The sequence below is a fragment of the Pseudoxanthomonas sp. F37 genome, assembly GCF_022965755.1.
GTDB lineage: Bacteria > Pseudomonadota > Gammaproteobacteria > Xanthomonadales > Xanthomonadaceae > Pseudoxanthomonas_A.
In genome coordinates this window covers 3,808,502-3,920,513 of the sequence record NZ_CP095187.1, presented here as the reverse complement: position 1 = coordinate 3,920,513, position 112,012 = coordinate 3,808,502, and the positions used below count along the sequence as shown (strand labels likewise).

The window sequence follows — 112,012 nt, the reverse complement described above, 5'->3', positions numbered from 1 at the left end:
CCGCGACCTCACCGAGCTGACGCAGACCATGAAGGGCCTGCAGCGCCGCGTGGTGGCGGCCATCCTGGGGGTGGGCCTGCTGATCGTCGCGGCGGTGCTGTATGCGCTGGAAGCCGGCGGCCCGCGCCTGCTCGACGTCCCGGCTTCGGCCTGGATCGCCGGCATCGGCGGCCTGTGGGCCCTGCTGGCAGCGTGGCCGCGGCGGTGAGGCGAGGAGTGAGTGAAGAGAAGTGAGGAATGAGTAGAGGCGTCTGGGCTTTCGCTCACTCCTCACTTCTCTGCACTCGTTCCTCGCTTGACCACCAGCCACCAGCCCAGCCACACCTGCACGGGCAGCGTCAGCAGGCAGGCGAGGGTGAACCAGCGCGGGAAGTCGTCCCACGCCACCACGGTCACGTACAGATCCAGCGCAAGGTAAAGCGCGAACAGTGCCCACGCATGCGCGCTCTTCGCCACCGCCGCCACGCCGACCATCAGCGCACTGCCCGCGACGCCGGCCAGGAACACCCACAGCAGATCGTAGGCCAGCCGCGCATCGCCACCCGGTGGCAGCCGCAGCAGCGCCGCGAGTTCGCCGCCGGCCAGGTTCACAAGTGGCACGGCGACGAGGGCCAGCCCCAGCGCGAGCACGCTGCGCAGCACGATCCTCACGCAATCAGGCATCGGCATGTCCCGAAAGAATGAACATGGCCATTGAAGCACGGGCATGGCCGGCGTTGACGGGATGGCAACGTTTCCTTCGCATGCTGTGCGCACTGCGCGCGTTACGGTGGGCGTCCACTCGCACGGGAGCCCCGCCATGAGCCATCTGACCGGAAAGCGTGTCGCCATCCTCGCCACCGACGGGTTCGAGCAGTCCGAACTCACCGAGCCGCTGCGCGCGCTGCGCGAGCACAAGGCGGACGTGGACATCGTCTCGCTGGACGGTGGACGCATCCAGGGCTTCAGGCACTTCGACAAGGGCGACCAGGTCGACGTGGACCATGTGCTGTCCGAGGTGTCGGCCAAGGACTACGACGCGCTGGTCATTCCCGGCGGCCTGTTCAATCCCGACGCGCTGCGCGTGGACGACCAGGCGCTGGCCTTCACCCGCGGGTTCTTCGAGGCCGGCAAACCGGTCGGCGCGATCTGCCACGGCCCCTGGGTGCTGGCCAATGCCGACGTGCTGCGCGGCCGCACGGTCACCTCGGTGCCCAACATCCGCAAGGACCTGGAGAATGCGGGTGCGAACTGGAAAGACGATGAGGTGATCGTCGACAAGGGCCTGGTGACCAGCCGCACGCCGAAGGACCTGCCCGCCTTCTGCGCCAAGCTGGTGGAAGAGATCGCCGAGGGCACGCACGGCGGCCAGCGGCGTTCGGCGTAAAGCGGAGATCCCCGGCCCCGGACCGCGCCGCCGCTCAGCGCGACGGTGCCGGCTGCTCTTCGGTATGTGCGCCGGGCGCGCACTGCGGCAACGGCAACGGGCCGTACACCTTGAAGGTGCCCGCGAAGCCGCCCTGCTCGACCACGTAGACCGCGCGCGCGCCGGTGTCGACGTGCAGGAACTGCTGGTAGCCGTCGGCGACAACGCCGGTGTCGGAGAGCGGGGTTCCCATGGTGTGGTGCAGCCCGGCAGGCGGCGACGCCATCACCGGCCACGCCTGCTGCACACCGTACGGACCGACGAAGGGCTTGAGGCGACCGGCCGCACAGGCGGTCACCGGATCCACGGGCGCACGTGCGCCCGTGTCGAGCGTGAGGGTCACCGGTGGCGGAGGCTGGCCGGACGCGGCGGCGGCCAGCATGACGATCAGGGCGGTCGCAGGCATGGAGTTTCCTCTTCCCAAGCGCGCATCTTGCATGAGTCCGCCTCGCCGATGAAACCAGGCTCGTTCCGATCGCCTCGCGGTTCGACTGCCGCTTGCGCGACAATGGCGGCCCGCCATCGTGGAATCGATCATGAGCCGTTGGAGTCTGGTGCTGGCAGGCCTGCTGGGCCTCGCGTCGATGCAGGCACACGCCACCGATCCGCTTTCCGTCATGAGCTTCAACATCCGCCTGCCCGCCGAGAGCGATGGCGTGGACTACTGGGAAACGCGCAAGCCGCTGGCGGTGCGCATGCTGCGCGAACAGCAGCCCGACGTGATCGGCATGCAGGAACTGGTGAGGTCGCAGGCCGACTATGTGGCGCGCGAACTGCCGCAGTACGCCTGGTTCGGCCGCGGGCGCGAGGCCGATGGCGGCGGCGAGCACATGGGCGTGTTCTATCGGAAGGACCGGTTGACGGTGGTCCAGTCCGGCGACTTCTGGCTGTCCGACACGCCCGACGTGGCGGGCAGCATCACCTGGGGCCACCCCCATCCCCGCATGGTGACCTGGGCCCTGTTCGAACAGCGCAGCGACGGCAAGCGCTTCTACCTGTTCAACACCCACCTGCCGTACCGCGACCAGGATGAAGCCGCGCGCCTGAAAGGCGCGCAGGCCATCGCGCGCCACCTGGCCACGCTGCCGGAAGACGTGCCGGTGGTGCTGACCGGCGATTTCAACACCACGCCCGATTCGGAGGTGCACGCCGTGCTGGCGCAGACGCTGCGCGATGCCTGGACGACCGCACCGCGGGTGGAAGGCATCGACGCCACCTTCCATGGATTTACCGGCAAGGCCGACCGCCGCATCGACTGGATCTTCGTGAGAGGCCTGCAGGTGGATGCGGCGACGTCGGTGACCACACGCTGGGGCGGACGTTATCCGTCCGACCACTTCCCGGTGGTGGTGACGCTGGGTTTGCCGTAAGCCGTCTTTTCCTTCTCCCCGTTCGCGGGGAGAAGGTGCCCGAAGCACCTGCCCCGGACTTGATGCGGGGGCGGAAGAAGGCGCGCGATGGTGGAATCACCGGACGCACGGCGGCGACTTATCGCGGGCGAGACCCAAACAGGAACGGCCCCGTCAGGGGCCGTTCCTTTGTCCCGCATGGATCGGACTACTTCGCGGGTGCCGCCGCAGGCGCGCCCCCCGCCTTGGCGAAGTCTCCCGCCAGGAACACGCTCAGCGCGTCGGGCTTGAGGTGCGTGCGGATCGCGGCATTCACCTGGTCCACCGTCAGCGCGGCATATTTCGCATCCAGGTCGGCGGTGAACTGCATGGTGCGGCCGAAGAACAGCTGGTCAGCCAGCATGCCGGCGACGGTGCCGTCCTCGGCGCGGGCCTGCTGGCGTTCGGTCAGCGTGCCGGCCACGGCGTCCTTCAACTCCTCGGCGGTGATGCCGTCCTTGACCAGCCTGGCCAGTTCCTCGCGCACCAGCGCTTCAACCTTCGCCATGTTCTCCGGCGCGGCGATGGCCTGGATGCTGAAGCTGCCGGCATCGTCCTTGCCGGTCAGGCTGTCGTCGGCGCGCACTCCGCTGGAGACGCCATAGCTGAGGCCTTCCTGCTGGCGGATGCGGTCGCCCAGGCGCGACTTCAACGCGCCGCCGCCGAAGATGCGGTTGGCCACCACCAGCGCCGGGTAGTCGGCGTCGGTGACCTTCAGCGGCAGGTTGTGGCGGGCCAGCAGGACGGCATTGGGCTTGTCCGGGGTTTCGAAGCGCGCCTGCTTGGCCGTCACATCGGTGTACTGCGTGGGGATGGAGGCGAACGGCTTGCCGCTCTTCCAGCCGGCGAACAGTTGTTCCAGCTGCGCGCGCACGGCGGAGGCATCGAAGTCGCCGACGATGGCGATCTCGCCGTGGGCGGTGCCGTAGAAGTCGCGATGGAACGCGCGCACGTCCTCCAGCTTCAGCGCCTTCAGTTCGGCCAGTGACTCGTCCAGCGTGCGGTTGCGCAGCGGATGGCCGGCCGGCCACGGGTCGAAGTACTGCGCCAGGGCACGGCCGGCGATGGCGCCGGGCTCGAAGCGCGAGGCTTCCATCCCAGTGATGGCCTGCGTGCGCAGCTGCTCGAACTCGCTTTCCGGGAACGCCGGGTTGCGCAGCACGTCGGCGGCCAGCGCCAGCGCGTCAGCCAGGTGCCCGCGCCGCGTCTGCAGGCCGATGGTGGCGCCCTGCAGGCCGCCGCCCACGCTGCCCTGGGTCTTCAGCTGCTCCAGGCGCTGGTCGATCTGTTCGCGCGTCATCGTGGTGCTGCCGCGCATCAGCATGGCGCCGGCGATGCCGGCGGCGCCTTCGCGGCCCTTCAGCGCCGCTTCGTCGGCGAAGCGGAAATTCGCATCGACGATGACGGTGTCGCCGCGGGTCTTCTTCGGCAGCAGCGATACCTTCAGGCCGTCGCCAAGGATGAAGGTCTGGGTGCGCGCGTCGATGTTCGCCGGCGAGGGGTCGAACACTTCGCCCGCGCTGACCGCGGCGCGCCCGGTATAGCCATCGACCAGCGTGGCCACCGCCGGTGCGGCGGGGATCTCCACGCGGTCGGGCGCGGGCGTGGGCACGAAGCGGCCCAGCGTGCGGTTGCTGGCCTTCAGGTAGGCCGCGGCGACGCGGTTGACGTCGGCGGCGGTGACCTTTTCCACGGCATCGCGACTGGTGAACAGCAGGCGCCAGTCGCCGGCGGACTGGAATTCCGCCAGGCCCATGCCCACCGCGTTGACGTCGGTGAGGTACAGCTCGTACGCGTTGCCGATGCGCTGCTTGGCTTCATCCACTTCCTGCTGGGTGATCGGACGCGCCGCGAGTTGTTCGACCTGCTTCAGCAGTTCGGCTTCGGCCTTGGCGGCATCGCCGTCGCCGGGCACCACGGCCACCACGGTCAGCAGGCCCGGATCGCGCATGGACTCGCCGTTGGCGCCGGTGGCCGCGGCCAGCTTGGCTTCCACCAGCGTCTTGTGCAGGCGCCCGCCGGGCGTATGGCCCAGCACGTTGGCCAGCACGCTGAGCGGTGCATTGTCCGGGTGCGCCAGCGCGGGCATGTGGTAGGCGGCCGCGACCAGGCGCAGGTTGCCGACGCGGCGCACGGTGACTTCGCGTTCGCCGTCCTGGGCCGGTTCGGTGGTGTAGAAGCGCGGCAGCGCGCGCGCGGGCTTCTTCAGCGGGCCGAAGTGGCGCGCCACGCGCGCCAGCACGTCGGCGCTGTCGATGCGGCCGGCGACCACCAGGGTGGCGTTGTCCGGCTGGTACCACTGGCGGTAGAACGCCTGCAGCTTGTCGATCGGCACGCCTTCCACGTCGCTGCGCGCGCCGATGGTGGTGTTGCCGTAGTTGTGCCACAGGAAGGCGCTGGAGCGGATGCGCTGGAACAGCACGCCGGCGGGATTGTTCTCGCCGGCTTCCAGTTCGTTGCGCACCACGGTCATCTCGCTCTCCAGGTCCTTCCTGGCGACATTCGAGTTGACCATGCGGTCGGCCTCCATGCTGAGCACCCACTCCAGGGTGTCGGCATTGGCCGGGAAGGAGGCGAAGTAGTTGGTGCGGTCCAGGCCGGTGGTGGCATTGAAGTCGATGCCGCGCTTCTTCATTTCGCCGCTGATGTCCGACTGCGTGGGCGTGCCCTTGAACAGCAGGTGTTCCAGCAGGTGGGCCATGCCGGTTTCGCCGTAGTTTTCGTGCACCGAGCCCACGCCATAGACCAGGTTGACCGTTACGGTGGGCTTGGTGGCATCCGGGAACAGCAGTACGCGCAGGCCATTGGACAGCGTGTACTCGCTGATGCCTTCGATGCTGGGGCCTGCGGCGACGCCCCTGGGCAGCGTGGCGGGGGCATCCGCCCAGGCCGGCTGGCCGAGGGCGAGCGCCGCGGCCAGGGCCAGTGCGACAATGAAACGCGGTGACTTCATCCTCAATCCTCCATCGGGGCCGCGTGCGTCCATCGCTGCGGCGAACCCCGAGTTTCGCAGATTCGAAAGGCGCGTAGATTCATGGATTACCGTGAGACAAAGACGGACGACGGCCCATTGCCGGTGCTGTACGCGGATGCGCAGATCTCGGTGGTCGACAAACCCGCGGGCGTGATGGCGCACGACAGCAGGCTGGCTGGTGGCGAAACCGACTTCGTCGCCGACCGCCTGCGCGTGCAGTTCGGCAAGCCCATTTTCCTGATCCATCGGCTGGACCGCGCCACCAGTGGCTGCCTGCTGGTGGCGTTCGACCGCGACAGCGCGTCGGCGCTGGGCAAGGTGTTCATGTCGCGCGCCGTGGAGAAGGATTACCTGGCCATCTGCCGCGGCTGGCCGGAACCGGACTTCAGCGTCGACCATCCGCTCGATGGCGGCCCGGGCAAGCCGGAAAAGAAGCCGTCCCTGACGCACTTCGTGCGCCTGGCGACGGGCGAGCTGCCGCTGCCGTCGGGCGGCTTCGAGACCTCGCGCTATGCGCTGCTGCGCTGCCAGCCGGAGACCGGGCGCTTCCGCCAGATCCGACGGCACCTGAAGCACGCCTTCCATCACCTGATCGGCGACACCAGCCATGGCGACGGGCGGCACAACCGGCATTTCCGCATGCAGGGCGTGCACCGCATGCTGCTGCACGCGGTGCGGCTGTCGTTCCCGCACCCGGCCACGGGCGAGCGCATCGAGGCGGTGGCGCCGCTGGATGCGGAATTCCGCAAGGCATTCGCCCTGTTCGGGTGGGAAGAGGACCTGCGCTGATCCCGTAACGCCTTGATGCGGCAGACATGCGGCATTTGTCCGATGACGCCGCGGCATGCCGGCGCAAAGGTGGGGCTCCCTTCCCACGGAGCGCGCCGCCATGTCCTCTCCCCGCATCTACGACCTGCCCACGCGGGTCTTCCACTGGACCTTCGCCGGCCTGTTCGTCGCCGCGTACGCCATCGGCAGCACGGTCGACGACGCGTCGCCGCGGTTCGTGCTGCACATGCTGGCCGGCGGACTGCTGGCGACGGCGGTGCTGCTGCGCCTGCTGTGGGGGCTGGCGGGAACGCGGCATGCCCGGCTGTCGGATTTCAGCCTGCGCCCGGCGGCGCTGGCGGGGTACCTGCGTGGCGTGCTGTCCGGACAGGCGCGCACCTGGGCGGGACACAACCCCGCCTCCAGCTGGGCTGCGCTGGCGATGATGGGCCTGGGCCTGGGCATGGCGGCCACCGGACTGGCGATGGTCGCGGGCGTGGCACCGCACGCGGTGGAGGAGGTGCACGAGGTCCTGGCCAACGCCTTCCTGGCCGTGGCGCTGCTGCACGTGGCCGGCGTGCTGGTGCACGTACTGCGCCACCGCGACGCACTCCCATTGAGCATGGTGACCGGGCGCAAGCGCGGCATTCCTGCCACGGAGGCCGACGTGCGCCCTCACGCGGGCGTGGCACTGGCGTTCGTCGCGGCGCTGGCGGCGGTGGGCGCAGGCGTGGCGAATCGCTACGATGCCAGCCGTGGCCGTATCACGCTCTTCGGCCAGACGCTGACGCTCCGCGAGGCGGACGAGGGGTCCGGCGAACAGGGCGGGGCCGACGACGAGCGGGCCGAACATGAAGCGCATGCGCGCGGGGAGCGGGCCGAGGATGTCCCCCACAGTTGAGCGCCGTCCCCTGCAGGGCAGCGAACGCGGCGTCATCGCAGGCGTCCTGCTGCTGATCGCGCTGCTGGTGGTGGCGGATGTCGTAGGCGACCTGCGGCAGGGCGCTTCCGGCTGGCACGTGGCGCTCGAGATCGTGGCGGCCGGGCTGGCCCTGCTGGGCGCCGTGCACCTGCTGCGCAGCACGCTGCGCCTTCGCCGCCGGCTGGTCAGGCAGGCGGAGCATCTCAGCCAGGTGCGTGCGCAGGCGGAGGCCTGGCGGCAGCAGGCGCGCCGTCACGTGGAAGGCCTGTCGCGCTCGATCGACGCGCAGCTGGACGGATGGCGCCTGTCGCCGGCCGAGAAGGAAGTCGCCTTTCTGCTGTTGAAGGGCCTGGGGTTGCGGGAGATCGCGGATCTGCGCGGCACCCACGAAAAGACCGTGCGCGCGCAGTCGGCGTCGATCTATGCCAAGGCCGGACTGGCCGGACGGTCCGAACTGGCCGCCTTCTTCCTGGAAGACCTGCTGGTGCCGCGCGCCGGCCTTGCCCCGGAGGTCACGCCACCCGCAGCGCCGCCAGCACCATGAGCGCCACGGCGCACAGCATGCCCAGCAGCCACGACAGGCTGCGCATGGCGTGCATGTCGATCAGATAGAACCACCCGTGGAAGATGCGGGCGACCACGAACGCCACGGCGAGCGGGGTGACCAGGGTGGCCGGCACGCCGGCCAGCTGCGCCATCAGCACGCCGGCCACGAATGCCGGGAATGCCTCGAAACCGTTGAGGTGGGCCGCGTTGGCGCGCTGCACCTTGTAGTTGCCTTCCTGCTTGGCCATCCAGGCGCGCGGATTGCGGTTGTTGTAGCGATCGCCCGAGCGCTTGGCGATGAAGACCCACAGGTACGGCAGCAGGGCGGTGATGAGGATGCACCAGTAGGCGATGGACATGAGCTGTTTCCCTCCGAGGATGGCGCAGGGTAGTGGGTACGGCGGCAAGGCGTCCATGGGCGGTTGCCCTCTCCCTGCGCAGCGGGGAGAAGAAACAGAAAACGGCGCCTTTCGGCGCCGTTTTCATATCGCATCGGAACGCGGCTTACTGCTTCGCCGGCTCCGTCTTCATCATCGCGTCGCGTGCGGCCTTGAAGGGGTTGCCCTCGTACCAGTTGGGCCACTTGTCTTCCACGGCCAGGTCCTTGCCGACGCCGTACAGCGCCTGCAGGTCCTGCACCACGCCGTCCAGCTTCCAGCCCTCGTGCATCTCGTCGCTGGCCTGGTGGTAGCGCTTGGCGTACTCCTCGCTCGCCGCCTTGCCGGCCTCCACGCCGCCGTCCAGCAGGTCGTTGCCGCCCTTGGCGTACAGCGCCGGCACGCCGGCCTTGGCGAAGTTGAAGTGGTCGCTGCGGAAGTAGTAGCCGCCGGCCGGATTGCCTTCCTCGGTCAGCACGCGGCCCTGCTGGTCGGCGTGGACTTTCAGCATGTCCTCCAGCTCGGAATTGCCCTTGCCGGTGACCACGAAGTCGCGCGACTTGCCGCCCACGCTCATCGCGTCCAGGTTGATCACGCCGGCGATCTTGTCCATCGGGAAGGTCGGGTGGGCGACGTAGTACTTGGAGCCGAGCAGCCCCGATTCCTCCAGCGTCACCGCCACGAACACCACCGAGCGCGCCGGCTTCGGGTCCTGGTGGGCGAAGGCTTCGGCGATCTCCAGGATGCCGGCCACGCCGGTCGCGTTGTCGACGGCACCGTTGAAGATGTTGTCGCCCCCGCTGTCATCGGAATGATCGCCCTCGTGCTTGCCCAGGTGGTCCCAGTGCGCCATGTACAGCACGGCTTCGTCGGGCTTGCTGCTGCCCGGCAGTACGCCGATGACATTGCGCGAGGTCTTCTCGCTGATGCTGCTCTTCAGCGATACCGTCGCCTTGGCCTTCAGCGGCACCGGCTTGAAGCCGCGCTTGCCGGCGCTGGCATAGGCAGCGTCCAGGTCGAGGCCGGCGTCGGCGAACAGCTGCCTGGCCGCTTCCGCGCTCAGCCAGCCCTGCAGCGGGATGCGCTTCTCCGGGTCATCCTTTGCAGGCAGGTCGTACTGCGGACCGGCCCAGGAGTTCTTCACCACGTCCCAGCCATAGCTGGCGCCGGCGGTATCGTGCACGATCAGCGCGGCCGCGGCGCCCTTGCGCGCGGCTTCCTCGAACTTGTATGTCCAGCGGCCGTAGTAGGTCATGCGGTTGCCGCCGAACAGCGTCTCGTCCTTGCCGTGGAAGCCCGGGTCGTTGACGAACATCACCACCGTCTTGCCGGTCCAGTCCTGGCCGGCGTAGTCGTTCCACTTCTGCTCCGGCGCGTCCACGCCGTAGCCGACGAACACCATGTCGCTGGCGTCCAGCTTCACCTCGGTCTGGCCGGTGCGGGTGCCGATGACGTAGTCGGTGCCGAACTTCAGGTCGCGCTTGCCGGCGGACGTCGCCAGCGACAGCGTGGTCGCGGCCTCGTCGGCGGTGGTCTCCACCATCGGAACGTCCTGGAAGTAGCTGCCGTTGTTGCCCGGCTGCAGGCCGATGCGCTTCATCTGCGCCTGCAGGTAAGCGGTGGTCTTCTCCTCGCCCACCGAGCCGGGCGCGCGGCCTTCGAACTCATCGGACGACAACGCCTTCACCATGTCGGCGAAGTCGGCCTCGGTGATGTCGGCGGTGAAGGTGTGCGCCGCGGCCGGCGGCGTGGCGGCTTCGGGCGCGGCGGCGGGCGCCTCGGGTTCGCGCTTGCACGCGGCCAATGCGGCCGTGGCGGCAAGCACCAGCATCAACTTGCGGGACATCGTGATTCCTCAACGAAAGGAATCCCGATTCTAGCCATAACCGGCGGCCCGGACCTGTGCCGGCGCCGCCGGTGCGCGGACTTACTCGGTCGGTGCGGTGTCGGTGCTGAACGGCTTGGCGGTGGCGCCGGTCACCGGCCCGACCTTGGCGCTGGTGTGCACGTACAGCGTGACCGGGCGCTCGAATACCAGCGGACCCTCGACCACGGCGTTCGGGCCGATGATGATGCGCGGGTCGCGGCGGGGCTTGATGCTCCAGCCGCGCGGCTTCTCCACCTTGATGCCGCCCGTGACGTGCGAACCGATGCCGACGGTGATGTCGCCGTTGACCGTTTCGATGCCGCCGGCCAGCTGGGTGCCGACCAGGCCGATGGCGCCGTTGACGGTGTCGACGTTGCCGCCGATGGTGGTGCCGCGGTCGGTGAAGATGCTGCCGTTGACGGTTTCCACATCCTTGCGCACCTGCACGTCCTTGCCGATGCGGATCGCGCCGTTGACGGTTTCCAGGGAGGCGGCCTGGGCCTTGTCGCCCACGGTGATGCTGCCGTTGACGGTGCTGGCGTCCTCGACGGTGGCGCCGGCGGCGATGCTGACGCTGCCGTTGACCGTTTCCAGGTCGCCATAGGCTTGGCCGGCGTCGGCGGAAACGCTGCCGTTCACCTTGGAGACGTCCTGCTGGGCCAGGGCGGGTGTGGCGGCCAGGGCCAGGGTCAGCAGCAGTGCGGTACGGGTACGTGTCATGGGGTTGCCTCTCCGGTGGTCTCGTATCGGTCTGATGCGGCGGCATGCCCGAGGGTTTAAACACGCCGCATCGGCATGCATGGGAGCACGCTTCGCTACAATCGGCACCTGCCTGAAGTCACCGGAATCCGCCGTGTCCGCATCCCCCGCGTCCGTGAACCGTCCCAAGCCCGTGGTCCTGCTGATCCTGGATGGCTGGGGCCACCGTGAGGACCCCGCCGACAATGCGCTGGCGCAGGCCGATCTGCCGAACTGGCGGCGCCTGCTGGCCACCGCGCCGCACACGCTGATCCATACCGAGGGCCGCCACGTTGGGTTGCCGGACGGGCAGATGGGCAATTCGGAAGTGGGCCACATGAACCTGGGTGCCGGCCGCATCGTCTACCAGGACCTGACCCGCATCGACGCCGCCATCGAGGATGGCAGTTTCTACGACAACGCCCAGCTGGTCGCCGCGTGCCGGGCCGCCAGGGCCGACGGCAAGACCCTGCACGTGTTCGGCCTGCTCTCGCCCGGCGGCGTGCACAGCCATGAGCAGCACATCTTCGCGATGCTGGAGCTGGCCAGGCGGCAGGACGTCCCGCGGGTGGCGGTGCACGCGTTCCTGGACGGCCGCGACACGCCGCCCAAGTCGGCCGAACCCAGCCTGCGCGCGCTGCAGGACCTGTGCGCGAAGCTCGGCAATGCGCACATCGCGTCGGTCAGCGGCCGTTACTACGCGATGGACCGCGACAAGCGCTGGGACCGCGTGCGCCTGGCGTGGGATGCGCTGGTCGAAGCGAAGAGCGGGCACCATGCCGCCAGCGGCATCGCCGCGCTGGAAGCCGCCTATGCGCGCGGCGAGAACGACGAGTTCGTGCTGCCCACGGTGATCGACGGCGCGAGGCCGATGGCCGACGGCGATGCCGTGGTGTTCATGAACTTCCGCGCCGACCGCGCGCGCCAGCTGACCGCGGCGTTCGTGTCGCCGGCCTTCGACGGCTTCCAGGCGCGCGTACCGGCGCTGGCGCGCTTCGTCTGCCTGACCGAATACGACGCGAAGCTGCCCGCGCCGGTGGCGTTCGCGCCGGACGACCTGCGGCATACCTTCGGCGAACTGCTGGCCGACGCCGGGCTGACCCAGCTGCGCATCGCCGAGACCGAGAAGTACGCGCACGTGACGTTCTTCTTCAGTGGCGGGCGGGAAGACGCGTTCGCCGGCGAGGAACGCATCCTCGTGCCCAGCCCGAAGGTCGCCACCTACGACCTGCAGCCGGAAATGAGTTGTCCCGAGCTGACCGAGAAGCTGGTGGCGGCCATCCGTTCCGGCCGCTTCGATGCCATCGTCTGCAACATCGCCAATCCCGACATGGTCGGCCACAGCGGCGACCTGCAGGCCGCGATCCTGGCCGCGCAGGCGGTGGACAAGGCCATCGGCGAAGTCGACGCCGCGGTGCGCGCCGCCGGCGGCGCCATGATCATCACCGCCGACCACGGCAACCTGGAGATGATGCGCGATCCGGAGACCGGACAGCCGCACACCGCGCATACCGTGGGTCCGGTGCCGCTGGTCTATGTGGGCGAGCGTGCGGCGACGCTGCGCGGGGGGCGCGCTGCGCGATGTCGCGCCGACCCTGCTCGACCTGCTGGGGCTGCCGCAACCGGCCGACATGACCGGCCGCAGCCTGATCGCCGCCTGATGCCGCATCGCCTGCGCGCCACCTGCGTCGCGGTCCTGCTGGCCGGCGTGTCCTTCGTTGCGGCCGCGCCGGCGCAGACCTCGCGCGAGGCCGAGCAGAAGCTGCAGCGCGTGCGCAGCGAGCTGAAATCGATCGCGCAGGAGCGCCGCAAGCTGGAGGGCGAACGCGGTGCGGCCTCGCGCCAGTTGCGCGAGGCCGATGAGAAAGTCGGCCGTACCTCGCGGTCGCTGGCCGAGACGGAAGCCGCCATGCGCCGCGAAGCCGAGGCACTGGCCGAGCTGCAGCAACGGCGCGACACGCTGCAGGCGCAGCGGCAGCGACAGCGGGCGCAACTGGGCGCGCTGGTGCGGGCGGCCTACCAGCAGGGCGGCGATGCCCCGCTGAAGGTGCTGCTGTCGCAGGACCGCGTGGCCGACGCGAACCGCCTGTTGGCCTACCACCGTTATGTGCAACGCGACCAGGCACGCCGCATCGATGCACTGACCGCCGATCTGGCCTCCCTGGATGAGGTCGAACGCGAGATCGCATCGCGCCGCGCCGGACTGGAGGCCGCGCGTGCGCGCCAGCGCGACGAAGTCATGCAGCTGGAAAAGGACCGGAAGACGCGTGCGAGCCTGGTCGCCGACCTGGACGAGCGCTACCAGGACCGCGCCGCCAAGGAAAAGGCCCTGGGGCAGGACGCGCGTTCGCTGGAGCGCCTGCTGGCCAATCTGCGCGCCGCCGCCGCGCGTGCCGAAGCCGAGCGCCGTGCCGCCGCGCGCCGCGCCGCTGCCGAAGCGGCCGCCGCGAAGAAGCGCGAGAACGCTGCCGGTGCCGGTGCCGGCCGCTCGGCGCGCGACAGCGCACCTGCGCGGCCCGCCGTCGCATCGGCGCCGCCGCTGAAGGTGGGTGGCCTGGGCTGGCCGGTGTCGGGCAGCCTGCTGGCGCGCTATGGCGGCCGCATGCCCGATGGCCGCGCCAGTACCGGCGTGTTGATCGGTGCGCCGGCGGGCACGCCGGTGACGGCGGTGGCGGACGGCACCGTGGTGTTCTCCGAATGGATGACCGGCTACGGCCTGATCCTGATCCTGGACCACGGCAACGGCTACATGAGCCTGTACGCGCATAACGACAGCCTGCTGAAGGACAGCGGCGACCGGGTCAAACGCGGCGATGCGGTGGCCCGCGTCGGCACCTCGGGCGGGCAGGGCCAGGCGGCGCTGTATTTCGAATTGCGGCGCAATGGCCAACCCGTGGACCCGTCCTCGTGGCTGCAGCGGCGATGAACGGCGCCGGGGCGCATAACCGGGCTTGAACATCCGCGCCGCACGGCTTCACGCATAATCCGGGCGAGCTCCGCCACCGTCCGCGGAGTCCGTCCAGCCCCACCCGGAGTTCCGCATGCTGCAGCGTCTTCCCCTGGCCCTCCTGACTGTCGTGCTGCTCGCGGCCATGCCCGCGCGGGCGCAGCAGCAGGCGCAGCCGGACTCGCCGCCGGTGGTGGCGCCCAGCGACGACCCCGATGCCGCCGAAAACGCGCCCTCGAAGGTGCCGCTGGAGGAGATCCGCCGCTACGTCGCCGTGTTCAATGCGGTGAAGGAAGCGTACGTGGAGCCGGTGGAGGACAAGAAGCTGATGCAGTCCGCCATCCGCGGCCTGCTGCTGGACCTGGACCCGCACAGCACCTACTTCGACAAGGCCGATTCCGAGGCCTTCGACGAGCAGGCCAACGGCGCCTACGAAGGCATCGGCGTGGAGTTGCAGCAGCAGCCCGACCGCACCCTGCTGGTCGTGTCGCCGATAGACGACACGCCCGCCGCGAAGGCCGGCATCAAATCGGGCGATGTCATCACCGCCATCGACGGCAAGCCGATCAGCGCCGACGACGGCATGGAGCCCCTGCGCGGCGAACCCGGCAGCAAGATCACCCTGACCATCGTCCGCGAGGGCATGCCCAAGCCGTTCGACGTCACCCTGGTGCGCGACACCATCCGCGTGACCAGCGTGCGCGGCCGCCTGCTGGAGCCGGGATACGGCTACGTGCGCATCAGCGCGTTCCAGACCGACACCGCCGCCGATTTCCAGAAGCAGCTCGAGCGGCTGCAGGAAGGCGGCGCCCTGCGCGGGCTGGTGCTGGACCTTCGCAGCAACCCGGGCGGGCTGCTGCTGGCCGCCGTGCAGGTGGCCGACGACCTGCTGGACAAGGGCACCATCGTCAGCACGCGCGGGCGCCTGCCGATCAGCGATTCCAAGTTCGATGCCACCCCGGGCGACCGCCTGAACGGCGCGCCGGTGGTGGTGCTGGTCGATGCCGGCTCGGCCAGCGCCTCGGAAGTGCTGGCCGGCGCGCTGCGCGACAACGGCCGCGCGCGCGTGGTCGGCAGTCGCACCTTCGGCAAGGGCTCCGTGCAGACGGTGCTGCCGCTGGACAACGGCGACTCGGTCAAGCTCACCACCGCGCGCTACTACACGCCCAGCGGCCGGTCGATCCAGGCCAGCGGGATCGTCCCCGACGTGGTGGTCAAGCCCGAGGGCGCCGCGCCGGATGCGGTCCTCGGCCAGGACGGCCAGCTCTATGTCACCGAGGCCACCCTGCCCGGCCACCTGCGGGGCGACGACGAAGGCCTGGCCGGCTACACGCCCGGCGATGTGCTGGATGGCGATGCGCCGGTGAAGGCCGCGTTGGCGGAGCTGAAGAAACTCGCCGTCACCGCCCGCGCCAGAACGACCGCCGTCCCGCGCTGATTCCCGCGGCTCATGCCGGCGGGCCGCCCGCCGCCGGCAAGGCCGGCGCGGGGCGCTCGCGCATGACCCGGTTGAACAGCGGCGTGGCCATCAGCGTGGTCAGGATCGCCATGATCACCAGGATGGTGAACAGGCCCGGCTCGATGAGGCCCGCCTGCAGGCCGATGTTGATGATGATCAGCTCCATCAGGCCACGGGCGTTCATCAGCGCGCCGATGGCCCTCGCATCGCGCGGGGATTCGCCGGACAGCCGCGCCGCGGCCCAGCAGGCGACCGCCTTGCCACCGAAGGACGCCAGCAGGATGGCGATGGCCGGCGCCAGGATGGACGGGTCCAGCAGGACGGACAGCTGGGTCTTCAGGCCGGAATAGGTGAAGAACAACGGCAGCAGCACGACCACCACCACCGCCTGCAGGCGCTCGCGCAGGCGCTCGGTGAGCGCGCCGCGCGGCAGGCAGATGCCCAGGACGAAGCCACCGAACACCGCGTGGATGCCGATGGCGTCCATCGCCCAGGCGCACAGGAAGAACGCCGCCATCACCCACGCGAACACCGGCGTGGGCAGGGGCCCGTCCGCCGGCACCTGCGCCGCCAGCGGCGCCAGCATGCGTCGTCCTGCCAGCAGCATGAAGGCGAGGTAGGCGATGCCGCCGCCGATCGCCAGCCACGCCTGGCCCCAGCTGCCGCCGAAGCTGGCCAGCACGACCGCCAGGATGCACCAGGCGGCCGCATCGTCCATCGCGCCCGCGGTGAGCGCCAGCGTGCCCAGTGGCGTGCCGGCCAGGCCGCGCTCGTGGATGATGCGCGCCAGCATGGGGAAGGCCGTGATCGCGATGGCTGCGCCGAGGAAGAGAGCGACTTCGAGGAAGCGCGCATGGCCGGCGAACAGCCCGGGTACGTGCTGCAGCCACGGCGCCAGTGCGAAGGCCAGCAGGAACGGCACCGCGATGCCGGCCCAGGAGACCGCCATCGCGCTGCGGTAGCGCGTGCGGATATGCGTCGCCTGGAACTCCGTGCCCACCAGGAACATGTACAGTCCCACGCCCACCTGGCCGCCCACGTAGAGCATGTCCAGCGTCGCCTTCGGGAACAGCAGCGCCTGCGCCCCGGGCAGCACCGCGCCCAGCAGCGAGGGTCCCAGCATCACGCCGGCGATCATCTCGCCCACCACCTGGGGCTGGCCGATGCGCTGGGCCAGCTTTCCCACCAGGCGGCAGGCCACGATGATCAGGCCGGCCTGCAGGAAGAAATAGACCGACAGGTGTGAGGTGGACATCAGGCGCCCCGTGCGTGGAGCGCCATCATAGGACGGGCGGGGGCCGCCCGGTGCCCGGGTGGGGTCAGCGCGGCTTGGCCGGCATGGGGAAGGGCGTCACCACTTTCTCGCCGGTGGCGGCGTCGCGGATCGCGGACTGGCCTTTCCGTTCCACTTCCTCCACCCGGATGATGCTCTGCATGGGCAGGTGCAGCACCTTGGTGTTGCCGAATTCGTCGCGCAGGCGTTCTTCGGTGGGGTCCACCACCAGCCCTTCGTGCATGTCGAACACCAGTTCGGCGACCTCGGTGAACCCCCACAGGCCGCTGGCCGCGACCTTGCGCGCGTACACCTCGTAGACCTTGGTGTGGTTGTGGAACGTGACCTTGTAGAGCGTGTTCTTCATGAGGCGATTATAGGAGTGAGCGGAGAGGAGTGAGGAGTGAGGAGTGAGGAGTGAGCAAAAGCCGGCCTGCTCCCACTCACTCCTCACTTCTCTCCCCTCACTCCTGCCTTCAATATCCCTGCCGCTTGCGCATGCGCCGGGCAATGGCCGCACGCACGAACAGCGCGAACACCACGCCGAACAGGAAACCGGCGATGTGCGCCCACCACGCCACCGCGCCGAATGCCGGGCCGGTATAGGCGAACACCACCTGCAGCAGCGCCCAGATGCCGATCAGCAGCGAGGCGGGCGCCTTCACGAATTCCAGGAACAGTCCCAGCGGCAGCACCACGCCCAGCTTGGCGGTGGGGAACAGGGCCAGATAGGCGCCGATGACGGCGGAAATGGCGCCGCTGGCGCCGATGATGACGCGGTCCGGCGTGCCGATGCTCAGCACCGCCGCGACATTGGCCACCGCGCCGCCCACCAGGAACAGCAGCAGGAAACGCCACGGCCCCATGGCCCGTTCGGCGGGCAGGCCGAAGATCAGCAGGAACACCAGGTTGCCCAGCAGGTGGGCCCAGTCCGCGTGCAGGAACAGTGCCGTGAACAGCCGCAACACTGTGCCTCGCTGCAACGAGGCCAGCCACACTTCGGGCGCCACCATGCCGCCGGTCAGCGCGCCCCACTGGGTCAGCAGGTGGGCTTTCGCGACTTCTTCCTGGGTCAGGGCCCAGCAGAACGCCGCCGACAGCAGCACCAGCAGCGTCGGCGTGGCCCAGCGGACGGGGGGTTTCCGGCGGGAAGGCAGCGAGACGAACATGGCGCCGCACTGTACCCGGTCGCCGCCGCACTGCCCATGGTGCGGTGCAACGAAACTGAATAGGGGCAATGACTTACAGCCGATTGTTAGTGTTTGGTTAGCGGGTATACTGCATACGGCGTCGTATGTCGGGAGGGGCTTCCGGCAGGCCGGAAAGGTGGATTACACACCGCGGCCGTGGACGACGCAGACGACCTTCACCCACGTCTCCCGGAGAGATCACTGATGGAATTCACCAAGAACCTGGCCCGCGTTTCCGCGCTGGCCTTCGGCATCACCGCCGCGCTGGCCTACGGCGACGTGCATGCAGCCGCCTTCCAGCTGAAGGAAAACAGCGTCAAGGCCCAAGGCCGTGCGATGGCCGGTGCGGCCTCCGCCAAGGGCGACGCCTCGGTCGTGGCCAACAACCCGGCCGTCATGTCGACCTTCACCGAGCGCACGCTGCAGGCCGACGTCACCGCCATCGACCTGTCCTACGAATTCTCCGGTACCGGCACCGCCGCCACCGGCACGCCGTTCCAGCAGCCGCTGACCGGGGGCGACGGCGGCGACGCCGGTGACGTGAGCGCCGTGCCGGCCGCGTCCTTCATCCTGCCGCTGAGCGGCGACTTCGAATACCTGACGCTGGGCGCCATGATCAGCGCGCCGTTCGGCCTGAAGACCGAATACGACGCTGGCTGGAAGGGGCGTTACCACGCGCTGGAATCGGACGTCAAGATCATCGACCTGACCCTGGCCGCCTCGCTGGAACTGAGCGACAGCTTCTCGGTCGGCGCCGGCCTGGTCTACGAGCACGCGGACGTGACCCTGTCGCAGGCCGTCGACTTCGGCACCGTCATCTGCGGCCAGAATCCCGCCGCCTGCCTCACGCCCGGCTCGCCCTACGGCCCGCAGCGCAATGACGGTCTGGCCCACGTCAACGGCACCGACAACGGCTGGGGCTGGATCGTCGGCGTGAACTGGCGTCCGAGCGAGAAGTGGTCGCTGGGCTACTCGCACCGTTCCGAGATCGACCATGAGCTGGAAGGCAAGGGCGATTTCACCGTGCCGTCGGAAGTCCGCACCGCGTTCGACAACAATCCCAATCTGCCGCCGGGCGTCGGTCCCCGGCTGTTCACCGACTCGAACGCGCTGGCGAAGCTGACCACGCCGGCCGTGGACACCTTCAGCGCCACCTACTACGCCACCGACCGCTTCACCGTGATGGCCGAAGCCAGCCGCACCGACTGGACCTCGCTGCAGGAAATCCGCATCGAGTTCGACAATCCCGTGCAGCCGGATTCGGCCGAGGAGTACAACTGGGCCGAGAACTGGTTCTACTCGATCGGCGGCGAATACAAGTTCAGCGACGCGTTCACCTTCCGCGCCGGTGTGGCCCGCGACGACTCCCCGGTGAGCCGTCCGTACCGCACGCCGCGCCTGCCCGACCAGGACCGCATGTGGTACTCGCTGGGCCTGACCTGGGCGCTGTCGGAGAACTTCGAGATCAACGCCAGCTACGTGAAGCTCGACATCGTCGACACGCCCGAGATCGACCTGACCACCAGCACGCGTGCGCGCCTGGTCGGCGAGTTCGACGGCGGCGCCGACCTGTACGGCGTGTCGATGCAGTACCGGTTCTGATCGCCCCGCGCACCGGAGCCCCGAAAAACCCCGCCTCGGCGGGGTTTTTCTTTGCCGGCGCTTCTGTGCTGCAGCGGCGTGGCCCCCGACGCTCCTGCGCGTACGGCATCAGGGCTGAAGCTCGCCGCGTTGCCCGGTCAGTACGGCAGGCCGGCGACCGGCAGCTCGATCGACCACAGGCTGGCCGCACCGGTGAGGTACAGCGTGCGCCGGTCGCCGCCACCGAAGGCCGCATTGGTGATGTTGGCATCCACGCCGATGGTGGCCAGCACCTCGCCCGCCGGCGAGAACACGCGCACGCGCCGTTCGCCGTGCTCGGTCACGTAGATGTTGCCCAGGCAGTCCACCGCCAGGCCGTCGCCGCCCGAGATGCGGGCCAGGTCGTGACCGGCGCCCGGGATGCCATCGACCACCGGATAAGCGCGCAGCACGTCGCCGTCGGCCGTGCCTCCGGCCACGTAGAGCGTGCCGCCATCGGGCGAGAGCGCGATGCCATTGGGATTGCGCAGCGTGTCGTCCACCACGGTGGTCGCGCCGTCGCGATGGCGGTACACGCGCGTCAGCGGCTGGCCGCCCGGCGCAGCCTTGCGCTGGTAGTCCGGGTCGGTGAAGAACAGCGTGCCGTCGGCCGCCATCACCAGGTCGTTGGGGGAGTTGAACGGCGCACCCTCGAAGCCGGACGCCAGCGGCGTGCGCGTGCCGTCGCCCAGATCCACGCGCGCCACCTGCTTGCGGTCGTGGGTGGCGGCGATGAGGTGGCCCTCGGTATCCAGCGCCAGGCCATTGCTGCCGCTGTCCTCGACCACGGTCTCCCAGCGGTCGGGCGGGGTGAAGCGGCGGATGCGCGATGGGAAGCGTCCGCTGTGCACGAAATCCGACAGGTACAGCGCACCGTCCTTCCACACGGCGCCTTCATAAAGGCGGCCCTGGTCGTCGTCGACGGCCGCGGCGGAGACGCGTGTCGCGGTCAGCGTGCCCGAGGGCGCGCGGCCCGGATCGGCAGGGCACACCGACCGGTAGGCCGATGCCTGGGCGAGCGGCGCGGTGCCGCACAGGAGCAGGGCGAGGGCAAGACGATGGGGGCGCGGCATGGCGGTCTCGGGGTCAGGCGGGGTGCCAGCGTACCTCGATCCGGTTGCGGCCCTTGTGCTTGGCGGCGTACAGGGCTTCGTCGGCCAGCCGCATCAGGGTGTCGTAGGGCGCGTCGCGGTCGGCGGTGAACGACACGCCCAGACTCACCGTGACGCGGAAACCGGTACCGATCGGCGCGAACTCCAGCGCCATCACCTGCTCGCGGATGCGCTCGGCCAGTGCCTGCGCGGTGTCGGCGCGGGTGTCGCGCAGCACCAGCATGAACTCCTCGCCGCCCAGCCGCGCGAACAGGTCGTCGCTGCGGATGCACGCCCGCACCACGTCCGAGAAGCGCTGCAGCACCAGATCGCCGGCCTCGTGCCCGTGGTCGTCGTTGACGGCCTTGAAGTGATCCAGGTCCAGCGCGATCACCGCCAGGCCGTGCTCGGCCGGCCGCCACGTGCCGCGCGACTGCAGTTCGTTGTCCAGGCCGCGGCGGTTGAGCGCGCCGGTCAGCGGATCGAACAGCGCGCCCCGGCGCAAGGGTTCGGCGGCGCGGAAGCTGGCCAGCATCAGCATGCAGAAGTTGAGCAGGTACCAGATCGACAGGTCCAGGTTCACCCACATCGGGTTCGGACCGTAGCGGCCGGTCAGCGCGGCGAGCAGGTCGCTGCCGTACAGCCACAGCAGCACCAGGCAGCCGCCGATCATCAGGCGCGCGGGGACGTGGTCGGGTGCCCGCCGCAGCACCCGCAGGTGGCCGATCATCACCACCAGCACGATGACTTCGGTGGCGCTCATCGCCGCGCCCTGCGCATCCACCGTGCCGCGCAGCGCCCAGCCGGCCAGCGAAAACGCGATGCACGCCGGCAGCAGGGCGCGTTCCCAACGCGACAGCGTGCGCTGCTGCACGAACTGGATGATCGACCACGCCAGCCCCACCAGGCCCGCACAGGCGAGCAGTCCGCCCAGGCCCGCGGTCCAGTGCGCGAGACCATCGTCGCCGGCGCGCGCCAGTTCCTGCGCGGTGCCGTCCAGCATCGCTGCGCCCAGCGAATACAGGAAGTGCGCGATGCCCCACGTGGCGATGCCGCGCACGCCGCGCGAAACCCGGCCGACGTGGAGGAACAGCGCCAGCAGCAGCGCGGCCAGCGCGGAATCCGTCAACAGCAGGTTATAGAAATCGGTCGTCATGCGATGGGGCCGTGATGGCCGTGGAGGTCCCTGTCCCCGGGCAAACGCAGGATGCGCCACGATCCGGCTGCACGGCGGGGACGCAGGCGCCGGGTGTGGGGTCTGCGTTCAGCGAATCGGCAACGCGAAGCTTGGCCCCGCACGCCACCGCGGATCAGTGCGCTTGGTCATGACGCGCGAAAAAAAGCCCCGCCGGAGCGGGGCTTGCTGCAGCGTGTCCGCTGGCGCCGCGACGCTCAGTCGCCCAGCGTCAACAGCGACGCATTGCCGCCGGCGGCCGTGGTGTTGACGGTGACCGTCTTCTCCGTGGCGAAGCGCGGCAGATAGTGCGGGCCGCCGGCCTTGGGTCCCGTACCCGACAGGCCCTGGCCGCCGAACGGCTGCACGCCGACCACCGCGCCGATCTGGTTGCGGTTGACGTAGACGTTGCCGACCTTCACCCGCGCGGCGATGCGGTCGATGGTCTCGTCGATGCGCGAGTGCACGCCCAGGGTCAGGCCGTAGCCGGTGGCATTGATCTGGTCGATCACCGCATCCAGCTGGTCGGCCTTCCAGCGCACCACGTGCAGGGCCGGTCCGAAGACCTCCTTGTGCAGCTGGTCCAGCGACTTCAGTTCCCAGGCGCGCGGCGCGAAGAACGTGCCGTGCGCGGTGTCCTCGCCCGCGTGGGCCTGCTTGATCAGGCGCGCTTCGCCGGCCATGCGCGCGGCGTGGTCCTCGAGGATCTTCAGCGCATCGGCGTCGATCACCGGGCCGACGTCGGTCGACAGCAGGCCCGGGTCGCCGATCTTCAGTTCGTCCATCGCGCCGGCCAGCATCGTCATCACCTTGTCGGCGATGTCGTCCTGCACGAACAGCACGCGCGCGGCCGAGCAGCGCTGGCCGGCGGAGGTGAACGCCGAGCCCATCGCATCCTTCACCAACTGCTCCGGCAGTGCGGAGGAGTCGGCGATGAAGGCGTTCTGGCCGCCGGTCTCGGCGATCAGCGTGGCGATCGGACCGGCCTCGCGGCCGGCAAGCGCGCGGTTGATCGCGCGCGCGGTCTCGGTGGACCCGGTGAAGGCCACGCCGGCCACGCGCGGATCCTTCGTCAGCGCGGCGCCGACGGTGGCGCCGTCGCCGGGCAGGAACTGCAGCACGGCCTCGGGAATGCCGGCCTCGTGCAGCAGCTTCACCGCGGAGTGGCCGATCAGGTTGGTCTGCTCCGCCGGCTTGGCGATCACGCTGTTGCCGGCGGCCAGCGCGGCGCTGACCTGGCCCAGGAAGATCGCCAGCGGGAAGTTCCACGGGCTGATGCAGACGAACACGCCGCGGCCCTGCAGTTGCAGCTGGTTGGACTCGCCGGTCGGGCCGGGCAGGTGTTCAGGCGCGCCGAACTGCGTGCGTGCCTGGGCGGCGTAATAGCGCAGGAAGTCCACCGCTTCGCGCACCTCGGCCACGCTGTCGGGGATGGTCTTGCCGGCTTCCTTCACGCACAGGGCGATGTAGTCGGCCATCCGCTGTTCCAGCAGGCGCGCGGCGTGCTCGAGGATCGCCGCGCGGCTGGCGGCCGGCGTGCGGTCCCAGGCCGGCTGCGCGGCGACGGCGTTCGCCAATGCCTTCTCGACGGTGCCGCTGTCGGCCGGCTGCCATTCGCCCACGGTCTGGCGGCGGTCGGCGGGGTTGGTCACCGGCAGGGCTGCGCCGGACACGATGGCGCCCGGCACCAGCGGCGCGGCGCGCCATGGCTTGACCGCGGCGTTGATGCGCTCGGCCAGCGCGCGCAGATCGTTGTCGTTGGCGAGGTTGGCGCCCATGGAATTGTCCCTGTCTGAATGCTGGATGGGAGCCGGCTGGCTCCGGAAGAGGTCGACCGGCAGCGGAATGCGCGGGTGCGGGATGGCGTCGAATGCCGACACCGTCTGCACCGGGTCGCGCACCAGATCCTCGATGGCCACGTTCTCGTCGGTGATGCGGTTGACGAAGCTGCTGTTGGCGCCGTTCTCGAGCAGGCGGCGGACCAGGTACGGCAGCAGGTCCTCGTGCGAACCCACCGGCGCGTACACGCGGCACGGGATGCCCAGGCGGTGCTGCGGCACCACTTCGGCATACAGGTCGTCGCCCATGCCGTGCAGCTTCTGGTGCTCGTACGGGCGGCCCTGGGCGATGGAGCGGATCGCCGCGATCGTCTGCGCGTTGTGGGTGGCGAACATCGGGTACAGCGCGTCGCCCTGATCGAGCATGCGGCGCGCGTTGGCCAGGTACGACACGTCGGTGTTCGGCTTGCGCGTGAACACCGGGTAGCCCGGGTGGCCGTCGATCTGCGCGCGCTTGATCTCGGCGTCCCAGTACGCGCCCTTCACCAGGCGCACCGGCATGCGGCGACCGACGCGGCGCGCCAGGTCGGCCAGGAAATCGATCACGTACGGCGTGCGCTTCTGGTAGGCCTGCACGGCCAGGCCGTAGCCCTCCCAGCCGTCCAGCGACGGGTCGGAGAAGGTGGCCTCGATCAGGTCCAGCGACAGTTCCAGGCGGTCGGCTTCCTCGGCATCGATGGTGAAGCCGATGCCATAGGACTTGGCCAGCTGCGCCAGCTCCAGGATGGCCGGGGCCAGTTCCTTCATCACGCGGGCGCGCTTGGCGTGCTCGTAGCGCGGGTGCAGCGCCGACAGCTTGATGGAGATGCTGGGGGCGGCGAACACGTCGGTGAAAGGCTGATGGGGCGCCTGCCCGGTGCGGCCGATGGCGTGGATCGCCTGGCGGTAGGCCTCCAGGTAGCGGGCGGCGTCCTTCGTGGTCAGCGCGCCCTCGCCCAGCATGTCGAACGAATAGCGGTACTCGGCGTTCCCGCCCTTGCGGCTGCGCGACAGCGCTTCGTCGATGGTGCGGCCCATGACGAACTGGTGGCCCATGATGCGCATGGCCTGGCGCACGGCCAGGCGGATGACGGGCTCGCCCACGCGGCCGACCAGGCGCTTGAAGGCGCCGGGCACGTCGGCGCGGGTCAGGTCGTTCAGGTTGACCAGCTTGCCGGTCAGCATCAGGCCCCAGGTGGAGGCATTCACCAGGACCGAATCGCTCTGGCCCAGGTGCTTTTCCCAGTCGGCATCGCCCAGCTTGTCGCGGATCAGCTTGTCGGCGGTGTCCTGATCGGGGATGCGCAGCAGGGCCTCGGCCACGCACATCAGCAGCACGCCCTCCTCGCTGCCCAGATCGTACTGGCGCATGAAAGCCTCGATGGCACCCTGGTCCTGGGCGCGGGCGCGGACCCGCTTCACCAGGTCCACGGCCAGTTTCTGGGCCTGGGCCTGCTCGGCAGCGGGCAGGCGGGCCTGTTCGAGCAGTTCGCGCACGTGCTCGGTCTCGTCGCGCAGCCAGGCGGCCGTGATGGCGGCGCGCAGCGGCGGCGGGGCGGCGGGGAGTTCGGGGGCGATGATGCCGCCCGCGGGCGGGGTGGCAGGCGACGACAGGGGGGAAGGGCTCGACATGACGGCGGGGCGGTCCAAAGGCAGTCCATTAGTTTAGGGCCGCACGGTCGGGCCGGATATGCCCGCCGGCAGCCCCTGGCCGGTGTCCGCGGCGCACCTGCCCACGCGGTGACGGCGGTCGCGGAATGCGTCCGCACCGCCGCGCGGGTGCGGGCACGACGGGCCGGCGCGCCTTGTCCAGGATCAATGCAACTTGCCGCAAAGTGTGGCCGGGGCTACCATTTGGCGGTTTTCCGCAGCCCGGATCGTGTGGCGGACGACATGATCGAAGTGGTGCCGTCAACGTGGGACGGACACGGTGCGCGGCTCCGGCTGCGGCCACCGAGGGCGCTTTCGCGCCGCCAGTTCATCCTGTTGTTCGCCGTGCTGTCGGGCGCGATGTGGATCGTCGCCATGCTGGGCTGGTGGGGAGGCAACGCCTTCGCGCCGGCTTTCGCATTGCTCCATTCGGCCATCCTCGCCCTGGCGCTGCGCGCGCTGTGGCGCGGGGGCGAACGGGGCGAGGAGATCCGCATCGGTCCCGAGGCGGTGGAGGTGACCACCTCCCGGTCCGGGGCGGTGTTCCGGGCGCATCCCTATTGGGTGCGGCTGTGCATCGAGCGGGGAGGCGAACGGGTTTCGCTGGCTTCCAGCGGCAGGCAGGTCCAGGTAGGCGATTTCCTGGGACCGGCCGAACGCCGGGAGTTGGCGGACACGCTGCAGGATCTACTGGCGGCCGCGAGCGGCCGCAACCGATGACGCATTGGGGTCTAGGCAATGACGCAAGTGAATGGGATGTGGAAGCGGTTGGCGACGGCGTGCATGCTGCTGGCGATGCCCGCACTGGCATGGGCGCAGTCGGCGGACCCGAAGCCGTGGCAGCTGAACATGGGCAAGGGCGTCACCGCCTCGTCCCAGCACGCCTACGACGCGCACATGGTGGCGCTGATCGTGTGCATCGTGATCGGCCTGATCGTGTTCGGCGCGATGGGCTATGCGATGTTCAGGTTCCGCAAGTCCAAGGGCGCGGTCCCGGCGCAGTTCAGCCACAACACCACCGCCGAGATCATCTGGACCGTCATCCCGGTGCTGATCCTGGTGGTCATGGCCTGGCCGGCCACCGCCAAGCTGATCGCCATGTACGACACCCGCGACGCCGAGATGACCGTGAAGGTCACCGGCTACCAGTGGATGTGGAAGTACGACTACCTGGGTGAGGACGTGTCCTTCACCAGCCGTCTGGACCGCGAATCGGACCGCATCCGCCAGAGCGGCGAGCAGCCCGACTACGCCAAGAACCCGCACTACCTGCTGGATGTCGACAATCCGCTGGTGCTGCCGGTGGATACCAAGATCCGTTTCGTGATCACCGCCGACGACGTCATCCATGCCTGGTGGGTGCCGGCGCTGGGCTGGAAGCAGGACGCCATCCCGGGCATCGTCAACGAAGCCTGGACCGACATCAAGGAGCCGGGCATCTACCGCGGCCAGTGCGCCGAGCTGTGCGGCAAGGACCACGGTTTCATGCCGATCGTGGTGAAGGCCGTGCCGAAGGCCGAGTTCGAACAGTGGTTGGCCTCGAAGAAGCCCGCCCCGGCCGCCGAACCCGCACCGGCCGCGCCGGAAGCCGCGCCGGCCACCGACGCGCCGGCCACCGACGCCGCCCCCATCGCCGAGACCCCCGCGCCGTCGGCGCAGGGCTGATCGACCGCACGCATCAGCTGCAAGAGAGCAAGCACATGGCCAACTCCGCCGTCGACCATCACGACGATCACCACGGTCACCAGCAGGGCTTCATCGAGCGGTGGTTCTTCTCCACGAACCACAAGGACATCGGTACCCTCTACCTGATCTTCAGCTTCATCATGTTCATCATCGGCGCCGGCATGTCGGTGGTGATCCGTGCCGAACTGATGGTGCCGGGCCTGCAGTGGGTCACGCCCGAGTTCTTCAACCAGATGACCACCGTGCACGCGCTGGTGATGATCTTCGGCGGCGTGATGCCGGCCTTCGTGGGCCTGGCCAACTGGATGATCCCGCTGCAGGTCGGCGCGCCGGACATGGCGCTGCCGCGCATGAACAACTGGTCCTTCTGGATCATGCCGTTCGCGTTCAGCCTGCTGCTGATGTCGCTGTTCCTGCCCGGCGGCGCGCCCGCCGGCGGCTGGACGCTGTACCCGCCGCTGTCGTTGCAGGGCGGCTACAACGTGGCCTTCACCATCTTCGCCATCCACATGATGGGCATCAGCTCCATCATGGGCGCCATCAACATCATCGCCACGGTGCTGAACATGCGCGCGCCGGGCATCGACCTGCTGAAGATGCCGATCTTCTGCTGGACCTGGCTGATCACCGCGTTCCTGCTGATCGCGGTGATGCCGGTGCTGGCGGGCGCGGTGACCATGCTGCTGACCGACAAGTTCTTCGGCACCAGCTTCTTCAACGCGGCCGGCGGCGGCGACCCGGTGATGTACCAGCACATCTTCTGGTTCTTCGGCCACCCCGAGGTCTACATCATGATCCTGCCGGCGTTCGGCGTGGTGTCGGAAATCATCCCGACCTTCAGCCGCAAGCCGCTGTTCGGCTACCAGGCCATGGTGTACGCGACCGCCTCGATCGCCTTCCTGTCGTTCATCGTGTGGGCGCACCACATGTTCACGGTGGGCATGCCGCTGGGCGGCGAGATCTACTTCATGTTCGCCACCATGCTGATCGCCATCCCGACCGGCGTGAAGGTGTTCAACTGGGTCAGCACCATGTGGCGGGGCTCGCTGAGCTTCGAAACCCCGATGCTGTGGGCGGTGGGCTTCGTCATCCTGTTCACCATCGGCGGTTTCTCCGGCCTGATGCTGGCCATCGTGCCGGCGGACTTCCAGTACCACGACACCTACTTCGTGGTGGCGCACTTCCACTACGTGCTGGTGACCGGCGCGCTGTTCTCCATCATCGCCGCCACCTACTACTGGTGGCCGAAGTGGACCGGCCGCATGTACAACGAGTTCTGGGGCAAGTTCCATTTCTGGTGGACGATCGTGTTCGTCAACCTGCTGTTCTTCCCGCAGCACTTCCTGGGCCTGGCCGGCATGCCGCGCCGCATCCCGGACTACAACCCGGTGTTCGCGGACTGGAACCTGATCAGCTCGATCGGCGCGTTCGGCATGTTCGTCACGCCGTTCATGATGGCCGCGATCCTGTGGTCCTCGCTGCGCAGCGGCAAGAAGGCCGACGCCCGTGCGTGGGAGAACGCCAAGGGCCTGGAGTGGACCGTGCCTTCGCCGGCGCCGCACCACACCTTCACCACGCCGCCGGTCATCAAGGACGGCGACCTGGCGCACGGCGACGTGACGCACTGATACGGTCGACCCCCGCGCCATGAACGCTCCCGTCCTGCCCCCCGAGGAAGTCGCGCGCCGCCGCAAGGCGGTGCTGCGGACCGCGTGGGTGATCGGCGGCATCGCCTTCGCCATCTTCGTGGCCTTCATCGGCCGCGCGGTGCTGGGCGTATGAGCGCGTCCCCGTCCAACTCGGCCGGGCTGTTCAAGCTGGTGGCCGTGGCCGTGGCCGTGTTCGTGCTGACGTTTTCGCTGGTGCCGCTGTACCGCATCGCCTGCGAGAAGGTGTTCGGCATCCGCCTGGAGCAGGGTCCGGGGCAGGCGGCGGTGGCGGCCGCCAAGGCCAGGCGCACGGTCACCGTGCAGTTCGACGGCGGCGTGAACTCCAAGCTGCCCTGGGCCTTCCATCCCGAGCAGCTGACCATGCAGGTGGTGCCCGGCGAGCTGTACGAGGCCAGGTATTTCGCCCGCAACGACAGCGAGCGCCCGATCGTGGGCAGCGCGGTGCCGTCGGTGGCGCCGGCGCGCGCGTCGGGCTACTTCACCAAGACCGAGTGCTTCTGCTTCACCGCCCAGACCCTGCAGGCCGGCGAAAGCCGCGACATGCCGGTCCGCTTCATCGTGGACCCGGACCTGCCGGCGGAGGTGAAGACGATCACCCTGTCGTATACCTTCTTCAAGAACGATGCACTGACCGCGCAGATCGGCAGGGGCCATGCATCGCCCTCGCCGCTCGCGGCGCCCTGATCACGCTCAGCAACCGGAAGCCACGCCATGGGACAAACCCATTCGCCAGACGCCAACATCTACTTCGTGCCGCACAGCTCCAAGTGGCCGTTCGTGGGTTCCATCGCCATGTTCGTCACCATGGTCGGCGTGGCCAGCTGGCTGAACGACATCGCCTGGGGCATGTGGACCTTCTACGCCGGCGTCTTCATGCTGTGCGCCACGCTGTTCATGTGGTTCGGCGACGTCATCCGCGAGTCGGTGGGCGGCAACTACAACCGCCAGGTGGACGTGTCCTTCCGCATGGGCATGGTGTGGTTCATCTTCTCGGAGGTGATGTTCTTCGCGGCCTTCTTCGGCGCCCTGTTCTACGCGCGCACGCTGGCGCTGCCGTGGCTGGGCGGCGAGGGCGACGGCGTGATGACCAACAGCCTGCTGTGGGAAGGTTTCAGCGCCGCGTGGCCGAGCGCCGGCCCGGCCCAGGTGGGCGGGCAGTTCCAGACCATCCCCGCATGGGGCCTGCCGCTGCTCAACACGCTGATCCTGCTGACCTCGGGCGTGACCATCACCATCGCGCACCATGCGCTGAAGGCCGGCAACCGCAGCCAGCTGCTGATCTGGCTGGGCGCCACCGTGCTGCTGGGCTGCACGTTCCTGTTCTTCCAGGCCGAGGAATACATCCACGCCTACAAGGAACTGAACCTGACCCTGGGTTCGGGCATCTACGGCTCCACCTTCTTCATGCTGACCGGCTTCCACGGCCTGCACGTGACCCTGGGCACGATCATGCTGGCGATCATCTGGTTCCGCTGCGCCAAGGGCCACTTCAGCAAGGACAACCACTTCGGCTTCGAAGCCGTGGCGTGGTACTGGCACTTCGTGGACGTGGTGTGGCTGGGCCTGTTCCTGTTCGTCTACGTGCTGTAACAGCCGGGACTGGTGATACGGGATTTGTGATACGCAAGTGCGGATCCCGGATATGCAAAGAGCGACGGTCGCCCGTCGCTCTTTGCTTTTACGAATCACGAATCACCCATCACGGCGCTCAGCCGGGATTGACCCCGTGAGGCTGGATCCAGCCCATCTTGATGGCCAGCACCACCAGCAGGATCAGGCCGACGGACAGGGCGATGCGGCGGGTCAGGGCGTTGACGGTGCGCTTGCTCTCGCTCTTGTCCACCAGCATGTAATACAGGCCGGCGCCCAGGTTCCACACGATGAGGATGAGGAAGGCGATGATCAGCAGGGTTTTCAGCGAGTCGTTCATGGCGTCCTCGGCGGGGCGCGGGCGATGAGGCGGGCATTATCGCTTCCCCGGCGTAAGCCCGGGGTGGGTGCGACATTCGGACGCAGCCCGTGAGCCGGCGCCTGCCGCTGCCGATCGGCTGGACCCTGGCCGTGCTGGCGATGTCGCTGTTCGGCAGCCTGGGCGCCTGGCAGTGGGGACGGGCGGAACAGAAGGAAGCCATGCTGGCCGAAACCGCGCGCGTGCTGGCCGGGCGCAAGCCGCAGGCGCTGGCGCTGGCCGGGGATGGGTCGCGGCTGCAGGCCTACGATTGGGCTGCGGGCGGGGGCGAGTTCCTGCCCGGCCCGGCCATCCTGCTGGACAACCAGACGCGCGACCGCCAGCCGGGCGTGCGCGCCTACCGCGTGTTCCAGCCCGCGGGCGGCGGCGAGCCGCTGCTGGTGGAACTGGGCTGGCTGCCCGTGCCGGGCGATCGCACGATGCCGGATGTGGCACTGCCGCAGGGCCCGCAGCGCGTCGCCGGCCTGCTGGTGCCGCCCCCGTCGGAAGGCATCGCCCACGCCTCGCCCACCGCGTTGGCGGACGGCAACCTGCTGGTGATCGCGCTGCAGCCGGAGGCGCTGGCGCGGGCGCTGTCCCTGCCGGCGCTGGCGCCGCGCGTGCTGAAGCTGGACCCGGACCTTCCGCTGGGCTACGCCCGCGATCTCGACATCCTGCCGAACACGCTGCCGCCGGAACGCCACCTGGGCTATGCGGTGCAGTGGTTCGGCCTGGCAGGCGCGGTGCTCATCACGGCACTGGTCCTGACCTGGCGCAGCCGGCGGAGCGCGGGCAAGGAACGCTGAGCGCGGGAGGCCTTGGAGGCGGACGCCGAGCCACGGCACCGTTGGTGGTTCGACACGCTCACCGCGAACAGAATCGAGCAGCGGTGGGCCGCGAACCCCGTCGTCCTGCCCCCGGATAGGGGCAATGAGGGCCCGGGCGTGAGAAAATGCCGTCCATGGACCCCAAACCATTCGATCCCGCCCAGCGGCGTCGCGGGCGGTGGATGCTCGTCGGCCTGTTCGCCCTGTTCTTCGGCACCGTGTTCGGGGCCGGCATCCTGCGCTTCTCCGGCTGGCAGCCTGCCGGCCACAAGAACCATGGCCAGATGCTGCAGCCGCCCGTGGATGCGCGCGACCTGGCGCCCGTCCTCGTCGAAGGCGGTACCTACGCCTGGAAGCCCGCCGAACGTCGCTGGCGCATCGTGGCCGCCCCCGCGCCCGGTTGCGCGGAGCCGTGCCTGACCCTGGCACGTGACCTGGACAAGGTCTGGCAGCTGTTCGGCCACAACGCCGACGAAGTCGACATCCTGTGGATCGGCGACTACCCCGCGCAGGCGCCACGGTCTTCGGCGCTGCGCCAGGTGCGTGCCGACGATCCGCTGCGCGCGCGCCTGCCGCAGGTGGACGATGCCGCCGGCACGCCGGTGTACGTGATCGATCCCCACGGCTTCGTGATCCTGCGCTACGCCCCCGGCTTCGACCCCGGCCACCTGCGTACCGACGTCGCCAAGCTGATCAAGCTCATCTGAGCTCCCGAACGAACCGCAGACGATGATGAATGCTGTTGCGCGCCCCGTGATCTACCGACATTTTCACCGCATCGCCTGGCTGGCGGTCGCACTGACGCTGTGCGTCGTCGTGTTCGGCGCGTTCGTGCGCCTGTCCGATGCAGGCCTGAGCTGCCCGGACTGGCCCACCTGCTACGGCCGCGCCGCATGGCCGAAGGCCGTCGACGAAGCGGCTTCGCACGTGGCCAGCGGGATCCGCCCGTTCGAGACCCACAAGGCGTGGCGCGAACAGGTGCACCGCCACATCGCCGCGTCGCTGGGCGTGCTGGTGCTGTTGCTGGCGCTGCTGGCCGCGCGCCGCCGCCGCTGGGGCATCGCGCAGATCCTGGCCGCCGCCGGACTGGTCGGTGCCGCCATTCCGATGTACATGCATGGCGAGCATGTCGCGGCATCGGCGCTGGCGATCCTCGGTGAAGCCCTCCTGCTGTTGGCGGCCCTGCGCTGGTCGAACATCGACCTGGCGCGCGCCGCCGCCCTGACGCTGGCGGTGATCATCTTCCAGGCGCTGCTGGGCATGTGGACGGTGACGTGGCTGTTGAAGCCCATCGTGGTGATGGGTCACCTGCTGGGCGGACTGACCACGTTCTCGTTGCTGGTGTGGATGGCGTGGCGCGCGACCGACCGTCCCATCACGCTGGCCGACGCCCGCGTGCTGCGGCGCTGGCTGACCGCCGGCCTGGTGCTGCTCGGCATCCAGATCGCGCTGGGCGGCTGGGTCAGCGCCAACTACGCGGCGCTGGCCTGCGGCCTGGATTTCCCCAAGTGCGTGGGCCAGTGGCTACCGCCGGCGGACTTCCGCGAAGGCTTCGTGCTGTGGCGCGGCATCGGCGTGGACTATGAGGGCGGTGTGCTGGACGGCGCATCGCGCATCGCCATCCAGCTGACCCATCGCGCCATGGCGGTGGTCGTGGCGTTGTATGTGCTGGCGCTGGCCCTGCGCCTGTTCCGCACCCCGGGCATGCGCGGCTGGTCGTTGACGCTGATCGTGCTGATCGCAGCGCAGGTCACCCTGGGCATCCTCAACGTCAGGCTCAACCTGCCGCTGCCGGTCGCCGTGGCGCACAACGCCGGTGCCGTGCTGCTGCTGTTCACGATGGTCTCGCTGCTCGCACGCCTGCGCAGGCCCGACTGACATGGCGTCCACGTTCCGCCAGTACTGGGACCTCACCAAGCCGCGCGTGGTGGCGTTGATCGTGTTCACCGCGCTGGTGGGCATGTTCCTGGCCATCGATGGCCTGCCCGATGGCGAGCAGCTGCTGCGCGGCGCGCTGGGCTTCCTCGGCATCTGGCTGGCCGCCTCCAGCGCCGCTGCCATCAACCAGCTGCTGGATGCGCGCATCGACGCGAAAATGGCACGCACCTCGTGGCGTCCGCTGGTGCAGGGCCAGGTGAAGCCGTGGCAGGCGCTGGCGTTCGCGCTGGTGCTGGCGGCGCTGTCGATGGCGATCCTGGTGCTGTGGGTCAACGCCATCACCGCCGTCCTGACCTTCGCTTCGCTGATCGGCTACGCGGTGATCTATACCGTGTTCCTGAAGCGCGCCACGCCGCAGAACATCGTCATCGGCGGCATCGCCGGCGCGGCGCCGCCGCTGCTGGGCTGGGCCACGATGACCGGCATGCGGGGCGAGTGGGACTGGCCGCACGCGCTGCTGCTGGTGTTGATCATCTTCGTGTGGACGCCGCCGCATTTCTGGGCGCTGGCGATCTTCCGCCGCGAGGACTATGCGCGTGCGCTGGTGCCGATGCTGCCGGTGACGCACGGTGTGACCTACACGCGCTGGCAGATCCTGTTCTACACGGTGCTGCTGGTGGAGGTGACCGTGCTGCCGGTGGTGTTCGGCATGAGCGGCTTCTTCTACCTGGGTGGCGCGCTGGTGCTGGGCTCGGTGTTCCTGTGGTACGCGTGGCGCCTGCTGAACCCGCCGGACGAGTTCTTCGCCATGCGCGTGTTCAACTATTCCATCGTCTACCTGATGGCGCTGTTCGCCTTCCTGCTGGTCGACCACTGGGCGATGCCGCTGCTCCGGCCGGCCGCGGCGGTGGGCGGCATCGAATTCGTGCCGGCGGGGTGATGCTGCTGTAGGAGCGACGTGAGTCGCGACCGCTCCTGGTCAGCGCTTCTTCTACTTGGCTCGTGCGATGCCGTTGCCGCACTTCCGCACGAACGAACTTGAAACGTGGCTTCGTTCGTGCGGTCGCGACTCACGTCGCTCCTACAGACCCCTCAGCGTTCCGGCTTCGCCAAGCGTTCCATCACCACCGGCTCCAGCGACTTCAGCCCCGCCGCGCGGCCCAGGGTGAGCGCCTCTTCCGGCGATGCGCCATCGACCTGGACGGCGGCCAGCGCCAGCAGCGCACCGACGCGATTGCCCGAGGCGCAATGCAGCAGCACTTCGCCTTCATGTTCTTCCAGCAGGGCATGCAGGGTCGCGGCGTTCGCGGGCGTGATGTCGTCCTTGCCGGCGATCGGCAGGGCGATGTAGTCCATGCCGAGGCGGCGCACCTCGGCGGCCTGGTCGTAGCCGCGATCCTCCGTGGCGCCGCGAAGGTCGATGACCGTGCGTACCCCCTCGGCCTTCAACCGCTCCAGGTCTTCGGCTGTGGGCTGCCCCCCGGTACGCAGCCCGGGACGGGGCTGGGCGAAATCGTGGGCAATGGCGGCGAAGGACGCTGCGCACAGCAGCGCGGAAAGCAGCAGGGATGCGGTGCGTTTCATCACGAGTCCTCAATGGCGTCCGATGCGGGCCTGCAACAGGGTACGCAGTTCGTACTTGTCGGCTTCGTCCAGCCCGATATTGCGCTGCTTGGCCTGCAGTTCGTCGAGCCGCTGCTGCAGCATCTGCTTCTCCAGCTGAACCGCGGCATCCAGGACCTCCTGGCGCCAGCTGTCCTCGTCGCCGGGCAGGTCCTGCATCGCCAGCTTCTGCAGCGCGGCCGCCTCGTCGCGCTCGGCGAAATGCTCCAGCAGCACGCCGGTGGTGATGTCGGGGCGCGCGTGGACCAGGTCCAGCAGTTCCAGCAGCAGGTCCATGCCCGGCAATCGAAGGCCGGAGAACCCGTGCGTGGATTCGATCGCCAAGGCCAGCGCGGGCTTGTGCAGCAGGCGCACGATGATGTGGCGGACCAGACTGGGCTTCTGGCCCGGCTTGGATGCAGACGCACGGCGTGCCGGCGCGGGCGCGGATGACGGTGCGGCGGTGCCTGCGCCCACGCCGGTCACCACCGTCAGCTGCTGGCGCATCAGGTCGCCGAAGGCGCCGTCGGGGATCTGCGCCAGCAGCGGGCGCGCCCGCTCGGCCAGGCGCGCCCTGCCGTCCAGCGTGGACAGCTTGATGTCCTTGCCCAGTTCCTGGAAGAAGAACTCCGACAGCGGCATCGCCTGCTGCAGGCGCGCATCGAAGCCTGCCGCGCCTTCCTGCCGCACGATGGTGTCGGGATCCTCGCCATCGGGCAGGAACAGGAAGAACGCCTGCCGTCCGTCCTTCATGCGCGGGAGCACCGACTCCAGCGCACGCCAGGCGGCGCGCTGGCCGGCGGCGTCTCCGTCGAAGCAGAAATACACATCGGGCGCGTTGCGGAACAGCAGCTCGGCATGCTCCGGCGTGGTCGCCGTGCCCAGCGTGGCGACGGCTTCCTTCACGCCGAACTGGAACAGCGAGACCACGTCCATGTAACCCTCGACCACCACCAGCCGCGCGATCTTCTGGTTCGCCTGCTTCACCTGCCACAGGCCGTACAACTCGCGGCCCTTGTGGAACAGCGCCGTCTCCGGCGAGTTGAGGTACTTGGGGCCATCGTCCTTCTGCAGCACGCGCCCGCCGAAGGCGATCACGCGGCCGCGCCGGTCGTGGATGGGGAACATCACCCGGTCGCGGAACTTGTCGTAGACATGGCCGCGGTCGTTCTTCGAGAACAGGCCGGCGCGGTCGAGCAGCTTCATCCGGCGCTCGTCGGTGCCCAGCGCGTCCTTCAGGGCGGAGTAGCCGTCGGGGGCGTAGCCGAGCATGAACTGGGTTCGGATGGCCGCATCCACGCCACGGCCATCGAGATAGGCCTTGGCCTTGTCGCTGCCCTCCAGGTGGCGCTGGAAAAAGCGCGCGGCCGCTTCCAGGGCGCCGAACAGGTCGCGGGTATCGTTGTTCTGGTTGCGCTGCTGGGTCTCGCGCGGCACTTCCATGCCGTTGCGGCGGGCCAGCTCCTCCACCGCGTCGAGGAACTCGAGGCGGTCGTAGTTCATCAGGAACGACAGCGCGGTGCCATGCGCGCCGCAGCCGAAGCAGTGGTAGAACTGCTTGGTCGGCGACACCGTGAACGACGGCGAGCGCTCGTCGTGGAAGGGGCAGCAGGCCGAATATTCCTTGCCCTGGCGCTTCAGCGGGACGCGCGCGCCCACCACCTCGACGATATCCGTCCGGGCGAGCAGTTCGTCGATGAAGGCGTCGGGGATGCGGGCCATGGGCCACATAGGATGCCATGCCCGGCCTTGGCCGCCGTGGCCGCGCGTTACCATGCCGCCATGCCCGCATCCAAGCCGCCCGACGACGCCCTGCTGGCCCGCCTGCGCCGGGCCGTGGGTGGCGGCCACGTGCTGACCGGCGTGCGGGCCACCCGCCGCTACCGCAAGGGCTACCGTTTCGGCGGCGGGCCCGTGCTGGCGGTGGTGCGCCCGGGCACGCTGCTGGAGTTGTGGCGCGTGCTGGAGGCCACGGTGCAGGCCGGCGGCATCGTGCTGATGCAGGCGGCGAACACCGGCCTCACCGGGGGCTCCACGCCGGATGGCGAGGACTACGACCGCGACATCGTGCTGGTCAGTACGCAGCGGCTGACCGGGGTGCAGGTGCTGGATGACGGCCGCCAGGTGGTCTGCCTGCCGGGCGCGACCCTGGACGTGCTGGAGAAGACGCTCGCACCGCTGGGGCGCGAACCGCATTCGGTGATCGGCTCCTCGTGCATCGGGGCGTCCGTCCTCGGTGGCGTGTGCAACAACTCGGGGGGCGCGCTGGTGCGGCGCGGTCCCGCGTACACGGAGCTGGCGCTGTACGCCCAGGTGGGTGCCGGCGGCGTGCTGCGCCTGGTCAATCATCTCGGCATCGCCCTGGGCGACACGCCGGAGGAGATCCTGACGCGCCTGCAGGCGGGCGACTACACGGCGGCGGACATCGCCCGCGATGCCGCCCGCGCGGCCTCCGACCGCGGCTATGCGGCCCACGTGCGACAGGTGGATGCGCCGACGCCGGCGCGCTACAACGCCGATCCGTCCCGCCTGCACGAGGCGTCGGGATGCGCGGGGCGGCTGGCCGTGTTCGCGGTACGGCTGGATACCTTCGAGAAGGACGAAGCCGCCGTGTTCTATATCGGCAGCAACGATCCGGACGACCTCACGGCGGTGCGGCGCCAGCTGCTGACCGCCTTCGAACGGCTGCCGATCTCCGGCGAGTACCTGCATCGCGACGCTTTCGATATCGGCGACCGCTACGGCAAGGACACGTTCCTGTTGATCGACCGCTTCGGCACCGACCGGGTGCCGGCGGCGTTCGCCTTGAAGAGCCGCATCGACGGCTGGTGCGAGCGATGGGGCCTGCGCGGCCTGACCGACCGCGTGCTGCAGGCGGTGTCCGGATGGTTGCCCGATCACCTGCCGCCGCGCCTGCGCGATTTCCGCGCGCGCTACGAACACCACCTGCTGCTGAAGGTGTCGGCGCGTGACGCCGGCGCCACGCAGGCCTTCCTCGACGCTTTCTTCGCGGATCGCCAGGGCGCGTTCTTCGCCTGCGATGGCGATGAAGGACGCAAGGCGTTCCTGCACCGGTTCGCCGTTGCCGGCGCCGCCGTGCGGTATCGCGAAGTGCATCGCGACACCGTGGAGGACATCGTCGCGCTGGATGTGGCCCTGCGCCGCGACGACCGCGACTGGGTGGAGACCCTGCCCGCCGCGCTGGCGGAGACCATGGTCGCGCGGCTCTACTACGGACACTTCTTCTGCCATGTCTTCCACCAGGACTACATCGTGCGGCGGGGAACCGATCCCCTGGCCGTCGAACACGACCTGTGGGACCTGCTCGATGCGCGCGGCGCCGAGTACCCGGCCGAACACAATGTCGGCCACCTTTACCGTGCCAAGCCGCAGCTGGCCGCGTTCTACCGCGGGCTGGATCCCACCAACACGTTCAATCCCGGCATCGGCCAGACCAGCAAGCGGGCTGATTGGAAGGAGTGAGTGGAGAGGAGTGAGGAGTGAGGAAAAGCGGCTTTCGCTCACTCCTCACTCCTCTCCACTCACTTCTCGAACTCTGCGCTCGTCGATCACTGCGGTGATCAGCGCGCCCGCGAAGAACACCACGCTGGCGTAGTACACCCACAGCAACAGCAGGACCAGGGCGCCCATCGATCCATACGCGCTGCCGGGTGCGGCTTCGGCCAGGTAGAGGCCGATCAGGTAGCGGCCGCCCGCGAACAGCAGCGCGGTGATCGCCCCGCCCAGGAACGCGCGCGACCAGGCCACGCGGCGATCCGGCAGATAGTGGTAGAAGAAGGCGAAGGCCAGCGCATACAGCAGCAGGGTACTGGTGTAGCCCAGCGCGGGCAGCAGCGACGGCAGCCGTGCGAAGGCCACCTGCAGCGCGGTGGTGGCGACCATCGAAACGACCAGCAGGAAGCCGATCGCCAGCACCACGCCCAGCGAGAACACGCGCTTCCTCACCCAGGCTGCCAGCCCGCTGAGACGCTGCGCATCGGTGCGGAAGATCAGGTTGAGCGCACCCTGCAACTGGGCGAAGACCACGGTTGCGCCCACCAGCAGCAGCGCAGTGCTCCACAGCCCCGCCAGCGAGCCCAGGTCGGGGCGGGCGTCGGCGTTGCGGATCACGGTCCTGGCCACGGCGGCGGCGTCGGATCCGGCGAGCTGGGCGATCTGGTCCAGCAGCGACTGCTGCGCCGGCGGATACAGCGAGGCCGTCAGCCACAGCAGCAGGATCAGCAGCGGCGCCAGCGACAGCAGCGCGTAGAACGACAGCGATGCGGCCTGCGTCATCAGGTCGGTCTCGACGAAGCGGCGCAGCAGCGCGACGGGCAGGCTGCGCCCGGCGCGCGCACCGAGGCGCTGCAGGCGTTTCCGGAGCTTGGGAAAGCGGGCAGGCGTGTGCATGGGCCGAGGGTGGCCCGTGGCGCGTCAGCGGTTCGTTAGCGCGTTGTCGTCAGGACGTTCACGTGGACGCGTCGGCCAATGCGCGCAGGGCCTCGCCACTGACGCGCTGCACGGTCCATCCGTCCATGCCGATGGCGCCCAGGCGGCGGTAGAAGTCGATGGCGGGCGTGTTCCAGTCCAGTACCGACCACTCGAAGCGCCCACATCCGCGCTCCAGCGCAAGCCGCGCCAGGTGCACCATCAGCCGCTTGCCCAGCCCCAGGCCGCGATAGCGCGGATAGACGAAGAGGTCTTCCAGGTACAGGCCCGGCTGCCCGAGGAAGGTCGAGAAGCTGTGGAAGAACAGGGCGAAGCCGGCCGGCGTGCCGTCGGCCTCGGCGATGACGACTTCGGCGGCGGGGCGCGCGCCGAACAGGTGCTCTTCCAGCAGGGCCGGCGTGGCGACGGCCTCGTGGGCGAGCTTTTCGTACTCGGCCAGGCCGCGGATGAAATCGAGGATCTGCGGGATGTCGCCGCGGGTGGCCGGGCGCAGGGTGATCAAGGGCGTCTGCATGGCGTCAGGATGCCACGCAGACGCCCAAAGCGGCGCGGGCTCAGCCCGCCAGCTTCTTCTTGATCAGCGCGGACACCAGGCCCATGTCGGCCTGGCCGGCCAGGCGCGGCTTCAGCACGCCCATCAGCTTGCCCATGTCGGCCGGGCCGGAGGCGCCGGTCTGGGCGATGGCGGCCTCGATCGCGGCCAGGATCTCGGCCTCGCCCAGCTTGGCCGGCAGGTAGGCGTCGATCACGGCGATCTCGGCGCGCTCGACGGCGGCCAGGTCCTCGCGGTTGGCGGCTTCGTACTGGCTGACCGAATCCTTGCGCTGCTTGACCATCTTCTCCAGCACGGCCAGCACGGCGGCATCGTCCAGTTCCACGCGCTCGTCGACTTCCTTCTGCTTGATGGCGGCGTTGATCAGGCGGATGACGCCCAGGCGATCCTTCTCGCCGGCCTTCATCGCGGCCTTCATGTCATCGGTGAGCTGCTGTTTCAGGGACATGGGTGACTCCTGCGGAGGGTGGGGCGGCGCCCGCGGGCGCCAAAAACACAAAAAGCCGGCGACGCTTGCGCGTGCCGGCTTCTCGCGAAGCGACGCGGCTCAGTACAGGCGCTGGCGCTTGGTGACGTCGCGCGAGCTGCGGCGCAGCTGGCGCTTCACCGCGGCGGCGGCCTTGCGCTTGCGCTCCTGGGTCGGCTTCTCGTAGAACTCGCGCTTGCGGGTTTCGGCCAGGACGCCGGCCTTTTCGCAGGTGCGCTTGAAGCGACGCAGCGCAAACTCAAACGGCTCGTTTTCGCGGACTTTGACGCTGGGCATACGTAATCTCGGTGAAGTAAACGGCCCGGGCATACCGGGTGAGCCGCGTATTATAGCGGCTGACTGCGGCGCTGCAACCCACCCCGGCTTGTCCCCGCCCCCCAGGAGCCCCAGATCCCCGTCATGAAAGTCCTCGGCATCGAAACCAGCTGCGACGAAACCGGCGTGGCCGTCTACGACACCGGCCGGTCCGGCCCGGCCGGCCTGCGGGCCCACGCGGTCTACAGCCAGATCGCCCTGCACGCCGAATACGGCGGCGTGGTGCCGGAACTGGCCAGCCGCGACCATGTGCGCAAGCTGCTGCCGCTGATCCGGCAGACCCTGGCCGAGGCCGGGCTGGAGACCCGGGACCTGGACGGCGTGGCCTACACGGCCGGCCCGGGCCTGGTCGGCGCCCTGCTGGTCGGGGCCGGCGTGGCCCGGTCGCTGGCCTGGGCGCTGGACGTGCCCGCCGTGGCCGTCCACCACATGGAAGGCCACCTGCTGGCCCCGCTGATGGAAGACGACCCCCCGGAAGCACCGTTCGTGGCGCTGCTGGTCTCCGGTGGACACACCCAGCTGGTGGCCGTCGATGCCATCGGCCGTTACCGCCTGCTGGGCGAGACGCTGGACGATGCCGCCGGCGAAGCGTTCGACAAGACCGCCAAGATGATGGGGCTGCCTTATCCCGGCGGCCCGCAGCTGGCCGCGCTGGCGGAACAGGGTACGCCGGGCCGGTTCAAGTTCGCCCGGCCCATGACCGACCGCCCCGGGCTGGACTTCAGCTTCTCCGGCCTGAAGACGCAGGTGCTGCTGGCCTGGCGCGACAGCGACCAGTCGGACCAGACCAAGGCCGACATCGCGCGCGGCTTCGAGGATGCCGTGGTCGACACGCTGGCGATCAAGTGCGAACGCGCGCTGGACGAAGCCGGCAGCGACGTCATCGTCATCGCCGGTGGCGTGGGCGCCAACAAGCGACTGCGCGCGAAATTGCAGGAGATGGCGGCCCGGCGCGGCGGCCGCGCCTGCTTCCCGCGTCCGTCGCTGTGCACCGACAACGGCGCGATGATCGCCTTCGCCGGCGCCCTGCGGCTGGAGGCCGGCCAGCACGAGACGGCGGAAGTGAAGGTCACGCCGCGCTGGGACATGGCCACGCTGGCGAGCGTGGCCACGGCGGGCTGAGGGGAACGGGCGCGGCAAATTCCGTTCAGGTTCAAGGCGGTGCGGCTAGCCTTTCCGCTCCGCCAACCGGCGCGCCTGACTGCGCAATGCAGATGCCAGGGCGCGCATGAACCACCTCAAGGGGTAACGGAATGACCGAACAGCTGGACGCCCTGCGCGGGTTCCTCGCGCCCTATCCCTGGGCCTATACCGTTGTCGTCGCCTGCGCACTGGTGCTGCTGGCGTGGCTGGCCAACTGGGTCACCAGGCGCGTGCTGCTGCGCGGCCTGCGCCGGCTGCTGGCCACGCTGCCACTCGGCCAGGGCGACCACCAGGTCCGCCTGCGGGTGATCCCGCGCCTGGCCAACGTGGTGCCCGCGGTGGTGCTGGCCGCCGGCGTCGCCTTCGTGCCGGATCTTCCGGCGCTGCTGGTGACCGTGGTCCGCAACGTCTGCTTCGCCTTCATCATCCTCACGGTGGCGCTGGCCATCGCGGCGGCGCTCGACCTGGCCAACGAGGTCTACCAGCGCCGTCCCGATGCGGCCGACAGGCCGATCAAGGGCTACCTGCAGTTGCTGAAGATCGTCGTGTTCGTGGTCGCGGCGGTGCTGATGGTGGCGGCGCTGATCGACCGTTCGCCGGTGATCCTGCTGTCGGGCCTGGGCGCGATGATGGCGGTGCTGATCCTGGTGTTCCAGGACACGCTGCTGTCGCTGGTGGCCAGCGTGACGCTCAGTTCCAACGACATGGTGCGGGTGGGCGACTGGATCGAAATGCCCAGCCAGAACGCCGACGGCGACGTCATCGACATCGCGCTGCACACGGTGAAGGTGCAGAACTGGGACAAGACCATCACCACCATCCCCACCAAGAAGCTGATCAGCGACTCGTTCAAGAACTGGCGCGGCATGAGCGAGTCCGGCGGCCGGCGCATCAAGCGCGCGCTGTACCTGGACCAGAACAGCGTCCGCTTCCTCGACGAAGACGCGCAGGCGCGGCTGCGCCGGTTCCGCCTGCTCGCCGACTACCTGCAGCGGAAAAACGGCGAACTGGACGCATGGAATGCGCGCCTGGCCGAGCAGGGGCGCGAGCCGGTCAACCAGCGCCGCATCACCAACCTGGGCACCTTCCGCGCCTACGTCGAGGCCTACCTGCGCGCGCACGGCGACATCCACGACGGCATGACCCTGCTGGTGCGCCAGTTGCCGCCGGGCCCGACCGGCCTGCCGCTGGAGGTCTACTGCTTCACCCGGACCGTGGCATGGGCGGCGCACGAAGGCATCCAGTCGGACATCTTCGACCACCTGCTGGCGATCCTGCCGGAGTTCGGTCTGCAGGTCTTCCAGCAGCCGGGCGGCGCGGACGTGCGCCGGCTGCAGGGTGCGCCAGCGGCGGCCGTGGCGGCCATGGGCTGAGCGGGCGCGTCGATTGCGCGTACCATTCCCGCATCCGGATCCAGAGCTCCCCATGGACATCGTTTTCATCGAAGACCTGCGCATCGAGACCGTCATCGGCATCTACGACTGGGAGCGCGGCATCCGCCAGACCGTGGCACTGGACGTGGAGATGGCGTTCGACAACCGCGTGCCGGCGGCGAGCGACGACATCGCCCACACGCTGGACTACAAGGCGGTGTCCAAGCGGCTGATCTCCTTCGTGGAGGAAGCGGACTTCGGGCTGGTGGAGACGCTGGCGGAGCGGTGTGCGGCGATCGTCCGCGACGAGTTCGGCGTGGCCTGGGTGCGGTTGAAGCTCAGCAAGCCCGGCGCGGTCACCGGCGCCCGCAACGTGGGCGTGCTGATCGAACGCGGCCAGCGCCCGGCCTGACGCCATGGGAACGGCCTATCTCAGCCTGGGCAGCAATGTGCAGCCCGAGCGCCACCTGCGCGCCGCCGTCGCCGCCCTGCGCGCGCGTTTCGGCGAGCTGGTGCTGTCGCCGGTCTACCGCACGCGCTCGGTCGGTTTCGACGGCACCGATTTCCTCAACGCCGCCGTCGTGATCGACAGCGACCTGGACCCCTTCGCGCTGAACGACTGGCTGCATGCGCTGGAGGATGCGCATGGCCGCGACCGCAGCGGGCCGCGCTTCTCCGACCGCACGCTGGACATCGACATCGTCTTCTACGACGACCTGGTGCTGCAGGGCCCGGGCAATCTGCGCCTGCCGCGCGATGAACTGAAGCACGCGTTCGTGCTGCTGCCGCTGGCGGACATCGCGCCCGACAAGATCGATCCGCGCAGCGGCGCGACCTTGCGGGCGCTGTGGGACGCGCACCCCGATCGCGGCTCGCCGCCGGAGCCGGTGGAGATCGGGGCCGCCTGACCCTCAGCCCAGCGCGCGGCCGCCGTCCACGTGCAGGGTCTGCCCGGTCACGTAGGCGGCCGCGTCGCTGAGCAGCCAGGCGACGGTCGCGGCGATATCGGCGGGCTCGCCGACCCGGCCCAGCGGCGTCTGCGCGAGCAATCTCTCCTGCAGCGCCGGGTCGATGCCGCCATCGGGCCACAGGATCGCACCCGGCGATACCGCATTGACCCGCACCTCCGGACCCAGCGACACCGCCAGACCGCGCGAGACCGCCAGCAGCGCGGCCTTGGAGGCGGCGTACACCGGCAGGTCCGCGCGCGGCTTTTCGGCATAGATGTCGGCGATGTTGACGATGGCGCCGCGCGCGGCACGCAGATGCGGCGCCGCCGCCTGCGCCAGGAAGAACGGCGCGCGCGCGTTGACCGCGAACAGCTCCTCCCATTGCGCCGGGGTGGCGCCGCCCACGGGCGTGGGATAGAACGCCGATGCGTTGTTGACCAGGGCGTCCAGGCGGCCGAAATGGCCCACGGTTTTCGCCACCAGCTCGGGCAAGCGGTCGAAGACCGCCAGGTCGGCCTGCAGCACCAGCGTGCTGCCCTGGCGCCCGGCTTCCAGTTCCTCGACCAGCCCCTGCATGTCGGCGGCCGAGCCCCGGTAATGCAGGGCCACGTCGTAGCCGTCGGCCTGCAGCCGGCGGGCGATCGCGGCACCGATGCGACGGGCAGCGCCGGTGATGAGGACGACACGACGCGGCGTGGACATGGCGGGCTCCGGAACAGGAGCCCGCATTTTCCCTGGTTTGCACCGGAATGGCGCAAGACGGCGCCGAAAAATGTGAGTCGATGATCGCGCGGCGCGGACGCTTGACGGCGCGTGCATCCAGCGGGCATGTTGCGACGCATCACCCCCGTGCCGGATGTGCCGGCCGGGACAGCAGGAAGGCGAATGGACTGGGCGAAGTACCGCACCACGACCTTTGACGAACTGATCCAGGCCGATGGACGGCCGCGACCGGCCGCACGCCGGTTGGTGGAATACCTGGCCGGCCTGTCCGGCCGCGAACTCGCCGAACGCCAGCTTGCCGCCGACGTGGTCGCGCGCTTGCAGGGCATCACCTTCACCGTGTATTCCGACGGCCGCAACGTCGACCGCACGCTGCCGTTCGACCTGATCCCGCGCATCATTCCGCTCAGCGAGTGGCAGCGCACCGAGGCCGGCCTGAAGCAGCGCATGCGCGCGCTGAACCTGTTCATCGGCGACATCTACGGCAAGCAGCAGATCGTCAGGGACAAGGTGTTCCCGGCGATGCTGCTGAAGGATTCGGTGAACTTCCGCGAGCAGTGCGTCGGCATCACGCCGCCCTTGGGCGTGTGGGCGCATATCTGCGGCTCGGATCTCGTGCGCGACGGCGACGGCACGCTGTACGCGCTGGAAGACAACCTGCGCATCCCGTCCGGCGTCAGCTACATGCTGGAAAACCGCATGGTGGCCAAGCGCGTGTTCCCGGAACTGTTCGAGACCAGCTCGATCCTGCCGGTGGACGAATACCCCAGCCAGCTCTACGACACCCTGGCCGCGCTGTCGCCGCGCCCCGGCAACACGCCGGTGATCGCGCTGCTGACGCCGGGCGTGTTCAACAGCGCCTACTTCGAGCATGCCTACCTGGCGCAGGCGATGGGGATCGAACTGGTCGAGGGCAGCGACCTGTTCGTCGCCGACGACGACTGCACCTACATGCGTACGGTGTACGGGCCCAAGCGCGTGGATGTGGTCTACCGCCGGGTCGACGATCTCTTCATCGATCCCGAGGTGTTCCATCCGGATTCCGTGCTCGGCGTGCCCGGGCTGATCCGCAGCTGGCGCGCGGGCAAGGTCGCGCTCGCGAATGCGCCGGGCGCGGGCGTGGCCGACGACAAGGTGGTCTTCGCCTACGTGCCGAAGATGATCAAGTACTACCTGGGCGAGGATCCCATCCTGCCCAACGTGCCGAGCTACCTCTGCCACAATGCGAAGGAGCGCAGGTACGTGCTGGAGAACATCGAGAAGCTGGTGGTGAAGCCGGCCAACGAGTCTGGCGGCTACGGCATGCTGATCGGCCCGCGCTCCACCAGGCGGCAGCGCGAGAAGTTCAAGGCGTTGATCCAGGCCAATCCGCGCAACTACATGGCGCAGCCCACGCTGGCGCTGTCCACCGCGCCCATCGTCACCAAGCAGGGTCCGTCGCCCCGCCATATCGACCTGCGCCCGTTCGTGCTGTCGCGCCAGGACACCTACGTCACCACCGGCGGGCTGACGCGCGTGGCGATGGTGAAGGGATCGCTGGTGGTCAACTCGTCGCAGGGCGGTGGCGCCAAGGACACGTGGGTGGTGGACCTGGCCGACGACGAGGGGGAGAACGCCTGATGCTCTCGCGGGTGGCCGACAACCTGTACTGGTTCAGCCGCTACGTGCGGCGTGCCGAAAACACCGCGCGCCTGGTGGGCGTGGGCAGCCAGCTGCAGCTGGACATGCCGCGCTCGGTGCGGTTCGCGTGGCGGCCGATGATCGACACCGTCGGCGCCGGCGAGTGCTTCGAGCAGTGCCATCCCGAGAGCGGCGACGCGGCGGGCGACGCCGATGTGATCCGCTTCCTGTTGCTGGACGAACGCAATCCGTCCTCGCTGCGCGCCTCGGTGGATGCCGCGCGCGAGATCCTGCGCAGCATCCGCGACAGCCTGCCGCAGGACGTGTGGGAAGCGGTCAACGATCTGCACCTCTACATCGGCGCATACGGCGAGCGCAGCCTGGGCCGCCGCTACCGGATCGAGTTCCTCAGCCGCATCATCGACGGCTGCCTGAAGGTCTCGGGCCTGCTGAGCGCCAACGTCAGCCGCGACATCGGCTTCCAGTTCCTGCGCCTGGGCACGGCGCTGGAACAGGCGGACATGACCACACGCATCATCGATGCCGGCGCCTCCGGGCTGGTCACGCCGCGCAACGAGGACGACCGCGAGACCTTCCAGAACATGCAGTGGATGAGCGTGCTGCGTTCGCTGGCCGCCTACCAGATGTTCCGTCGCCACGTGCGCCAGCGCGTGACCGCCGAACTGGCGCTGCGTTTCCTGCTGCAGAACAACGAGTTCCCGCGCAGCGTGCACTTCTGCCTGATGCGCGCGCAGAGCGTGCTGCCCACCATGCCGCCCCGCCCGGGCGTGGACCGCCATCTCAACCGGGTGATCGGGATGACCCGCAACGCCGATCCCGCCGTGCTGGCGGAGCGGAACCCCGCCGCGTTCATGGACGAGATCCAGACGCACCTGGGGGCGCTGCACGATGCCATCGCCGCGGGGTACTTCCACGGGTGAGGCCCGCTGTTCCGCGGGAGCACCCCGGGTACGATGCCTCCGCTCCGCGGGCCGGGAATCAAAAGCATCGCGCCCGGGGGCGCTCCTACTGCTGGCCTTGTGCGTCGCCTGGATCCTGCCGCGAAGCGATCCGGCGTGGCGGCATGGCCGGCAGCGGGTCCGTCGAGGCTTCGCGTTCCTGCGGCGGTTCCCACGGGAAGCGCGGCAGGCTGTGCACGGCGGCTTCCAGCTTGCGGGACCAGGTGTCGTGGATCTCGGCGTACAGCGGGGTGTCCGCTTCCAGCCGCATCTTCTGGGTGATCTTCAGGTCGCCGCTGCGCAGCAGCGCCATGTCCACCGGCATGCCGACGGACAGGTTGGAGCGGATGGTGGAATCCAGCGACACCAGCGCGCAGCGCGCGGCGTCCTCCAGCGGCGTCTCGGGACGGATGATGCGGTCCAGGATCGGCTTGCCGTACTTGGATTCGCCGATCTGCAGGTACGGCGTTTCCGGCGAGGTGGCGATGCAGTTGCCGAGCGGATAGACCATGTACAGGCCGGGACGCTCCCCGGCGATCTGGCCGCCCAGGATGAGCGTGGACTGCACATTGACGCCGCTCTGCTGCGCCTCGTCCTTCATCTTCACCTGGCTGGCGACCAGGGTGTCGCCCACGTACTCCGCCACTTCGTACAGGTGCGAGAACGTGCGCAGGCTGCGTGTCGCGTTGGGATCGTCGGCATCGCGCTGCAGCCGCGAGATGGTCAGCTGCGTGGTGGCCAGGTTGCCGGCCGACATGATGACGAACACGCGGTCGCCGGGCCATTCGAACACGTGCATCTTGCGGTACACGCGCACGTCGTCGAAGGAGGCGCTGGTGCGGGTGTCCGCGGCGAAGACCAGGCCTTCGTTGACTTCGATGCCGACGCAATAGGTCATGGCGTGTCCGTTGCTGCTGTGCACCACGATTCTATGCGCCACCCCCGGGGTTGGCTAGGGCCGCAACCCCCGCCTTGGACGGCCCGTACAATGGCCGGGTTTCCCGCTCCCGGTGCACCATGCAGGCCGATCTGCCCCTCCCCGACGACGACGCGCGCGCGCACAGCGAACGCCTCGCGGCCTTCATACGCAACGAGATCGCCGCCGAGGGCGGCAGCATCCCGTTCTCGCGGTTCATGGAGCGCAGTCTGTACGCGCCCGGGCTGGGCTACTACAGCGCGGGCAGCACCAAGTTCGGTGAAGCGGGCGATTTCACCACCGCGCCGGAGCTGGGGCCGCTGTTCGCCAGCTGCGTGGCGCAGGCGGTGGCGCCGGTGCTGCAGCAGATCGGGCCACAGGCCGGGTTTGTCGAGATCGGCGGCGGCAGCGGTGCGTTCGCCGAGGTCATGCTCAAGCGCCTGCTCGACCTGGATGCGCTGCCTGCGCGCTACGCCATCCTCGAGCCGAGCGCGGACCTGCGCGAGCGCCAGCGCGAGCGGCTGGGGCGGCGGCTCATCCCGCCGGTGTTCGAGCTGGTGGAGTGGCTGGACGCGCCGCCTTCCGGGAGCTGGGACGGCGTGCTGTTCGCCAACGAGGTGATCGACGCGCTGCCGACGCCGCGCTTCACGTTGCGTGACGGGGAGGTGTTCGAGGAAGGCGTCGCGCTGGATGGCGAAGGCCGTTTCGTCCGTACCGACCGGCCGGCCGATGCCTTGCTGTCGGCCGCCGTGCGCCATGTCGAACGCTACCTGGGCGAGCCTTTCCCCGACGGTTACCGTTCCGAACTGCTGCCGCAGCTGCCGTACTGGGTGCAGGCGGTGATGGGCGGCCTAGACCGGGGCGCGATGCTGTTCGCCGACTACGGCTACCCGCGCCGCGAGTTCTACCAGGCCGACCGCGAGGACGGCACGCTGCGCGCGTACTACCGGCATCGCGTCCACAACGATGCCTACCTGTGGCCGGGCCTGCAGGACATCACCGCCTCGGTGGATTTCACCGCGCTGGCCGAAGCGGGGACGAATGCGGGCTTCGACCTGGCCGGCTACACCACCCAGGCGAACTTCCTGCTGGGCAACGGCCTGCAGGAGCGGCTGGACGAAGCGCAGGCGCGTGCGGACGAGGCCACGCTGCTGCGCCTGCGCAACGAAGCCAGGCGGCTGACGCTGCCCAGCGAAATGGGCGAGCGTTTCCAGCTGATGGGCTTCTCGCGCGATGTCGAGTTCGGCGCGGCCTTCCTGTTCAACGACCTGAGCTGGCGCCTGTGAGCCGCATCTTCGCGCTGAAGCCGTTCCGGCGCCCGCGCCTGTGGTCGGGTCTGTGGCTGCTCGCCGTGAGCGGCGTCGTGGTCCTGTCGCTGGTCAACCTGAGCGGGCTGCCGCCGGTGCCCGAAGGGGGCGACAAGGTCGAGCACTTCCTCGCCTACGCGCTGTTGTCGGCCTCGGCGATGCAGCTGTTCGCCACGCGGCGCGGCTGCGTGCTGGTGGCGGCGCTGCTGGTCGCGCTGGGCGTCGGTCTGGAGTTCGCCCAGGGCGCGCTGACCACCACGCGCATGGCCGATCCACGCGATGCCCTGGCCAACACGCTCGGCGTGCTGACCGGCCTGGCCACCTTGTTCACGCCCCTGCGCGGCATGCTGCTGGCCGTCGATACACGGCTTCGACCGCGACGCGCAGCATAGGAAACGAAGTGCCGGGACACCGCCCGGCACTTTTCGGCCGCGGCATGCTCAGCGCGGCTGCAGGGTGATGCGGTCCAGCACCCACATCTGCGGCCGCGTGTCGCCGGTGAAGCGTACGCACAGGTCCTGCTTGCCGGCGGTGCCGGCGGGCAGGGGTGCGTCCAGGTCCAGGAACCCGTCCGCGCCCGGCGCCGCCGGCAGCGGCACGCTGGCCAGCGTGTGGCCCTTGCAGCCGCCACCCAGGATTTCCAGTTCGCCCAGCGGCGATTTCGCCGGCTCGAACGTGCGGTGCGGTTCGTCGTGCGCCAGCTGGAAGTAGTACGGGATGCGCCCGGCGCGCACCTTGATCGATGCGATGCCGTCCAGGTCGGCCTGGTTCCATTGCCAGCACGGATAGAAGATGGTGGCGTTGAAGATCGCGCGCTCGCCATCGGCCGGGCCATCGTCTTCCAGGCGCAGCAGCAGGCGGCCGGCGTCCGGACATACGGCCATCGCTTCGTCGGTGCGTGTCAGCATGGCGGCAGGCGTCAGCTCGAACGTGGCGGCGGGGGCCAATGCACGGCCATCGGCGAAGGCCGCCGCGCGCACGGTGACCGGCAGCTTCAGGTCGAGCGGTGCTGCGAACGTGCTGGACGAGGAGGTCGGTTCGCTGCCGTCGGTCGTGTAGTGCACGGCGTAACCGAGCGGATTGGACAGCGTGACTTTCACGGTGCCCGCCTTGCGGTCGTCCTCGGTCGCGATCATCGCTTCGAACGGCGTCTTCGCGTAGCCAAGGCCGATGGAGTCGTAGCGCTTCAGCTGCGTGGGCAGGCGGCGGCTGAAGTCGGCGAAGTCCTTCTTCGCCGCCGGCGTCCAGCCGGTTTCGGCCACCGCGGCCAGGCGCGGGAAAGCGTTGTGCTGCAGGCGCGCGAACGTGCGCGTGTGCTCGGTCCACAGGTTGGCCTGCAGGCCGAGGATGTGGTGGCGCTGGCTTTCCTCCAGGGCAGGCGGCACCGGCTCGAACCCGTAGACGTCCTGCAGTGTGATCAGCGCGGGGCGTCCCGGCGGCTCGTTCGGCGAGGCGGTCTGCAGGTAATCCAGGTAAGTCTTGTCGGAGGGCGACATCACCACGTCATGGCCCTGGCGCGCGGCCTTCAGGCCGCCTTCGATGCCGCGCCACGACATCACCGTGGCGGCCGGCGGCAGCCTGGCTTCGAGAATCTCGTCCCAGCCGATCAGGCGCTTGCCGTGTGCGGCGAGGTACTTCTCCAGCCGCTCCACCAGATAGCCCTGCAGGTCCATCTCGGTCTTCGCGCCGACCTGGCGCATGCGCGCCTGCTCGCGTGCCGACGCTTCCCACTGGTCCTTCACCGCTTCGTCGCCACCGATGTGCACGTAGGTGCCGGGGAACAGCTGGACCACTTCGCCCAGCACGTTCTCCAGGAACGCGATCGTCGGCTCTTCCACGTTGACCAGGTTGGGGAACACGCCCCACTCGCTGGACGGCACCAGCGGCGTGTCGATGGAGCCCAGTTCCGGATAGGCGGCGATCGCCGCCGTCGCATGGCCTGGCACGTTGATCTCCGGCACCACGGTGATGTGGCGCTCGGCGGCGTACTTCACCACGTCGCGGATCTGGTCCTGCGTATAGAAGCCGCAGTACGGGCGCGGTTCGCCGGTCTTCGGGTCCTTGCCGCCGTCGCCGGCCGGGATGCGGCAACCGCCGATCGCGGTGAGCTTGGGGTACTGCTTGATCTCGATGCGCCAGCCCTGGTCGTCGGTCAGGTGCCAGTGCAGGGTGTTGAGCTTGTGCAGGGCCATCGCGTCGATGATCTTCTTCACCTCGTCGACGGTCTGGAAATGGCGCGCCGGGTCCAGCATGAATCCGCGCCAGCCGAAGCGTGGCGCATCCTCGATATGCAGCGCCGGCAGGGTGACGCCGCCCTTGCCGCCCTGGGTGGCGAGCTGCCACAGCGTCACCGCGCCGTAGAACAGGCCGCGCTCGTCGCGTGCCTTCACCGTGACGCCTTCGGGCGTGACGTCCAGCGTATAGGCCTCGGGAGAGGCGTCGTTCGCGCCTCCCGCTTCCAGTACGAAGCGGATCACGCCTTCGCCGTCGGCCTGGGTGGCCGACAATGCAGGGCCGCCGGCCGAGGTCAGGTAGGCGGCGAACTGATGCGCAACGCGCGTCGCCGGTTCGCCCGTGGCGAATACCCGGGTCTGGCCATCGATGACGAAGCGGCCGTCGCCCGTCTGCAACGTGGCGGGTGCGGGAATGAGGGCGGGCGCGATGGGCGCCGATGCGGACGCGGTGCCGGCATCGCTGCCCGTCCTGGCGCAGCCGGCCAGGACCAGCAGGGTGAGGGCCACGCCGGCCAGGGCGCGACGGACGATGGGTCGTTTCATCGGAATCCTCGTGGACGAACGAGCGGAGAGTGCCAAAAAAAGCGGGCCCGGACAAATCCAGGCCCGCAGAGGGAGAGCGTTCCCTTACATCGACGATGCGGTCAGAACTTGAAGCGGAAGTTCAGGTAGTACTGGCGGCCGTTGCTGTAGAAGGCGTGCGGCAGGTAGCCCGGGACCGCATCGTTCTCGGTGTAGTACTTCAGCTTCGGGTTGTTGAGGTTCAGGCCATCCAGGCTGACCGTCAGCCAATCGGTGGCCTTGAAGCCCAGCGAGGCGGACACGGTGTCGAAATCGTCCTGGTAGAAGTTGTCGGCGCGGCTGACGCCTGCATAGAACGAGCTGCGGTAGCTGTAGTTGATACGGGCGTTGAAGCGGTCGTTCTCGTACCAGGCCGACAGGTTGTAGGTGTTCTCGGAGGTGCCGTTGAGCGGCTTGCCGCCATCGGCTTCGCCATCCACGTAGGTGTAGTTGGCGTTGATGCCGAAGTTCTCGCCGATCGGCTGCTCGTAGGTCAGCTCCACGCCGCGCGCCTTGCCGTTCGAGTTGACCGGGATCGACACCAGGTAGTCGCTGTAGACGTCGGTGCCGGCCGCCTGGCTGGCCTGCTGGTCCTTGTACTGGACGATCACGTTGCCGAAATCGACGTAGCCATCCATGTCCATCGAGAACACGCTGGCGGCCAGCAGGGCGCGTGGCGCGAAGTACCATTCGATCGACGCGTCGAAGTTGGTCGAGACCAGCGGGTCGAGGTTCGGGTTGCCGCCGCTGCCTTCGTGAGTCAGGTCGTTGAGCGTCAGCGAGCCGGCCAGCGCCGAGAAGTCCGGGCGGGTCATGGTCTTGCTGCCGGAGATGCGCGCCACCAGGCTGTCGGTCAGCTCGAACTTGAAGTTCACGCTGGGAAGCAACTCGTTGTAGTCGTTGTTCACCACCACCGGCAGGTAGTCGCCGAACGCCGAGCCGGTGATCGCACCGGGAATGCCGGAGTTCACCGCCAGCGCCTGGTTGTAGTGCACGTCCGTTTCCGTCTGCACGTATCGAAGGCCGGCGTTGCCGCTCCAGCGATCGCCGCGGAAGTTGAGCTGCGCGTACACGGCGTTGATGTCTTCCTCCACCCCGTAGACGTCGGAGAAGTAGAAGCGTTCGGGATTGTTGCGGTTGGCGAAGCGGGCGTTCAGCTCCGCCAGCTGTGCAGGCGTGTAGTACCAGATGCCCGAGGGCACGTTGCCGCCCACGCCGAAATCGCCCGGGTATGCACCGCCCGCCGCCGGATAGGCGTTGATGTCGGTCCAGTTGCTGGCCCAGTTCGGCCCCTGCGCCAGCGAGAAGTCGTTGCTGCGCTCGTGCGTGGCGAAGCGGTAGCCGAAGTCCAGCGAGGACAGCACGTCGGACTGGAAGAAGAACTGGCCATCGGCCGAAGCCCAGTCTTCCTTGTCCAGCACATCGATGCCCTGTGCGCCGAAGATCCAGCCGTTCTGCGGCAGATGGTTCGCGGCCGTGTTGGTGCCGCCCAGCGACCAGTCGATGGGTCTGCCCACGCCGTTCATGCTCCAGCTGGCGCCGGCGTTGCCGGCGATGCCGGTCTCCAGCACGTCCTGGGTGGGGCTGCTGCCATTGCCCTTGGTGGAACCCAGCTGGAAAACGAACTTCAGCGCGTCGCTGGCGTTCCATTCGGCATCCAGCGCGATGTACTTGGAGGTGGACTCCGCGCCCGGACGGGAGATCATGTCGTACACGCCATAGGGCGTGACGGTGGTGCCGCCGGTGACCGGCGCATAGGTGGCGCTGGTCAGCACGCCGTTCTCGACGGTGTAGCTGGTGGGCGTCTGCGAGTTGACGAACTGGCTGGCCCACATCATGTAGTTGCGGTTGTAGTTGTCCGCCTTCAGCCGCGAGTAGAACGCGTTGACGTTCAGGGTCAGGTCGTCGGTGACCTTGGCTTCGATGTTGGCCACGCCACCCTGGCGCTTGCGCACCTGTTCGAACAGGGCCGCGCCGATCAGGTTGGGGTACAGAACGCCATCCAGTTCCAGGTTGGTCGAGGTGATGGTGCCGTAGCCGCCCACCACTTCCTGGCCGTCGCGGCGCAGGCTGCGTTCTTCGTTGAACACCTGCACCAGGAAGCCGGCGGTGCCTTCGTCGTTGCGCCAGTTCAGCAAGGCGTCGAGTTGTGGCTTGGTGTCGCCCGGCAGGTCGGAGTGGACCGCACCGATGGAGCCCTGGATCGTCAGCGGATCGGCGAACTGCAGCGGCCGGCGGGTGATGATGTTGACCGAACCGGCGGTGCCGCCTTCGACGAGCTTGGCTTCGGAGGTCTTGTGGACGACGACGCGGTCGACGATCTCGGACGGATACAGCGAGTAGCTCACGCTGCGGCCGACATTGCCGACCTGGCTGAGCACGAACCAGTCGCCGGTGCCGATGGTGTGGCCGTTGACCAGGGTCTGGGTGAGGCTGGGATTGGTGCCGCGCAGGCTGACGCGGTCGGCTTCGTCGAAGCCGCCCTCGCTGGCGCTGGAGGACGCGATGTTGACGCCGGGAAGCTGGCGCAGGGTATCGGCCACGTTCTTGGCCGGCAGCTTGCCGATGTCCTCGGCGGTGACGACTTCGACGTGCGTGGCGGCATCGCGCTTTGCGTCGAGCGCTTTCTCGATGCTGCCGCGGATGCCGGTGACGACCACCGTGTCGAGGTCGGTCGCCTGGGTGCCGGTCGGCTGGGCGTCCTGCGCGTGCGCCTGCACCGCCACGCCCAGACAGGTCACGATGGCGGCGGAAAGGATGGATCTGCGGTACGTCATGATGTCTCTCCCATCATTCATTGTTTGAGTTTCGGCAGGTCTTGCTCGCGCTTGCTCCGCCGTGCTGAAGCCGTTACTGCAATCGACGCCACGCCTGTCCCGGCGCTTGCTCTTCAATCTTCCTGCTGTTGCTCCAGGTACCACTTGGCGGCACCCACCACCCCGAGCTGCCCGTGCTCCACCAGCTTCACGGGAATACGTTCCAGCGCCTCGCGCATCGTTCCCTTGTTGAGGAAGCGCGCCACGAAGCTGCTGCGGATCAGGAAATCGCGGATCCTCGGCAGGATCCCGCCGGCGAGGTACACGCCACCCTGCACGCCGTAGAGCAGGGCCATGTCGCCCACCACGCTGCCCAGCAGCCCGCAGAACACCTCCAGGCTTTCGCGCGCCAGCGGGTCTTCGCCCGACTGCGCGGCCGCGGTGATCTGGCCCGGGTGGGTATAGACCGGCGGCGCGGTACCGCGCACGGCGCACAGGGCCGCATGCAGGTTCAACAGGCCGGGGCCGGACAAGGCGTGTTCGACCGGTACGTGCGTGCGGGTCTCCAGCATCTGCGCCAGCACCGCCATCTCCAGCGGGTTGCCGGCGGTGAGCGCCGCCTGGCCGGCTTCGGTGGCCAGCACCACGGCACGTGCGCCGGCCGGGATCCACACAGCCGCGCCCAGGCCGGTGCCCGGACCCAGGATCAGGGTCGGCCCACGCGCCGGTGCGATGGCCGGCCCGGTCAGTTGCAGCACCTGGCTGGCATCCACCTGCGCGGCGGCATGGGCCACGGCTTCGAAATCGTTGACCAGGCGGACGTCGTCGAAGCCGAGCCGCATGCGCAGGTCGGCCAGCGACAGGCGCCACGGCAGGTTGTTGGTGATGACGGTGCCGTCTTCCAGCGCATAACCGGCGCTGGCGATCACCCCGCGCGTCACCCGACCGTGGTCCAGGCCCAGCTGGGCCAGGAAGTCCTGGACGATGTCGCCCAGGCCGGCATGCTCGGCGCAGGCGTACTTGCGGTATTCCAGCACGTGGACCGGCATGCCGGCCTCGCCGCTGCCGCGCACCAGGCCGATGCGGACATGGGTGCCACCGACATCGGCCGCGATGAAGGCGTCATGCGCCCCGCGGCTGGCATCTGTCGGCAATGGATTGGCAATGGCGACCACACGTCTCCCCACATGTCCGCGGCCGGGACCCCTCATCCCGATGTGGCCGGAGTGTGGAAAGTGTTTGACAACGTTGTCAAGACTCTGTCATCAAATAGGCACCCGGGCGGCCGTGTGGCCTGGGCAACGGGCAACAATCGTCGTATTCAGCTTTTGATTACGCACAGGAATGGGATCAATGCAGGCTCCCGGAAGGCAAGATGGGTCGAGTCCGATGGACTTTGTGCTGCAGTGCACGATGTCACCGCTCCCGCATCGGGGGACGGGAAGTGGTCCGTGTCTCTCCCTTTTGCCGATCAGTTCGCGCGGCCATGACAACGTTATTCCCGGCATCGATCGTGGCCAGGGCGGGCGCGGCGGAACCCCGGAGTGCGACGGGCCCCTGATCGCCTTTCTCCGGCGTGGCGGGGCGGACGCCTTCCTCATGCCCAGGGTGTCCCGCTTGGCCCGCTTCTTCCTGACGCGGCCGGCGCCGCCGCCCGGGCGCGGCGGCATGAAGAACGGGTTGATCATCGGCCTGGCCGTGATGGGGGTGGGGGCGGCGATGTCCGGCGAGTTCTCCCTCCAGTGCTGGTATCCCCGTGCGCTGGCCGCGCTGTGCGCGATCGGCGGTGGTCTGGCGTTGCTGGAGGGCGCGGTGCGCCCGTGCGCGGGCATTGCGGGCCCGATCGACGGCAGCGCACGACGCATCGCGCCAACGGGCTTCCGCAACACGGTGGCCGCCATCCTTCGCAGCGTGCCGGCAGGGCGCCGGGCGGGTCCAGCGACGGCCGTGCCGGAACGCGGCATCATGGCGGACTCGCCTCCATGACGGAAACGCCCATGCGCCGACCCACCATCAAGGACGTCGCCGAACGCGCGAAGGTCTCGCTGAAGACCGTGTCCCGGGTGATCAACAACGAGCCGTCGGTGCTGCAGGGCACGCGCGCGCGCGTGCTGCACGCCATCGCCGAACTGGACTACGAACCGGACCAGTCCGCGCGCAACCTGCGCAGCGGCACGCCGTTCGTGATCGGCTTGGTGTACGACAACCCCAACCCGTACCACATCATCGGCGTGCAGAACGGCGTGCTGGCCGCATGCAAGGAAACCGGCTTCGGCCTGCAGATCCACCCGGTGGATTCCACCTCGCCGCTGCTGGCCGAGGAACTGGTGGAATTCGTCCAGCGCTCGCGCCTGGCCGGCCTGGTGCTGACCGCGCCGATGTCCGAGCGCGCCGAGCTGGTGAACGCGCTGGCCGCGCGCGGAGTGAAGCTGGTGCGCATCATCGCGGCCACCGAAGATCCGGAAGACGGCCTGCCCTGCGTCTACGTGGACGACCGCGATGCGGCCTACGAGATCACCGAACACCTGATCCAGCTGGGCCACCAGCGCATCGGCTTCCTCTGGGGCGGGCTGGCGCACCGTTCGAGCACCGAGCGCTATGCCGGCTACGAGAAGGCGCTGAAGGACTACGGCATCCCGCTCGACAAGCATCTGGTCGTGCCGGGCGACTACACCTTCGACGACGGCTTCCGCGGCGCGCGCCGGCTGCTGGCGCTGCGCGAACCGCCCACCGCGATCTTCGGCTCCAACGACGAAATCGCCGCCGGCGTGCTGGCGGCGGCCAAGTCCGCCGGCATGAACGTGCCCTACGACCTGTCCATCGCAGGCTTCGAGGACAGTCCCTTTTCCAAGCAGTCGTGGCCGCCGCTGACCACGGCCAAGCAGGCCACGCAGGACATCGCCAAGCAGGCCGCCCGCCTGCTGATCGCCGGCCTGCGCCAGGACGCCTACGACGACCATCCCACCGCCGTGCACAACCAGGGCTTCGTGCCGCAGCTGGTGGTGCGCGGTTCCACCGCGCCGGTCCGTCCACGCGCGGACCGCCCCGAACCCCTCTCGCCATGACCGACACCCCGCTGCCCGCACCTTCCGACACGCTGATGCACCAGGAGGCGGCCCAGGCCGCCGACATCGTCGCCGACCAGTTCGCGCGCAACGCCGCCACCGTGAAGGCGCTGGCCGACGACCTGCGGCGCAATCCGCCGCCGTTCGTCGTGACCTGCGCGCGCGGCAGTTCGGACCACGCCGCCACCTACGCGAAGTACCTGTTCGAGACGCAGCTCGGCGTGGTCACCGCATCGGCCTCGCCGTCGGTGGGCTCGGTGTACGAAGCGAAGCAGCGGTTGGCCGATGCGCTGTACGTGGTGATCTCGCAGTCGGGCAAGAGCCCGGACCTGCTGCGCAATGCGACGCAGGCCAAGCAGGCCGGCGCGCGCGTGGTGGCGCTGGTCAACGTGGAGGATTCGCCGCTGGCGCTGCTGGCCGATACCGTGCTGCCCCTGCGCGCCGGTCCCGAGCGCAGCGTGGCGGCGACCAAGAGCTATCTCGGTTCGCTCGCGGCGATCCTGCACCTGGCCGCGCACTGGAAGGACGAGGCGCCGTTGCATGCCGCGGCCGACGCGCTGCCCGACGCGCTGCGGCGCGCCTGGCAGGCGGACTGGTCGGCGCTGACCCAAGGGCTGGTCGGCGCGCACAACCTGTTCGTGCTGGGGCGCGGCCTGGGCCTGGCCGCCGCGCAGGAGGCGGCGCTGAAGTTCAAGGAAACCTGCGGCCTGCACGCCGAGGCCTACAGCTCGGCGGAAGTGAAGCATGGACCGATGGCGCTGGTCGGTCCGGGCTTCCCCGTGCTGTGCTTCGCCCAGCCGGACGAGACCGAAGCCGGCACGCTGGCGCTGGCGCAGGAGTTCCGCGGCCGCGGTGCGCAGGTGTGGGTGGCCTCGCGCCAGGGCGATCTGCCGCTGGCCGAAGCGCCGCATCCGGCCTGCGCGCCGCTGCTGACCATCCAGAGCTTCTATCGCGCGATCAATGCGCTGGCATTGCGGCGCGGCCACAATCCCGACGTGCCGCCGCATCTCAACAAGGTCACCGAAACGGTATGAACGCGATGCGCACCGCCACCGCCCTGTGCAATGCCCGTGTACTGACGCCGGACGGGTTCGTCGAAGGCCTGGCGGTGTTGATGCAGGATGGCCGCATCGCCGACCTGGTCGCGGACGATGCCATTCCCGCGGATGCGGTCCGCCACGACCTTCGCGGCGCGACGTTGCTGCCCGGCTTCATCGACGTGCAGGTCAACGGGGGCGGCGGTGCGCTGTTCAACAACGACACCAGCGTGGACGCCATCCGTACCATCGCCCGGGCGCACCGGCGCTACGGCACCACCGGCCTGCTGCCCACGCTGATCAGCGACGATGCCGAGGTGATGGCGCGTGCGATCGCGGCCACGCGCGAGGCCATCGCGCAGGGCGTGCCGGGCGTGCTGGGCATCCATCTGGAAGGCCCGTACATCGCGCCCGCGCGCAAGGGCACGCATGATGCGTCCAAGTTCCGCGTGCCGGGGGCGGACGAAATCGCGATGGCGACCTCGCTGGACAACGGGGTGACTCTGCTGACGCTGGCGCCGGAGCAGGTGCCGGGCGACACCATCCGCGCGATGGCCGCGCGCGGCGCCATCGTGTTCGCGGGACATACCGCGGGCAGTTACGAGCAGATCCGCGCCGGCATCGAGGCGGGCGTGTCGGGTTTCACCCATCTCTACAACGCGATGTCGCCGTTGCAGGGCCGCCAGCCCGGCGCGGTGGGCGCGGCGCTGGAAGACGACGGGTGCTGGTGCGGGGTGATCGTCGATGGCGTGCACGTGCACCCGGCCAGCCTGCGGGTGGCGCTGTCGGCCAAGCCGCGTGGCAAGGTGTTCCTGGTGACCGATGCGATGCCGATGGTCGGCTCGGACGATCCGTCGTTCGATCTCTATGGCCAGACCATCACGGCCGTCGATGGCGTGGTGCGCAACGCGGCCGGATCGCTGGCCGGCTCCGCGCTGGACATGGCCACCGCCGTGCGCAACTGCGTAACGCTGCTGGACGTGCCGCTGGAGGAAGCGGCACGCATGGCGTCCACCTATCCCGCCGATCTGCTCGGCCTGGGGGCCACGCACGGTGGCATCGCGCCCGGCTACCAGGCCGACCTGGTGGCGCTGGACGAGGACCTGCAGGTGGTCGGCACCTGGATCGGCGGCGCCTGAGCGCGCGCGCATGAGCGCCGCGCCGGTCCGGTTCGCCTCCGTCGACGCGCTGCGCGGCCTGACGGTGGCGGCGATGCTGCTGGTCAACACGCCCGGCGACTGGTCGCACGTGTACGCGCCCCTGCTGCATGCGGAGTGGCACGGCGTCACGCCGACCGACCTGGTGTTCCCGTTCTTCCTCTTCATCGTCGGCGTCTCGATCTCGCTGGGGGTCGTCCCCCGCGCGGAGGCGGGCGGGCCGCGCGCGGCGCTGGTGCGGGCGCTGCTGTGGCGCGCGGTGAAGATCGTCGCGCTGGGCCTGGCACTGCACCTGCTGGCCTACCTGCTGCTGGACCGGCCGCATGTCCGGCCCTGGGGCGTGCTGCAGCGGATCGGTGTGTGCTTCGCCGTCGCGGGGCTGCTGGCGCTGTACGCGAAGCCGCGCATGCAGTGGGCGCTGATCGGCGCGATCCTGCTGGGCTACTGGGCGCTGCTGGCGCCGTTCGGCTACGCCCCCTACACGAACCTGCCCGCGCGGGTGGATACGGCCCTGTTCGCGCCGTGGCTTTACCAGTGGGATGCCACGCTCGCGCGCGGCCAGGATCCCGAGGGCCTGCTGAGCACATGGCCCGCCATCGCCACCACGCTGCTCGGCGCGCGCGTGGGCGCGTGGTTGCGCGCAGGCGCGCTCAGGGCCATGGTGCTGTCCGGCGCCGCGGCCGTGGCCGCCGGCCTGGCATGGAGCGCGGTGTTTCCGTTGAACAAGGCGCTGTGGACGTCGTCCTATGCGGTGTTCGCCGCCGGCTGCGCGTCGCTGGCGCTCGCACTGGCGCATGTGCTGGTCGACCGGCTCGGATGGCCTGCCCTGGGCCGACGTTTCGGCACGAACGCCATTGCCGCCTACGTGGGCGCGGCGGCCACGACCTACCTGTTGCTCGGGCTCGGCTGGATGCAGCCGCTGTACCGGCATGCATTCGCCGGCTGGATCACGCCGCGCTTCGGCCCCCACGTGTCGTCCCTGGCGTTCGCGCTGTCGTTCGTCGGCGCGTGGTGGCTGGTCGTGTGGGCGATGGACCGGCGGGGCTGGCATCTGAAGGTTTGAAGGTCCGGTGGCCGTCACGCTTTTCTTCGCCGGCCCGGCGTACAACGACGGCACCCCCGTCGGAGCTGCCCGCATGAAGATGGCGCTGCTGCTTGTCTGTGTTGTCTGCGTGGCGGCATGCCAGCGCGCGACCGTCGATGAGAAGGGGGCGCGGGTGGTACTGGCGTCCGGCGCCGGGCGCGCCGCGCATGCGGATGCGATGCCGGCAGTGCGCAACGACGCGCCGACGGCGCCCGCTCCGCTCTCGCCGGCAGCGGGCGCGCCGCGCATCGCAGGCGGCATGTCGCCACCCCGCGTCGTGCCGGACCCGCCGTTCACCAGCACGCCCGTCGCCGCGTTCGATGAGCCGTGGGCGATGACCTTCCTGCCCGATGGCCGTCTGCTGGTGACCGAGAAGGGCGGCACCCTGCGGCTGGCGAACGTGGCCACCGGCCAGGTGGGCCAGGTCACCGGCGTGCCGGCCGTGGCCTATGGTGGCCAGGGTGGGCTCGGCGACGTGCTGCTGCATCCGCGCTTTGCCGACAACCGGCGGGTCTACCTGAGCTATGCCGAAGCCGGCAGCGGCAGCACGCGCGGCGCGGCGGTGGCGCGCGCCGTGCTGACGCTGGACGCCAGCGGAAACGGCGGCAGCCTGTCCGACCTGCAGGTCATCTGGCGGCAGCTGCCCAAGGTCAATGGCGAAGGCCATTACGGCCACCGCCTCGCCTTCGGTGCGGACGGCAAGCTGTGGATCACCTCCAGCGACCGCCAGGCGATGACGCCGGCGCAGGACCTGCAGTCCGCACTCGGCAAGCTTATCCGCCTGAACGACGACGGCAGCGTGCCGCCCGACAATCCGTTCGCCGCACAGGGCGGTATCGCGGCGCAGGTGTGGACGCTGGGCCACCGCAACCTGCTGGGCATCGCGTTCGACAATGCCGGACGGCTGTGGACGCACGAGATGGGCCCCGCCGGCGGCGACGAACTGAACCTGATCGAGCGCGGCAGCAACTACGGCTGGCCGGTCGTCTCCAACGGCGACCATTACGACGGCACGCCGATTCCCGACCATGCCACGCGCCCGGAATTCAATGCGCCGGAAGCCTGGTGGACGCCGGTGATCGCACCGGCGGGTTTGGTCATCTACTCGGGCCACCTGTTCCCGTGGTATCGCGGCCGGGGCTTCATCGGCGGCCTGGCATCGCAGGCGCTGATCGAGATCGAATTCGACGGCACGCAGGCGCGCGAGGCGCGGCGCTATCCGATGGGGCGGCGCATCCGCGAGGTCGAGCAGGGACCCGACGGCGCACTGTGGCTGCTCGAGGACGGTGGCGGCGGGCGTCTTCTGAAGCTGACGCCCAATCGCAGTTGATCAGCGCCCGGTTCCCGCTTCGCGCTGCCGGCGCGAATGGCGGATGTCCAGGTACAGGCTGTAGGCGGCGGTGAACGCCGGCAGCAGGTTCTGCAGCACGCCCACCGCGTCCTGCTTGGACGAGAACAGGAAGTAGCTCAGCGCCATCAGGCTGCCCGCCAGGCTCATGTACCAGAACACGCGCGGGATCACCGGACGGCGCGCGCGCCGCGAGGCGACGAACTGCACCAGCCAGCGGCCGCCGAACATCGCCGCGCCGGTCAGGCCGATCAGTTTCCATGGCGTCATGTGCAGGCCGGTCCAGCCCAGCCAGACGATTTCCTGGTTCATCACGCTCATGGCTTGCGCCCCGTGCCGATCTCGCTGACGGGGGTGACGTGGCTGCGCTGGATCAGCCAGGACACGCCCATCAGGTCCCGGATGCCCACCAGCGCGCGTCCCAGGTTGGTGTATTTGGACTGGCCCGAACCGCGTGGCCGGTGCGAGACCGGCACGCTGACCGTCTTCCAGCCCGCGCGCTGCATCAGTGCCGGCAGGTAGCGGTGCATGTGGTCGAAGTAGGGCAGGTCCAGGAAGGCCGCACGCTCGAACAGCTTGATGCCGCAGCCGGTGTCCGGCGTGTCGTCGCGCAGCAGGCGCTGGCGGATGCGGTTGGCCCAGCGCGAGGCCCAGCGCTTGCTGGCGGTGTCCTTGCGGTCCACGCGCCAGCCGGCGAACAGCTTGGTCTGCGCATCGGCCTGCTCGCGCGCGGCCAGCAGCTTGGGAATGTCGGCGGGATCGTTCTGGCCGTCGCCGTCCAGCGTGGCGATCCAGGGCGACAGGGCATGCTTCACGCCGGTGCGGATGGCGGTGCTCTGCCCGCTGCGGCGCTGGTGCACCAGCACGCGCAGCTCCGGCACTTCCGCCTTCAGCGCGGTCAGCACGTCGCGGGTGTCGTCCTGGGACTGGTCGTCGACGCAGACGATGTCGAACGGAATGCGCCCCCGCAGGTGCTGCACCACCTCATGCACCAGCGGGCCGATGTTGCCGCGCTCGTTGAACACCGGGATCACGATGGAAAGGGCCGTCATGGCAGACCTCGCGGGGACAGCCGATTATTGTCCCGCCCGGCAGGTCAGGAAAATGTCGTGGTCCGGCTGGTACAGCGAGGTCCGCACGTCGGCCAGTCCCAGCAGCGTATGGAACAGGTCGTCGTGGCTGTGGGGGGCGGCGGCCACCCGTCGCAGGCAGCGCGCGTCCAGCCGGGTGGACGCGCGCCAGCCGTCCGAGAACCAGGCCACCATCGGCACCTCCAGCTGTTCACGGGGCGCGATCGAATACGGCATGCCGTGCAGGTACAGGCCCTTCTCGCCCAGCGATTCCCCGTGGTCCGAGACGTACAACAGGGCCGTGTCGTAGCCGGGCAGGGTGGCCAGCGTGTCGATGGCCGTGGCCAGGACGTGGTCCGTGTAGCCCAGGGCGTTGTCGTAGGCGTTGACGATCTGTTCCCGGCTGCAGCGCCCCAGGTCCGAGGATTCGCAGACCGGGGCGAACCGGCGGAATGCGGGCGGATAGCGTTCGAAGTAGGTCGGGCCATGGTTGCCCAGCATGTGCAGGACGATCACCTGGTCGCCCGCGTGGCGGCGGGCGGCATCGGCCAATCCGTCCAGCAGGATTCCGTCATGGCAGCGCACGCCATCGCACAGGGCCGCGTCCTGGCGCGCGCGCATGTCCTCCACCGGCAGCCCCGAGCACACGCCCTTGCAGCCGGACTGGTTGTCGCGCCACAGCGTGGCCACGCCCGCGCGCTGCAGGACGTGCAGCACCGACTGGTGTCCGCGGATGGCCTGCTCGTCGTAGTGCGCGCGCCCGTACGGCGAGAACATGCACGGCAGCGAGACCTCCGTGCTGCTGCCGCAGGCGGTGACGTGGGGAAAGTTCAGCACCCCGCGCCGCGCGAGCTCGGGGGTGGTCTGCCTCGCATAGCCGTTGAGGCCCCAGTTCGCGGCGCGGGCCGTTTCGCCCACCACCAGCACCAGCAGGCGCGGCCGGCGCATGGTGGCCGCCGGCGACTGCACGGCATCCTCGCCGATCGGCCGTTGCGCCCGCGCCCGTCCAGGCGGTTCTTCGCTGACCACCTTCGCCAGCGAGACCAGCACATTGGCCGGCGTAACCAGGTAGCGCACTTCGCGCTGGTTGCGCAGGAAGGCGGTCAGCGGCTGGGTCACCGGCAGTACGCCCAGCACGGCGGTGCCGACCATGCCGGCCAGCAGGGCGAGGCGCAGGGACAGCGTGCGCTTCCATGTGCGTTGCCGAAGCCGGACGCGCCAGATCACCACCAGTGCGGGCAGCGTGGCCAGCAGCGGCAACAGCGCGTCGACGCCGGCCAGCTCGCTGGCCTCGCGCCAGTCGGTGTGCAGCACGTTGCGCACCATGTCGGCATCGATGTAGATCCCGTAGGCCGCCATGTAGTGGCCGGCCAGCGCGGACGTCACCACCAGCAGCGACAGCGCCACGCGGGCGGTGCGGCGCCACACCAGCAGCGTCAGCCACACGCCGTTGGCCGCGGTGACCAGCAGGAACAGCGACAGCGTCCATTGCCATTGCGCCAGCGGTTGTGGTGCGGCCGCCCGCCAGAACACGCCATTGGCGAACAGGCTGAAGTACAGGCATGCGCCGACGATCAGCGTCTCGGTGCCCATCCGCGGGCGCGCCAGGAGCAGGCCGCGCACGCGCTGCCAGGTACGGACGAACGGCGAATCGTGCAGGGCGGTGGTGCTCATGCGCGCGGCTCCGTCGGCATCGGGGCCGCGTGACCGAAACAGGCCTCGACCGCGCACGCCACGCCCCAGCAGACCGCCAGGCTGGCGATGTCGTGCGAGAGGAAGTGCGCGCCGCGAAGCTGCTGCGCCAGCCCGAACACCAGGCCGGCAAGCAGGCCGATGCCCAGGCCCGCATGGCGCCAGCGGGGCGCCACCTGCCGGAAGAAGAAGTACAGCGCCACCCACGCGAAGCCGCCCGCGGCATGCGCCGCGGGGAAGCATGCGGCCGGTCCCAGGGTGGCGGGACGCGCTTCGAACAGGTCGATGAAGGGCCGCTGCCCGCCCAGTCCGGCCAGATCCCAGGGGCAGTCCATGTGGGTCAGCGACTTCAGCACGGCCACGCAGGCGATGGACGCGAAGACGGCCAGCAGCAGGCGCGCCGCGGGCCGCGTCCACGGGGCGGAGGGCGAGCGCCAGCGCCACAGGGTGGCCACCAGCACGCCGGTCCAGGCGACCTGGCTCAGCAGGCGACCACCCCGATGCAGCACGCCTTCCAGCAGCACGCTCCGCTTCAGCGCCCACGCTCCGCCTTCCCATTGGAACAGCCAACCCGCCCAGTGCAGGTCGATCTGCCGCGCGCCCCACCAGGCGAGCAGCAACAACGGCAGTGAGGCGAGCAGCAGGCGCGAGCTTCCGCGGCGCGGAAGCGGCAGGGCATACGAGGGGGAAACCGACATGCAGTACAGGCGCGGAAAGGAGGTCCGCGCATGCTGGTGGCCGGGATGTCGTAACGCGGTCGGACTGCCGTCGGAACCCCGTTAAAGCGCGCGCGAATGATTCTCGCGCGCGTGTGCCGTTGTTCCGGATTCAGTCTTCGCCGATGTCGGCCGACCAGTCCGCCGGCACGTCGCAGCCCTCGATCCATGCATCGCCGGGCGCGAGGATCCATGCGCGGCGGTTGGATGCGCCGATGTCCACCACCTTCGACGGATCGAGGCAGGGGCCGATGGCTTCCTTGCGCAGGAACAGCCAGCGACGCGCCGGCGCTTCCAGCAACCACGCGTGCGCGTGCTGCCACTGTTCCGCCCATGGCCGCTTGAAGCCGAAGTCGGTCACCGGCCGATCCGCCTGCAGCAGGTGCTGTTCGCGCCAGCCCAGCATCGCCAGCTCGGCCTCGGGGCCGATCCGCTGCGCCACGCGCTGCATCAGCGCCTGCGCGGAGCTGTCCGGACTCAATGCCGGCATGAAGCCCATGCCGTACGCCGTCCACAGGGCGGCGGTGACGGTCACCAACGCCACGCCCACGCGCTGCCGCGAGGAGCGGGCCACGGCGGCGATCGCCACGCCCGCGACCAGCGCAAAGCCCAGCAGCCAACGGCCGAGCTGGGCGACGGTGGCCATGTCCATGCCGCGTCCTTCCATCAGCGGCTGCAGGCGCGTCGGCGCGGCCGTCAGCAGCCACGTGCCCAAAGCGCCCGCCGCCACCGCCAGCACGGCCATGTACGCCCACAGCGTCGCGCGCACCGCGCGTCGGCGCAGCAGCGCCGGCAACAGCGGCGCGGCCGCCACCGCCAGCGCCGGCAGCATCGGGAAGATGTAGACCTCGCGCTTGCCCGGGCTGGCGCTGAAGAACACCAGCACCAGCAGCGCCCAGCCCAGCAGCAGCGCATGGCGGGCGTCCACGCGCTTGAGCCGCCGCCGCCACGCCGGCAGCAGCCACGGTGCAAGCAGCACACCCGGCAGCCAGAGCGTCAGTATCGTCTGCAGGTAGTACCAAGCCGGCTTCACGTGGTGCCAGGCGTTGGCGTAGCGGGTGCCGGTCTGTTTGAACAGCATCTCGCGGGCGTAGGCGTGCAGGGCGGGATCGGCCGAGGTGAGCGCAGTCGCCAGCATCGGGACCAGCCACACGCCCGCCCCCGCCACGAAGCCGGCCACGCCGGCCCACGCGTGCAGGCCGCGATGCGCCGGCAGCGCCTGCCGCGACTTCACCCGCACCCACAGCCAGGGCAGGAAGACCAGCAGCGGCAGGAAACCCACGCCCTTGGTCACCGTGCCCAGGCCCGCGGCGAAGGTGCCCAGGGCGAGCAGCCAGGGGCTGGGCTTCTCCAGCAGGTAGCGCAGCAACGCCCACAGCGACAGCGTGGTCATGCCCACCAGCACCATGTCGATCTGGGCGCGCTTGGCCTGCAGCACGAACTGCAGGCAGACGAACAGGCCGAACACCGCGTACGGCACGGCATGGCGTCCCCACAGCCGGCGCGCCAGGTCGCCGCTCAGCCACAGGGTCAGCAGGGCCGCCAGCAGCGACGGCAGCAGGAAGGCGACCTGCCAGTCGCGGACCAGCAGGTAGCTGGCCGCCTGCAGCCACATGAAGACGGGCGGCTTCTCGGCGTACAGCTCGATGCCCCGGTGCGGGAACAGCCACTGCCCGGTCTCCACCATGGTGCGCGCCGCCAGCACGAAGCGCGGCTCGTCGGCCGGCATCGGTTCGCGCAGGCCCAGGCCGGCCAGCAGCGCCCAGACCATCAGCAGGAGCAGCAGCGGCGTCTGCCAGGAGGGGGCGTTGCGGACGGGCGTCGGGGTCATCGGTGGTCGCGGTGGCCTGCAGCGGAGGGCATGATGGTGGATCATGGCGCGTAGGAGAACCGTCGGAACTCCGACGGCGCTTCGACATCCGGCCTGCGAGACTGCGGGCCCCCCTTGCGCAGCTGGGTATCCGCCGATGCGGTTGCTGGTCATCGAAGACAACCGGAGCCTGGTGGCGAACCTGTTCGACTATTTCGAGGCGCGCGGGCACACGCTGGATGCGGCCCCGGACGGCCTTACCGGCCTGCACCTGGCCAGCACCCAGGCCTACGACGCCATCGTGCTGGACTGGATGCTGCCGCGGCTGGAAGGCCCGGAGGTGTTGCGTCGCCTGCGCGATGACCACGGCTCGGACGTGCCGGTGATCATGCTGACCGCGCGCGACGAGCTGCCCGACAAGATCGCCGGCTTCCGCGCCGGCGCCGACGACTACCTCACCAAGCCCTTCGCCTTGCCGGAACTGGAAGTGCGACTGGAAGCGCTGATGGCGCGCGTGCACGGACGCCAGCGGCGCAAGGTGCTGGAGGTGCACGACCTGAAGCTCGACCTCGCCACGCTGGAAGCCACCCGCGCCGGCCAGCCCCTGCACCTGTATCCGGCGTGCCGCAAACTGCTGGAAACGCTGATGCAGGCCAGCCCGGCCGCCGTCACCCGGCAGCAGCTCGAACACGCGCTGTGGGGCGACCATCCGCCCGACGGCGACATGCTGCGCTCGCATATCTACGAACTGCGCCGCAGCGTGGACGGACCGTTCCCGGTGAAGCTGATCCAGACGCTGCCGCGGACCGGTTACCGGCTGGCCGTGCCGCACGCGGCGGAGGACAGGTGAGGGCCCGGCGCAGTCTGCGCGCGCACATCCTGATGTGGCTGGGCGGTTATGCCCTGCTGCTGACGGCCGCGGTGATGCTGCATGGCTTCCTGGTCAACGAGATCGCCGAGCGGCTGGTCTGGGATTCGCTGCTGAAGACCGAGCTGGAACACCATCTGCAGCGCCGCGCCGACGATCCGCGCTACCGCTGGAGCGACACCGACGACCTGCAGCTGTACGCCTCCACCGATGCACGCCAGCCGCCGGCCGAAGTCGCCGGCCTGGCGGAAGGCATCCATGACGAGCTGATGCTCGGCGACCGCGAGGTGCTGGTGCTGGTGCGTACCGTGCAGGGCGTGAGGTACGCGCTGGTGCTCGACATCACCGAACTGGAGTCCCGGGAGGACACGCTGACGCTGATCGTGCTCGGCCTGGCGGTGACGCTGGTGGTGGTGATGGGCGCGTTGGTGGCCTGGGGCCTGCGCCGTTCGCTGCGCCCGTTGACCGGGCTGGCGACGGACATCGGCGCCCTGTCGCCGGACAGGGCCGGCCAGCGCATCACCGTGCCCGAAAAGGCGACCACCGAACTGGTGGTGATCGCCAGCGCACTGAACGACTACCTGCGCCGGCACGAAACCTTCGTCGAGCGCGAACGCATCTTCATCGACACCACCAGCCATGAGCTGCGCACGCCGGTGGCCATCATCGCCGGCGCCAGCGAACTGGCGCTGGAGCAACCGGACCTGCCGGCGCCCGCGCGGCAGCAGGTGCAGCGCATCCATCGCACCGCGCGCGATGTCGAGCGCCTGATCGCGCTGCTGCTGACGCTGGCGAAGGATCCCGCGCGCCTGTCGCGCAGCAGCGACGTGGTGATGCTGCACGAACTGCTTCCCGACATCATCGACGACCACCGCCACCTGTTGGCGGGCAAGGACCTGCAGGTGATCGTCGACGACCTGCAGCCGTGCACCGTTTCCGCCCCGCTCCACATCGTCCAGGCCGCGGTCGGCAACCTGCTGCGCAATGCGATCGAGAACAGCGATCGCGGCCAGATCCACGTGCGGCTGGATGCCGACGCCACCGTCACCCTGCAGGACCCCGGCCACGGCATGACGCCGGAGGACATCAGCCGCCTGTACGCGCAGATGGCCCGCGGCGGCGGGCGCGAGGGCGGCGGCATCGGCCTGGACCTGCTGGCGCGCCTGTGCGAACACCTCGGCTGGACGCTCTCGATCCAGTCCGCGCCGGGGCGCGGCACGATCAGCCGGTTGCGCCTGTCGCGTTGACGCGGGCCGGGGCCCACGCCCCGCGCGCGATGCCGTCCCGCGGCCCGAGGGCAGGCCGGACCGTCAGCCGACCGACTGCCGCTGTCGCATGACGGCCCGGACCCGTGCCGCCTGCAACGCCTCACCGATCTGCACCCCCGTCATGCCTTCCCGCACCACATCGCGCGCGCTGACCTGCAGCGCGGCACGGTGCAGGTCGACCAGGGCGCGAGCCTGTGGATAGTCGGCATCCTGCTGGCCACCGCGACCGCGCTTGTCGGCCTCGCAGACCGTCGCCAGCCAAGGAATGCGTTCCGGCCGCCGGAAGGCATCGCAGCGCGCGAGCAGTTCGACCACGGTGGCATCGCGCAGCTCGAACAGGCGGTGCACGTTGAGGTGCTCGCGGCAGGCCATCACCGCCAGTTCGCGATGGTCCACCGGCACCTTCAGCCGCTCGCACAGGGCGATCACCGGTTTGACGCCCGCATGCTCGTGGCCGATGTGCCTGGGCAGCACATCGCCCGGCGTCAAGGCCTTGCCCAGGTCATGCACCAGTGCGGCGAAACCGATCCGGGCATCGCCCGGCGCCAGCCGCGCCGCCATGTCGCTGACCATTTCCTGATGGAGGCCCGTGTCGATCTCCGGGTGGTATTCCGCGCGCTGGGGTACGCCGTACAGGGCATCCACTTCGGGCAGCACCACGGCCAGCGCGCCGCAGCCGCGCAGCGTGGAGAGGAAGGCCGATGGCCGTGCGGAGGCCAGTGCGCGCCGCAGTTCCTGCCAGACGCGCTCGGGCACCAGCGCATCCAGTTCGCCGCTGTCCACCATGGTGCGCATCAGCGCCATCGTTTCCGGTGCGACGGTGAAGCCCAGCGGCGCGAAACGCGCCATGAAGCGTGCCGCACGCAGCACGCGCAACGGGTCTTCGACGAAGGCCGGGCCCACATGCCGCAGCACGCGGGCCTGGATGTCGCGCGCGCCGCCGTACGGATCGACGAGTGCGCCGTCTTCCGCCTGCGCGATCGCGTTGACGGTGAAGTCGCGCCGCTGCAGGTCCTCCTCCAGCGTCACCGACGGATCGGCATCGACCACGAAGCCCCGGTAACCACGCCCGCTCTTGCGCTCGGTCCGCGCCAGCGCGTGCTCCTCGCCGGTATCCGGATGCAGGAACACCGGGAAGTCGCGGCCCACGGCCTTGAAGCCCTGCGCTTCCATCCCGGCCTGCGTGGCGCCGACCACCACCCAGTCGCGGTCGCCGGGCGGCAGGCCCAGCAACCGGTCGCGTACCGCGCCGCCGACGAGATAGGTCTTCATGCCGCCATGATGCCGGAACGGCAACGCCACTGTCTGCGGCGCCGTCGTGGGAGCGACGTCGGTCGCGAAGCGCCGCGCAAACCCGATTCGCGACTCACCTCGCTCCCACAGAAAGCGCCATCGGCTCTCAGCTCTTCGGCATCTGCGCGGTGGGGCAGGTGAAGGCCTTCCGCTTGCCCTGCACGCGCCCCATCATGCGGTCGGCGACCGGCAGGGCGGTGCCGTTGAGGCGCCAGTCGTAGATCACGCTGAAGGCCAGCACGCGCGCCACGTACTCGCGCGTTTCCTTGTAGCTGATGGTCTCGATCCAGAGGTCGGGGTCGAAGCCCGGCCGCTGCGACTGCCAGCGCGCCGTCGGTGCGGGCCCGGCGTTGTAGGCGGTGATGGCGACATAGGGCACGCCGTACTTGTCCTCCATCTCGCGCAGGTACGCCGTGCCGATGGCGATGTTGGTGTCGGCGTCGTACAGGCTGGACGCACCGGCATAGGGAATGCCCAGCCGCTTGGCCACGCCCGCGCCTGTGCCGGGCAGCACCTGCATCAGCCCCATCGCGTTGGCGCCCGAACGCGCCTTCGGGTTGAAGATGCTCTCGGCGCGGATCTCGGCGGCGACCCAGGCCGGGTCGATCCCATGCCGTTGGGCTTCACGCCGGATCGTGTCGCCGTGATGCAGCGGAAAGCGCAGTTCGTACAGCCGCTGCTCGTCGGGTTGCCTGCCCAGCGAGAACACGGCGCGGTCGAACCAGCCGTTGTCGCGTGCCACCTCCACGGCGATCCGCCGCTGGGTGTCGTCGAAACGCGACAGGGCTTCGTTCCATTCCGCCGTGGCCCAGCCCGGGCGTTCCAGCTGCCACAGTTCCATCGCACGCACGATGGCCGGGTCGCGCGCCACGGCCTGCCGGGCTTCGGGCGGATCGCGGGGGATCCAGGCGCACAGCGCGTAATCCTGCCCAAGCCGGTCGGCGGCGAGGAAGCCGTGGAAGGTGGGGCTGGTGGCGGCCTCGCGGAACAGGCGCTGCGCACCGGCGCGATCGCCGGTCTTCTCGCTCATGCGCGCCTCGAAGTAGCGCCAGCGCGAATCCGTGCGTTGCGAAGGCGGCATCTTCCGCAGCGCCGCGAGCGCGGCCGGCCAGTCGCCGCGCGCCATCGCTTCGCGCACGCGCCATTCGTGCAGGCGTTCGTCGTATGCCGCTTCCGGTACGTTGCCGAGCCGGCGTGCGGAATCCGGTCCGTACGAGGCGACGGTCCACAGGGCGATCTGGTACAGCACCTGGCCGCGCTCGGCCTCGCCCATGCCCAGTGCGTTCGCGTACTGCGGCAACAGGCGTTCGGCGGCGTCCGGATCGGACTGCGCCAGCTTCGCCAGTCCATGGGCGGCCATGCGGCGGCTGCGCTCGGTCCTGGGCCAGTTCAACGCGCGCGGATGGACGGCATCGATGAAGGCTGCGTAATCGTCGGCCAGCGCCGCTTCATCGGCGGGCAGGCCGCGTGCCGCCGCGCGCATGACGCCGGTCTGGCGCTCGCCGGCCGCGGCTTCGATGCGTTCCCAGCGCAGTGCCGGCGGCAGCCCGCCCTGGCTGGCGAGCAGGTTGAACACCGGGTCGCAGCCGTCGGGCAGCGACTTGGCACCCTTGCGCCAGATCGCCTGCGCCTGTTCCGTCCACGCGGCATCGGTGCGTCCGGTGGCCTGGCGCGCCTGCAGGTACGCGCACTGCAGGGCCACGCTCTCGGTGGGCTGCCAGGCGGAGAGGAAGGTCGGCCATTCCTGGCGCCGCGCAAGGGCCGCCAGCCACAGCGCGCGGAACTGGCCGGCCACCGCCTGACCATCGTGGCGGCGCAGGAAGTCCCTCGCCTGCGTGTTCGACACGATGTCCGGGTCGTGGCGCAGCGCGGCGAATTCCAGCCAGCCGTACAGGGGATGGCGCGCCAGCGCGGCCGAGGAGGCCGGTTCGAGGCGGCCCGCTTCCGCAGCGGCAAGCGCGGTGCGGAATGTGGGGCGCTGCGCCTCGAGCGATTGCGCATGGGCGCGCACGGACAGGCACAGAGCGGTGGTGGCAGCGAGTACGATGAGGGGGATACGGACCATGCCGGGACTATACCCATGCCGGCTGAACGTCCCTGTAGATGGACACGGCATCGAGGTGGAGTTTGGAAGGTGTGTGGATGTTCCCCCTGCTCGGCGTGGTGGCCGGCATCCTGGCGGGCCTGCTCGGCATCGGGGGAGGCCTGGTACTGGTGGCGGCACTGGCGTGGATATTGCCGCTGCATGGCATTCCGAAGGAGGCCGCGATGCACGCGGCGCTGGCCAGTTCGCTGGCCAGCATCGTGCTGACGGCATCGTCGTCGGCGTACGCGCACCATCGCCGCGGCAGCGTGCTGTGGCCGACCGTGGCGTGGATGGTGCCGGGGTTGCTGGTGGGTGGCTGGCTGGGGAGTGGCCTGGCGGTCCATCTGGACGACCGGGTGCTGCGCTGGATCGTCGCTGGCTACTGTTTCATCGCGGGGGCGCAGATGGTGTTGGGCGGACGCGCGCATCCGGAAGGGCGTGGCGTGCCTGCACCACGCGGCGTGGGCATCAGCGCGGCCGGCTCGGTCATTGGCGCGGTGTCGGCGGTGGTCGGCATCGGCGGGGGCAGCATGACCGTGCCGCTGCTGGTGTGGCGGGGCGTGCAGCCGGTGCGCGCCGTGGGCACGTCCAGCGCATGCGGCGTGGCCATCGGCATCGCGAGTGCGACGGGTTATGCACTGCATGCGCCACCGGGCGCACTGCCGGCCCACGCCGTGGGCTACATCTACCTGCCCGCCGCCATCGGAGTGGCGATCGCGTCGGTGATCGCGGCGCCCTGGGGCACGCGGCTGGCCCATCGCATCGGCGGGAAGGCGCTGAAACAGGTATTCGCCGCCTTCATGGTCGTCATGGGCATCGCGATCCTCGCCAGCGGTTGAGCCTGGGCCACGGAAGGTATTTCCATTTACTTGTTAACCATCGTGATAAAGGCGTGTAGAAACTTCAGGTAAATCCATTTATTCGAGCAAAATCGAGATTACTTTCTTCAGAAAGGTGACTTTCTTCTGTTGTGAGCTTCTTAACGATTCTTTACAAGGGAAGGCAAGCCGCTTTAGGCGTTGGCCGTGCGGCTGAACCCCTTTCCGGAGAGAGAATCCATGAAAGCGCGTCGCCAAAAACTGGCTTCGGCCATCCAGCTCGCAGTGCTGTGTGCTTTTCCCGCGATCGCCGTGGCCCAGGAAGCCACCACCCTCGACACGGTCACCGTGACCGGCAGCCGCATCAAGCAGTCCAACGCCGTGACCGCGCAGCCGGTGTTCGTGCTGGACCGCGAGAAGATCGCCCAGACCGGCGTGCAGAGCGTCGGTGAAATCCTCCAGCAGCTCACCGCCGGCGGCAAGGCGCTGAACGCGAAGTTCAATTCCTCGGGCAACTTCGGTTATCCCTCCGATGGCGGCGGCATCGGCGCCGGCTCCGCGCAGGTCGACCTGCGCCACCTCGGCTCGCAGCGCGTGCTGGTACTGGTGGACGGCATCCGCTGGGTCAACGAATCGTCCGCGTCCGGCGTCAGCGGCAGCGCCGACCTCAACACCATCCCGCTGGCCATCGTGGACCGCATCGAAGTGCTGGAGGACGGCGCCTCGGCCATCTACGGTTCCGACGCCATCGCCGGTGTGGTGAACATCATCACCCGCAAGAAGTTCGATGGCGTCGAGGTCCACACCTACTACGGCGAATACAGCCGCGGCGGCGAGACCACCGAGGCCTCGCTGACGCTGGGCGGTGGCGGCGAGCGGTTCAACGGCGTGTTCTCGGCCAGCTACTACGAGCAGAAGCGCATCAGTGCGGGCGACTGGGAGCAGTCCGCGTGGCCGGAGCCCGGCGCGGGCCTGGCCGCAGGCAGCTCGGCCATCCCGCAGGGCCGCTTCACGTTCTGCGACCCGGCGCGGCCGGTGGGCAGCTATGGGTCGTGCACGCCCAGCGAGGAGTTCTTCTACGACCTGGCCCTGGACGACGGCACCACCACGCCGGTCTGGAATCCGGCCGATCCCTCGTCCGGCACGTACCACGACTTCACCGGGGCCGACCGCTTCAACTTCGCGCCGTACAACCTGCTGCTGACACCGAGCAAGCGCAAGTCGATGTTCGGTTCGGTCAACTTCGACCTGACCGACAACGTGCGCCTGCACGCGAAGATGCTCTACAACAATCGCCAGTCGGCCAACCAGGCCGCGCCCGAGCCGATCTTCGTGGGTCCGTACGCCGGCACCGGCGGCATCGCCGACACCATCATGATTTCGGCGGCCAATCCGTACAACCCGTTCGGGATCGACCTGATTCCCGGGCAGAACTTCGGCTGGATCACCAAGCGCCCGGTGGAAGTCGGCCCGCGCATCTTCAACCAGGACGTGGACACCACCTACTTCAACATCGGCCTGGATGGTCTGTTCAACGTCGGGGACCGCAGCTTCAGCTGGGATGCGAACTACGTGCATGCCGAAAACAAGGCCGAGCAGGTGTTCCTCAATGGCTACAACATGGCCAACATCGCGCTGGCGCTCGGCGATCCGGCCGTCTGCGCCGCGGTGCCCGGCTGCGTGCCGCTGGACCTGTTCGGCGGGCAGGGCCGGCCGATGACGCAGGAGATGATCGACTGGATCCGCACGCGCCAGATCGACAGCAGCAAGCAGGTGCTGGACATCGCGTCGGCCAACCTGACCGGCGACCTGTTCGGCATCGGCGAGCGCACCGCGCAATTCGCGGCCGGCGTGGAGCATCGCCGCTACAAGGGCGAGTTCAATCCGGATCCGCTGCGGCAGACCGGCGAGTCGCAGGATTCCTTCGCCGCGCCGGTGTCGGCCGATTACGACGTCAGCGAGGTCTACACCGAGTTCAACTTCCCGGTGCTGGCTTCGCTGGACCTGAGTGCCGCGGTGCGATTCTCCGACTACTCCACCTTCGGCAACGAGACCACGGGCAAGCTGGGCTTCCGCTTCCAGCCGATCGAGGACCTGGTGTTCCGCGGCACCTACTCGCAGGGCTTTCGCGCGCCCAACCTGGGTGAGCTGTACGGCCTGACCCAGTTCGGCGCGACGCTGGTCGATCCGTGCGGCCCGACCGGCTCGCCGGTGGTGAACACCGCCGACGGCATCTCGCCGGGCCTGGAGGCGGCGTGCGTGGCGCAGGGCGTGCCGAACAATTTCGAGCAGGCCAATACGCAGATCACCACCTTCACCGGCGGCAACCCGGATCTCTCGCCCGAGAAGTCCGACAGCTACACGGTGGGCGTGGTGTACAGCCCGGGCTGGGCGGAGGGGCTGTCCTGGTCCGACAAGCTGGACTTCGAACTGAGCTACTACCACCACAAGATCGATGATGCGATCGCCCCGCGCGACATCCAGGCCCTGCTCAATGCCTGCCTGGCGGCCGGTGGCCAGGATCCGGCGCTGTGCTCGCCGTTCACCCGCGGCAGCAGCGGCAATCTCAACCCGCCGGAGAACTTCCTGGACAACCTGGCCACCATCGAGACCGATGGCCTGGACGTGAAGGTCAACTGGGCCGGCCCGGACTGGGGCTGGGGCGTGCTGACCGCGGCGCTGCAGGCCACCACGGTGTTCAACTACGAAGCGGTGGACATCGACGGCAACCGCTCGCAGCGGCAGGTGGGCTGGGAAGTGTCCGACAGCGCCATTCCGCGCTGGCAGGGCAACCTGCAGTTGGGTTGGAAGCGCGGCAATTTCGACGCCACCTGGAACGTGCGTTACATCAGCGCGGTGAAGGAAGACTGCGGCAACGCCGTCATCTCCGCCGTGCCCGGCTGCCTCAACGACGAAGGCATCAATACGCTGGGTTCCACCACCTACAACGATGTGCAGTTCGGCTGGAAGGACGCCTTCGCACTGACCGGCCTGAAGCTGTCGCTGGGCGCCAACAACGTGTTCGGCAAGGAGCCGCCGGTGTGCGTGACCTGTTCGCTCAACGGCTACGACGCCGGCACGTACGACCTGCCGGGCGCGTTCTGGTACGTGAGCGCGGACTACCGGTTCTGAGGATCACCCGGGGTTGCTGCACAGGAGAGCCGCCTATGGGCGGCTCTCCTGCTTTCGGGCGAAGGCAGGCGCGACGATCGGTCGCGGGGGCAGGGCCTGCCCGACCGGTTGAAAAATGAGACTCATTCGCATCTAATGTGAGGCCTCGGGCCCGATGCCGCTCATCCACGCCATGCGGCGGAGCGTCCGGCCCCCTCTCCCACGTCTCCCCAGGTCCTCTCGATGCAGCGTTCGTCCTCCCTCTGCCCGTCCTCCCTCCCCCATCGTGCCCCGCCTGCGCTGTCGCGGGGCCGACTGCAGGCCGCGATCGGTCTGGCCGTCATCTGCCTGGCCGGCGCCGCGCAGGCCTCGCCGCAGCAGGCGGATGCCCCTGAGGGCGGGGCCAGCGCCACCGACCTGGACACGGTGCTGGTGGTGGGCCAGCGTGCCAACCGGGTCAGCAACGGCGCCACCAACCTGGACCTGGCCATCAAGGAAACCCCGCAGTCGATCAGCGTGGTCAGCAGCGAGCAGATGCGGCAGTTCGGCACCGACAGCCTCAATGAAGCCCTGCGCCTGGCCACCGGCATCCAGGTGGAGGAATGGGAAACCAACCGTACCAACTTCACCGCGCGTGGCTTCGATATCGCCAACACGCAGATCGACGGCGTGGGCCTGCCCAACAGCTGGGGCATCGTCACCGGCACGCAGGACACCTTCGGCTACGAGAAGCTGGAAGTGATCCGGGGCGCCAACGGCCTGCTGACCGGCGTGGGCAATGCCGCCGGCACCATCAATTACGTACGCAAGCGCCCGACCAACGACGCGCAGGGCTCGCTCGGCGTCAGCTACGGCTCCTGGGGCACGGCGCGCGCGGAAGTGGACTACTCCACGCCGTTCACCGAGAACGGAACCTGGGCCGGCCGCGTGGTGGCCGCGCACGAAGAAGGCGATTCCTACCTGCGCGGCAAGGACGATACGCGCGACTTCCTCTACGGCGTGATCGATGGCCAGATCGGCGAGAACGGCACGCTGACGCTGGGCTACTCCTGGCAGCAGGGCAAGACCGACGGCAACATGTGGGGCGCGCTGGGCTTCATGTACAGCGACGGCACCCAGGCCGAATGGGACCGCGGTGCGTCGACCACCCAGGACTGGACGTACTGGGACACCACCACCAGGACCGGCTTCGTCGAGTACGCCCATCAGCTGGGCGAAGACTGGCAGCTGAAGCTGTCCTACAACCGCCGGGACATCCGCAACGACGAAAAGCTGTTCTACGCCACCGATCTCGCGGGCGCCGGCATGGACCCCGCGACCGGCCTGGGCCTGCAGGGCTATCCGTGGGGCGGCGCCGACACGTTCACGGCCGATCTGCTGTCGGCCACCTTCAATGGCCGCTTCCAGATGCTGGGTCGTGAGCACGAGGCCATGTTCGGCATCAGCTGGTCGAAGAGTGAAACCGTCAGCAGCCAGTACGCCGGTGCGCTGTGCGACGGTGCGCCGTGCGGCTACATCCCCATGCCGGCGTTTCCCTGGCCGGGCGACTACATCCCCGAGCCGGTCTGGGGCGATCTGTCCGTCTACAGCACATTGAACGAGCGCCTGAAGCGCGCCTACGGGGCGACCCGTCTGGCGCTGACCGATCGCCTGAAGGCGGTCGTCGGCTTCAACTGGGCCGAGTACCACCGCGATGGCGCGAACTACGGCGTGGCCTTCGACCAGACCGAACGCAAGACCAGCCCCTACGCCGGTCTGACGTTCGAATTCACCCCCAACCTGCTGGGCTATGTCAGCTACTCGGACATCTACCAGCCGCAGAGCCAGTCCGATGCCGACGGCGTCTACCTCGATCCGACCAAGGGCTCCAACTACGAAGTGGGCGTGAAGGCAGACTGGCTGGACAAGCGTCTGCTGACCACGCTGGCGGTGTTCCGCGCCGAACAGGACGGCCTGGCCACCGGCGCCGGCTACAACGACCTGGGCCAGTACTACTACGAAGGCGTGGATGTCGAATCCAAGGGCGTGGAGTTCGAAGCCACCGGCAAGGTCAGCGACCACGTGGACGTGGTGTTCGGCTACACCGCGCTGAAGCTGACCGGACAGGATGGCGACGACACCTACCGCTGGGTGCCGCGCCGCACCGCCAACTTCATGGTGAGCGGCCGCCTGCCCGCGTACACGGCGCTGTCGTACGGCATCGGCGGACGCTGGCAGAGCGAGATCTCCAACGTCGAGAGCAGCGGCTTCAGCGTGCGCCAGGACAGCTACGCCGTGGTCAACGGCTTCGTGGCGTGGGACTTCGTGCCCAACGCGACGCTGCGCCTGAACGTCAACAACGTCGGCGATGAGAAATACATCAACACGCTGCGCTACAGCGGCTACTACGGCGCGCCGCGCAACTACACGCTGAGCCTGAACTGGCGGTTCTGAACCGCAGGTCGTCTTCCCATCGAGACACGAGCCATCGCCATGTCCCGCACGATCCCCGATTTCCCCGCGCCGCGCCTGCAACTGGCGGCCCGCATCGCGGCCGCCGTCTTCGGTGGTTACGTGTTCACCTGGGGCGTCATCGCCGCCGGCGCCAGCCTGATGTTCGCCGCCGGCATGGGCTTCCATGACGCCGAGTTCCTCGCCAGCCTGCTGGGCGTGCTGGCGTTCGTCGCGGTGTTCCTGTGGGCGTTCGCGGCGCGCCGGCTGTGGGTGGTATGGGCCGTGCTGGCGGGCGGTGGCGCGGTGCTGTCGGCCCTGGGCTCGTTCGTGCAGTCGTTGCTGGTATGAAGCGGAGGACGTCGCCGTGATGCAGAGCTTCCGCCAGGCGATGGCCTGGCTGCATACCTGGTTCGGGCTGGTCCTGGGCTTCGTGCTGATGGCCGCGTTCTTCTTCGGCGCGCTGTCGGTGTTCGACCGCGAGATCGACCGCTGGGCGATCCCGTCCACGCGCTTCCAGCCGCAGCCCATGCCGTCGTACGAAAAGATCCTGCGCCCGGCGTTCGAGCGCATGCAGCCGCTGCCGGCCACCGTCGATGCGATGCGCCCACGCGTGAACGGCCCCATGCCCGGGCGTTTCGACACCGTGGTCAGCTGGAGCGCGTACACCACGCACCGCGATCCGGTGCTGCAGCTGTTCGCCGGCTACGAAGTGCCCAATGCCAAGGATCCGGAAGAGGCCATCTGGGCCGAGGCCACCATCGATCCGCGCGACGGCACGCCCTTGCCGAACGATCGCCTGAAGGTCGGCAGCGGCTTCTTCTACCCGATGCACTACGGACTGACCCTGGACTGGAAGAACCTGGGCATCTGGATCGTCGGCTTTTCGGCGCTGATGATGCTGGTGGCCCTGGTCACCGGGGTGGTGATGCATCGCAGGATATTCCGCGAGTTCTTCACCTTCCGGCCCGGTAAGGGCGGCCTGCGCAGCGTGCTGGACCTGCACAACCTGACCGGGGTGGTGGCGCTGCCGTTCCATTTCTTCTTCGCCTTCACCGGGCTGCTGATCTTCGCGGCGACGTACTACTTCCCGCTGGGCCATACCCAGCTGCACGACCTGCACGACCTGCATGCGGAAGTGGAGGCGCGCGAAACCGGCCTGCCGCACCAGCGCGCCGGCATACCGGCGGGCCTGGCCAACGTCGACGCGATGGTGGCCGAAGCCCAGCGCCGCTGGCGGGCGAACGACAAGGCCGGCGAGGTCGGCTTCCTGGTGCTGCAGCATGTCGGCGACGCCAACGGCTATGTCAGCGTGTATCGCGCCGGCACCGACCGCATCGCCCTGGTCGGCGACGGCATCCATTTCAAGGCCTCCACCGGCCAACTGATCCGCGAGGACCCTGCGCCCACGGCGACCGGGCGCGTGGCCGAGTTCCTGACCGGCCTGCACCTGCAGCACTTCCGTCACTGGCTGCTGCGCGGGATGTACGTGCTGGGCGGGTTGCTGGGCGCGGCGTGCATCGCCACCGGCTTCCTGTTCTTCGTGGAGAAGCGCAAGCGCCAGCATGCGCGCCAGGGGCAGCAGGGTGCGCGCGTGGTCGATGCGCTGGCGGTGACCACCGTGACCGGCATGGTGCTGGCGGCGCTGGGCATCCTGGTGGCCAACCGGCTGCTGCCGGAAGACCTGCCGGCACGTGGCGATTGGGAACGGTATGCGTTCTGGGTGACCTGGCTGCTGGCCCTGCTGCATGCGGCCTGGCGCAGCGCGCCGGTCGCGCGGGGCCTGGCCAACCCGGCGTGGCGCGAGCAGTGCGTGGCGATCGCCGTGCTGGCGCCGATGGCAGCGGTGCTGAACTGGATCACCACCGGCGACCATCTGTTGCGCACGGTCGGTGAAGGGTACTGGCCGGTGGCCGGCGTGGATCTTGCGCTGCTGGTCAGCGGCGCCGTGGCCGCGCTGACGGTGCGCGCGCTGAAACGTCGTGCGCTCGCCGGTCCCGTCCCGTCGATCGCGGGTGCGGAGACGGGGCATGCCTGAGTCCGCCACCGCCGCCCTCCTGCTGCTGGCGGCACTGTCGGCCAGCGTCGCCGGCATGGGCTGGCTTGCCCTGTCCATGCCCGTGCACGCACAGCAGGCGGGGATGGCGCCGCTCTCCCCGGCGGCGCGGCGCGCGCTCAGGATTGCCGGCGCCGTGGCCCTGCTGGTCGCACTGGCCTTCTGCCTGGCCGTCGATCACGCGACCATGGCCAGCCTGGTCTGGGTGATGGGCCTGACCGCCGCCGCCGTCGGCGTGGCGATGACGCTGGCCTGGCGGCCGCGCTGGTTGCGGGTGCTGGTGCCGTGGGCGAGATGGCGCACGGCGCGCGGCTGAAGTCGGAATTCGAAGGTGCAGCCAACCGGCTGCCAGTGACGAAGCGCCGGCTCAGCGCAGCGCGCTGCCGGGGACGTCGATGTCCATCGCCAGTGCCAGGTGGTCGGAGTTGGCCGCGGGCATGGCGCGCGCGTTGTCGGCGGCCAGGCCCTCGCTGACCAGGATGTGGTCGATGGCGCGCTGCGGGCGCCAGCTGGGGAACGTGGGCACGCAGAACGCCGGCGGGCGCAGGCGGGTGCGCTTGTACAGCAGGTCCATCTCCGGCGTGTCGGGCACGCAGTTGAAGTCGCCCATCAGCACGGCGTGGGGATGGTCCGACAGCAGTTCGCCGATGAAGGCCAACTGCGAACGGCGCGAATTCGCGCCCAGCGAGAGATGCGCCACGGCCACCGTCAGACCTTCCGCGCCCTCGCCGAAGCGGGCCATCAGCACGCCGCGGCCGCTGATGCGGCCGGGCAGGCTGTGGTCGGTGACCTCGACCGGCTCCAGCCGGCTGAGCAGGCCGTTGGCGCTGCCGGCCACCCGCGCGACATTGCGGTTGGGCTGGTGCGTCCAGTAGTCGAAGCCGGCGCGCTCGGCCAGATAGTGGGTCTGGTTGGTGAAGCCCGAGCGCAGGCTGCCGGGGTCCGCTTCCTGCAGGCCGACGATGTCGTGCTGGCCGGCCAGTTGCGCGATGGCGTCCAGGCTGCCGCGCTTGTTGCCCGTCGGCAACGCATGCGACCAGCTGCGGGTCACGTAGTCGCTGTAGCGGCGGGTGCTGGAGCCGGCCTGGATGTTGGCGCTGAGCACGCGCAGGCGGCGCGCGGCGGCAGGAGCGGATTCGGTCATGGAAGTGGGGGCTTCCGCGCGCCTCAGCGCTTGGCGCGCTCCATCGCGATCAGGTGGTCGGTGATGCGCAGCACATCGTCCCAGCTGCTGCCGCCGGTCACCCGGTACTTGCCGTTCACCACAAGGGTCGGTGTGCTGGAAACGCCCGAGCGCTGCGCGAACTGCATGCCGCGGCCCATCTTGGCGTTGGTCGCGAAGCTGTTCATCAGGGCGACGAATTCCTGCGGATTGGCGCCGTAGCCGGCGTAGAACTTGGCCAGCTGCGCGGGATCCGCCGGCGGCTTGCCTTCGCCGGGCAGGGTGCGCTGCAGGTGGATGGCGCTGAACACGGCATCGTGGGTCTTGTCGACCAGGCCCTTGGCCTCGGCGGCATAGAAGGCCTTGGCGTAGGGTTCCCAGGCCTTGCCGAAGGCCACCGGCACGTAGCTCACGCGCACGTCGGCCGGCAGCCGGGCCTTCCATGCGGCCATGCGCGGGGCGAACGCGCCGCAGGCCGGGCAGACGTAGCCGAACACTTCGACCACTTCCACCTGGCCGTTGAGCGGGGCATAGGGCTGGCCACCAGCGATTTCCTCGTAGTCGCGCCCGGCGACTGGCGCCGGACCTTCCGGCGGAACGACGGGATTGGTATTGGCGGCCGCTGCCGCGCCCGCATCCGGCGCGGTGCCGGCGGCCGGCGTGGCGGCATCGACGGGCGCAGCGGAGGTGTCGGCCGGCGGCGGCGCGGCGGTGTCGGCCGGGGCCGTGGCGGCCGGCGCATCGCCCGTCGGCGTGGTGTCGGTGGATGGCTTGGGTCCGCAGGCGGCCAGCACCGGCAGCAGCAGGGACAGCATCAAGGCGTGGCGGAATTTCATCGCGCGTGCTCCAACGGGTCGAAAGAAGAGGGGCGCCGGCCGGGCCGGGGATGGGACATTCTGCATGGCGCCCGCAGGGGCCGCCATGACGGGATCGTCACTTGCGGGCGCGCTCGCGGGCCACCAGCCGCTCGGCGATCTTCAGCATGTCGCCGTAGGTGCGGCCGCCGATGACCCGGTACCTGCCGTTGACGATGATCGTCGGCGTGCCCTCGACCCCCGCCGCGGCGACCCAGTCGCGGGCCTTGGCCAGCTGTGCATCCACGTCCGGCCCGAGCAGGGCCGCCATGAACCTGGCACGGTCGACACCCTGGCTGGCATAGAACGTGGCGATCTCCTCGGCGGAGGCGTTCTGGATGGGCAGGGCGCCGGTCTTGTGCAGGGCGTCGAACACGGCCTGGTGGGTGCGCGGCTGCACGCCCAGCTGCTGCGCGGCGAAGAAGGCGCGGGCATAGGGAATCCAATAGCCACCGAAGGCGGCGGGCACCGGCGTCAGCTGCACGTCGCGGGGCAGGGTCTTCTTCCACGCGGCCAGGGTGGGTTCGAAGTGCGCGCAGTGGATGCAGGTGTAGCCGAACACCTCGGCCACTTCGATCTTCCCCTTGGCCGGTGCGAACGGCATGCCTTCCGGAATCACCTGGTAATCCTGCCCTTCGACCAGCGGCGCGGGCGCCGGCGCCGCGGCCAGCGCAGTGGCCGGCAGCAGGGCCAGCAGGGTGATCAGCACGGGCAGCAGGCGGGACGCCATGGGCATTCTCCATCGCAGGAAAAAGAAACGCCGGCCATGGTGGGGCCGGCGCAATGAACAGGAGCTTGCACTTCCGACCGCACGGGGCGGCGGAAGTTCGCGGGGTTACTTGCCGCCGGCCTTCGCCGCGGCCAGGTCGTCGGCGCGCGCGTGCAGGCCCTGCAGGTAGCTGGCGAGCGCCTGGATTTCCTGCTCGGTCAGCGGACCCGCCACCTGGGCCATGATGTTGAAGTGGGCCGGGTCCTTCAGCGTGGTGGTGCCGGCCTTGTATTCGGTCAGGCGACGGACCGTGTAGTCCTGCATCTGGCCGCCGATGTGCGGGTAGGCCGGGCCCGGGTTGCCGGCACCGGTCGGGCCGTGGCAGGCCATGCAGGCCGGCACGCCGCGCTTGGCGTCGCCGTTGCGGTACAGCTGCTGGCCGACTTCATAGAACTTCATGCCCTGGTACGGACCGTCCGCCACCAGGCTGTCGTCGGCCAGGCCGGCACCGGACTTCTGGGTGGCGAAGTACGCGCCCACGTCGCGCATGTCCTGCGCGTTGAGGGTCTGGGCGAACGGCGCCATCACCGCGGCCATGCCGGTGTTGCGCTCGCCGGAGGCGAACAGCGCCAACTGCTGGGCGATGTAGCGCTCGCTCTGGCCGGCCAGGCGCGGGTACTGCGGGTCGCTGGGGTTGCCGTCGGCGCCGTGGCAGGCCGCGCAGGCGGCCGCTTTGGTCTGTCCGGCCTTGGCGTCGCCCCAGGTGGTCTTGGCCAGGTTGATGTCGAGCGGCGCGGTCTCGACCGGCGCATTGTCCGGCACCGGGACCACGGTGGTCTGTGCAAAAGCGACTGCGCCCACGGCCAACACGGCCAGTCCGGCAAGTCCCATAACGCGAGCGTGGCGCATGCTAAAGCTCCGAAACCCTTGACTGATGCGGCGCCCGAGGCCACCGCGAAACCCGCGAATTATCGTCGCGGCCGGCCGTTGCGGTCAATTCAGCCGCGCATCCGGCCCGCCCGTGCGATCCTAGCGGCATGTCGAACCCGCTCAATCCCGCCCAGTACCTGCTCTCGGCGCACACCACCCGGCAGTTGCCGGCCGATGGCGGCATGGAGGTGGCTTTCGCCGGCCGGTCCAATGCCGGCAAGTCCAGCGCCCTCAATGCGCTGACCCACCGCAATGGCCTGGCCCGGGTGTCCAAGACGCCCGGCCGCACCCAGCAGCTGGTGTTCTTCCAGGTGCAGCCCGACCGCTACCTGGTGGACCTGCCCGGCTACGGCTACGCCAAGGTGCCGCAGGAGCTGCAGGCCCACTGGCAGGCCTTCATCGACCAGTATTTCCGCACCCGCGAGGCACTCCGGGGCCTGGTGGTGGTGATGGACATCCGCCATCCGCTGAAGGACTACGACCGCCAGATGCTGGGCTATGCCGTGCAGCGCGGCCTGCCGGCGCACGCCTTGCTGACCAAGGCCGACAAGCTGGGGCGCGGCCAGCAGGGGCAGGCATTGCAGGCGGTGAAGAAGGAACTGTTCTCCTCTTTCGGCGACACCGTCGGCGTGCAGACGTTCTCGGCCGAGTCCAAGCAGGGCGTGGAAGAGGCCCGGGCCGTGGTGGCCGGCTGGCTGGGACTGTAGCCGCTAGATCGAGACGTGGAACAGGCGGCCCACCAGCGCGGCCGCGCCCATGGCCATCGCCCCCCAGAACCCGACCCGCCACGCGCCGCGCAGCACCGGCGCGCCGCCTACGCGCGCCGCCAGGCCGCCGGACAGCAGCAGGCCGACGAGGGTGGCGGCGGTGGTGACCATGGCCACCTTGCCCGCCGGTGCCAGCACGGTGGTGGCGATCGGCAGCAGCGCGCCGACGGTAAAGGCGGCGGCGGACGCCAGCGCCGCCTGCACCGGACGCGCGCGCAGTTCCTCGGTGATGCCCAGCTCGTCCCGCATGTGCGCGGTCAGGGCGTCGTGCGCGGTGAGTTGCTCGGCCACCTGGCGCGCCAGCGCCGGCTCCAGTCCACGGCCGACGTAGATCTGGGTGAGCTCGGCCAGTTCGCCATCGGGCATGTCGCGCAGCTCGCTCTTCTCCAGAGCGAGGGCGGCGGCTTCGGCGTCGGCCTGCGACTGCACCGAGACATATTCGCCGGCCGCCATCGACATGGCGCCGGCGACCAGGCCGGCGACGCCGGTCAGCAGGATGGTGGAAGGCGTCGCCCCGCTGGCGGCCACGCCCACCACCAGGCCGGCCACCGAGACGATGCCGTCGTTGGCGCCCAGCACGGAAGCGCGCAGCCAGCCGACGCGGTCGGTGCGGTGCAGTTCGCGATGACGCGTGGCCGGAGTACGTGGATGGCGTGGCATGCCGACAGCGTACGCCGGTCCGCCCTCGTGCGTCGACCGGGCGCCATCCTCTCCATGGATGGGATGCTGCGGCGTTTCCGCGGCAATGATCGCGTGCGGGCGGTCACGTTATAGTGCCGGCCTTGCGATGGGGCCCGCGCGCCCAGTGTCGCGTCCGCCTTTGCGAGCCTTGCCCTTGTCCAGTCCCAGCCACGTCGCCGACACGCCCATCACCGACCGCGCCCAGCTGGTGGACTACATCGCGGCCGGTGAGAAGCCGCGCGCCGACTGGCGCATCGGCACCGAGCACGAGAAGTTCGGTTTCCGCCTGGACGATCTGCGCCCGCCGACCTTCGACGGCGACCGCGGCATCGAGGCGCTGCTGAAGGGCTTGACCCGCTTCGGCTGGGACGCCATCGAAGAGAAGGGCCGCGTGATCGCCCTGTCCAAGGACGGCGCCTCGGTCACCCTGGAGCCGGCCGGCCAGCTGGAACTGTCGGGCGCCGCGCTGGAGACGCTGCACGAAACCTGCGTGGAAGTGGGCACGCACCTGCGCGAGGTGAAGCAGGTGGCCGACGAGCTGCAGCTCGGCTTCCTCGGCATGGGCTTCCAGCCCAAGTGGCGCCGCGACGAGATGCCGTGGATGCCCAAGGGCCGCTACCAGATCATGAAGGCGTACATGCCCAAGGTCGGCCAACTGGGCCTGGACATGATGACGCGCACCTGCACCGTGCAGGTCAACCTGGACTACGCCAGCGAAGCGGACATGGTGAAGAAGTTCCGCGTGTCGCTGGCCCTGCAGCCGGTGGCGACGGCGCTGTTCGCCGACTCGCCGTTCACCGAGGGCAGGCCGAACGGCTACCAGAGCTACCGCTCGCACATCTGGACCGATACCGACGGCGACCGTACCGGCATGCTGGACTTCGTGTTCGAGGACGGCTTCGGTTACGAGCGCTACGTCGACTATCTGCTCGACGTGCCGATGTACTTCTCCTATCGCGACGGCATCTACCACGATGCCAGCGGCAAGTCGTTCCGCAAGTTCCTGCGTGGCGAGCTGGACGTGCTGCCGGGGGCGCTGCCCACGCTGCGCGACTGGTCCGACCACATGACCACCGCCTTCCCCGAAGTGCGGATGAAGAAGTTCCTGGAAATGCGCGGCGCCGACAGCGGCCCCTGGAACCGCATCTGCGCCCTGCCCGCGTTCTGGGTGGGCCTGCTGTACGACGATGCAGCGCTCGACGCGGCCTGGGACCTGGTCAAGGATTTCTCGCTGATCGAGCGCCACGCACTGCGCGACGGCGTGCCGAAGCACGCGCTGAAGCTGCCGTTCCGCGGCGGCACCGTGCGCGACCTCGCCCGCGAGGCGGTGAAGATCGCCATCGGCGGGCTGCAGCGCCGCGCACGCCTCAACAGCAAGGGCGTGGACGAAGCCGGCTTCCTCGACGCGCTGGTGGAGATCGTCGAGGCGAACCAGACGCCGGCCGAGCGCAAGCTGGCCCTGTTCAATGGCCCGTGGCAGGGCGATATCGACCGCGTCTTCCGCGAATTCGCGTACTGACCGCACTCCGGTTAGGCTGGGCCTTTCCACCGGGGGAAGGTCGATGCGGACGGCGAACTGGTTGAGTGCGTGCGGGATGGCGGTCTGGCTGGCGTTCGCGCCGCTCGCGCAGGCGCAGCGCGCGGCGATGGTGGGCGGCACCCTGGTCGATGGCACCCTGAGCGATCCGATCCGCGACAGCGTCGTCCTGATCGAAGGCCAGCGCATCGTCGCGGTAGGCACGGTGAAGACGCTGCCCGTGCCGGCGGACGCGACCGTCATCTCGACCGAAGGCATGACCGTGATGCCGGGCCTGTGGGACATGCACGTGCACCTGATGATCAACGGGCATGCCGACTACGAGCACTGGGACAGGACCTATCCCGCGCAGTTCCGCGACGTGATCATGCCGGCCTCGGCCAGGCAGCTGCTGCTGGCCGGCGTGACCGGCGCGCGCGACCTGGGCGGCCCGCTGGAGGACAGCATCGCCGTGCGCGATGCGATCAACAGCGGGCGCATTCCCGGGCCCACGCTGTTCGTGTCGGGTCCCTTCATCCAGAAGAAGCCGTACCCCGGCACCGAGCAGTTCCGCTGGGGCGTCGACTCGCCCGCCGATGCGCGCGCCAAGATCCGGCGCATCGCCCAGGCCGGCGTGGACGTGGTGAAGCTGATCGACCAGGACGGCATGAGCGATGCCGAGCTGGCCGCCATCGTCGACGAGGCCCACCGGCACGGGCTGCCGGTGGTCGCGCACGCGCACCGGCCGGAAGAGATCCGCCGCGGCCTGAAGGCCGGCGTGGACTGCTTCGAGCACACCGGCCTGGCGGCATCGCCCGAATACCCGCCGGACGTGATCGCGGCCCTGCGCGAGCGCACCGGCAACATGGCCTCGGGCCCGCTGTTCTGGACGCCGACCATCGAGGGGCTCTACAACTTCCCGTACACGGTGAAGAACCACGAGTTCATTGACGGCAGCGACTGGCACGTGGGCCTGACGCCGGCGATCATCGACGACATCAAGCAGTCGCTGGAGCATCCCGAGCGCATCGGCTACTTCCAGCAGACCCCGCAGCGCTGGCCCACCCTGCAGCGCAAGTTCCAGCAACTGCGCGAGAGCGGCGCCCTGCTGCTGATCGGCACCGATTCCGGCATCCCGATGAAGTTCCACAGCGGCAGCACTTGGAACGAGCTGGACGTGTGGGTGAACAAGCTCGGTGTGCCGGCGATCGATGCCATCCGCGCGGCCACCTACTGGCCCGCCGTGGCGATGAAGGCCGACAAGGACTATGGCACCGTCACCGAAGGCAAGTACGCCGACATCATCGCGGTGAAAGGCGACGTGCTGAAGCAGGTGGCGCTGCTGCAGCGGGTCGACATCGTGATCAAGCACGGCCAGCGGGTGAAGTGATCGCGCGGCGCCGGAGCGCCACGCGGCAGCCATCACGGCTCAGTAGCGCGCCGCGGTCAGCGGCGCATCCGCCCATTGCCAGGCGACGGCCTGGCGGCGCGTCGTCTCGCGTGCGGCATCGGCCTGCCCGAACTTCTGCTGCGCCTGCGCCAGGCCGAACAGCGACCATCCGTTGTGCGGATAGGTCTTCAGGTCCTGGGCGAATACCTCCGCCGCCGCGCCCGCGTCACCTGCCTCCAGCAGCGCGGCCCCCAGGTAGGGCCGGACCGGCAACGGCCAGTCGGCGGGTTCGTTGTAGGCCAGCGCATCCTCGGCGGTGGCCGCTTCGCGCAGCGCGGCGATGGCGGCGTCCTGCCTGCCCTGCGCGCGCAACAACTCGCCGCGCAGCAGGGCGTCGGCCACGCGCAGTACGGCTGCGGCGTTGTTGATGTCGAAGAAGCTCACTTGCGCCATGGCCGGATCCAGCGCGATCGCGTGCAGGGCTTGCGCCTCGCGCGAGGCCTGGTCCAGCGCGCCCTTGCGTGCGTGGGCCAGGCCGCGCGCGAAGTGGCGGATCGCGGTCGGATAGGGCAGCGCCGGTGGCGGCGAGGCGTCCGCCAGGATCGCGTCCCAGTCGCCGAAACGCACCTGCGTGAACCAGGGCGCCACCACGAACTGCTGCATGAACTGCATCGGCGCTTCGCCCATCGCGGCGCGGTCCGCGCGCTGCGCCGTCTGTCCCGCCGCCTGCAGCGCCAGCGTGCGCGAGCCGGTCAGGCCGGTGGTCATGGTGGCAAAATGCCAGTTGTGCGGCACGTAGCCCAACGGATACACCCCGTTGCTGCCGCGGCACACCGCCAGGAAATCCTTGTCGGCAGTGGTCGCGGCGAAGTTGGTCAGGGTCGCGTCGTGGTAGCGGCCAACGCGGATGTAGGTGTGCGCGGGCATGTGTACCAGGTGGCCGGATCCCGGGGCCAGCGCGGCCAGTGCGTCGGCATAGGGCAGGGCGCGCTCGGGCGTGGGCGAGGCCTCGGTGGCATGGATGTAGTAGTGCATCGCACCGATGTGGCGCGGATTGCGCGCCAGCACGCGTTCCAGTTCGCCCACCAGGCGTGGCGTGTGCTCGGCCGGCGTACCGTCCGCCGCCCAGTACGCCCAGGGCGACAGGTCCATCAAGGCCTCTGCGTAGAGGGTGGCCGCGTCGTCGTCTTCGGGAAACTGTTCCACCACCCGCGCCAGCGCGTCGGCATAGGCGCGGTCGAGCGCCGAGCGGTCATCAGGCGCCGGATCGACGTAGCGCGCCTGCAGCGCCTGGATCAGGGCGCGGTCGGCGTGACGCGCCGATGCCGCCAGTGCGGCGGCGCGCGAGGCCAGCGCCGTGGCGTCCTTGGCCAGGGAGGGGTCCATCGGCAGGTTGATGTTGGGCCCCAGCACCAGCGCCTGGCCCCAGACGCACATCGCGCACTGCGGATCCAGGCGTGCGGCTTCGGCAAACGCGCGTCCGGCCGCTTCGTGGTTGAAGCCGTAGGCCATGCGCAGGCCCTGGTCGAAATAGCGCTGCGCCTCCGGCACGCGGGTGCCCACATCGCGATGCAGGTCGCCGAAGCCGTCGAACAGCGGCGGGACTGCGGCGTCCGGCGAGGGGGCGGCCAGCGTCGCGTTGTCCGCGCGGCGCTCGCAGCCCGACAGCGCGCAGGCGAGCAGGGCCAGGCACAGGAATCGATGGATCATGGCGACCTTCCGATGGACTACACCCGAGAGCCAACGTGGGCCGCAGGACGTGCTCGGACACCGGAGGCGGCTGGCAGGGCGCGTTTCGGACGAACGGCGCCGGGCGGCCCTACGCCGTCGCGCCGTCCAGGGGCTTGTGCATGCAGGTCGCCGACGCCGGACACAGTGCGCGGAACTCGGCACATTCCTGCAGGGCGGGCGGTGCTTCGCCGCGTGGGATCACGGCATAACCGGCCTTGGCGAAGAACGCTTCGGCAGTCTGCGTCAGCAGCACCAGCTCACGCAGCCCATGACTGCGTGCCGCGGCTTCCACCACCTCGACCAGCCGCTGCGCACGTCCGCTGCCGCGGTGCGCGGGAGCGACCACCAGTGAGCGCAGCAGGCCAGCGTCGCCATGCCGTTCCAGACCGATCGCCGCAATGATGCCGTCTGCCGCTTCGTCCACCCAGAAGTCGATCCGCGAGGCTCCAATATCCGTCGTGGGCAGGGCCGCGCCGGCAAGCAGCGCGGTGATGGCGGGCAGGTCTTCCGCGCGGGCGCGGTGGATGGCGTTCATGCAGGCGTGGATCCGTGTCTGGCGGAGAGGGCGAAGAGGCGGCAACCCGGTGCCATCGCATGCCCTGCCTTACCCGACTGAGGTATCGGATGCAGTGCGGGGCAATGCCAGGGAGACCAGGGCTGCAAGGATGATCAGCACGGCGGAAATCAGCAAGCAGGCCTGCAGTCCCCAGCGCTGGAAGACCCACCCCGACAGCACGGTGCCCAGCAACCGGCCCAGGGCGTTGGCCATGTAGTAGAAGCCGACATCCAGCGACACGCCGTCCTCGTCGGCGTAGCTGACGATCAGGTAGCTGTGCAGGGCGGAATTGAGCGCGAACAGCACGCCGAAAACGCCCAGCCCCACCACCAGCACGCCGGCGGGCTGGACGCCCTGCACGAGCAGCGCCGCCATGGCCGCCGGGACGGTGGCCAGAACCACCGCCCAGCCGGTGGCGGATCGGCCGTCCGGAATCCTGCGCGCCCGGTGCCCGGTGATGGACGGCGCGAACGACTGCACCAGGCCGTAGCCGATGATCCACGCCGCGAGGAATCCGCCCACCTGCCAGAAATCCCAGCCCAGCGTGGAAGCCAGGAATACCGGCAATGCGACGACGAACCACACGTCGCGCGCGCCGAACAGGAACATGCGCGCGGCCGACAGCAGGTTGATGGCGCGACTCTTGGAGAAGATGTCCCGGAACTTCGGCTTGGCCTTCGCTTTGCCCAGGTCGCGCGTGAGCAGGACCATGCTCGACAGCCATACCAGCAACAGGACAGCCGCCATCGCCGCCACGGCGGCCGGAAAACCGACCGTGGTCAGCAGCGCCCCGCCCAGGAAGAACCCCACGCCCTTCAGCGCGTTCTTCGAGCCCGTGAGCGCCGCCACCCAGCGGTACAGGGTGCCCTGCTGGCTGTCGGGCACCAGCAGCTTGATGCTGCTCTTGGCGCTCATCTTGTTGAGGTCCTTGGCGATGCCGGACAGCGCCTGCGCTCCCATGACCCAAGGGACCGTCAACCAGGCCGCGGGCACCAGCAGCATCGACAATGCCACCACCTGCATCGCCAGCCCGATGTTCATGGTCCGGTTGAGTCCGATCCTGGCGCCCAGCCACCCTCCCACCAGGTTGGTGACCACACCGAAGACTTCGTAGAACAGGAACAGCATGGCGATCTGCAGCGGGCTGTAACCCAGCTGGTGGAAGTGCAGCACCACCAGCATGCGCAGCGCGCCATCGGTCAGGGTGAAGGCCCAGTAGTTGCCGGTGATCAGCGCGTACTGGCGAACATCGGCCGACAGGCGCGCACGCATGCCGTCAGCCCGCCTTGCCGACCAGGCGCACGAGCTCGGCGGTACGGTTCACGTAGCCCCACTCGTTGTCGTACCAGGCGTACACCTTCACCTGCGTGCCATTGATCACCAGGGTGGACAGCGCATCGACGATGCTGGAACGCGGATCGGTCCGGTAGTCGATGGACACCAGCGGGCGCGTTTCATAGCCCAGGATCCCCGCCAGTCCGCCCTCGGCCGCGCGCTTCAACAGTGCGTTCACTTCCTCGACCGTGGTCGCGCGCTCCACCTCGAACACGCAGTCGGTGAGCGAGGCATTGGTCAGCGGCACGCGCACGGCATGTCCATTCAGGCGGCCCTTCAGCTCGGGAAAGATCTCGGCGATGGCGGTCGCCGAGCCCGTCGAGGTCGGGATCAGGCTGCTGCCGCACGCACGTGCGCGGCGCAGATCCTTGTGCGGCGCATCCACGATCACCTGGGTATTGGTCAGGCTGTGCAGGGTGGTCAGGCTGCCGTGGCGGATGCCGAGGCCTTCGTGGATCACCTTCACCACCGGGGCGAAGCAGTTGGTCGTGCACGAGGCGGCGGAGACGATGCGGTGCTGCGCGGGATCGAAGCGGTGGTGGTTCACGCCGACCACCACGTCCAGCACGCCGGGCGACTTGACCGGGGCGGTCACCACCACGCGCTTCACGCCCTGGTCCAGATAGGGTTGCAGCACATCGGGTTTGCGGAATTTGCCGGAGGATTCGATGACCACGTCGCAGCCCGACCAGTCGGTCGCCGCGATGTCCCTGTTACGCGCCACCGGAATGCGTGTGCCGTCGATCACCAGCGCTTCGCCGTCGGCTGTGATCCCGCGGTGCCAGCGGCCATGGATCGAATCGAACTCCAGCAGGTGCGCCAGGGTGGCGGCGTCGCCGGCGGGGTCGTTGATCTGGACGAACTGGAGGTCGGGAGAGTCCCAGGCCGCACGCAGGGTGAGGCGGCCCATGCGGCCGAAGCCGTTGATGCCAACGCGGATGCTCATGGAAGGTTCTTGGGTGGAGAAGGAATCGAAGCGGGATGTGGGGTTCAGGACGATCTGCCGATCTCGCGCACCCGCGTCTCCAGCGCCAGGCGGTCCAGCGCTTCGGGCTTGAGCGCAAGCAGCAGGGTGATGCGGTGCTGCAGCAGGTGCAGGGCATGGGCGAAGGCGTGGCGGACCTGCTCCGGTGAACCGGTGACGGCGGCGGGATCTTCGACGCCCCAGTGCGCGGTGACCGGGTGGCCGGGCCACACGGGGCACGCTTCGCCGGCCGCCTTGTCGCAGACGGTGATGATCAGGTCCATCGGCGGCGCATCCACGCCCGCGAATTCGTCCCACGGCTTGCTGCGCAATGCGGCCGTCGGCAGGCCGGCGTCCTGCAGGATCTGCAGCGCGACCGGATGCACGCGGCCGCGTGGATGGCTGCCTGCGCTGTAGGCGTGGAAGCGGCCCTTGCCCAGGTGGTTGGCCATGGCTTCGGCCATGATGCTGCGGGCGGAATTGCCGGTGCACAGGAACAGCAGGTTGTAGGGGCGGTCCATGGGCGTGTCCTGAAGGAAGAGGGATGGATGCGAGGCAGGAAATCAGGCGCGGCGTTCGTACCAGGGCTTCGACACATTGACGAGGCGGACCACGGACAACATCACCGGCACCTCCACCAGCACGCCGACCACCGTGGCCAGCGCCGCGCCGGAATGCACGCCGAACACGCCCACCGCCGTGGCCACGGCCAGTTCGAAGAAATTGCTGGCCCCGATCAGCGCCGACGGTCCCGCCACGCAATGGGCCACGCCCAGCCGGCGGTTGAGCCAGTACGACACGCCGGCGTTGAAGTACACCTGGATCACGATCGGCACGGCCAGCATCGCGATGACCAGCGGCTGGTCGACGATCTGGCGGCCCTGGAAACCGAACAGCAGCACCAGCGTGAGCAGCAGCGCGCCCAGCGATACCGGCCCCAGCCGCTTGAGCAGTGCCTGCAGCGCGGCCTCGCCGCCGCGGCGCAGGACCCATCCGCGCAGCATCGCCGCGACGGCGACGGGCACCACGATGTACAGCGCCACCGACAGCATCAGCGTCGCCCATGGCACGGTGATGGACGAGATGCCCAGCAGCAGGCCGACGATGGGCGCGAAGGCCACCACCATGATGGCGTCGTTCAGCGCGACCTGGCTGAGGGTGAAGCGCGGTTCGCCCTCGCACAGGTGGCTCCACACGAACACCATCGCCGTGCACGGCGCGGCCGCCAGCAGGATCAGTCCGGCCACGTACGAATCGATCTGCGCCGCAGGCAGGTGATCGGCGAACACATGGCGCACGAACTGCCACGCCAGCAAGGCCATCGAGAACGGCTTGATCGCCCAGTTCACGAACACGGTGACGCCGATGCCCTTCCAGTGCCGCTTCACCTCGCCCATCGCACGGAAGTCGATCTTCAGCAGCATCGGGACGATCATCAGCCAGATCAGCACCGCCACCGGCAGGTTCACCCTGGCGATTTCCGCCGCCCCCAGCGTGGCGAACGCGCCCGGCAGCCGATAGCCCAGCACCGTGCCCACTCCGATGCAGCCCAGCACCCACCAGGTCAGGTGGCGCTCGAAGCCGCCCATGCGGCGCGACAGCGGAGGCGCGGCAGCCGCTGTCATGCGCAGCCTTCGGGACCGCATGGCGCAGCGGGCGCGCACTGCGCCGTGTCGCCGCCGCAGCAGTTGCGGGTCAGGAATTCGATCAGCTCGTTCATCGCGCCGAAGTCCGCGCGATAACAGACATTGCGGCCGCGCGCCTCGCTCTGCACCAGCCCGGCGGCCACCAGTTCCTTCAGGTGGAACGACAGCGTGGCCCCCGGAAGCCCCAGCGATTCGGCGATCTCGCCGGCCATGCGACCCGACGGGCCAGCTTCGACCAGCAGGCGGAAGACCGCCAGGCGGGTGGTCTGGCCCAGGGCGGCCAGGGCAACGGTTGCGTTTGTTATTTCCATAATTCTAGAATAATCGAACAGTCACAGCCTAACAAGCCGACATGACAGTTCCATTGCCGCCACAGCTCGCCCCCGAAGCGCTCGACATTCCCGATGCCGACAAGCTGGCCATCGCCGGTTCCGGGCACCCGCCGCGCATCCTGATCCTGTACGGCTCGCTGCGCCCGCAGTCCTTCAGTCGCAAGCTGGCGCTGGAAGCGGAGCGGCTGTTGCGCCACTTCGGCGCGGAGACCCGCGTGTTCCACCCGCACGAGCTGCCCATCCTGGACAGCGTGGGCGCGGACCATCCGGAGGTGCAGCGGCTGCGTGCGTGGTCGCAGTGGTCCGAGGGCCAGGTCTGGGTCAGTCCGGAACGCCACGGCACCCTGTCGGCGGTGTTCAAGAACCAGATCGACTGGCTGCCGCTGTCCGAGGGCAGCGTGCGTCCCACCCAGGGCCGCACCCTGGCGGTGATGCAGGTGTGCGGCGGTTCGCAGTCGTTCAACGTGGTCAATGCGTTGCGCGTGCTGGGCCGCTGGATGCGCATGGTCACCATCCCCAACCAGTCGTCGGTGCCGAAGGCCTGGCAGGAATTCGATGAAGCAGGCCGCATGAAACCCTCGCCCTACTACGACCGCGTGGTGGACGTGATGGAGGAACTGGTGAAGTTCACCCTGCTGGTGCGCGACCGCAGCGACTACCTGACCAGCCGCTACAGCGAACGCAAGGGCGACTTGGCCGCGCGCGCGGCAACGGAAGCGTCCGGGGTGGTCGAGGCCTCACGGCCCGTCGCAAGCCCGGTGCTCGCCCCGCGGGACGGGACGGCCGCCGTGTCCGCAAAACCCTGCTGCGGACCGGCCTGCTGCGCGTCTACCTAGCGGCATCCCGGTGATCGGAAGTCCAGAGTTGGGCCCCCTCGGGCAGGCATAGTTGGGCCATAGCAGCCCTCAGGGGGACCGGCCACGCCTACGCGCGGGACCCTAGTTGGCTCCGATAGATTCCCGACTGCTGGAGAAGGAGGCCCACCCGTCTGCTGGGCTAAAGTGTGCGAGGGCGCGATAGGGGTCAGCCATGAACTCTTCGATCGACGGACCTTTGTACGCGTTCGCCCGAGAAGTGATTTCAGGGCGTATACGAGTTCTGTCGGGCCAGCTTTCGCGTGAGCGCAATAGGCCAGATCGAAATAACGCTTTATGCGCTGAGTGCGTGTTGATCACTATAGATCGGCACGACTTTGGCATGGCCGTTTCCGACCCGAAGCGGACATCAGGCCAGATCCGTCAAGGATAATCAGTCGACCTGCTCAACGCCTGCCACGTGGCACGCTCTTCAAGACGGTCGCGATCAGCCCGCTCGATGGCGTCGAATGCGTCCGTTCCCAGTGCCACTCTCAGTGGCGGTGACATTGCGCTTGCGACACGTATGATCGCCTGGGCCGCACGCGCCGGGTCGCCTGGCTGGTGGCCATCGTAGGCACGCTGGCGCCTCGCGGCGGCACCAACGACGGCATCGTAGTCGGCACGCCCCTCTTTCAACGAAGTCGAGGTGCCCGCGAAATCAGTCCTGAATCCGCCAGGCTCCACGATGGTTACTTTCACGCCCACAAGCGCCATCTCCAGCGCGAGTGACTCGGAGAATCCCTCAACGCCCCACTTCGCGGCGGAGTATGCGGCGCGGCCCGGCGCCCCCAGACGGCCGCCCACTGAGGAAAGCTGGATGATATGGCCACTGCGCTGTTCTCGCATTCGTGGAACCACGGCCTTCGAGACAATGATCGTGCCAAACAGATTGGTCTCGATCTGCCGCCTGAAGTCGTCCAGAGTTGTGTCCTCGACTGACCCAACGTCCCCGTAACCTGCATTGTTCACGAGCACGTCGATTCCACCGAAAGCATCGACCGCGACGTCCACGGCTCTTGCAGCGGCTAATGGGTCGGTCACGTCAAGCGCAACCAAACGAGCATGATCGCCATGACGTTCGACAAGATGGCGCAAGCTGGAGGTATCTCGAGCCGTTACGAGTGCGTAATCGCCCGCCTCCAGCACCGCTTCAGCGAGGGCCAAGCCCAAACCGCGTGAACTACCGGTAATCAACCATCGCTTGTTCATTTCATTCTCGAGATAAGAGTAAGGAGCGCCTTACGCCGACACATCAGCGCGATGTCGCGGGACGCTGCGAAACGGATCCAGAGCTCAGCAGCGTACGGATCATTGCTTCGGTTTCCTCATACTGCCCTTCACCGAAGTGCTGGTACACGATTCGCCCCTGTTGATCGATCAGGTACATGGCAGGCCAATAGCGATTGCCGTAGGCATTCCACGTCTCATAGCCATTGTCCTGGGCGACCGGATAGGTGATCCCAAGGCGCTGCACCGCTGCCCGAAGGTTGCTCAGCTTCTTCTCATACCCGTACTCGGGCGTGTGCACGCCGATGACGACGAGTCCCTGATCCTTGTACTTGGCATGCCACTGTTTGACGTGAGGCATGACACGAACGCAGTTGATGCAGGAGTAGGTCCAGAACTCGACCAGAACGACCTTCCCACGGAGGTCCTGAAGATTCTTGGGCGAGGAGTTGATCCAGTTGTCGATGCCCTTGAAATCAGGCGCCATCGGTGCGGGCCTGGTCTGCGTGGGCTGAACAGGATCCGCCTGGACGTTAGGGGAACAAGCGGCGGCGAACACGCATGCGGCCAGCATTGTCGCAAGGGAAGAGAGCTTTTTCATGAGATCAGAGACCTTGGGAGAGGGGGGAAGCCACTGCGTGGCCCAGGCGGACACGAATACGTCGTACTGGAGCAGCTGAAGAATGGCGACACCGATCGCGATCAGGCCAAAGACTTTCCTCAGCAGGTCGGCATGCTTCTGGAAGAACGAGAGACGTGAATTGATCCAGCGACTGCCGTAGGCAATCAGCAACATCGGAATGCCGGCGCCGATTGCGTAGAGTCCAAGCATCCCGCTGGCTTTCGCGGGTGACTGCGAACTCGCAGCCAAAGCAAGCACCGAAGCAAGGACGGGGCCCGCACATGGCGTCCACGCCAGCCCAAGCGAAGCGCCAACAAGCAGCGCGCCGGACCTTCCGCTGGCTTGAAGCAAGCCAGGGCCGGCCGGCCTCACCTGATGCCATTGCGTTTGCACCCATGCCACTGACCGCTCAAAGGGGGTTGGCCAGAAGCAAGCCAGGCCGGCCAGCATCAGCACTACGATCGAGCTGGTGCGAATACTTGCTTGAAGCTCCCCGGAAGACGCCGCCAGAACGCCCAAAAGGATGCCGCTGGCGGCAAAGCTGCCGACGAAGCCGGCAATGATCCACAAGGGCGTTACCCGATCTTTTCCGGCACCTGTCGCCAGGACGATGGGAAGGATGGGCAGGATGCAGGGAGAGAGGATGGTGGCCATGCCCGCTAGGGCAGCCAGTGCATATTCGATCATGGGAGAACCATCGGCGCGGCGGAGGTGTCTATTGCATCGCGGCTGTGTCAGCGCTTTATGTCGGGCGACCCGGACATTTGTATCCGGATCGCCTTTGAATGCCTTGGGACACGTGCCGTTACTTCAGACCAAGCGAATCTGTACGTCGATGTTGCCTCGCGAAAGCTTGGAGTACGGGCAGGTGCGATGCGCTTCGTCGACGATGGCCTGTGCCTGTTCGGATGCAATTCCAGGCAGTGAGATGGCCAGGCGAGCCTGGAGCTGATACTCCTCACCCACCTTTCCGAGGTCGACTTCCGCATCGATGGCGGTGTCAGCGGGCAAGGCAACGCGAAGCTTGCGGGCCGCGATGCCCATCGCACCTTCGAAGCAGGCTGACCAGCCCGCCGCAAACAACTGCTCCGGGTTGGTACCCGGACGTCGGCTGCCGGGAGGTGAGAGAGCTACATCGAGCTGGCCATCGTCGCTGCGGGTGTGGCCTTCACGGCCACCGACCGTGTGCGTCTTGCCGGTGTAAAGCACGGTGTCGATTGCGTTCATGAGTTATCTCCAGTCGGAAGAAGTTGAAGAGCGGATTGGTTAGCGGGCGTACTGTGTAAAAACGTAGTCGCGGTCTTTCACGCGGGCTGCGTGGCATGCATGGCAGGTCTTGTGCTGGGCTTCATCGACGGGCTTCCCATCGATGAAACGTCCGTAGCCCCACCCGCCCGTACTCGCGTATCTGCGTGAGTCCTTGACCATGACCTGGACGGTGGTGGCCGCACCGGGAATGGAGGCGGGTGCAAAGTCCGGTGACTGCTCATGCTTCCAGGCCAGCTTCACCAGCACTGTTCCGTCGGGAAACGGGCGCTGGTTCTCGCGATAGGCGCGCATGGCCTTGGAATTTCCGACCACGACGCGTAACTCGTCCAGCGGTGCGGCCTCCTGCGCTGGTGCTATGAAGGGCCACTCGCGATAGCCATCGGGCAGCTGGACGCCGTAGATGGGTGAGACTGGGCGGGTGCTGTCGTATGCCTGCACCACGCCCACCAAGCCCAGCGCGGAGCCTGCGGCCAGCGTTACCAGCAGCAACGTCCTGATCGATTTCATTCGGGTGCTCCTCCGTTCACAGGTGGGTGGCGTCGACGACCGCCTGGATGAACTCGGCGGGCGACTCCTGCGGCGGGTTGTGTCCAACGCCGCCCGTGAATGTGCGGTGCTCGTATTTGCCTACGAACTTGGTGGCATACGTCTCCGGCTTGGGGTGCGGGGCTCCGTTGGCATCGCCCTCGATGGTGATGGTCGGCACCTTGATGACCGGTGCCTGCGCCAGACGTTGCTCCAGAGCCGCGTACTTCGGTTCGCCCTCGGCCAGGCTCAGGCGCCAGCGATAGTTGTGGATGACGATGGCGACGTGGTCGGGGTTGTCCAGCGCGGAAGCGCTACGGTTGAACGTGGCGTCATCGAACTTCCACTGCGGGGACGCCAGTTCCCAGATCTTCTTCGCAAAGTCGTGGGTGTACTGCGTGTACCCGGCCTGGCCTCGGTCGGTGGCGAAGTAGAACTGGTACCACCACTGCAGTTCGCTCGACGGCGGAAGAGGTTTGCGGCTGGCCTCCTGGCTGCCGATCAGGTATCCACTGACCGACACGAGCGCCTTGACCCGCTCGGGCCATATGGCTGCCACGATGTCCGCGGAGCGCGCGCCCCAGTCATAGCCGGCCAGCGTCGCGCGACGAATGTTGAGGGCATCCATCAATGCGATCACATCGGACGCGAGTGCAGCCGGCTGCCCGTTGCGTGGCGTGTCGGCGGACAAGAAGGTGGTCGTTCCATAGCCTCGCAGATGTGGAACGATCACGCGGTAACCGCGTGCCGCCAACTGCGGCGCGACTTCCGCGTAGCTGTTGATGTCGTACGGCCAGCCATGCAGCAGGATGATGACTTCACCCTTGGCAGGACCGAGGTCGGCGTAACCGATACGCAGGTCTCCCGCATCGACGTGCTTATTGGCCACCAACTCGGGCGGCAGCGTTGGAGAAGCCGCTTGAGTCGCCGATTGCGCGAATGCGGTTCCGCTGAACATCAGGAAGGTACCCGCCAGCCATGACAGGGCGCGCGGACGGCGGGGATTCGAAGCAGAGATCGCGAACATGGTGGATCCTCCAGCAGGGTGGATGAAGGGATGGATCGGGAGGCGCGGCACGCGTGTGCGTGCCGCGGTCTATTCAGATGGAGTAACCGCCGTCCATCGTCAGGCTGGCGCCTGTCATGTAGCTGGCCTCGGCACTGACCAGATAGGCCGCCAGCGATGCGACTTCTTCTGGGCGTCCCACGCGTTGCAATGGGCTGCGCTCAGCGAGATGGTCGAGGAAGCCGGCAGTAATGTCGGTCTCGATCGGGCCCGGCTGGATGTTGTTGATCGTGATCTTGCGCGGTGCCAGATCCAGTGCCACTTCACGCACCAGCGCGGCGACGGCGGCCTTTGTCATGACGTAGACGCTTCCACCGACCGATCCGCTGCGCTGGGCGGTGTTGCTACCGATCGTGATGATTCGGCCGCCATCGGCCATCTTGGCGGCCGCAGCCTGGATCGCAAGGAAGACACCTCGAACGTTGACCGACAGCATCAGATCCAGCGTGTCGACCGGAAACTGCTCCAGAGGACCGCCCTGATATACGCCGGCATTGACGACGGCGACGTGCAGGGTGCCCAGCCTGGCGGTGGCGACGGCGACGGCGGCCGTGATGGCATGCTGATCCGCTGCGTCGGCCTGCAGGGCAATGGCCTGGCCGCCATCGGCCTGGATGGCGGCGACCACGTCGGCGGCCTTGTCGGCGCGCGAAGCGTAGGTCAGGGCAACGGCGTAGCCCTCACGGGCCAGGCGGCGCGCAATGGCCGCACCGATGCCGCGGGAACCGCCGAAAACCAGAGCAGCCTTGGGGGTGGGGGATTCAGAGGTGTTCATCGTCGTTTCCTTCGAGTGTGGCCGACGGGGGCTCCGCGGCGATGGCCCATTTCGCGCCCGTCCGGTATCCGGGACGTGTCTGGATGCAGGGAGATTTGTCGCCCTTTTCCCGGAACCGGCCCGTGGATACGTTCTGATACAAACAAGCGACATCCGCCCGCTTGGCGGGAGGCCCACTGGCGCTACCATCCCCTGCGACAGATCCGTGGCCAGGCGTGGCCGCACCTCCGGAGCTCCGACATATGTCGTCCCACACCGATCACATCCTCGTCGTCGACGATGACCGAGACATCCGTCAGATGGTGGGCGACTACCTGAAGCGGAATGGTCTACGCGTCAGTTTGGCAGCCGACGGACGCGAGATGCGTGGCGTTCTGGATACCAGCGACGTGGATCTGGTCGTGCTCGATGTGATGATGCCCGGTGAAGACGGCCTGTCCCTCTGCAGGAACCTCCGTGCCGGAAAGCACCGGGCGGTACCGGTGGTGCTGCTCACCGCCCGCGATGACGAGACCGACCGCATCATTGGATTGGAGATGGGCGCTGACGACTACGTCAGCAAGCCCTTCTCATCGCGGGAGCTTCTGGCACGCATCAACGCTGTGATACGCCGTGCGCGCATGCTTCCTCCGAACCTTCAGGTCTCCGAGGCCAGCCGGTGGATCGGGTTCGGCGACTGGCGCCTGGACACCACCGCCCGCCATCTGATGGACAAGGCCGGGACGGCGTACCCCTTGAGCGGGGCCGAGTTTCGTCTGCTTCGGGTATTCATCGACCATCCGCAACGCGTGCTGAGCCGCGACCAGCTGCTCAACCTGACGCAGGGACGTGATGCGGAAGTTTTCGACCGCTCGATCGATCTTCTTGTCAGCAGGCTTCGACAGCGTCTTGGCGACGGTGCGCGGGAGCAGACGTACATCAAGACCGTTCGAAGCGAGGGCTACGTGTTCAGCCAGGCCGTCGTTCTTGAAGGCGAAGAGCCGTGAACCTGCCGCGCCGTGCCTTCACCCGGTGGCTACCCAGAACACTCAGGACGCGCCTGTTACTGATATTGGGAGCGGGCTTGCTACTCGCGCACGGACTGTCCTTCGCGCTGCTGTTCGAGGAGCGGGCGGATGCCACCCGATCGATGATGCTCAGGAACCTCTATGAGGACATTCCTGTCAGCGTTGCGCTATTGGAGAACCTGCCCGCGGATCAACGGAGCGAGTGGATTCCCCGCCTTGAGCGCCGGACGTATCGCTACCTCCTGCGGCCAGCACAGGCGGGTACGCCGTTGTCCACCTCACGCTCGCGCCAAGTGACAGGATTGATCGACGACGCGCTCGGGCGTGAGTACACGCTACGGCCGCGAGCTGTGTCCATTGAGCCGGAACGCTACGAGGTGGAGCTGACGCTCCACGACGGCCAGCTTCTGACCATCGAGGTGACGCCCTCACTGATGCCCTTGGCGCGCTGGTTGCCATGGGTACTGGTCGCGCAGGGGGCGTTGCTGTTGATCTGCGTGGGCGTTGCCGTTCGACTGGCTACGGGCCCTCTGGCTCAGCTCGCGAAGGCGGCCGAGCACATGGATCCCGCCGGCAATGGTGCGCCATTGCCCCAGGATGGGCCGTGGGAGGTGGCTCAGGCAGCGAGCGCACTCAATCTACTCCAGACGCGCGTCGCGACACACGTGGCCGAGCGGACCCAGATCCTTGCCGCCATTTCGCATGATCTGCAGACACCCATTACCCGCCTGAGGCTGCGGGCAGAGGCACTGGAGGCCACCGCCGAGCAGGAGAAGATGCTGAGCGATATCGACCAACTCAGCCTGTTGGTGCGCGAAGGCCTAAGCTACGCTCGAAGCGCGTCAGTCACGTTGGGCCCGGCGGTTCGACTGGACATGGCGGCATTCCTGGAAAGTGTCGTGGCTGACTATCAGGACGCCGGGCGCGCCGTGGTGCTCTCTACCCGAGGCTCTGCGTCTCACGACACCCATCCCCAAGTACTGCGTCGAATCCTGCAGAACCTGATCGACAACGCGCTCAACTACGCCGGCGATGTCGAGACCAGACTGCGCATCGATGAAGCGGAGCGGATCCATATCGATGTGCTTGATCGTGGACCTGGTATTCCGCCCGAGCAGTTGGAGAATGTAGTGAAACCTTTTCAGCGGCTCGAACCATCACGGTGTCGCGGCACGGGCGGCACAGGCCTTGGGTTGGCCATCGCACAGCAACTCACCCAGGCACTCGGCGGCGCACTACGACTTTCGAATCGGGACGGTGGCGGTCTCCAGGCAACGATCGAGCTGAACTCCCCGTCTTCGTCGAACGTTCAGCACAACGGCGCCTCGTGCTGACACAATATCCGTGACCGAAGTGAACTTGGAGCCCGCTGGACGTGTGATAGCCCCGTTCCCCTGAGACGCATGAGCACCCCCCGACTGTGGGGAGCTTCAGCTGTGATCGCCTCATGTCAGGCGACTAAAGGAGGAACCCATGTCCGGCGCCTGCATCCGCGCATCCCGCCTGTCGTTTTCGTGGCCAGACGGCACGTCCGTCTTCGCCGATTTGTCATTCGTCTTTGGTCCATCGCGGATCGGCCTTGTCGCGCCCAATGGGGCAGGCAAGACAACGTTGCTACGCCTGTTAGCGGGCGAGCTTCCATTGCAGGCCGGCATCATCGACATCGCCGGTCGAGTGGGCTACCTGCGGCAGTACTGGAACGGCGCCGCCTATGCGACGGTTGCTGAGCTGCTGGGTGTCACCGATGCGCTGAATGCGGTGGATGCCGTGCTCGCCGGCGCAGCCGATGCCACACAGTTGGAGCGCGCCGACGGTCACTGGAATCTGCGCGAGCGCGTCGCTTTGCAGCTGTCGGCATTTGGCCTGCATGACGTCTGCCTGCAGCGGGAGATCTCCACTTTCAGCGGCGGAGAGACAATGGCATTGGCGCTGGCGGCCCAGCTGCTGAGGACGCCTGATGTCCTGCTGTTGGACGAACCCACCAATCACCTGGACCGGAAAGCACGCCAAAGGCTGCGCACCGTGTTGGAGTCGTTCCGTGGATGCCTCCTGGTGGCAAGCCACGATCGAGGTTTGCTGGAGGACATGCAGGAAATCGCGGAACTGCAGCCCGCGCGCCTTCGCATGGTCGGAGGTGGCTACAGCGCCTACCGGTCTGTCGCCGAGCGCGAGCAGCTCGGTGCCGAACAGCAGGTGCAGCACCTACGCAAGGAACTACGACGCGAGAAGCACGAGATGCATCAGGCTCGCGAGCGTGCGGACCGGCGTGCATCCAATGCCGCGCGCAAGGCCCCCGTTGCAGGACTGCCAAGAATCGTCGCAGGAACGCTGGCAAGCCGAGCCGAAGTTTCCGCCGGTAAAGCGGCTGGTGTGCATGCCGAACGCGTCGACAAGATGCGAAGCGCGCTGCGGAGTGCCGAGCAGGACGCCGCCTCCTCTACCGTGCCGCGCTTTTCACTGCCTGCCACGCGTGTAGGTGCCACGCAGCACGTACTGACCGCGGAGAGCGTGCGGGCTCTTGGCCAAGAGAGCCCCCTTTGGGGTGCTGCCGGGATCACACTGACGATCCGCGGGCCAGAGCGCATTGCGCTGATGGGGGACAACGGCGTGGGGAAAACCACGCTCCTGCGAATCCTGGCTAGCGAGATGAACCCTTCGGCTGGGGAACTTCGCATAGGCACCACCCGTGCAGCCTATCTCAGTCAGCGCCTGGATCAGTTGGCGCCTGCGAAGTCGCTAGCCGAGAATTTTGAAGACAAAGCGCCCCGCCTTTTACCGCAGGAACGCGCCGATGTACTGGCAAGGCTGGGATTCCGTGGCGATCGCATGAAGCTGCCGGTCACCGCGCTGTCCGGCGGAGAGCGCTTGCGGGCAACCCTTGCCTGCGTTCTGCACGCAGATGAGTCTCCACAGTTCCTGTTGCTGGACGAGCCTACCAATAACCTCGATCTGGAAGCTGTTCTGCAGCTAGAACAACTGCTTCAGAACTACGAAGGTGCAATGGTGCTCGTAAGCCATGACACGGACTTCGTGGAGTCCATCAGGCCCACCCGACGCCTGAGCCTGACGGCAAGGGGGCTGGTTGAGTTGCCCAGTTGATGGACGTCCGCTTCTGGCCGGAAGCGGACAAGTGCAATGTCGTGCCCCGATATGTGGATAAAGGCCCGGAGGGCAGCGCCGGATATTCTGAAGGTAGGCTGCCAAAAGGGGGGCAGGAACCCCTGAGCAGGCGTCTCGCCATGGTCCGTATCGGGGTGCGCCCGTCGAGTAGGGGCGGATAACCCCGCATCCCTGACGCTTGGCTGGCCACCGGATTGACCATAGTTTGGCCCGTTGGTCGCAACCCTGGTCCCCCGTTCACCGATGCGCGGGGCTTCATGTGCGGGGTCGGCTCAGTTATACTCCCCCCACTATCCGAGACCCGCCCGTATGCCGCATTCCCCCGCCGACAAGAAGAAGGCGCTCACCCGCGTGCGCCGCATCCGCGGGCAGCTGGATGCGCTGGAGCGCGCGCTTGAAGAAGGCGCCGACTGCGCACCGGTGTTGCAGCAGCTCGCCGCCGTGCGTGGCGCGGTGAACGGGCTGATGTCGGAAATCCTGGAAAGCCACCTGCGCGAGGAGTTCGCGCAACCGGCCGCTACCCCCAGACAGCGCGAGGCCGGCATCGACGCTGCCGTCGCGCTGGTCCGTTCCTATCTGAGGTAAGCGTGGGCCATGTCCGCGATGCGCCTCGGCCAAGGACGGGAAACGCATCGCGGGCGTGGCGCGCGCCTACAGACAAACCCCCTTCCCGCAGGAGACTGACCATGAAATCCCGTGCCGCCGTCGCTTTCGCCGCAGGCGAACCGCTGAAGATCGTCGAGATCGATGTCGCCCCGCCGCGGAAGGGCGAAGTGCTGGTGAAGATCACCCACACCGGCGTCTGCCACACCGATGCCTTCACGCTGTCGGGCGACGATCCGGAAGGCCTGTTCCCGGTGGTGCTGGGCCATGAAGGCGCCGGCATCGTGGTCGAGGTGGGCGAGGGCGTCACCAGCGTGAAGCCGGGCGACCATGTCATCCCGCTCTACACCGCCGAGTGCGGCGAGTGCCTGTTCTGCAAAAGCGGCAAGACCAACCTGTGTACCTCGGTGCGCGCCACCCAGGGCAAGGGCGTGATGCCGGACGGCACCTCGCGCTTCTCCTACGAAGGCCAGCCGCTGTACCACTACATGGGCTGCTCGACCTTCAGCGAATACACCGTGGTGGCCGAAGTCTCGCTGGCGAAGATCAACCCCGATGCGAATCCCGAACACGTCTGCCTGCTGGGTTGCGGCGTTACCACCGGCATCGGCGCCGTGCACAACACCGCCAAGGTGCAGGCCGGCGATTCGGTCGCCGTGTTCGGCCTGGGCGGCATCGGCCTGGCCGTGATCCAGGGCGCGCGCCAGGCGAAGGCCGGCCGCATCATCGCCATCGACACCAATCCGTCGAAGTTCGAGATGGCGCGCCAGTTCGGCGCCACCGACTGCGTCAATCCCAAGGACTTCGACCAGCCCATCCAGCAGGTGATCGTGGAGATGACGGGTTGGGGGGTGGACCATTCCTTCGAATGCATCGGCAACGTCAACGTCATGCGCGCCGCACTGGAATGCGCGCATCGTGGCTGGGGCCAAAGCGTCATCATCGGCGTCGCCGGCGCGGGGCAGGAGATTTCCACGCGGCCGTTCCAGCTGGTGACCGGGCGCAAGTGGATGGGCACGGCCTTCGGCGGCGTGAAGGGGCGCACGCAGCTGCCGGGCATGGTGGAGGACGCGATGAAGGGCGAGATCGAACTGGCGCCGTTCGTCACCCACACCATGCCGCTGGACGACATCAACCAAGCGTTCGACCTGATGCATGAAGGCAAGTCGATCCGCTCGGTGGTGCATTACTGATGGAACGCGTCGAACACCGCGCCTGCTTCGGCGGCTGGCAGGACGTCTACGAACATGCATCGCCCACGCTGGGCTGCACCATGCGGTTTGCCGTCTACCTGCCGCCGCAGGCGGAAGCGCAGAAGCTGCCGGTCCTCTACTGGCTGTCGGGCCTGACCTGCACCGAGCAGAACTTCATCACCAAGGCAGGCGCGCAACGTTACGCGGCCGAACACGGGATCATCCTCGTCGCGCCGGACACCAGTCCGCGCGGCGACGGCGTGGCCGATGCCGAAGGCTACGACCTGGGCAAGGGCGCGGGCTTCTACGTCAACGCCACGCAGGCGCCATGGGCGGCGCACTACCGCATGTACGACTACGTCCTCCACGAGCTGCCGGCGCTGATCGAAGCGGAATTCCCGGCGACCGGCGCACGCGCGATCAGCGGGCACTCGATGGGCGGGCACGGTGCGCTGACCATCGCGCTGAAGAACCCCGGCCGCTACCGCAGCGTCTCGGCGTTCTCGCCGATCGTCGCGCCCACGCAGGTGCCGTGGGGCGAAAAGGCATTCGCCGCCTATCTGGGCGAGGATCGCGCCGCCTGGAGGGCGCACGACACCGTCGAACTGATCGCGCAGGCCACGGAACGGCTGCCGCTGCTGGTCGACCAGGGCGATGCGGACGAATTCCTTCGCACGCAGCTGAAGCCGGAACTGCTGCAGGCCGCCGCGGCGGCCGCCGGCCACCCGCTGACCCTGCGCATGCAGCCGGGCTACGACCACAGCTACTACTTCATCGCCAGTTTCATCGGCGACCACCTGGCGCACCACGCGGAGGCCCTGCATCGATGAACCGTGAAGAGATGGCGGTCCCGCGCGGGCCGCTGGTGTTCTACGTCCGTCTGCGCGTGAAGCCGGAGTGCGTCGATGCATGGCTGCAGGCGGTCCACGACATCGTCGACGCGATGTCGAAGGAAGATACCTTCCTGTCGTGCGCGCTCCATCGCGACGCGAACGACCCGACGCTGTTCGCCCTCTACGAGCGCTGGGCCGAGCCCGACGTGGCCACCTTCCTCGCGCGGCAGGACAAGCCCTACCGGCGCGATTACGAGGCGCGCCTGCCCGATCTGCTGCAGGGCCCGCGCGAGCCGCAGGTGCTGGTGCCGTTGGCCGAGTGGCCGCAGGCGGATCAATCCGGCACGGCGTAGTCGGTGAAGGCGAAACGCCCGTCGCGCAGCTCGGTACCGCCCGGTGCGAGCGCCAGCGGCGCAGCGAACATCGGGCCGGCCCACACGCAGGTGTGGAACTCGCCGTTCTCGCCACAGGGATCGACGTTCCCCGGCAGCTCGCCAAGCAGGGTTTCATCGAAGGTGCGGCCGGCGAAGCGGGCGTCCAGCTGCTGCGTGTCCACGCAGCACAACCGGGCCCCCAGGCCGCCGGCCAGCATCTCGCGCGCCAGCCTGGCGGTATCCGCGCCGAACAGCGGCGTCATCACCTCCCAGCCGGCCCTTGCCAGGTTCTGCACGCGATAGGCGCGGATGTCCTCGAGGAAGAGATCGCCGAACGCCAGGGTGCGCAGGCCTGGCCAGCGCGCCGCGGCCTCCGCCAGTGCGGAGGCCATGGCGGTTTCGTAGTCGGCGTTGGCGCACTGCGCCGGGATCATCGCCTCGATCAGCGGCAGGCCGGCGGCACGCGCCTGCGCATGCAGCACGCTGCGACGGATGCCCTGCATCGACACGCGCTGGTGCTCGCGCGTGACCGTCGTCAGCAGGCCCACGACATCGACATCGGGGCGCTGCCGGAGCACGTGCAGCGTCCACGCCGCGTCCTTGCCGCCGCTCCAGGCCAACAGGACGGGCGTGCGGCCGCTCAGGCCGCGGCCACGTCGCGCAGTTCCCACGCGCCCCCGGCCAGCAAGCGCAGGCGGTGCTTCAACACATGGCCGGGGATGGAGGAGCGGGCGACCAGCAGGATGCTGAGATCGTCCTGCTGCCCGGCGACCGCGGCCTCGGGGTCCACGGCGCCCAGGCCGGGGTCGACTTCATCCGGATCGTCCTGGCGTGCGCGCCAGCGCTCGAACAGGCTGCTGGTGCGCAGCGCATGCTGCAGCTGTGCGGCGAATTCCTCCGCGCCGTGCGCGTCGAAACTGAAAGCCGGATCGCCGCCGCGCGCGCGGGCGGGATCGGGAAGACTGATGTAGTAGCGGACCGCCATGGCGCCCCCGGTTCGAGCCTGGGGCATAGCGTAGCCTTGCCGCGTTAGGCCGTCGTTATGCCGTCTTGAACGGTGCGGGCGGCGCGGCGAAGGCGGCCACCACCGCGCCCTTGCCCACGTTGACCATGCCGGTGAGGCTCATGACGCTTTCGAACACCTCCACCTTGTTGTTCTCGCAGATGTCGCGCAGGCGCTGGTAGCCGGGCAGGGCACGCATCTCGGACAGTTCGCCGCCATAGCTCAGGCAGACGGTGGGCGTCATCAGTCCGGCCATCACCCGGTTGCCGGTGAACTTGAACATCTGCTCGACCGCATTCTCGAAACCCTTGATCTTGGCCACCGGCTCGGTGTTGCCGGCGTGGCCGTAGAGCACCGGCTTGATGTCCAGCGCGCTGCCCAGCGCCGCGCTCAGCAGGCCGACGCTGCGGTCGCCCTTGGTGCGGGCGCGGTTGCGCAGGTAGTACAGGTCGCGCGGAATCATGTAGCCGTGGGTGTTCTGCGCCAGTTCTTCCAGGCGCACGCGGATCTGCTGCACGCCGGCGCCGGCGTCGCGCATGCGCACGGCTTCCACCGCGGTGATGCCCTGCGCGGCGAACAGGTTCTGGGTGTCGATCACGCGCAGTGCGAACGGCGAGTTGTGGCCCGCGGCCTGCCGCACCGGCTTGTAATCGTTGAGGATGGCGAAACTGGCCTGCATCGCGTTGTCGTAGATCGGCGAACGCGTCTTGGTGATCGTCATGCAGAACACATGGTCGTAGTCGATCACCAGCCGGCCCAGGAACAGGTCGCGGATCTGGTTGACGGTGAACGGCGTGGTCTCGGCCTCGTGACCGCGCTCGGCCACGTGCGCGTGCAGGAAGCTCAGCGTGGCCTGCTCGTCGCGGTGATCGGCCAGCACGGCTTCGCCGATG

General features: G+C 68.6%; 104 protein-coding genes and 2 pseudogenes (2 of these 106 cut by a window edge). 54 read left to right on the top strand and 52 right to left on the bottom strand.

The window, feature by feature from the left end; translation table 11 throughout:
- Positions 1–208, top strand: partial view of a ubiquinone biosynthesis regulatory protein kinase UbiB gene (gene ubiB, locus MUU77_RS18240; RefSeq protein ID WP_245089947.1) — the final stretch only. Its footprint begins 1,445 nt before the window's first position; 208 of the gene's 1,653 nt are visible here — the last part of the coding sequence; the start codon falls outside the window, past its left edge; it ends in the stop codon at positions 206–208.
- A gap of 62 nt (positions 209–270) precedes the next feature.
- Here ubiB and MUU77_RS18235 read toward each other — a convergent pair whose 3' ends face one another.
- A complete protein-coding gene (locus tag MUU77_RS18235) occupies positions 271–663 on the bottom strand; it encodes a hypothetical protein (protein ID WP_245089945.1) in 393 nt (130 codons plus the stop codon).
- A gap of 136 nt (positions 664–799) precedes the next feature.
- Between MUU77_RS18235 and MUU77_RS18230 the strand changes: the two genes are divergently transcribed.
- The gene (locus MUU77_RS18230; RefSeq protein ID WP_245089943.1) at positions 800–1,366 is read left to right on the top strand and encodes a type 1 glutamine amidotransferase domain-containing protein; all 567 of its coding nucleotides are present in this window, start codon (positions 800–802) and stop codon (positions 1,364–1,366) included.
- A gap of 34 nt (positions 1,367–1,400) precedes the next feature.
- Here the strand turns inward: MUU77_RS18230 and MUU77_RS18225 are convergent, their stop codons facing one another.
- Positions 1,401–1,811 (bottom strand): hypothetical protein, encoded by a 411-nt coding sequence (locus tag MUU77_RS18225; RefSeq protein WP_245089941.1) that lies wholly within the window; start codon positions 1,809–1,811, stop codon positions 1,401–1,403.
- A gap of 130 nt (positions 1,812–1,941) precedes the next feature.
- Here MUU77_RS18225 and MUU77_RS18220 point away from each other — a divergent pair, with 130 nt between their 5' ends.
- Positions 1,942–2,775, top strand: coding sequence for an endonuclease/exonuclease/phosphatase family protein (locus MUU77_RS18220; protein WP_245089939.1), 834 nt, complete (start codon positions 1,942–1,944; stop codon positions 2,773–2,775).
- Between the two features lie 187 nt (positions 2,776–2,962).
- Here MUU77_RS18220 and MUU77_RS18215 read toward each other — a convergent pair whose 3' ends face one another.
- Positions 2,963–5,746, bottom strand: a complete 2,784-nt coding sequence (locus MUU77_RS18215; RefSeq protein WP_245089937.1) for a pitrilysin family protein — start codon at positions 5,744–5,746, stop codon at positions 2,963–2,965.
- An 81-nt stretch (positions 5,747–5,827) separates the two neighbouring features.
- Here MUU77_RS18215 and MUU77_RS18210 point away from each other — a divergent pair, with 81 nt between their 5' ends.
- The 3 genes from MUU77_RS18210 to MUU77_RS18200 all read left to right on the top strand — a co-directional run bounded on the left by MUU77_RS18210 (position 5,828) and on the right by MUU77_RS18200 (position 8,001).
- Positions 5,828–6,556 carry a pseudouridine synthase gene (locus MUU77_RS18210; protein ID WP_245089935.1) on the top strand — a complete coding sequence of 243 codons (729 nt, stop codon included), beginning with the start codon at positions 5,828–5,830 and terminating at the stop codon, positions 6,554–6,556.
- Positions 6,557–6,656: 100 nt separating this feature from the next.
- The gene (locus tag MUU77_RS18205; RefSeq protein WP_245089933.1) at positions 6,657–7,436 is read left to right on the top strand and encodes a cytochrome b/b6 domain-containing protein; all 780 of its coding nucleotides are present in this window, start codon (positions 6,657–6,659) and stop codon (positions 7,434–7,436) included.
- A complete protein-coding gene (locus tag MUU77_RS18200; protein WP_245089931.1) occupies positions 7,420–8,001 on the top strand; it encodes a helix-turn-helix transcriptional regulator in 582 nt (193 codons plus the stop codon). Before MUU77_RS18205 ends, MUU77_RS18200 begins: the two co-directional genes overlap by 17 nt.
- Here MUU77_RS18200 and MUU77_RS18195 read toward each other — a convergent pair.
- The 3 genes from MUU77_RS18195 to MUU77_RS18185 form a co-directional block, all read right to left on the bottom strand.
- Positions 7,970–8,362: an MAPEG family protein gene (locus MUU77_RS18195; RefSeq protein ID WP_245089929.1), complete on the bottom strand. Its 393-nt coding sequence runs from the start codon at positions 8,360–8,362 to the stop codon at positions 7,970–7,972. The genes MUU77_RS18200 and MUU77_RS18195 overlap by 32 nt on opposite strands.
- Positions 8,363–8,507: 145 nt before the next feature.
- A complete protein-coding gene (locus MUU77_RS18190; RefSeq protein ID WP_245089927.1) occupies positions 8,508–10,226 on the bottom strand; it encodes a M28 family metallopeptidase in 1,719 nt (572 codons plus the stop codon).
- A gap of 81 nt (positions 10,227–10,307) precedes the next feature.
- Positions 10,308–10,967 carry a hypothetical protein gene (locus tag MUU77_RS18185; RefSeq protein WP_245089925.1) on the bottom strand — a complete coding sequence of 220 codons (660 nt, stop codon included), beginning with the start codon at positions 10,965–10,967 and terminating at the stop codon, positions 10,308–10,310.
- Positions 10,968–11,121: 154 nt separating this feature from the next.
- Here MUU77_RS18185 and gpmI point away from each other — a divergent pair.
- The 3 genes and pseudogenes from gpmI to MUU77_RS18170 all read left to right on the top strand — a co-directional run.
- Positions 11,122–12,646, top strand: a pseudogene (gene gpmI / locus MUU77_RS18180) (2,3-bisphosphoglycerate-independent phosphoglycerate mutase).
- Positions 12,646–13,911, top strand: a complete 1,266-nt coding sequence (locus MUU77_RS18175) for a peptidoglycan DD-metalloendopeptidase family protein (RefSeq protein WP_245089923.1) — start codon at positions 12,646–12,648, stop codon at positions 13,909–13,911. Before gpmI ends, MUU77_RS18175 begins: the two are co-directional and overlap by 1 nt.
- Positions 13,912–14,026: 115 nt before the next feature.
- Positions 14,027–15,349, top strand: a pseudogene (locus tag MUU77_RS18170) (S41 family peptidase); the annotation flags it as partial.
- 31 nt (positions 15,350–15,380) lie between these two features.
- Here the strand turns inward: MUU77_RS18170 and MUU77_RS18165 are convergent.
- From MUU77_RS18165 to MUU77_RS18155, 3 genes are all read right to left on the bottom strand, one after another.
- The gene (locus tag MUU77_RS18165) at positions 15,381–16,646 is read right to left on the bottom strand and encodes a cation:proton antiporter (RefSeq protein ID WP_245089921.1); all 1,266 of its coding nucleotides are present in this window, start codon (positions 16,644–16,646) and stop codon (positions 15,381–15,383) included.
- A 64-nt stretch (positions 16,647–16,710) separates the two neighbouring features.
- Positions 16,711–17,031, bottom strand: coding sequence for a DUF1820 family protein (locus MUU77_RS18160; protein WP_245089919.1), 321 nt, complete (start codon positions 17,029–17,031; stop codon positions 16,711–16,713).
- Positions 17,032–17,140: 109 nt separating this feature from the next.
- Positions 17,141–17,833 (bottom strand): rhomboid family intramembrane serine protease, encoded by a 693-nt coding sequence (locus tag MUU77_RS18155; protein ID WP_245089917.1) that lies wholly within the window; start codon positions 17,831–17,833, stop codon positions 17,141–17,143.
- Between the two features lie 225 nt (positions 17,834–18,058).
- On the opposite strand from MUU77_RS18155, the gene MUU77_RS18150 reads away from it, so the two are divergent.
- Entirely contained in the window at positions 18,059–19,456 is a 1,398-nt protein-coding gene (locus MUU77_RS18150; RefSeq protein WP_245089915.1) for an outer membrane protein transport protein, read from the top strand.
- Between the two features lie 137 nt (positions 19,457–19,593).
- Here the strand turns inward: MUU77_RS18150 and MUU77_RS18145 are convergent, their stop codons facing one another.
- The 3 genes from MUU77_RS18145 to putA form a co-directional block, all read right to left on the bottom strand.
- The gene (locus MUU77_RS18145; RefSeq protein ID WP_245089913.1) at positions 19,594–20,547 is read right to left on the bottom strand and encodes an SMP-30/gluconolactonase/LRE family protein; all 954 of its coding nucleotides are present in this window, start codon (positions 20,545–20,547) and stop codon (positions 19,594–19,596) included.
- Positions 20,548–20,560: 13 nt separating this feature from the next.
- The gene (locus MUU77_RS18140; protein WP_245089911.1) at positions 20,561–21,721 is read right to left on the bottom strand and encodes a GGDEF domain-containing protein; all 1,161 of its coding nucleotides are present in this window, start codon (positions 21,719–21,721) and stop codon (positions 20,561–20,563) included.
- 236 nt (positions 21,722–21,957) lie between these two features.
- Positions 21,958–25,188, bottom strand: a complete 3,231-nt coding sequence (putA, locus tag MUU77_RS18135; RefSeq protein WP_245089909.1) for a bifunctional proline dehydrogenase/L-glutamate gamma-semialdehyde dehydrogenase PutA — start codon at positions 25,186–25,188, stop codon at positions 21,958–21,960.
- Between the two features lie 261 nt (positions 25,189–25,449).
- On the opposite strand from putA, the gene MUU77_RS18130 reads away from it, so the two are divergent.
- Genes MUU77_RS18130 through MUU77_RS18110 form a run of 6 tightly spaced genes read left to right on the top strand, consistent with a single transcriptional unit; the run spans position 25,450 to position 30,152 of the window.
- Entirely contained in the window at positions 25,450–25,926 is a 477-nt protein-coding gene (locus MUU77_RS18130) for a DUF2244 domain-containing protein (RefSeq protein ID WP_187574659.1), read from the top strand.
- A gap of 18 nt (positions 25,927–25,944) precedes the next feature.
- Positions 25,945–26,871, top strand: coding sequence for a cytochrome c oxidase subunit II (coxB, locus tag MUU77_RS18125; protein ID WP_245089907.1), 927 nt, complete (start codon positions 25,945–25,947; stop codon positions 26,869–26,871).
- A 35-nt stretch (positions 26,872–26,906) separates the two neighbouring features.
- On the top strand, positions 26,907–28,520 hold the full coding sequence (gene ctaD, locus MUU77_RS18120) for a cytochrome c oxidase subunit I (protein WP_245089905.1): 1,614 nt from the start codon (positions 26,907–26,909) through the stop codon (positions 28,518–28,520).
- 19 nt (positions 28,521–28,539) lie between these two features.
- Complete coding sequence (locus tag MUU77_RS18525; protein WP_256452061.1) at positions 28,540–28,674, top strand: hypothetical protein; 135 nt, start codon at positions 28,540–28,542, stop codon at positions 28,672–28,674.
- Positions 28,671–29,246, top strand: a complete 576-nt coding sequence (locus MUU77_RS18115) for a cytochrome c oxidase assembly protein (RefSeq protein WP_245089903.1) — start codon at positions 28,671–28,673, stop codon at positions 29,244–29,246. Before MUU77_RS18525 ends, MUU77_RS18115 begins: the two co-directional genes overlap by 4 nt.
- A 27-nt stretch (positions 29,247–29,273) precedes the next feature.
- Positions 29,274–30,152 (top strand): cytochrome c oxidase subunit 3, encoded by an 879-nt coding sequence (locus MUU77_RS18110; RefSeq protein WP_245089901.1) that lies wholly within the window; start codon positions 29,274–29,276, stop codon positions 30,150–30,152.
- Positions 30,153–30,270: 118 nt separating this feature from the next.
- On the opposite strand, the gene MUU77_RS18105 is transcribed toward MUU77_RS18110, so the two are convergent.
- Complete coding sequence (locus MUU77_RS18105) at positions 30,271–30,492, bottom strand: twin transmembrane helix small protein (protein ID WP_162108604.1); 222 nt, start codon at positions 30,490–30,492, stop codon at positions 30,271–30,273.
- 140 nt (positions 30,493–30,632) lie between these two features.
- On the opposite strand from MUU77_RS18105, the gene MUU77_RS18100 reads away from it, so the two are divergent.
- The 4 genes from MUU77_RS18100 to cyoE all read left to right on the top strand — a co-directional run bounded on the left by MUU77_RS18100 (position 30,633) and on the right by cyoE (position 34,155).
- A complete protein-coding gene (locus tag MUU77_RS18100) occupies positions 30,633–31,316 on the top strand; it encodes an SURF1 family protein (protein ID WP_245094674.1) in 684 nt (227 codons plus the stop codon).
- Between the two features lie 155 nt (positions 31,317–31,471).
- Complete coding sequence (locus tag MUU77_RS18095; RefSeq protein ID WP_245089899.1) at positions 31,472–32,044, top strand: hypothetical protein; 573 nt, start codon at positions 31,472–31,474, stop codon at positions 32,042–32,044.
- Positions 32,045–32,069: 25 nt separating this feature from the next.
- Complete coding sequence (locus MUU77_RS18090) at positions 32,070–33,215, top strand: COX15/CtaA family protein (protein ID WP_245094671.1); 1,146 nt, start codon at positions 32,070–32,072, stop codon at positions 33,213–33,215.
- Between the two features lies 1 nt (position 33,216).
- The gene (cyoE, locus tag MUU77_RS18085) at positions 33,217–34,155 is read left to right on the top strand and encodes a heme o synthase (RefSeq protein ID WP_245089897.1); all 939 of its coding nucleotides are present in this window, start codon (positions 33,217–33,219) and stop codon (positions 34,153–34,155) included.
- A gap of 152 nt (positions 34,156–34,307) precedes the next feature.
- Here the strand turns inward: cyoE and MUU77_RS18080 are convergent, their stop codons facing one another.
- Both MUU77_RS18080 and dnaG read right to left on the bottom strand, forming a co-directional pair.
- Positions 34,308–34,799 (bottom strand): protein tyrosine phosphatase family protein, encoded by a 492-nt coding sequence (locus MUU77_RS18080; protein ID WP_245089895.1) that lies wholly within the window; start codon positions 34,797–34,799, stop codon positions 34,308–34,310.
- A gap of 9 nt (positions 34,800–34,808) precedes the next feature.
- Positions 34,809–36,539: a DNA primase gene (gene dnaG, locus MUU77_RS18075; protein ID WP_245089893.1), complete on the bottom strand. Its 1,731-nt coding sequence runs from the start codon at positions 36,537–36,539 to the stop codon at positions 34,809–34,811.
- Between the two features lie 60 nt (positions 36,540–36,599).
- Between dnaG and dld the strand changes: the two genes are divergently transcribed.
- On the top strand, positions 36,600–38,300 hold the full coding sequence (gene dld / locus MUU77_RS18070; protein ID WP_245089891.1) for a D-lactate dehydrogenase: 1,701 nt from the start codon (positions 36,600–36,602) through the stop codon (positions 38,298–38,300).
- A gap of 45 nt (positions 38,301–38,345) precedes the next feature.
- Here the strand turns inward: dld and MUU77_RS18065 are convergent, their stop codons facing one another.
- The 4 genes from MUU77_RS18065 to rpsU form a co-directional block, all read right to left on the bottom strand.
- The gene (locus MUU77_RS18065; RefSeq protein ID WP_245089889.1) at positions 38,346–39,227 is read right to left on the bottom strand and encodes a YihY/virulence factor BrkB family protein; all 882 of its coding nucleotides are present in this window, start codon (positions 39,225–39,227) and stop codon (positions 38,346–38,348) included.
- A gap of 58 nt (positions 39,228–39,285) precedes the next feature.
- Positions 39,286–39,780, bottom strand: a complete 495-nt coding sequence (locus MUU77_RS18060; protein ID WP_245089880.1) for a GNAT family N-acetyltransferase — start codon at positions 39,778–39,780, stop codon at positions 39,286–39,288.
- A 40-nt stretch (positions 39,781–39,820) separates the two neighbouring features.
- Entirely contained in the window at positions 39,821–40,267 is a 447-nt protein-coding gene (locus tag MUU77_RS18055; RefSeq protein ID WP_245089878.1) for a GatB/YqeY domain-containing protein, read from the bottom strand.
- Positions 40,268–40,366: 99 nt separating this feature from the next.
- On the bottom strand, positions 40,367–40,582 hold the full coding sequence (gene rpsU / locus MUU77_RS18050) for a 30S ribosomal protein S21 (RefSeq protein WP_002808376.1): 216 nt from the start codon (positions 40,580–40,582) through the stop codon (positions 40,367–40,369).
- A 123-nt stretch (positions 40,583–40,705) separates the two neighbouring features.
- On the opposite strand from rpsU, the gene tsaD reads away from it, so the two are divergent.
- The 4 genes from tsaD to folK all read left to right on the top strand — a co-directional run bounded on the left by tsaD (position 40,706) and on the right by folK (position 44,045).
- Positions 40,706–41,743, top strand: a complete 1,038-nt coding sequence (gene tsaD, locus MUU77_RS18045; RefSeq protein ID WP_245089876.1) for a tRNA (adenosine(37)-N6)-threonylcarbamoyltransferase complex transferase subunit TsaD — start codon at positions 40,706–40,708, stop codon at positions 41,741–41,743.
- A 131-nt stretch (positions 41,744–41,874) separates the two neighbouring features.
- Positions 41,875–43,137, top strand: coding sequence for a mechanosensitive ion channel domain-containing protein (locus MUU77_RS18040; protein ID WP_245089874.1), 1,263 nt, complete (start codon positions 41,875–41,877; stop codon positions 43,135–43,137).
- A gap of 52 nt (positions 43,138–43,189) precedes the next feature.
- Positions 43,190–43,549: a dihydroneopterin aldolase gene (gene folB, locus MUU77_RS18035; protein ID WP_245089872.1), complete on the top strand. Its 360-nt coding sequence runs from the start codon at positions 43,190–43,192 to the stop codon at positions 43,547–43,549.
- Between the two features lie 4 nt (positions 43,550–43,553).
- Positions 43,554–44,045, top strand: a complete 492-nt coding sequence (gene folK, locus MUU77_RS18030; RefSeq protein WP_245089870.1) for a 2-amino-4-hydroxy-6-hydroxymethyldihydropteridine diphosphokinase — start codon at positions 43,554–43,556, stop codon at positions 44,043–44,045.
- A 3-nt stretch (positions 44,046–44,048) separates the two neighbouring features.
- Here the strand turns inward: folK and MUU77_RS18025 are convergent, their stop codons facing one another.
- Positions 44,049–44,789, bottom strand: coding sequence for a pteridine reductase (locus MUU77_RS18025; protein ID WP_245089868.1), 741 nt, complete (start codon positions 44,787–44,789; stop codon positions 44,049–44,051).
- A gap of 183 nt (positions 44,790–44,972) precedes the next feature.
- Here MUU77_RS18025 and MUU77_RS18020 point away from each other — a divergent pair, with 183 nt between their 5' ends.
- Positions 44,973–46,430, top strand: a complete 1,458-nt coding sequence (locus MUU77_RS18020; RefSeq protein ID WP_245089866.1) for a circularly permuted type 2 ATP-grasp protein — start codon at positions 44,973–44,975, stop codon at positions 46,428–46,430.
- On the top strand, positions 46,430–47,371 hold the full coding sequence (locus tag MUU77_RS18015; RefSeq protein ID WP_245089865.1) for an alpha-E domain-containing protein: 942 nt from the start codon (positions 46,430–46,432) through the stop codon (positions 47,369–47,371). The genes MUU77_RS18020 and MUU77_RS18015 overlap by 1 nt, the downstream gene beginning before the upstream one ends.
- Positions 47,372–47,456: 85 nt before the next feature.
- On the opposite strand, the gene MUU77_RS18010 is transcribed toward MUU77_RS18015, so the two are convergent.
- Positions 47,457–48,287, bottom strand: coding sequence for a 20S proteasome subunit A/B (locus tag MUU77_RS18010; protein WP_245089863.1), 831 nt, complete (start codon positions 48,285–48,287; stop codon positions 47,457–47,459).
- Between the two features lie 119 nt (positions 48,288–48,406).
- Here MUU77_RS18010 and MUU77_RS18005 point away from each other — a divergent pair, with 119 nt between their 5' ends.
- On the top strand, positions 48,407–49,591 hold the full coding sequence (locus MUU77_RS18005) for an SAM-dependent methyltransferase (protein WP_245089861.1): 1,185 nt from the start codon (positions 48,407–48,409) through the stop codon (positions 49,589–49,591).
- Positions 49,579–50,004, top strand: a complete 426-nt coding sequence (locus MUU77_RS18000) for a VanZ family protein (RefSeq protein WP_245094669.1) — start codon at positions 49,579–49,581, stop codon at positions 50,002–50,004. The genes MUU77_RS18005 and MUU77_RS18000 overlap by 13 nt, the downstream gene beginning before the upstream one ends.
- A 48-nt stretch (positions 50,005–50,052) precedes the next feature.
- On the opposite strand, the gene MUU77_RS17995 is transcribed toward MUU77_RS18000, so the two are convergent.
- The 3 genes from MUU77_RS17995 to MUU77_RS17985 all read right to left on the bottom strand — a co-directional run bounded on the left by MUU77_RS17995 (position 50,053) and on the right by MUU77_RS17985 (position 56,329).
- Positions 50,053–52,389: a family 20 glycosylhydrolase gene (locus MUU77_RS17995; protein ID WP_245089859.1), complete on the bottom strand. Its 2,337-nt coding sequence runs from the start codon at positions 52,387–52,389 to the stop codon at positions 50,053–50,055.
- Positions 52,390–52,490: 101 nt separating this feature from the next.
- Positions 52,491–55,184: a TonB-dependent receptor gene (locus MUU77_RS17990; protein WP_245089856.1), complete on the bottom strand. Its 2,694-nt coding sequence runs from the start codon at positions 55,182–55,184 to the stop codon at positions 52,491–52,493.
- A 113-nt stretch (positions 55,185–55,297) separates the two neighbouring features.
- Positions 55,298–56,329, bottom strand: coding sequence for a glucokinase family protein (locus MUU77_RS17985; protein ID WP_245094666.1), 1,032 nt, complete (start codon positions 56,327–56,329; stop codon positions 55,298–55,300).
- Between the two features lie 442 nt (positions 56,330–56,771).
- Between MUU77_RS17985 and MUU77_RS17980 the strand changes: the two genes are divergently transcribed.
- From MUU77_RS17980 to MUU77_RS17955, 6 genes are all read left to right on the top strand, one after another.
- Positions 56,772–57,149, top strand: a complete 378-nt coding sequence (locus tag MUU77_RS17980; RefSeq protein WP_245089854.1) for a hypothetical protein — start codon at positions 56,772–56,774, stop codon at positions 57,147–57,149.
- Between the two features lie 11 nt (positions 57,150–57,160).
- Positions 57,161–58,228 (top strand): LacI family DNA-binding transcriptional regulator, encoded by a 1,068-nt coding sequence (locus MUU77_RS17975; protein ID WP_245089852.1) that lies wholly within the window; start codon positions 57,161–57,163, stop codon positions 58,226–58,228.
- Entirely contained in the window at positions 58,225–59,262 is a 1,038-nt protein-coding gene (locus MUU77_RS17970; protein WP_245089851.1) for an SIS domain-containing protein, read from the top strand. Before MUU77_RS17975 ends, MUU77_RS17970 begins: the two co-directional genes overlap by 4 nt.
- Positions 59,259–60,404 carry an N-acetylglucosamine-6-phosphate deacetylase gene (gene nagA, locus MUU77_RS17965; RefSeq protein ID WP_245089849.1) on the top strand — a complete coding sequence of 382 codons (1,146 nt, stop codon included), beginning with the start codon at positions 59,259–59,261 and terminating at the stop codon, positions 60,402–60,404. The genes MUU77_RS17970 and nagA overlap by 4 nt, the downstream gene beginning before the upstream one ends.
- Positions 60,405–60,414: 10 nt before the next feature.
- On the top strand, positions 60,415–61,485 hold the full coding sequence (locus MUU77_RS17960) for a heparan-alpha-glucosaminide N-acetyltransferase domain-containing protein (RefSeq protein WP_245089847.1): 1,071 nt from the start codon (positions 60,415–60,417) through the stop codon (positions 61,483–61,485).
- Positions 61,486–61,765: 280 nt separating this feature from the next.
- Entirely contained in the window at positions 61,766–62,836 is a 1,071-nt protein-coding gene (locus MUU77_RS17955; RefSeq protein ID WP_245094663.1) for a PQQ-dependent sugar dehydrogenase, read from the top strand.
- Here the strand turns inward: MUU77_RS17955 and MUU77_RS17950 are convergent, their stop codons facing one another.
- The 5 genes from MUU77_RS17950 to MUU77_RS17930 all read right to left on the bottom strand — a co-directional run bounded on the left by MUU77_RS17950 (position 62,837) and on the right by MUU77_RS17930 (position 68,163).
- Entirely contained in the window at positions 62,837–63,175 is a 339-nt protein-coding gene (locus MUU77_RS17950) for a lipid-A-disaccharide synthase N-terminal domain-containing protein (RefSeq protein ID WP_245089844.1), read from the bottom strand. It lies immediately after the preceding gene.
- Positions 63,172–63,906: a glycosyltransferase family 2 protein gene (locus MUU77_RS17945; RefSeq protein WP_245089842.1), complete on the bottom strand. Its 735-nt coding sequence runs from the start codon at positions 63,904–63,906 to the stop codon at positions 63,172–63,174. Before MUU77_RS17945 ends, MUU77_RS17950 begins: the two co-directional genes overlap by 4 nt.
- Positions 63,907–63,930: 24 nt before the next feature.
- Complete coding sequence (locus tag MUU77_RS17940) at positions 63,931–65,598, bottom strand: phosphoethanolamine--lipid A transferase (protein WP_245089840.1); 1,668 nt, start codon at positions 65,596–65,598, stop codon at positions 63,931–63,933.
- On the bottom strand, positions 65,595–66,314 hold the full coding sequence (locus MUU77_RS17935) for a phosphatase PAP2 family protein (protein WP_245089838.1): 720 nt from the start codon (positions 66,312–66,314) through the stop codon (positions 65,595–65,597). The genes MUU77_RS17940 and MUU77_RS17935 overlap by 4 nt, the downstream gene beginning before the upstream one ends.
- A 130-nt stretch (positions 66,315–66,444) precedes the next feature.
- Entirely contained in the window at positions 66,445–68,163 is a 1,719-nt protein-coding gene (locus MUU77_RS17930) for a glycosyltransferase family 39 protein (RefSeq protein WP_245089837.1), read from the bottom strand.
- Positions 68,164–68,299: 136 nt separating this feature from the next.
- Here MUU77_RS17930 and MUU77_RS17925 point away from each other — a divergent pair, with 136 nt between their 5' ends.
- On the top strand, positions 68,300–68,992 hold the full coding sequence (locus MUU77_RS17925) for a response regulator transcription factor (RefSeq protein ID WP_245089835.1): 693 nt from the start codon (positions 68,300–68,302) through the stop codon (positions 68,990–68,992).
- A gap of 32 nt (positions 68,993–69,024) precedes the next feature.
- Positions 69,025–70,257, top strand: coding sequence for a HAMP domain-containing sensor histidine kinase (locus tag MUU77_RS17920; protein ID WP_245094660.1), 1,233 nt, complete (start codon positions 69,025–69,027; stop codon positions 70,255–70,257).
- A gap of 63 nt (positions 70,258–70,320) precedes the next feature.
- Here MUU77_RS17920 and MUU77_RS17915 read toward each other — a convergent pair whose 3' ends face one another.
- Positions 70,321–71,550 carry a multifunctional CCA addition/repair protein gene (locus MUU77_RS17915; protein ID WP_245089834.1) on the bottom strand — a complete coding sequence of 410 codons (1,230 nt, stop codon included), beginning with the start codon at positions 71,548–71,550 and terminating at the stop codon, positions 70,321–70,323.
- A 127-nt stretch (positions 71,551–71,677) separates the two neighbouring features.
- A complete protein-coding gene (locus MUU77_RS17910) occupies positions 71,678–73,636 on the bottom strand; it encodes a transglycosylase SLT domain-containing protein (protein ID WP_245089832.1) in 1,959 nt (652 codons plus the stop codon).
- A 77-nt stretch (positions 73,637–73,713) separates the two neighbouring features.
- Here MUU77_RS17910 and MUU77_RS17905 point away from each other — a divergent pair, with 77 nt between their 5' ends.
- The 6 genes from MUU77_RS17905 to MUU77_RS17880 all read left to right on the top strand — a co-directional run bounded on the left by MUU77_RS17905 (position 73,714) and on the right by MUU77_RS17880 (position 82,388).
- On the top strand, positions 73,714–74,496 hold the full coding sequence (locus MUU77_RS17905; protein ID WP_245089830.1) for a sulfite exporter TauE/SafE family protein: 783 nt from the start codon (positions 73,714–73,716) through the stop codon (positions 74,494–74,496).
- 219 nt (positions 74,497–74,715) lie between these two features.
- The gene (locus tag MUU77_RS17900; RefSeq protein ID WP_245089828.1) at positions 74,716–77,607 is read left to right on the top strand and encodes a TonB-dependent receptor; all 2,892 of its coding nucleotides are present in this window, start codon (positions 74,716–74,718) and stop codon (positions 77,605–77,607) included.
- A 222-nt stretch (positions 77,608–77,829) separates the two neighbouring features.
- Positions 77,830–80,019 carry a TonB-dependent siderophore receptor gene (locus MUU77_RS17895; protein ID WP_245089826.1) on the top strand — a complete coding sequence of 730 codons (2,190 nt, stop codon included), beginning with the start codon at positions 77,830–77,832 and terminating at the stop codon, positions 80,017–80,019.
- 39 nt (positions 80,020–80,058) lie between these two features.
- On the top strand, positions 80,059–80,367 hold the full coding sequence (locus MUU77_RS17890; protein WP_245089824.1) for an iron uptake protein: 309 nt from the start codon (positions 80,059–80,061) through the stop codon (positions 80,365–80,367).
- Between the two features lie 19 nt (positions 80,368–80,386).
- A complete protein-coding gene (locus tag MUU77_RS17885; RefSeq protein WP_245094657.1) occupies positions 80,387–82,054 on the top strand; it encodes a PepSY-associated TM helix domain-containing protein in 1,668 nt (555 codons plus the stop codon).
- Positions 82,047–82,388: a DUF3325 domain-containing protein gene (locus MUU77_RS17880; protein WP_245089822.1), complete on the top strand. Its 342-nt coding sequence runs from the start codon at positions 82,047–82,049 to the stop codon at positions 82,386–82,388. Before MUU77_RS17885 ends, MUU77_RS17880 begins: the two co-directional genes overlap by 8 nt.
- A 51-nt stretch (positions 82,389–82,439) precedes the next feature.
- Here the strand turns inward: MUU77_RS17880 and MUU77_RS17875 are convergent, their stop codons facing one another.
- The 4 genes from MUU77_RS17875 to MUU77_RS17860 form a co-directional block, all read right to left on the bottom strand.
- A complete protein-coding gene (locus tag MUU77_RS17875; protein WP_245089820.1) occupies positions 82,440–83,216 on the bottom strand; it encodes an endonuclease/exonuclease/phosphatase family protein in 777 nt (258 codons plus the stop codon).
- 23 nt (positions 83,217–83,239) lie between these two features.
- Positions 83,240–84,070: a thiol:disulfide interchange protein DsbA/DsbL gene (locus MUU77_RS17870; protein ID WP_245089818.1), complete on the bottom strand. Its 831-nt coding sequence runs from the start codon at positions 84,068–84,070 to the stop codon at positions 83,240–83,242.
- A gap of 97 nt (positions 84,071–84,167) precedes the next feature.
- The gene (locus MUU77_RS17865; protein WP_245089816.1) at positions 84,168–84,824 is read right to left on the bottom strand and encodes a thiol:disulfide interchange protein DsbA/DsbL; all 657 of its coding nucleotides are present in this window, start codon (positions 84,822–84,824) and stop codon (positions 84,168–84,170) included.
- A gap of 99 nt (positions 84,825–84,923) precedes the next feature.
- On the bottom strand, positions 84,924–85,706 hold the full coding sequence (locus MUU77_RS17860; protein ID WP_185894839.1) for a c-type cytochrome: 783 nt from the start codon (positions 85,704–85,706) through the stop codon (positions 84,924–84,926).
- A 128-nt stretch (positions 85,707–85,834) separates the two neighbouring features.
- Here MUU77_RS17860 and yihA point away from each other — a divergent pair, with 128 nt between their 5' ends.
- Complete coding sequence (gene yihA, locus MUU77_RS17855) at positions 85,835–86,434, top strand: ribosome biogenesis GTP-binding protein YihA/YsxC (RefSeq protein WP_245089814.1); 600 nt, start codon at positions 85,835–85,837, stop codon at positions 86,432–86,434.
- A 3-nt stretch (positions 86,435–86,437) separates the two neighbouring features.
- Here the strand turns inward: yihA and MUU77_RS17850 are convergent, their stop codons facing one another.
- Complete coding sequence (locus MUU77_RS17850; protein ID WP_245089811.1) at positions 86,438–87,154, bottom strand: VIT family protein; 717 nt, start codon at positions 87,152–87,154, stop codon at positions 86,438–86,440.
- Between the two features lie 175 nt (positions 87,155–87,329).
- On the opposite strand from MUU77_RS17850, the gene MUU77_RS17845 reads away from it, so the two are divergent.
- Both MUU77_RS17845 and MUU77_RS17840 read left to right on the top strand, forming a co-directional pair.
- Positions 87,330–88,694 carry a glutamate--cysteine ligase gene (locus tag MUU77_RS17845; protein ID WP_245089808.1) on the top strand — a complete coding sequence of 455 codons (1,365 nt, stop codon included), beginning with the start codon at positions 87,330–87,332 and terminating at the stop codon, positions 88,692–88,694.
- 43 nt (positions 88,695–88,737) lie between these two features.
- Positions 88,738–90,081, top strand: a complete 1,344-nt coding sequence (locus MUU77_RS17840; RefSeq protein ID WP_245089805.1) for an amidohydrolase family protein — start codon at positions 88,738–88,740, stop codon at positions 90,079–90,081.
- A 39-nt stretch (positions 90,082–90,120) separates the two neighbouring features.
- On the opposite strand, the gene MUU77_RS17835 is transcribed toward MUU77_RS17840, so the two are convergent.
- The 7 genes from MUU77_RS17835 to MUU77_RS17805 form a co-directional block, all read right to left on the bottom strand.
- Complete coding sequence (locus tag MUU77_RS17835; protein ID WP_245089802.1) at positions 90,121–91,791, bottom strand: tetratricopeptide repeat protein; 1,671 nt, start codon at positions 91,789–91,791, stop codon at positions 90,121–90,123.
- A 109-nt stretch (positions 91,792–91,900) separates the two neighbouring features.
- The gene (arsN2, locus tag MUU77_RS17830; RefSeq protein ID WP_245089799.1) at positions 91,901–92,347 is read right to left on the bottom strand and encodes an arsenic resistance N-acetyltransferase ArsN2; all 447 of its coding nucleotides are present in this window, start codon (positions 92,345–92,347) and stop codon (positions 91,901–91,903) included.
- Between the two features lie 69 nt (positions 92,348–92,416).
- Positions 92,417–93,640 (bottom strand): organoarsenical effux MFS transporter ArsJ, encoded by a 1,224-nt coding sequence (arsJ, locus tag MUU77_RS17825; protein ID WP_245089796.1) that lies wholly within the window; start codon positions 93,638–93,640, stop codon positions 92,417–92,419.
- Positions 93,641–93,644: 4 nt separating this feature from the next.
- Positions 93,645–94,649 (bottom strand): ArsJ-associated glyceraldehyde-3-phosphate dehydrogenase, encoded by a 1,005-nt coding sequence (locus tag MUU77_RS17820; RefSeq protein ID WP_245089793.1) that lies wholly within the window; start codon positions 94,647–94,649, stop codon positions 93,645–93,647.
- Between the two features lie 44 nt (positions 94,650–94,693).
- Complete coding sequence (locus MUU77_RS17815) at positions 94,694–95,188, bottom strand: arsenate reductase ArsC (RefSeq protein ID WP_245089790.1); 495 nt, start codon at positions 95,186–95,188, stop codon at positions 94,694–94,696.
- Positions 95,189–95,230: 42 nt separating this feature from the next.
- Positions 95,231–96,256 carry an ACR3 family arsenite efflux transporter gene (gene arsB, locus MUU77_RS17810; protein ID WP_245094654.1) on the bottom strand — a complete coding sequence of 342 codons (1,026 nt, stop codon included), beginning with the start codon at positions 96,254–96,256 and terminating at the stop codon, positions 95,231–95,233.
- Positions 96,257–96,288: 32 nt separating this feature from the next.
- Positions 96,289–96,624 (bottom strand): metalloregulator ArsR/SmtB family transcription factor, encoded by a 336-nt coding sequence (locus tag MUU77_RS17805; RefSeq protein WP_245089787.1) that lies wholly within the window; start codon positions 96,622–96,624, stop codon positions 96,289–96,291.
- Positions 96,625–96,665: 41 nt separating this feature from the next.
- On the opposite strand from MUU77_RS17805, the gene arsH reads away from it, so the two are divergent.
- Positions 96,666–97,481 carry an arsenical resistance protein ArsH gene (arsH, locus tag MUU77_RS17800; RefSeq protein WP_245089785.1) on the top strand — a complete coding sequence of 272 codons (816 nt, stop codon included), beginning with the start codon at positions 96,666–96,668 and terminating at the stop codon, positions 97,479–97,481.
- Between the two features lie 402 nt (positions 97,482–97,883).
- Here the strand turns inward: arsH and MUU77_RS17795 are convergent, their stop codons facing one another.
- The 6 genes from MUU77_RS17795 to MUU77_RS17770 form a co-directional block, all read right to left on the bottom strand.
- Positions 97,884–98,711, bottom strand: a complete 828-nt coding sequence (locus MUU77_RS17795) for an oxidoreductase (RefSeq protein WP_245089783.1) — start codon at positions 98,709–98,711, stop codon at positions 97,884–97,886.
- Positions 98,712–98,754: 43 nt separating this feature from the next.
- Positions 98,755–100,038 (bottom strand): cytochrome c biogenesis protein DipZ, encoded by a 1,284-nt coding sequence (locus MUU77_RS17790; RefSeq protein ID WP_245089781.1) that lies wholly within the window; start codon positions 100,036–100,038, stop codon positions 98,755–98,757.
- Between the two features lie 123 nt (positions 100,039–100,161).
- Positions 100,162–100,578 carry an organic hydroperoxide resistance protein gene (locus tag MUU77_RS17785; RefSeq protein WP_245089778.1) on the bottom strand — a complete coding sequence of 139 codons (417 nt, stop codon included), beginning with the start codon at positions 100,576–100,578 and terminating at the stop codon, positions 100,162–100,164.
- Between the two features lie 39 nt (positions 100,579–100,617).
- Positions 100,618–101,127, bottom strand: a complete 510-nt coding sequence (locus MUU77_RS17780; protein ID WP_245089775.1) for a cytochrome P460 family protein — start codon at positions 101,125–101,127, stop codon at positions 100,618–100,620.
- Positions 101,128–101,143: 16 nt separating this feature from the next.
- Entirely contained in the window at positions 101,144–102,172 is a 1,029-nt protein-coding gene (locus MUU77_RS17775; RefSeq protein WP_245089772.1) for an alpha/beta hydrolase, read from the bottom strand.
- Between the two features lie 73 nt (positions 102,173–102,245).
- Positions 102,246–102,986: an SDR family oxidoreductase gene (locus tag MUU77_RS17770; protein WP_245089769.1), complete on the bottom strand. Its 741-nt coding sequence runs from the start codon at positions 102,984–102,986 to the stop codon at positions 102,246–102,248.
- A 242-nt stretch (positions 102,987–103,228) separates the two neighbouring features.
- On the opposite strand from MUU77_RS17770, the gene MUU77_RS17765 reads away from it, so the two are divergent.
- From MUU77_RS17765 to MUU77_RS17735, 7 genes are all read left to right on the top strand, one after another.
- Positions 103,229–103,972, top strand: a complete 744-nt coding sequence (locus MUU77_RS17765; protein ID WP_245089766.1) for a response regulator transcription factor — start codon at positions 103,229–103,231, stop codon at positions 103,970–103,972.
- The gene (locus tag MUU77_RS17760) at positions 103,969–105,327 is read left to right on the top strand and encodes a HAMP domain-containing sensor histidine kinase (protein ID WP_245089763.1); all 1,359 of its coding nucleotides are present in this window, start codon (positions 103,969–103,971) and stop codon (positions 105,325–105,327) included. Before MUU77_RS17765 ends, MUU77_RS17760 begins: the two co-directional genes overlap by 4 nt.
- A gap of 139 nt (positions 105,328–105,466) precedes the next feature.
- On the top strand, positions 105,467–107,092 hold the full coding sequence (locus MUU77_RS17755) for an ABC-F family ATP-binding cassette domain-containing protein (RefSeq protein ID WP_245089760.1): 1,626 nt from the start codon (positions 105,467–105,469) through the stop codon (positions 107,090–107,092).
- Between the two features lie 330 nt (positions 107,093–107,422).
- The gene (gene frmR / locus MUU77_RS17750) at positions 107,423–107,698 is read left to right on the top strand and encodes a formaldehyde-responsive transcriptional repressor FrmR (RefSeq protein WP_245089758.1); all 276 of its coding nucleotides are present in this window, start codon (positions 107,423–107,425) and stop codon (positions 107,696–107,698) included.
- Positions 107,699–107,799: 101 nt separating this feature from the next.
- A complete protein-coding gene (locus MUU77_RS17745; RefSeq protein WP_245089755.1) occupies positions 107,800–108,909 on the top strand; it encodes an S-(hydroxymethyl)glutathione dehydrogenase/class III alcohol dehydrogenase in 1,110 nt (369 codons plus the stop codon).
- Entirely contained in the window at positions 108,909–109,739 is an 831-nt protein-coding gene (gene fghA, locus MUU77_RS17740; protein WP_245089753.1) for an S-formylglutathione hydrolase, read from the top strand. The genes MUU77_RS17745 and fghA overlap by 1 nt, the downstream gene beginning before the upstream one ends.
- A complete protein-coding gene (locus MUU77_RS17735) occupies positions 109,736–110,095 on the top strand; it encodes a putative quinol monooxygenase (RefSeq protein WP_245089750.1) in 360 nt (119 codons plus the stop codon). The genes fghA and MUU77_RS17735 overlap by 4 nt, the downstream gene beginning before the upstream one ends.
- Here MUU77_RS17735 and MUU77_RS17730 read toward each other — a convergent pair.
- The 3 genes in view from MUU77_RS17730 to MUU77_RS17720 are tightly spaced (at most 55 nt apart) and all read right to left on the bottom strand, a layout consistent with a single transcriptional unit that may run on beyond the window.
- A complete protein-coding gene (locus tag MUU77_RS17730) occupies positions 110,077–110,787 on the bottom strand; it encodes an ATP-binding protein (RefSeq protein ID WP_245089747.1) in 711 nt (236 codons plus the stop codon). The two genes, MUU77_RS17735 and MUU77_RS17730, sit on opposite strands and share 19 nt — an antisense overlap.
- Positions 110,757–111,101: a hypothetical protein gene (locus MUU77_RS17725; protein WP_245089744.1), complete on the bottom strand. Its 345-nt coding sequence runs from the start codon at positions 111,099–111,101 to the stop codon at positions 110,757–110,759. The genes MUU77_RS17730 and MUU77_RS17725 overlap by 31 nt, the downstream gene beginning before the upstream one ends.
- A gap of 55 nt (positions 111,102–111,156) precedes the next feature.
- Positions 111,157–112,012, bottom strand: the 3' portion of a protein-coding gene (locus tag MUU77_RS17720) for a DegV family protein (RefSeq protein WP_245089741.1). Its footprint extends 92 nt past the window's final position; 856 of the gene's 948 nt are visible here — the last part of the coding sequence; its start codon lies beyond the right edge, outside the window; the stop codon is at positions 111,157–111,159.

Bases quoted from the DNA above. Each gene is read 5' to 3' on its own strand.
- MUU77_RS17765 (WP_245089766.1), top strand. From the start codon at position 103,229: ATGTCGTCCCACACCGATCACATCCTCGTCGTCGACGATGACCGAGAC.
- nagA (WP_245089849.1), top strand. From the start codon at position 59,259: ATGAACGCGATGCGCACCGCCACCGCCCTGTGCAATGCCCGTGTACTG.
- MUU77_RS18080 (WP_245089895.1), bottom strand. From the start codon at position 34,799: ATGAAACGCACCGCATCCCTGCTGCTTTCCGCGCTGCTGTGCGCAGCG.
- MUU77_RS17775 (WP_245089772.1), bottom strand. From the start codon at position 102,172: ATGTTCGCGATCTCTGCTTCGAATCCCCGCCGTCCGCGCGCCCTGTCA.
- MUU77_RS18055 (WP_245089878.1), bottom strand. From the start codon at position 40,267: ATGTCCCTGAAACAGCAGCTCACCGATGACATGAAGGCCGCGATGAAG.
- MUU77_RS18525 (WP_256452061.1), top strand. From the start codon at position 28,540: ATGAACGCTCCCGTCCTGCCCCCCGAGGAAGTCGCGCGCCGCCGCAAG.
- MUU77_RS17795 (WP_245089783.1), bottom strand. From the start codon at position 98,711: ATGAACAAGCGATGGTTGATTACCGGTAGTTCACGCGGTTTGGGCTTG.
- MUU77_RS18015 (WP_245089865.1), top strand. From the start codon at position 46,430: ATGCTCTCGCGGGTGGCCGACAACCTGTACTGGTTCAGCCGCTACGTG.
- MUU77_RS18200 (WP_245089931.1), top strand. From the start codon at position 7,420: ATGTCCCCCACAGTTGAGCGCCGTCCCCTGCAGGGCAGCGAACGCGGC.
- MUU77_RS17875 (WP_245089820.1), bottom strand. From the start codon at position 83,216: ATGACCGAATCCGCTCCTGCCGCCGCGCGCCGCCTGCGCGTGCTCAGC.
- folB (WP_245089872.1), top strand. From the start codon at position 43,190: ATGGACATCGTTTTCATCGAAGACCTGCGCATCGAGACCGTCATCGGC.
- frmR (WP_245089758.1), top strand. From the start codon at position 107,423: ATGCCGCATTCCCCCGCCGACAAGAAGAAGGCGCTCACCCGCGTGCGC.
- MUU77_RS18100 (WP_245094674.1), top strand. From the start codon at position 30,633: ATGTCGCTGTTCGGCAGCCTGGGCGCCTGGCAGTGGGGACGGGCGGAA.
- MUU77_RS17815 (WP_245089790.1), bottom strand. From the start codon at position 95,188: ATGGACCGCCCCTACAACCTGCTGTTCCTGTGCACCGGCAATTCCGCC.
- ctaD (WP_245089905.1), top strand. From the start codon at position 26,907: ATGGCCAACTCCGCCGTCGACCATCACGACGATCACCACGGTCACCAG.
- coxB (WP_245089907.1), top strand. From the start codon at position 25,945: ATGACGCAAGTGAATGGGATGTGGAAGCGGTTGGCGACGGCGTGCATG.
- MUU77_RS18215 (WP_245089937.1), bottom strand. From the start codon at position 5,746: ATGAAGTCACCGCGTTTCATTGTCGCACTGGCCCTGGCCGCGGCGCTC.
- MUU77_RS18130 (WP_187574659.1), top strand. From the start codon at position 25,450: ATGATCGAAGTGGTGCCGTCAACGTGGGACGGACACGGTGCGCGGCTC.
- MUU77_RS17890 (WP_245089824.1), top strand. From the start codon at position 80,059: ATGTCCCGCACGATCCCCGATTTCCCCGCGCCGCGCCTGCAACTGGCG.
- MUU77_RS17805 (WP_245089787.1), bottom strand. From the start codon at position 96,624: ATGGAAATAACAAACGCAACCGTTGCCCTGGCCGCCCTGGGCCAGACC.
- yihA (WP_245089814.1), top strand. From the start codon at position 85,835: ATGTCGAACCCGCTCAATCCCGCCCAGTACCTGCTCTCGGCGCACACC.
- MUU77_RS18005 (WP_245089861.1), top strand. From the start codon at position 48,407: ATGCAGGCCGATCTGCCCCTCCCCGACGACGACGCGCGCGCGCACAGC.
- dnaG (WP_245089893.1), bottom strand. From the start codon at position 36,539: ATGGCCCGCATCCCCGACGCCTTCATCGACGAACTGCTCGCCCGGACG.
- folK (WP_245089870.1), top strand. From the start codon at position 43,554: ATGGGAACGGCCTATCTCAGCCTGGGCAGCAATGTGCAGCCCGAGCGC.
- MUU77_RS18195 (WP_245089929.1), bottom strand. From the start codon at position 8,362: ATGTCCATCGCCTACTGGTGCATCCTCATCACCGCCCTGCTGCCGTAC.
- MUU77_RS17925 (WP_245089835.1), top strand. From the start codon at position 68,300: ATGCGGTTGCTGGTCATCGAAGACAACCGGAGCCTGGTGGCGAACCTG.
- arsJ (WP_245089796.1), bottom strand. From the start codon at position 93,640: ATGCGTGCGCGCCTGTCGGCCGATGTTCGCCAGTACGCGCTGATCACC.
- tsaD (WP_245089876.1), top strand. From the start codon at position 40,706: ATGAAAGTCCTCGGCATCGAAACCAGCTGCGACGAAACCGGCGTGGCC.
- MUU77_RS18065 (WP_245089889.1), bottom strand. From the start codon at position 39,227: ATGCACACGCCTGCCCGCTTTCCCAAGCTCCGGAAACGCCTGCAGCGC.
- dld (WP_245089891.1), top strand. From the start codon at position 36,600: ATGCCCGCATCCAAGCCGCCCGACGACGCCCTGCTGGCCCGCCTGCGC.
- MUU77_RS17840 (WP_245089805.1), top strand. From the start codon at position 88,738: ATGCGGACGGCGAACTGGTTGAGTGCGTGCGGGATGGCGGTCTGGCTG.
- MUU77_RS17755 (WP_245089760.1), top strand. From the start codon at position 105,467: ATGTCCGGCGCCTGCATCCGCGCATCCCGCCTGTCGTTTTCGTGGCCA.
- arsH (WP_245089785.1), top strand. From the start codon at position 96,666: ATGACAGTTCCATTGCCGCCACAGCTCGCCCCCGAAGCGCTCGACATT.
- MUU77_RS17940 (WP_245089840.1), bottom strand. From the start codon at position 65,598: ATGAGCACCACCGCCCTGCACGATTCGCCGTTCGTCCGTACCTGGCAG.
- MUU77_RS17885 (WP_245094657.1), top strand. From the start codon at position 80,387: ATGCAGAGCTTCCGCCAGGCGATGGCCTGGCTGCATACCTGGTTCGGG.
- MUU77_RS18205 (WP_245089933.1), top strand. From the start codon at position 6,657: ATGTCCTCTCCCCGCATCTACGACCTGCCCACGCGGGTCTTCCACTGG.
- MUU77_RS17900 (WP_245089828.1), top strand. From the start codon at position 74,716: ATGAAAGCGCGTCGCCAAAAACTGGCTTCGGCCATCCAGCTCGCAGTG.
- MUU77_RS18095 (WP_245089899.1), top strand. From the start codon at position 31,472: ATGGACCCCAAACCATTCGATCCCGCCCAGCGGCGTCGCGGGCGGTGG.
- MUU77_RS18160 (WP_245089919.1), bottom strand. From the start codon at position 17,031: ATGAAGAACACGCTCTACAAGGTCACGTTCCACAACCACACCAAGGTC.
- MUU77_RS17915 (WP_245089834.1), bottom strand. From the start codon at position 71,550: ATGAAGACCTATCTCGTCGGCGGCGCGGTACGCGACCGGTTGCTGGGC.
- rpsU (WP_002808376.1), bottom strand. From the start codon at position 40,582: ATGCCCAGCGTCAAAGTCCGCGAAAACGAGCCGTTTGAGTTTGCGCTG.
- MUU77_RS17860 (WP_185894839.1), bottom strand. From the start codon at position 85,706: ATGCGCCACGCTCGCGTTATGGGACTTGCCGGACTGGCCGTGTTGGCC.
- MUU77_RS18220 (WP_245089939.1), top strand. From the start codon at position 1,942: ATGAGCCGTTGGAGTCTGGTGCTGGCAGGCCTGCTGGGCCTCGCGTCG.
- MUU77_RS18025 (WP_245089868.1), bottom strand. From the start codon at position 44,789: ATGTCCACGCCGCGTCGTGTCGTCCTCATCACCGGCGCTGCCCGTCGC.
- MUU77_RS17895 (WP_245089826.1), top strand. From the start codon at position 77,830: ATGCAGCGTTCGTCCTCCCTCTGCCCGTCCTCCCTCCCCCATCGTGCC.
- MUU77_RS17990 (WP_245089856.1), bottom strand. From the start codon at position 55,184: ATGACGTACCGCAGATCCATCCTTTCCGCCGCCATCGTGACCTGTCTG.
- MUU77_RS18115 (WP_245089903.1), top strand. From the start codon at position 28,671: ATGAGCGCGTCCCCGTCCAACTCGGCCGGGCTGTTCAAGCTGGTGGCC.
- MUU77_RS17850 (WP_245089811.1), bottom strand. From the start codon at position 87,154: ATGCCACGCCATCCACGTACTCCGGCCACGCGTCATCGCGAACTGCAC.
- MUU77_RS17920 (WP_245094660.1), top strand. From the start codon at position 69,025: ATGTGGCTGGGCGGTTATGCCCTGCTGCTGACGGCCGCGGTGATGCTG.
- MUU77_RS17870 (WP_245089818.1), bottom strand. From the start codon at position 84,070: ATGAAATTCCGCCACGCCTTGATGCTGTCCCTGCTGCTGCCGGTGCTG.
- MUU77_RS17955 (WP_245094663.1), top strand. From the start codon at position 61,766: ATGTCGCCACCCCGCGTCGTGCCGGACCCGCCGTTCACCAGCACGCCC.
- MUU77_RS18185 (WP_245089925.1), bottom strand. From the start codon at position 10,967: ATGACACGTACCCGTACCGCACTGCTGCTGACCCTGGCCCTGGCCGCC.
- MUU77_RS17770 (WP_245089769.1), bottom strand. From the start codon at position 102,986: ATGAACACCTCTGAATCCCCCACCCCCAAGGCTGCTCTGGTTTTCGGC.
- MUU77_RS17970 (WP_245089851.1), top strand. From the start codon at position 58,225: ATGACCGACACCCCGCTGCCCGCACCTTCCGACACGCTGATGCACCAG.
- MUU77_RS17950 (WP_245089844.1), bottom strand. From the start codon at position 63,175: ATGAGCGTGATGAACCAGGAAATCGTCTGGCTGGGCTGGACCGGCCTG.
- MUU77_RS17790 (WP_245089781.1), bottom strand. From the start codon at position 100,038: ATGATCGAATATGCACTGGCTGCCCTAGCGGGCATGGCCACCATCCTC.
- MUU77_RS18110 (WP_245089901.1), top strand. From the start codon at position 29,274: ATGGGACAAACCCATTCGCCAGACGCCAACATCTACTTCGTGCCGCAC.
- MUU77_RS18165 (WP_245089921.1), bottom strand. From the start codon at position 16,646: ATGTCCACCTCACACCTGTCGGTCTATTTCTTCCTGCAGGCCGGCCTG.
- MUU77_RS18175 (WP_245089923.1), top strand. From the start codon at position 12,646: ATGCCGCATCGCCTGCGCGCCACCTGCGTCGCGGTCCTGCTGGCCGGC.
- MUU77_RS17725 (WP_245089744.1), bottom strand. From the start codon at position 111,101: ATGGCGGTCCGCTACTACATCAGTCTTCCCGATCCCGCCCGCGCGCGC.
- MUU77_RS18225 (WP_245089941.1), bottom strand. From the start codon at position 1,811: ATGCCTGCGACCGCCCTGATCGTCATGCTGGCCGCCGCCGCGTCCGGC.
- cyoE (WP_245089897.1), top strand. From the start codon at position 33,217: ATGGCGTCCACGTTCCGCCAGTACTGGGACCTCACCAAGCCGCGCGTG.
- fghA (WP_245089753.1), top strand. From the start codon at position 108,909: ATGGAACGCGTCGAACACCGCGCCTGCTTCGGCGGCTGGCAGGACGTC.
- arsB (WP_245094654.1), bottom strand. From the start codon at position 96,256: ATGGGCGGCTTCGAGCGCCACCTGACCTGGTGGGTGCTGGGCTGCATC.
- MUU77_RS17865 (WP_245089816.1), bottom strand. From the start codon at position 84,824: ATGCCCATGGCGTCCCGCCTGCTGCCCGTGCTGATCACCCTGCTGGCC.
- MUU77_RS17820 (WP_245089793.1), bottom strand. From the start codon at position 94,649: ATGAGCATCCGCGTTGGCATCAACGGCTTCGGCCGCATGGGCCGCCTC.
- MUU77_RS17945 (WP_245089842.1), bottom strand. From the start codon at position 63,906: ATGACGGCCCTTTCCATCGTGATCCCGGTGTTCAACGAGCGCGGCAAC.
- MUU77_RS17905 (WP_245089830.1), top strand. From the start codon at position 73,714: ATGTTCCCCCTGCTCGGCGTGGTGGCCGGCATCCTGGCGGGCCTGCTC.
- putA (WP_245089909.1), bottom strand. From the start codon at position 25,188: ATGTCGAGCCCTTCCCCCCTGTCGTCGCCTGCCACCCCGCCCGCGGGC.
- MUU77_RS18190 (WP_245089927.1), bottom strand. From the start codon at position 10,226: ATGTCCCGCAAGTTGATGCTGGTGCTTGCCGCCACGGCCGCATTGGCC.
- MUU77_RS18010 (WP_245089863.1), bottom strand. From the start codon at position 48,287: ATGACCTATTGCGTCGGCATCGAAGTCAACGAAGGCCTGGTCTTCGCC.
- MUU77_RS17745 (WP_245089755.1), top strand. From the start codon at position 107,800: ATGAAATCCCGTGCCGCCGTCGCTTTCGCCGCAGGCGAACCGCTGAAG.
- MUU77_RS18090 (WP_245094671.1), top strand. From the start codon at position 32,070: ATGAATGCTGTTGCGCGCCCCGTGATCTACCGACATTTTCACCGCATC.
- MUU77_RS17785 (WP_245089778.1), bottom strand. From the start codon at position 100,578: ATGAACGCAATCGACACCGTGCTTTACACCGGCAAGACGCACACGGTC.
- arsN2 (WP_245089799.1), bottom strand. From the start codon at position 92,347: ATGAACGCCATCCACCGCGCCCGCGCGGAAGACCTGCCCGCCATCACC.
- MUU77_RS17960 (WP_245089847.1), top strand. From the start codon at position 60,415: ATGAGCGCCGCGCCGGTCCGGTTCGCCTCCGTCGACGCGCTGCGCGGC.
- MUU77_RS17880 (WP_245089822.1), top strand. From the start codon at position 82,047: ATGCCTGAGTCCGCCACCGCCGCCCTCCTGCTGCTGGCGGCACTGTCG.
- MUU77_RS17935 (WP_245089838.1), bottom strand. From the start codon at position 66,314: ATGTCGGTTTCCCCCTCGTATGCCCTGCCGCTTCCGCGCCGCGGAAGC.
- MUU77_RS17995 (WP_245089859.1), bottom strand. From the start codon at position 52,389: ATGAAACGACCCATCGTCCGTCGCGCCCTGGCCGGCGTGGCCCTCACC.
- MUU77_RS17975 (WP_245089852.1), top strand. From the start codon at position 57,161: ATGCGCCGACCCACCATCAAGGACGTCGCCGAACGCGCGAAGGTCTCG.
- MUU77_RS18150 (WP_245089915.1), top strand. From the start codon at position 18,059: ATGGAATTCACCAAGAACCTGGCCCGCGTTTCCGCGCTGGCCTTCGGC.
- MUU77_RS18155 (WP_245089917.1), bottom strand. From the start codon at position 17,833: ATGTTCGTCTCGCTGCCTTCCCGCCGGAAACCCCCCGTCCGCTGGGCC.
- MUU77_RS17735 (WP_245089750.1), top strand. From the start codon at position 109,736: ATGAACCGTGAAGAGATGGCGGTCCCGCGCGGGCCGCTGGTGTTCTAC.
- MUU77_RS18020 (WP_245089866.1), top strand. From the start codon at position 44,973: ATGGACTGGGCGAAGTACCGCACCACGACCTTTGACGAACTGATCCAG.
- MUU77_RS17930 (WP_245089837.1), bottom strand. From the start codon at position 68,163: ATGACCCCGACGCCCGTCCGCAACGCCCCCTCCTGGCAGACGCCGCTG.
- MUU77_RS18140 (WP_245089911.1), bottom strand. From the start codon at position 21,721: ATGACGACCGATTTCTATAACCTGCTGTTGACGGATTCCGCGCTGGCC.
- MUU77_RS18230 (WP_245089943.1), top strand. From the start codon at position 800: ATGAGCCATCTGACCGGAAAGCGTGTCGCCATCCTCGCCACCGACGGG.
- MUU77_RS18235 (WP_245089945.1), bottom strand. From the start codon at position 663: ATGCCTGATTGCGTGAGGATCGTGCTGCGCAGCGTGCTCGCGCTGGGG.
- MUU77_RS17835 (WP_245089802.1), bottom strand. From the start codon at position 91,791: ATGATCCATCGATTCCTGTGCCTGGCCCTGCTCGCCTGCGCGCTGTCG.
- MUU77_RS18105 (WP_162108604.1), bottom strand. From the start codon at position 30,492: ATGAACGACTCGCTGAAAACCCTGCTGATCATCGCCTTCCTCATCCTC.
- MUU77_RS18210 (WP_245089935.1), top strand. From the start codon at position 5,828: ATGGATTACCGTGAGACAAAGACGGACGACGGCCCATTGCCGGTGCTG.
- MUU77_RS17910 (WP_245089832.1), bottom strand. From the start codon at position 73,636: ATGGTCCGTATCCCCCTCATCGTACTCGCTGCCACCACCGCTCTGTGC.
- MUU77_RS18145 (WP_245089913.1), bottom strand. From the start codon at position 20,547: ATGCCGCGCCCCCATCGTCTTGCCCTCGCCCTGCTCCTGTGCGGCACC.
- MUU77_RS18060 (WP_245089880.1), bottom strand. From the start codon at position 39,780: ATGCAGACGCCCTTGATCACCCTGCGCCCGGCCACCCGCGGCGACATC.
- MUU77_RS17780 (WP_245089775.1), bottom strand. From the start codon at position 101,127: ATGAAATCGATCAGGACGTTGCTGCTGGTAACGCTGGCCGCAGGCTCC.
- MUU77_RS18040 (WP_245089874.1), top strand. From the start codon at position 41,875: ATGACCGAACAGCTGGACGCCCTGCGCGGGTTCCTCGCGCCCTATCCC.